Origin of the sequence: Leptolyngbya subtilissima AS-A7 (assembly GCF_039962255.1) — a bacterium.
GTDB lineage: Bacteria > Cyanobacteriota > Cyanobacteriia > Phormidesmidales > Phormidesmidaceae > Nodosilinea.
The window spans coordinates 1-115343 of sequence record NZ_JAMPKY010000011.1; the positions used below are offsets into that span (position 1 = coordinate 1).

106 protein-coding genes, 3 tRNA genes and 1 pseudogene (1 of these 110 running past the window's edge) are annotated in these 115343 nt (G+C 56.7%); 50 read left to right on the forward strand and 60 right to left on the reverse strand.

What is annotated here, in order from left to right; genetic code table 11:
* A pseudogene (locus NC979_RS21180) lies at positions 1-131 on the reverse strand (photosystem II q(b) protein); the annotation flags it as partial.
* Positions 132-1274: 1143 nt separating this feature from the next.
* Between NC979_RS21180 and NC979_RS21185 the strand changes: the two are divergent.
* Positions 1275-1664 (forward strand): AbrB family transcriptional regulator, encoded by a 390-nt coding sequence (locus NC979_RS21185; RefSeq protein WP_190515661.1) that lies wholly within the window; start codon positions 1275-1277, stop codon positions 1662-1664.
* Positions 1665-2486: 822 nt separating this feature from the next.
* Here NC979_RS21185 and NC979_RS21190 read toward each other — a convergent pair.
* A tRNA-Ser gene (locus NC979_RS21190) sits at positions 2487-2569 on the reverse strand.
* Positions 2570-2844: 275 nt separating this feature from the next.
* Between NC979_RS21190 and NC979_RS21195 the strand changes: the two genes are divergently transcribed.
* The gene (locus NC979_RS21195) at positions 2845-3498 is read left to right on the forward strand and encodes a sigma-70 family RNA polymerase sigma factor (protein WP_190515663.1); all 654 of its coding nucleotides are present in this window, start codon (positions 2845-2847) and stop codon (positions 3496-3498) included.
* A gap of 377 nt (positions 3499-3875) precedes the next feature.
* Entirely contained in the window at positions 3876-4373 is a 498-nt protein-coding gene (locus NC979_RS21200) for an anti-sigma factor family protein (protein ID WP_190515665.1), read from the forward strand.
* Between the two features lie 122 nt (positions 4374-4495).
* Here NC979_RS21200 and ndhO read toward each other — a convergent pair whose 3' ends face one another.
* From ndhO to NC979_RS21215, 3 genes are all read right to left on the reverse strand, one after another.
* Positions 4496-4714: an NAD(P)H-quinone oxidoreductase subunit O gene (gene ndhO / locus NC979_RS21205; protein ID WP_190515667.1), complete on the reverse strand. Its 219-nt coding sequence runs from the start codon at positions 4712-4714 to the stop codon at positions 4496-4498.
* An 85-nt stretch (positions 4715-4799) separates the two neighbouring features.
* On the reverse strand, positions 4800-5651 hold the full coding sequence (locus NC979_RS21210; protein ID WP_190515670.1) for a DNA-formamidopyrimidine glycosylase: 852 nt from the start codon (positions 5649-5651) through the stop codon (positions 4800-4802).
* Positions 5652-5856: 205 nt separating this feature from the next.
* Positions 5857-6069, reverse strand: a complete 213-nt coding sequence (locus NC979_RS21215; protein ID WP_190515672.1) for a photosystem I reaction center subunit IV — start codon at positions 6067-6069, stop codon at positions 5857-5859.
* A 368-nt stretch (positions 6070-6437) separates the two neighbouring features.
* Here NC979_RS21215 and NC979_RS21220 point away from each other — a divergent pair, with 368 nt between their 5' ends.
* From NC979_RS21220 to NC979_RS21250, 7 genes are all read left to right on the forward strand, one after another.
* Positions 6438-6914 (forward strand): globin family protein, encoded by a 477-nt coding sequence (locus NC979_RS21220; RefSeq protein WP_190515674.1) that lies wholly within the window; start codon positions 6438-6440, stop codon positions 6912-6914.
* Between the two features lie 295 nt (positions 6915-7209).
* Complete coding sequence (locus NC979_RS21225; RefSeq protein WP_190515678.1) at positions 7210-7893, forward strand: V4R domain-containing protein; 684 nt, start codon at positions 7210-7212, stop codon at positions 7891-7893.
* Positions 7890-8177: a hypothetical protein gene (locus NC979_RS21230; RefSeq protein WP_190515681.1), complete on the forward strand. Its 288-nt coding sequence runs from the start codon at positions 7890-7892 to the stop codon at positions 8175-8177. The genes NC979_RS21225 and NC979_RS21230 overlap by 4 nt, the downstream gene beginning before the upstream one ends.
* 82 nt (positions 8178-8259) lie before the next feature.
* A complete protein-coding gene (locus tag NC979_RS21235; protein ID WP_190515684.1) occupies positions 8260-8748 on the forward strand; it encodes a globin family protein in 489 nt (162 codons plus the stop codon).
* 97 nt (positions 8749-8845) lie between these two features.
* The gene (locus NC979_RS21240; protein ID WP_190515686.1) at positions 8846-9508 is read left to right on the forward strand and encodes a V4R domain-containing protein; all 663 of its coding nucleotides are present in this window, start codon (positions 8846-8848) and stop codon (positions 9506-9508) included.
* Positions 9509-9515: 7 nt separating this feature from the next.
* On the forward strand, positions 9516-11342 hold the full coding sequence (locus NC979_RS21245; RefSeq protein WP_190515688.1) for a protein kinase domain-containing protein: 1827 nt from the start codon (positions 9516-9518) through the stop codon (positions 11340-11342).
* Positions 11343-12270: 928 nt separating this feature from the next.
* The gene (locus tag NC979_RS21250; RefSeq protein ID WP_190515690.1) at positions 12271-12762 is read left to right on the forward strand and encodes a hypothetical protein; all 492 of its coding nucleotides are present in this window, start codon (positions 12271-12273) and stop codon (positions 12760-12762) included.
* A gap of 298 nt (positions 12763-13060) precedes the next feature.
* Here the strand turns inward: NC979_RS21250 and NC979_RS21255 are convergent, their stop codons facing one another.
* Together NC979_RS21255 and NC979_RS21260 are read right to left on the reverse strand one after the other, a co-directional pair.
* Positions 13061-14227 carry a sensor histidine kinase gene (locus NC979_RS21255; protein WP_242023879.1) on the reverse strand — a complete coding sequence of 389 codons (1167 nt, stop codon included), beginning with the start codon at positions 14225-14227 and terminating at the stop codon, positions 13061-13063.
* 283 nt (positions 14228-14510) lie between these two features.
* Positions 14511-15212, reverse strand: a complete 702-nt coding sequence (locus NC979_RS21260; RefSeq protein WP_190515695.1) for a 2,3-bisphosphoglycerate-dependent phosphoglycerate mutase — start codon at positions 15210-15212, stop codon at positions 14511-14513.
* Between the two features lie 204 nt (positions 15213-15416).
* Between NC979_RS21260 and NC979_RS21265 the strand changes: the two genes are divergently transcribed.
* From NC979_RS21265 to NC979_RS21280, 4 genes are all read left to right on the forward strand, one after another.
* A complete protein-coding gene (locus NC979_RS21265) occupies positions 15417-16865 on the forward strand; it encodes a protein adenylyltransferase SelO (protein ID WP_190515697.1) in 1449 nt (482 codons plus the stop codon).
* 138 nt (positions 16866-17003) lie between these two features.
* Positions 17004-17330: a DUF3082 domain-containing protein gene (locus NC979_RS21270; RefSeq protein ID WP_190515699.1), complete on the forward strand. Its 327-nt coding sequence runs from the start codon at positions 17004-17006 to the stop codon at positions 17328-17330.
* Positions 17331-17423: 93 nt separating this feature from the next.
* Entirely contained in the window at positions 17424-18923 is a 1500-nt protein-coding gene (locus tag NC979_RS21275; RefSeq protein ID WP_190515702.1) for a cryptochrome/photolyase family protein, read from the forward strand.
* Between the two features lie 137 nt (positions 18924-19060).
* Complete coding sequence (locus tag NC979_RS21280; protein WP_190515704.1) at positions 19061-19516, forward strand: hypothetical protein; 456 nt, start codon at positions 19061-19063, stop codon at positions 19514-19516.
* A gap of 84 nt (positions 19517-19600) precedes the next feature.
* Here NC979_RS21280 and NC979_RS21285 read toward each other — a convergent pair whose 3' ends face one another.
* The 5 genes from NC979_RS21285 to NC979_RS21305 form a co-directional block, all read right to left on the reverse strand.
* Positions 19601-20056: a Fur family transcriptional regulator gene (locus NC979_RS21285; protein WP_190515707.1), complete on the reverse strand. Its 456-nt coding sequence runs from the start codon at positions 20054-20056 to the stop codon at positions 19601-19603.
* A gap of 114 nt (positions 20057-20170) precedes the next feature.
* Positions 20171-20899 (reverse strand): 16S rRNA (uracil(1498)-N(3))-methyltransferase, encoded by a 729-nt coding sequence (locus tag NC979_RS21290; protein ID WP_347403893.1) that lies wholly within the window; start codon positions 20897-20899, stop codon positions 20171-20173.
* 272 nt (positions 20900-21171) lie between these two features.
* The gene (locus tag NC979_RS21295) at positions 21172-22599 is read right to left on the reverse strand and encodes a dihydrolipoyl dehydrogenase family protein (RefSeq protein WP_190515712.1); all 1428 of its coding nucleotides are present in this window, start codon (positions 22597-22599) and stop codon (positions 21172-21174) included.
* A gap of 189 nt (positions 22600-22788) precedes the next feature.
* Positions 22789-23520 (reverse strand): 2-phosphosulfolactate phosphatase family protein, encoded by a 732-nt coding sequence (locus tag NC979_RS21300; RefSeq protein WP_190515716.1) that lies wholly within the window; start codon positions 23518-23520, stop codon positions 22789-22791.
* A 156-nt stretch (positions 23521-23676) separates the two neighbouring features.
* The gene (locus NC979_RS21305; RefSeq protein WP_190515718.1) at positions 23677-25017 is read right to left on the reverse strand and encodes a DUF4912 domain-containing protein; all 1341 of its coding nucleotides are present in this window, start codon (positions 25015-25017) and stop codon (positions 23677-23679) included.
* A 491-nt stretch (positions 25018-25508) separates the two neighbouring features.
* Between NC979_RS21305 and NC979_RS21310 the strand changes: the two genes are divergently transcribed.
* Positions 25509-26273, forward strand: a complete 765-nt coding sequence (locus NC979_RS21310) for an LmeA family phospholipid-binding protein (protein ID WP_190515720.1) — start codon at positions 25509-25511, stop codon at positions 26271-26273.
* Between the two features lie 60 nt (positions 26274-26333).
* Here the strand turns inward: NC979_RS21310 and NC979_RS21315 are convergent, their stop codons facing one another.
* A complete protein-coding gene (locus tag NC979_RS21315; RefSeq protein ID WP_190515729.1) occupies positions 26334-27749 on the reverse strand; it encodes an aromatic ring-hydroxylating dioxygenase subunit alpha in 1416 nt (471 codons plus the stop codon).
* A gap of 496 nt (positions 27750-28245) precedes the next feature.
* Here NC979_RS21315 and NC979_RS21320 point away from each other — a divergent pair, with 496 nt between their 5' ends.
* On the forward strand, positions 28246-30288 hold the full coding sequence (locus NC979_RS21320) for a diguanylate cyclase domain-containing protein (RefSeq protein WP_190515738.1): 2043 nt from the start codon (positions 28246-28248) through the stop codon (positions 30286-30288).
* On the opposite strand, the gene NC979_RS21325 is transcribed toward NC979_RS21320, so the two are convergent.
* Positions 30285-30869: a hypothetical protein gene (locus NC979_RS21325; RefSeq protein WP_190515740.1), complete on the reverse strand. Its 585-nt coding sequence runs from the start codon at positions 30867-30869 to the stop codon at positions 30285-30287. The two genes, NC979_RS21320 and NC979_RS21325, sit on opposite strands and share 4 nt — an antisense overlap.
* A 7-nt stretch (positions 30870-30876) precedes the next feature.
* Here NC979_RS21325 and NC979_RS21330 point away from each other — a divergent pair, with 7 nt between their 5' ends.
* The 3 genes from NC979_RS21330 (at position 30877) to NC979_RS21340 (ending at position 34093) form a co-directional block, all read left to right on the forward strand.
* Positions 30877-32034 carry a cysteine desulfurase family protein gene (locus NC979_RS21330; RefSeq protein ID WP_190515743.1) on the forward strand — a complete coding sequence of 386 codons (1158 nt, stop codon included), beginning with the start codon at positions 30877-30879 and terminating at the stop codon, positions 32032-32034.
* Positions 32035-32155: 121 nt separating this feature from the next.
* Positions 32156-33463, forward strand: coding sequence for a tetratricopeptide repeat protein (locus NC979_RS21335; RefSeq protein WP_190515745.1), 1308 nt, complete (start codon positions 32156-32158; stop codon positions 33461-33463).
* Positions 33464-33598: 135 nt separating this feature from the next.
* Positions 33599-34093: a hypothetical protein gene (locus NC979_RS21340; RefSeq protein WP_190515748.1), complete on the forward strand. Its 495-nt coding sequence runs from the start codon at positions 33599-33601 to the stop codon at positions 34091-34093.
* Between the two features lie 91 nt (positions 34094-34184).
* Here the strand turns inward: NC979_RS21340 and NC979_RS21345 are convergent, their stop codons facing one another.
* From NC979_RS21345 to NC979_RS21355, 3 genes are all read right to left on the reverse strand, one after another.
* Complete coding sequence (locus NC979_RS21345; RefSeq protein ID WP_190515750.1) at positions 34185-34529, reverse strand: hypothetical protein; 345 nt, start codon at positions 34527-34529, stop codon at positions 34185-34187.
* Between the two features lie 606 nt (positions 34530-35135).
* Positions 35136-35729, reverse strand: a complete 594-nt coding sequence (locus NC979_RS21350; RefSeq protein WP_199308686.1) for a DUF1517 domain-containing protein — start codon at positions 35727-35729, stop codon at positions 35136-35138.
* A gap of 510 nt (positions 35730-36239) precedes the next feature.
* Positions 36240-36312 (reverse strand) — tRNA-Arg (locus NC979_RS21355).
* 165 nt (positions 36313-36477) lie between these two features.
* Between NC979_RS21355 and cobO the strand changes: the two genes are divergently transcribed.
* The 3 genes from cobO (at position 36478) to NC979_RS21370 (ending at position 38753) form a co-directional block, all read left to right on the forward strand.
* Positions 36478-37146: a cob(I)yrinic acid a,c-diamide adenosyltransferase gene (cobO, locus tag NC979_RS21360; RefSeq protein ID WP_190515752.1), complete on the forward strand. Its 669-nt coding sequence runs from the start codon at positions 36478-36480 to the stop codon at positions 37144-37146.
* An 86-nt stretch (positions 37147-37232) separates the two neighbouring features.
* Complete coding sequence (locus NC979_RS21365) at positions 37233-38087, forward strand: oxygenase MpaB family protein (protein ID WP_190515754.1); 855 nt, start codon at positions 37233-37235, stop codon at positions 38085-38087.
* Between the two features lie 72 nt (positions 38088-38159).
* Positions 38160-38753, forward strand: coding sequence for a GIY-YIG nuclease family protein (locus NC979_RS21370; protein WP_190515756.1), 594 nt, complete (start codon positions 38160-38162; stop codon positions 38751-38753).
* 35 nt (positions 38754-38788) lie between these two features.
* Here NC979_RS21370 and NC979_RS21375 read toward each other — a convergent pair whose 3' ends face one another.
* Positions 38789-39214: a YggT family protein gene (locus NC979_RS21375; RefSeq protein ID WP_190515759.1), complete on the reverse strand. Its 426-nt coding sequence runs from the start codon at positions 39212-39214 to the stop codon at positions 38789-38791.
* 279 nt (positions 39215-39493) lie between these two features.
* Between NC979_RS21375 and NC979_RS21380 the strand changes: the two genes are divergently transcribed.
* Entirely contained in the window at positions 39494-40012 is a 519-nt protein-coding gene (locus NC979_RS21380; protein WP_348253809.1) for a GNAT family N-acetyltransferase, read from the forward strand.
* Here the strand turns inward: NC979_RS21380 and NC979_RS21385 are convergent.
* The 6 genes from NC979_RS21385 to NC979_RS21410 form a co-directional block, all read right to left on the reverse strand.
* A complete protein-coding gene (locus NC979_RS21385) occupies positions 40009-41190 on the reverse strand; it encodes a TRC40/GET3/ArsA family transport-energizing ATPase (RefSeq protein WP_190515763.1) in 1182 nt (393 codons plus the stop codon). The genes NC979_RS21380 and NC979_RS21385 overlap by 4 nt on opposite strands.
* 530 nt (positions 41191-41720) lie before the next feature.
* Complete coding sequence (locus NC979_RS21390; RefSeq protein WP_190515766.1) at positions 41721-42497, reverse strand: YebC/PmpR family DNA-binding transcriptional regulator; 777 nt, start codon at positions 42495-42497, stop codon at positions 41721-41723.
* Between the two features lie 52 nt (positions 42498-42549).
* Positions 42550-43617 carry a glucokinase gene (locus tag NC979_RS21395; RefSeq protein WP_190515768.1) on the reverse strand — a complete coding sequence of 356 codons (1068 nt, stop codon included), beginning with the start codon at positions 43615-43617 and terminating at the stop codon, positions 42550-42552.
* Positions 43595-44452: an ATP-dependent sacrificial sulfur transferase LarE gene (gene larE, locus NC979_RS21400; protein ID WP_190515770.1), complete on the reverse strand. Its 858-nt coding sequence runs from the start codon at positions 44450-44452 to the stop codon at positions 43595-43597. The genes NC979_RS21395 and larE overlap by 23 nt, the downstream gene beginning before the upstream one ends.
* Before the next feature lie 154 nt (positions 44453-44606).
* Positions 44607-45815, reverse strand: coding sequence for a glycosyltransferase family 4 protein (locus NC979_RS21405; protein ID WP_190515772.1), 1209 nt, complete (start codon positions 45813-45815; stop codon positions 44607-44609).
* Positions 45815-46807, reverse strand: a complete 993-nt coding sequence (locus tag NC979_RS21410; RefSeq protein ID WP_190515775.1) for a glycosyltransferase family 2 protein — start codon at positions 46805-46807, stop codon at positions 45815-45817. The genes NC979_RS21405 and NC979_RS21410 overlap by 1 nt, the downstream gene beginning before the upstream one ends.
* Before the next feature lie 189 nt (positions 46808-46996).
* Between NC979_RS21410 and NC979_RS21415 the strand changes: the two genes are divergently transcribed.
* Positions 46997-47878 (forward strand): phosphodiester glycosidase family protein, encoded by an 882-nt coding sequence (locus tag NC979_RS21415; protein ID WP_242023880.1) that lies wholly within the window; start codon positions 46997-46999, stop codon positions 47876-47878.
* Between the two features lie 17 nt (positions 47879-47895).
* Here NC979_RS21415 and NC979_RS21420 read toward each other — a convergent pair whose 3' ends face one another.
* From NC979_RS21420 to NC979_RS21450, 7 genes are all read right to left on the reverse strand, one after another.
* A complete protein-coding gene (locus NC979_RS21420; protein ID WP_190515780.1) occupies positions 47896-48387 on the reverse strand; it encodes a hypothetical protein in 492 nt (163 codons plus the stop codon).
* A gap of 78 nt (positions 48388-48465) precedes the next feature.
* A complete protein-coding gene (locus NC979_RS21425; RefSeq protein WP_190515783.1) occupies positions 48466-49167 on the reverse strand; it encodes a lecithin retinol acyltransferase family protein in 702 nt (233 codons plus the stop codon).
* A 239-nt stretch (positions 49168-49406) separates the two neighbouring features.
* Entirely contained in the window at positions 49407-50069 is a 663-nt protein-coding gene (locus NC979_RS21430) for a hypothetical protein (protein WP_206755242.1), read from the reverse strand.
* Positions 50069-51049, reverse strand: coding sequence for a hypothetical protein (locus tag NC979_RS21435; protein WP_348253807.1), 981 nt, complete (start codon positions 51047-51049; stop codon positions 50069-50071). Before NC979_RS21435 ends, NC979_RS21430 begins: the two co-directional genes overlap by 1 nt.
* Positions 51050-51094: 45 nt before the next feature.
* Entirely contained in the window at positions 51095-54457 is a 3363-nt protein-coding gene (gene recJ, locus NC979_RS25440) for a single-stranded-DNA-specific exonuclease RecJ (RefSeq protein WP_431191105.1), read from the reverse strand.
* Positions 54458-54984: 527 nt separating this feature from the next.
* Positions 54985-55066: transfer RNA gene (locus NC979_RS21445), tRNA-Leu, on the reverse strand.
* Complete coding sequence (locus NC979_RS21450; protein WP_190515790.1) at positions 55045-55911, reverse strand: M48 family metallopeptidase; 867 nt, start codon at positions 55909-55911, stop codon at positions 55045-55047. Before NC979_RS21450 ends, NC979_RS21445 begins: the two co-directional genes overlap by 22 nt.
* 154 nt (positions 55912-56065) lie before the next feature.
* Between NC979_RS21450 and NC979_RS21455 the strand changes: the two genes are divergently transcribed.
* The 3 genes from NC979_RS21455 (at position 56066) to NC979_RS21465 (ending at position 58536) form a co-directional block, all read left to right on the forward strand.
* Positions 56066-56431 carry a DMT family transporter gene (locus NC979_RS21455; RefSeq protein WP_190515793.1) on the forward strand — a complete coding sequence of 122 codons (366 nt, stop codon included), beginning with the start codon at positions 56066-56068 and terminating at the stop codon, positions 56429-56431.
* Positions 56432-56574: 143 nt separating this feature from the next.
* Complete coding sequence (locus NC979_RS21460; protein ID WP_190515796.1) at positions 56575-57189, forward strand: ParA family protein; 615 nt, start codon at positions 56575-56577, stop codon at positions 57187-57189.
* A 228-nt stretch (positions 57190-57417) separates the two neighbouring features.
* The gene (locus NC979_RS21465) at positions 57418-58536 is read left to right on the forward strand and encodes a site-2 protease family protein (RefSeq protein WP_190515798.1); all 1119 of its coding nucleotides are present in this window, start codon (positions 57418-57420) and stop codon (positions 58534-58536) included.
* Between the two features lie 268 nt (positions 58537-58804).
* Here the strand turns inward: NC979_RS21465 and NC979_RS21470 are convergent, their stop codons facing one another.
* Positions 58805-59170: a DnaJ domain-containing protein gene (locus NC979_RS21470; RefSeq protein ID WP_190515801.1), complete on the reverse strand. Its 366-nt coding sequence runs from the start codon at positions 59168-59170 to the stop codon at positions 58805-58807.
* 75 nt (positions 59171-59245) lie between these two features.
* Positions 59246-60961 (reverse strand): citramalate synthase, encoded by a 1716-nt coding sequence (gene cimA, locus NC979_RS21475; protein WP_190515803.1) that lies wholly within the window; start codon positions 60959-60961, stop codon positions 59246-59248.
* A gap of 131 nt (positions 60962-61092) precedes the next feature.
* Here cimA and NC979_RS21480 point away from each other — a divergent pair, with 131 nt between their 5' ends.
* The gene (locus NC979_RS21480; protein WP_190515806.1) at positions 61093-61419 is read left to right on the forward strand and encodes a 2Fe-2S iron-sulfur cluster-binding protein; all 327 of its coding nucleotides are present in this window, start codon (positions 61093-61095) and stop codon (positions 61417-61419) included.
* A gap of 20 nt (positions 61420-61439) precedes the next feature.
* On the opposite strand, the gene NC979_RS21485 is transcribed toward NC979_RS21480, so the two are convergent.
* The 4 genes from NC979_RS21485 to patD form a co-directional block, all read right to left on the reverse strand.
* Positions 61440-63314 (reverse strand): alpha/beta hydrolase, encoded by a 1875-nt coding sequence (locus NC979_RS21485; protein WP_190515808.1) that lies wholly within the window; start codon positions 63312-63314, stop codon positions 61440-61442.
* Between the two features lie 453 nt (positions 63315-63767).
* On the reverse strand, positions 63768-65396 hold the full coding sequence (locus NC979_RS21490) for a dipeptide ABC transporter ATP-binding protein (RefSeq protein ID WP_190515811.1): 1629 nt from the start codon (positions 65394-65396) through the stop codon (positions 63768-63770).
* 152 nt (positions 65397-65548) lie between these two features.
* Positions 65549-66121, reverse strand: coding sequence for a TFIIB-type zinc ribbon-containing protein (locus tag NC979_RS21495; protein WP_190515813.1), 573 nt, complete (start codon positions 66119-66121; stop codon positions 65549-65551).
* 62 nt (positions 66122-66183) lie between these two features.
* Positions 66184-66525 carry a heterocyst frequency control protein PatD gene (gene patD, locus NC979_RS21500; protein WP_190515817.1) on the reverse strand — a complete coding sequence of 114 codons (342 nt, stop codon included), beginning with the start codon at positions 66523-66525 and terminating at the stop codon, positions 66184-66186.
* Between the two features lie 461 nt (positions 66526-66986).
* On the opposite strand from patD, the gene NC979_RS21505 reads away from it, so the two are divergent.
* From NC979_RS21505 to NC979_RS21525, 5 genes are all read left to right on the forward strand, one after another.
* Complete coding sequence (locus NC979_RS21505) at positions 66987-69272, forward strand: RelA/SpoT family protein (RefSeq protein ID WP_190515820.1); 2286 nt, start codon at positions 66987-66989, stop codon at positions 69270-69272.
* A gap of 216 nt (positions 69273-69488) precedes the next feature.
* Positions 69489-70667: a 5-(carboxyamino)imidazole ribonucleotide synthase gene (locus NC979_RS21510; RefSeq protein ID WP_190515822.1), complete on the forward strand. Its 1179-nt coding sequence runs from the start codon at positions 69489-69491 to the stop codon at positions 70665-70667.
* A gap of 95 nt (positions 70668-70762) precedes the next feature.
* Positions 70763-71266: a 2-oxo-4-hydroxy-4-carboxy-5-ureidoimidazoline decarboxylase gene (gene uraD, locus NC979_RS21515; RefSeq protein WP_190515825.1), complete on the forward strand. Its 504-nt coding sequence runs from the start codon at positions 70763-70765 to the stop codon at positions 71264-71266.
* A gap of 648 nt (positions 71267-71914) precedes the next feature.
* Positions 71915-73060, forward strand: a complete 1146-nt coding sequence (locus NC979_RS21520) for a glycosyltransferase (protein ID WP_190515827.1) — start codon at positions 71915-71917, stop codon at positions 73058-73060.
* Between the two features lie 477 nt (positions 73061-73537).
* Positions 73538-74608, forward strand: a complete 1071-nt coding sequence (locus NC979_RS21525; protein ID WP_242023881.1) for a glycosyltransferase — start codon at positions 73538-73540, stop codon at positions 74606-74608.
* A 72-nt stretch (positions 74609-74680) separates the two neighbouring features.
* On the opposite strand, the gene NC979_RS21530 is transcribed toward NC979_RS21525, so the two are convergent.
* Both NC979_RS21530 and pdxA read right to left on the reverse strand, forming a co-directional pair.
* Complete coding sequence (locus NC979_RS21530) at positions 74681-76384, reverse strand: ABC-ATPase domain-containing protein (protein WP_190515829.1); 1704 nt, start codon at positions 76382-76384, stop codon at positions 74681-74683.
* Positions 76385-76521: 137 nt separating this feature from the next.
* Positions 76522-77619: a 4-hydroxythreonine-4-phosphate dehydrogenase PdxA gene (gene pdxA / locus NC979_RS21535; protein ID WP_190515832.1), complete on the reverse strand. Its 1098-nt coding sequence runs from the start codon at positions 77617-77619 to the stop codon at positions 76522-76524.
* Positions 77620-77732: 113 nt separating this feature from the next.
* On the opposite strand from pdxA, the gene petM reads away from it, so the two are divergent.
* Both petM and NC979_RS21545 read left to right on the forward strand, forming a co-directional pair.
* Positions 77733-77837: a cytochrome b6-f complex subunit PetM gene (gene petM, locus NC979_RS21540; protein ID WP_073610864.1), complete on the forward strand. Its 105-nt coding sequence runs from the start codon at positions 77733-77735 to the stop codon at positions 77835-77837.
* Positions 77838-77913: 76 nt separating this feature from the next.
* On the forward strand, positions 77914-78870 hold the full coding sequence (locus NC979_RS21545; RefSeq protein WP_190515835.1) for an SDR family oxidoreductase: 957 nt from the start codon (positions 77914-77916) through the stop codon (positions 78868-78870).
* Between the two features lie 107 nt (positions 78871-78977).
* Here the strand turns inward: NC979_RS21545 and NC979_RS21550 are convergent, their stop codons facing one another.
* Positions 78978-79226 (reverse strand): DUF6737 family protein, encoded by a 249-nt coding sequence (locus NC979_RS21550; protein ID WP_190515837.1) that lies wholly within the window; start codon positions 79224-79226, stop codon positions 78978-78980.
* Positions 79226-79654, reverse strand: a complete 429-nt coding sequence (locus NC979_RS21555) for a Fur family transcriptional regulator (protein WP_190515840.1) — start codon at positions 79652-79654, stop codon at positions 79226-79228. The genes NC979_RS21550 and NC979_RS21555 overlap by 1 nt, the downstream gene beginning before the upstream one ends.
* 242 nt (positions 79655-79896) lie before the next feature.
* Here NC979_RS21555 and NC979_RS21560 point away from each other — a divergent pair, with 242 nt between their 5' ends.
* Positions 79897-80478: a peroxiredoxin gene (locus tag NC979_RS21560; protein WP_313887093.1), complete on the forward strand. Its 582-nt coding sequence runs from the start codon at positions 79897-79899 to the stop codon at positions 80476-80478.
* A 361-nt stretch (positions 80479-80839) separates the two neighbouring features.
* On the forward strand, positions 80840-81847 hold the full coding sequence (locus NC979_RS21565; protein WP_190516270.1) for an NAD(P)/FAD-dependent oxidoreductase: 1008 nt from the start codon (positions 80840-80842) through the stop codon (positions 81845-81847).
* Between the two features lie 286 nt (positions 81848-82133).
* Here the strand turns inward: NC979_RS21565 and NC979_RS21570 are convergent, their stop codons facing one another.
* On the reverse strand, positions 82134-82688 hold the full coding sequence (locus NC979_RS21570) for a pentapeptide repeat-containing protein (protein WP_190515842.1): 555 nt from the start codon (positions 82686-82688) through the stop codon (positions 82134-82136).
* Positions 82689-82778: 90 nt separating this feature from the next.
* On the reverse strand, positions 82779-83471 hold the full coding sequence (locus tag NC979_RS21575; protein ID WP_190515847.1) for a hypothetical protein: 693 nt from the start codon (positions 83469-83471) through the stop codon (positions 82779-82781).
* Positions 83472-83748: 277 nt separating this feature from the next.
* Here NC979_RS21575 and NC979_RS21580 point away from each other — a divergent pair, with 277 nt between their 5' ends.
* Positions 83749-84486: a PHP domain-containing protein gene (locus tag NC979_RS21580; RefSeq protein ID WP_190515849.1), complete on the forward strand. Its 738-nt coding sequence runs from the start codon at positions 83749-83751 to the stop codon at positions 84484-84486.
* Positions 84487-84666: 180 nt separating this feature from the next.
* On the opposite strand, the gene NC979_RS21585 is transcribed toward NC979_RS21580, so the two are convergent.
* From NC979_RS21585 to NC979_RS21595, 3 genes are all read right to left on the reverse strand, one after another.
* Positions 84667-85278, reverse strand: a complete 612-nt coding sequence (locus NC979_RS21585; RefSeq protein ID WP_190515852.1) for a PAP/fibrillin family protein — start codon at positions 85276-85278, stop codon at positions 84667-84669.
* Positions 85279-85340: 62 nt separating this feature from the next.
* Entirely contained in the window at positions 85341-86705 is a 1365-nt protein-coding gene (locus tag NC979_RS21590; RefSeq protein WP_190515855.1) for a (Fe-S)-binding protein, read from the reverse strand.
* Between the two features lie 199 nt (positions 86706-86904).
* The gene (locus tag NC979_RS21595; RefSeq protein WP_190515858.1) at positions 86905-87450 is read right to left on the reverse strand and encodes an NAD(P)H-dependent oxidoreductase; all 546 of its coding nucleotides are present in this window, start codon (positions 87448-87450) and stop codon (positions 86905-86907) included.
* 192 nt (positions 87451-87642) lie between these two features.
* On the opposite strand from NC979_RS21595, the gene NC979_RS21600 reads away from it, so the two are divergent.
* The 4 genes from NC979_RS21600 to NC979_RS21615 all read left to right on the forward strand — a co-directional run bounded on the left by NC979_RS21600 (position 87643) and on the right by NC979_RS21615 (position 91054).
* Positions 87643-88686: a succinylglutamate desuccinylase/aspartoacylase family protein gene (locus NC979_RS21600; protein WP_242023882.1), complete on the forward strand. Its 1044-nt coding sequence runs from the start codon at positions 87643-87645 to the stop codon at positions 88684-88686.
* 35 nt (positions 88687-88721) lie between these two features.
* Positions 88722-90380, forward strand: coding sequence for an ATP-dependent DNA ligase (locus NC979_RS21605; protein ID WP_190515860.1), 1659 nt, complete (start codon positions 88722-88724; stop codon positions 90378-90380).
* A gap of 80 nt (positions 90381-90460) precedes the next feature.
* Complete coding sequence (locus NC979_RS21610) at positions 90461-90742, forward strand: type II toxin-antitoxin system RelE/ParE family toxin (protein WP_190515862.1); 282 nt, start codon at positions 90461-90463, stop codon at positions 90740-90742.
* A 9-nt stretch (positions 90743-90751) separates the two neighbouring features.
* Complete coding sequence (locus NC979_RS21615; RefSeq protein ID WP_190515864.1) at positions 90752-91054, forward strand: HigA family addiction module antitoxin; 303 nt, start codon at positions 90752-90754, stop codon at positions 91052-91054.
* Here NC979_RS21615 and NC979_RS21620 read toward each other — a convergent pair.
* The 4 genes from NC979_RS21620 to NC979_RS21635 all read right to left on the reverse strand — a co-directional run bounded on the left by NC979_RS21620 (position 91045) and on the right by NC979_RS21635 (position 96361).
* Positions 91045-93279: an AAA family ATPase gene (locus NC979_RS21620; protein WP_190515867.1), complete on the reverse strand. Its 2235-nt coding sequence runs from the start codon at positions 93277-93279 to the stop codon at positions 91045-91047. The two genes, NC979_RS21615 and NC979_RS21620, sit on opposite strands and share 10 nt — an antisense overlap.
* A gap of 355 nt (positions 93280-93634) precedes the next feature.
* Complete coding sequence (locus NC979_RS21625; protein ID WP_190515869.1) at positions 93635-94219, reverse strand: LURP-one-related family protein; 585 nt, start codon at positions 94217-94219, stop codon at positions 93635-93637.
* Between the two features lie 225 nt (positions 94220-94444).
* Complete coding sequence (locus tag NC979_RS21630; RefSeq protein ID WP_199308687.1) at positions 94445-95407, reverse strand: RpoD/SigA family RNA polymerase sigma factor; 963 nt, start codon at positions 95405-95407, stop codon at positions 94445-94447.
* A 93-nt stretch (positions 95408-95500) separates the two neighbouring features.
* Positions 95501-96361 carry a hypothetical protein gene (locus tag NC979_RS21635; RefSeq protein WP_190515872.1) on the reverse strand — a complete coding sequence of 287 codons (861 nt, stop codon included), beginning with the start codon at positions 96359-96361 and terminating at the stop codon, positions 95501-95503.
* A 183-nt stretch (positions 96362-96544) separates the two neighbouring features.
* Between NC979_RS21635 and NC979_RS21640 the strand changes: the two genes are divergently transcribed.
* Entirely contained in the window at positions 96545-98413 is a 1869-nt protein-coding gene (locus NC979_RS21640) for a purple acid phosphatase family protein (RefSeq protein ID WP_190515875.1), read from the forward strand.
* Positions 98414-98487: 74 nt separating this feature from the next.
* On the opposite strand, the gene NC979_RS21645 is transcribed toward NC979_RS21640, so the two are convergent.
* From NC979_RS21645 to NC979_RS21670, 6 genes are all read right to left on the reverse strand, one after another.
* Positions 98488-99810, reverse strand: a complete 1323-nt coding sequence (locus NC979_RS21645) for a bifunctional folylpolyglutamate synthase/dihydrofolate synthase (protein ID WP_431191106.1) — start codon at positions 99808-99810, stop codon at positions 98488-98490.
* 282 nt (positions 99811-100092) lie between these two features.
* Positions 100093-100431 carry a P-II family nitrogen regulator gene (locus NC979_RS21650; protein ID WP_190515880.1) on the reverse strand — a complete coding sequence of 113 codons (339 nt, stop codon included), beginning with the start codon at positions 100429-100431 and terminating at the stop codon, positions 100093-100095.
* A 153-nt stretch (positions 100432-100584) separates the two neighbouring features.
* Positions 100585-101256, reverse strand: coding sequence for a hypothetical protein (locus tag NC979_RS21655; protein WP_190515883.1), 672 nt, complete (start codon positions 101254-101256; stop codon positions 100585-100587).
* A gap of 372 nt (positions 101257-101628) precedes the next feature.
* Positions 101629-102414 (reverse strand): cysteine hydrolase family protein, encoded by a 786-nt coding sequence (locus NC979_RS21660; protein ID WP_190515888.1) that lies wholly within the window; start codon positions 102412-102414, stop codon positions 101629-101631.
* Between the two features lie 27 nt (positions 102415-102441).
* On the reverse strand, positions 102442-103536 hold the full coding sequence (mraY, locus tag NC979_RS21665; protein ID WP_190515890.1) for a phospho-N-acetylmuramoyl-pentapeptide-transferase: 1095 nt from the start codon (positions 103534-103536) through the stop codon (positions 102442-102444).
* 270 nt (positions 103537-103806) lie between these two features.
* Positions 103807-104058, reverse strand: coding sequence for a DUF3134 domain-containing protein (locus tag NC979_RS21670; protein WP_190515893.1), 252 nt, complete (start codon positions 104056-104058; stop codon positions 103807-103809).
* Positions 104059-104177: 119 nt separating this feature from the next.
* Between NC979_RS21670 and NC979_RS21675 the strand changes: the two genes are divergently transcribed.
* Positions 104178-104771, forward strand: coding sequence for a PAP/fibrillin family protein (locus NC979_RS21675; protein ID WP_190515896.1), 594 nt, complete (start codon positions 104178-104180; stop codon positions 104769-104771).
* A gap of 6 nt (positions 104772-104777) precedes the next feature.
* Here NC979_RS21675 and NC979_RS21680 read toward each other — a convergent pair whose 3' ends face one another.
* The 3 genes from NC979_RS21680 to NC979_RS21690 form a co-directional block, all read right to left on the reverse strand.
* On the reverse strand, positions 104778-105467 hold the full coding sequence (locus tag NC979_RS21680) for a M41 family metallopeptidase (protein ID WP_190515898.1): 690 nt from the start codon (positions 105465-105467) through the stop codon (positions 104778-104780).
* 80 nt (positions 105468-105547) lie between these two features.
* Positions 105548-108838 carry a translocation/assembly module TamB domain-containing protein gene (locus NC979_RS21685; RefSeq protein WP_190515900.1) on the reverse strand — a complete coding sequence of 1097 codons (3291 nt, stop codon included), beginning with the start codon at positions 108836-108838 and terminating at the stop codon, positions 105548-105550.
* A 38-nt stretch (positions 108839-108876) separates the two neighbouring features.
* Positions 108877-109683 (reverse strand): M15 family metallopeptidase, encoded by an 807-nt coding sequence (locus tag NC979_RS21690; protein WP_242023883.1) that lies wholly within the window; start codon positions 109681-109683, stop codon positions 108877-108879.
* A 133-nt stretch (positions 109684-109816) separates the two neighbouring features.
* Between NC979_RS21690 and NC979_RS21695 the strand changes: the two genes are divergently transcribed.
* The 3 genes from NC979_RS21695 (at position 109817) to NC979_RS21705 (ending at position 112019) form a co-directional block, all read left to right on the forward strand.
* A complete protein-coding gene (locus NC979_RS21695; RefSeq protein WP_242023884.1) occupies positions 109817-110809 on the forward strand; it encodes an AEC family transporter in 993 nt (330 codons plus the stop codon).
* Positions 110810-110815: 6 nt separating this feature from the next.
* A complete protein-coding gene (locus tag NC979_RS21700; protein ID WP_190515906.1) occupies positions 110816-111358 on the forward strand; it encodes a peptidoglycan-binding domain-containing protein in 543 nt (180 codons plus the stop codon).
* 262 nt (positions 111359-111620) lie between these two features.
* Complete coding sequence (locus NC979_RS21705) at positions 111621-112019, forward strand: CBS domain-containing protein (RefSeq protein WP_190515914.1); 399 nt, start codon at positions 111621-111623, stop codon at positions 112017-112019.
* Between the two features lie 150 nt (positions 112020-112169).
* Here NC979_RS21705 and malQ read toward each other — a convergent pair whose 3' ends face one another.
* Positions 112170-113681 carry a 4-alpha-glucanotransferase gene (malQ, locus tag NC979_RS21710; protein ID WP_190515917.1) on the reverse strand — a complete coding sequence of 504 codons (1512 nt, stop codon included), beginning with the start codon at positions 113679-113681 and terminating at the stop codon, positions 112170-112172.
* 109 nt (positions 113682-113790) lie between these two features.
* Here malQ and NC979_RS21715 point away from each other — a divergent pair, with 109 nt between their 5' ends.
* The 3 genes from NC979_RS21715 to gshB all read left to right on the forward strand — a co-directional run.
* On the forward strand, positions 113791-114231 hold the full coding sequence (locus NC979_RS21715) for an NUDIX domain-containing protein (RefSeq protein ID WP_190515920.1): 441 nt from the start codon (positions 113791-113793) through the stop codon (positions 114229-114231).
* A 21-nt stretch (positions 114232-114252) separates the two neighbouring features.
* A complete protein-coding gene (locus NC979_RS21720; RefSeq protein ID WP_431191107.1) occupies positions 114253-114732 on the forward strand; it encodes a RidA family protein in 480 nt (159 codons plus the stop codon).
* 75 nt (positions 114733-114807) lie between these two features.
* Positions 114808-115343 carry the 5' portion of a glutathione synthase gene (gene gshB, locus NC979_RS21725; RefSeq protein ID WP_190515922.1) on the forward strand. It continues 424 nt past the right edge of the window, so the window shows 536 of its 960 coding nt (coding positions 1-536); the start codon lies at positions 114808-114810; its stop codon lies off the right edge, out of view.

Below are 115343 nucleotides of genomic sequence, written 5' to 3' on the forward strand. Positions count from 1 at the left end.
GCAGCTAGCAGGGTAGGGATCATCAGCACGCCGAACCAGCCCACATACAGGCGGTTCTCGGTGCTGGTCACCCACTGGCAAAACTGCTCCCACAGGGAGGCAGTTTGTTGTCTCTGTAACGTCGTAGTCATGATAAAGATAAGTGCAGGTTGGTGGACTTGATTCATCCGCAAGGGATGACGAGGTATGTATATCTCTACCTTAAACCCAACTGTTACAGTTTGTAAAGAACCTTTAAGTAATCCATGAGAGATAACCACCACAGGCTGTCTCATTGTTGTTCCGGTGCCCTAGCAAGGGTGTCGCTCCAGCAGCAACTACAGAGAGTTGTGGCGATCGCACTGCATCCCAGGCTTGCCGCTTCCGTTCCTGCTACGTTGCCCGTTGCTCTATATAGGTGAAGGGAGAAGGCCTAGGTTGTAGGGCTGAAGCAAGCAACAGAACTGCAGACCTTGGTAGACGAGGCTCGATTGGACGCCAAGGGAAAGACCACGCGATGGAAACAGCATCGCGTTCAGTTCTTCATCATGATCAGTAGCGTTTCACTATTGTTGCCTGCAGTATCTATGGCAGGCTATTCATTCTCTCTATGCCATATGCTCTTGAGACCTCCACCCCTCTTTTGCGTTTGAAAGGGGAGCGACGGCACTTTAGGCTTAGATTGCGATCGCACTTCTCTATTCCCCTAAACACGCTCCTGCCGAATGAACACGGGCGGAGCGATCGAGCGGTCCTTACCTTTGCCAAGTTTTTCTCTAAACCCTCATCCGGTCCCCCCCGATCGGTCAGGCTTTACGACATTTCTGATGCTACTAATTAACACTTAAAATATTTGCTTCCAAATTCAAATCAGCCTGCTCTTTCATGCCCTCGGGTTTTCCATCGCTCTCGGCAAGTAACTCAGTTCAGTCAAATCACCATTCATAGGACCAAACCATCCTCTGTACTGTTGCAGTCTCAGCGGTTGCGTTGGCAACACCGCTTCCTCGAAGCATCAGATCTTCTAAAGTGAGTTGTGCTTGCCATACAACGATGGGTTGATAGGCTGGATAGCACAACTCTGGTTGACAACTTTTTCATTAGATATTGGCTCTAAGATTGTGAGTCAGTGGATCTATTGATAACTATAATAAAATTTAGATTAAGCTAAATTGACTCTAAACCTTTCCTCTAATCCACTAGGTAGAGTGGAAGACAAGGAGCACTGAATGATTCTAGAGGTTTTCTAGCAGTCATTTGAGATTACGATGTGTACCCCAAAGATGGATTGAATTATGGCAGTAAAAAGTAAGGAACCTTTGACAGGCAAAGAACTTTTGGCCAAAGTCAAGGATAATGACAGCCTCACTAAACGAGAACTTGCTAAGGAATGTGGTTACTACACGGTTGGTAAGGAAGGGCAAACCCGTGTGAATCTGGCTGAGTTTTATGATGCTCTGTTGGTAGCGAAAGGCATTCAGCTTGAACCGCAGAAGAGCGCAGACGGAAGAGGTCGAGAAGCGTCATATACCCTCACCGTTCATAAGAATGGTCAGATCGTGATTGGTGGAGCTTACACCCAGGAGATGGGCCTCAAGACTGGGGATGAATTCAAAATCAAGCTGGGTTATAAGCATATTCACCTGGTCAAGCTGGACGCTGAAGGCAATGAAGATCAGTCTTGACGAATTAAGGGTTCCAACTTACACCTTTTAGGATTGATCTTTCAGCCTGGTCATCTTGGTGTGAATAATGCAGCTTGCAACACAGATCAGCGAGCTGCTAGCGGAACCACTCGTAGCAGCTTGCCCAATGAGTTCGTCTTTCTCATTAAGTGGCTGATTCGAGATGATTTGAGCAACCGGGCACTCGGCAGCAGGCAGGCGTTACCTAAGGAGGTGTATCCCACATTCGACTGGGTAAGCGAGGAAGAGACATCATCGCTGTATAGACTCAACAGCCGGGCCTTCCCGGCTGTTGTTTTACCTATCAAAATATAGGAAATAATGTAAAGCTTCTAAAGCTTATGAACTGCGACTACGGCGCAATTATCTCTTCTGAGGATGACGACCTCAAGGGTGGGAGCTAGCGTAAAACTTGGCGTGGGTACATACAGCAGTATTCGTTAAGCGGCATCGTCATACAACTGTATTGTTTGATTGTGGAGCGCAAGGCGGGGCAAGCTCTGTGCTCCAATGAGATGGTCGATTGCCGCGCAGGATCTCTCTCGCCAACTCCCGACTTATAGCTGACTACACAGACGTTCAATGGAGGTAATAAGGCAGTGAGACGAGATAACTCCACCAGTTTTATAGGGAGTTAGCCTAATGGCGCGCGGTAAATACGAATCCACTATTATTATCAGCGGCCCATTTAAACGTCTTAAAGACTGACCTACAGTGTGTGAAGCTGTACTGAATATATAGTCGAGTTGCCCGAGAGTACTTTAGGGAGTTCTCGTTCCTCAACTTTCTTCAGAGGGGCACTGAGAACCCGAAACCACAGTACGGAGAGGGAGGGATTCGAACCCTCGGTCCTTGCGGACACCCGATTTCAAGTCGGGCGCATTCGACCACTCTGCCACCTCTCCAAGGGGGGATGACTACCGAACGGGCAGTCCTAACATCTGTTATATCACTCCAATGACAGACTTCAGATCAATCTAGGTGTTTATAGATAAGGATAATCCTGCCCTCCGAGGGTGTGCCAGACAATTCACAGGCACAAGGGAAGTCGTGAAACGCTGCTGCCTTCGTCAGAATATTTCACATTGACAATGTCAATCTTTGGAGCCACGCTGCCACCTCAACGCGAACCATTAAGGTTTGCTGGTGGCTATGCAATGTCGGCCTACTAATAAACGCTATGAGTCAATCCATGTTCTCGACCTGGCCTGTTTCCATCAGCGCCCCCAAGGCCGCTGTTAAGCCCGAACAGCTGACTAGCACGGAACTGGTAGCCCTCTGCCAGCAACGGCTACGGCCCGAGCGAATGATGTTCGCCGAACTTCTGCGCCGCTACCAAGGCCACGTAGATAAGTTGCTCTACCACCTCGCACCCGATTGGCCCGATCGCGCAGATCTTGCCCAGGAAGTCTGGATTCGGGTATACCGCAACATGCGCCGCCTGAACGATCCCGCTAAGTTCAAAGGCTGGCTGGGCCGCATTACTACTAACTTGTTCTATGACGAGTTGCGGCGGCGTAAGCGCAACCGCGCAACCCTCTCCCTCGATGCTCCCCTTGCCCTTGAGGATGGCAGCATTGATTGGGATGTACCGGCTAGTGCTCCTGGCCCGGTTGACACTATGATGACCCAGGAATTCTACGACCAGCTGCATCGCGCCATTGCCGATCTGCCTGAGGTCTTTCGCACTACCATTGTGCTGCGCGAGATTCAGGGGCTGTCCTATGAAGAAATTGCTGAGATGACTGGGGTATCGTTGGGTACTGTTAAATCTCGCATTGCCCGCGCTCGACAGCGGTTGCAGACTGAGTTGCAGCCCTACCTAGGTAACTAAAGCCAGTACATTTGAGGGTGCTCTACCAACTAACTTTACGTCTTGTGTGATTTGCAAAGCATCGGGAACCGATTTGAGGCAAGTACCTGTCCTTATAGCAATGCCTGGGCAAAAGTAGAAGTCTCTATCTAGGGATATATGTTTTGCTTGTTAGAATTAATCCCCAGAGGTTACCGATTTTAAGGGGTTGGCATTATGATCAGTAGCGGCGGTAAGAACTGACGTATCTAGCTAATTGCTAGATTGGGTCATTGCCCGCCATGGTCGTTGTTTAGTTGCTTATTCCAGGTGTTGTTTTTGGTATGGCTACTTTTTCTTATATGCCTAGCCAGGTTCAGCGTTCATCCTCCAGCGGTGCTAGTTCAGATGAGTCTTTAATGTCTACAGCGTCCTGCTGTCATGATTTAGATGCCACTAAGCGCGATCGCTTCGAGTTGCTAAGCGCCTATCTCGATGGCGAGGTTACGCCCAAAGAACGCCAGCAGGTTTTGTGTTGGCTTCAGCAAGACGATAGTACCCGCATTTTATACAATCGTTTGCTCACTCTGCGCCAGGGGCTACGTACCCAAAGTGGCCCTTCCAACTACGACCCAGAAGAAACCGTTGCGGGTGTTTTTCACAGTCTTAACCACCGACTCAGGCTGGTCACTATGGCGGGTCTGGGAGTGGCCGCCATTGGCGTGATCAATCTTCTATCAGGTGGGGTTGGGGTGGGCAATTCTTCTTGGCGCGTGGCGACGAGTGCTCAGCCTGAGACTCTAAAAATTGCCCTTGATAGACCAGCTTTTCCTATTCCTGAGACGTCGCCAGCTATGTCTACTGATATAGGCAACCCTGTTGAATCTGGCGGTCTTCCTATCGACTCTGAGCTGTAGTGGCTCGAGTTGATGCTTGCTTTAGCTTAAACGACGCAGCGGGTTAGGTTTCTCAAAGAGACCTAGCCCGCTGCGTTTATAAACTTGGATTTACTTATCGATCCCTGGCTTGTCAGGTAGGCCTAAAACTTTTCTAGCTGGTCAAGACGCAGCCAGAAGTTGGGGGTTGGCACCTTGCCAAACTTGACTAAGGCGTAGTCCTCACTGGTTTCTAAGATTTCCCCTTGGGTTTCAAACAGGTAGGGTGGGAACCGAGTATCGCTAGCAGTAGCCTCTAAACTACTTTCTAGCTTGTCGCGCACGGCGCGCACCAGATCGCCACGCTTTAAAGTTGCTGCCATAGATCTATTTGCTATCAACCTCAGCCTTACTGTACACGAAATCCCTAGGCGCAGCACCTTAGGGTATCCGCTAGCGCTGGCTCCTCTAGCACTGGCACTGAGGGCAGTAGTGGGCTGATCGCCCGGCCAGCTTGAGACGGCAGATGGGGGTGTCGCAGCGGCGGCAGGGTTGGCCTTCGCGATCGTAGACCCAGGCAACGCCGCCGTAGTTGCCGTTAATACCGTAGATGTCGCGGTAGTCGCTAAAGGTAGTACCCCCTGACTCAATGCTAGTGATGAGCACCTCACGAATGGCTCTGTGGAGCCGCTGGAGTTGCTTGGAGCCAACGCGATCGCTGAGGGTGAGCGGCCTGATCCCGCTTAAAAACAGCGCCTCATCGGCGTAGATATTACCAATGCCTGCCACCAACCTCTGGTCGAGCAGGGCGTTTTTAATTGGGCGGCGACTCCGACTGAGACGCTGGCGCAGGTAATCGAGTGAAAACTCTTCGTCAAAGGGTTCAGGCCCTAGGGTTTGTAGGCCGGTCATGATGCTGGTGGGGGCAACCCCAGGGGGCACCCACCAGAGGCGGCCGAAGGTGCGCTGATCGACGTAGCGCAGCTCGTGATTATCACTGAGCCAGAGGCGGACTCTACAGTGGGGCTGTACTGGCGTTTTTGGGTCGAGCCACAGCAGTTGCCCTGTCATGCGCAGATGTACCCCTAGATAGCCGCCTGGGCTATCGTCGGATTGGGTGAGCTGCCCCAGCAAGTATTTACCCCGGCGATGCCAGGCCGACAGGCTGGTCCCAGTAATGCCGGTTAAAAACGCTGCTTCATCGTTGGCGGGATAGGCGATCGCGCGGGCCAGCAATACCTGCCCACCTTCTAGCCGATGCCCTGGCGTTACCCGTTCTAGACCGCGCCGCACGGTTTCAACTTCAGGTAATTCTGGCAAAGCTTAACCTTGGGCCGCTGCCCCCTCACGGTGTGTTCCTGAACTATAGCAATCGTGAGGGATGCGCATATAGAAATGACTCTAATAATTAAGGCCCATGCCGAAGCACAGGCCTTAATTGTTGCCTACAACGCTAGTCAACTCCCCATGGTCCCGGTCAGAGCACTGAAGGCAGCTTTCGGCTGGGACTATAGGGCATTGCCTACTAGGCCTTCTTAGCTGCCTTGGGGGCCTCAACCTCTTGAAGCTCGGCCAGCGCGAAGTTGTTGGTGTTGATGCCAGCGTAATTGACGTTATTAAAACGCACTACCGCGGGGTATTTGATGCCGCTTTGGTCGATGGTGGCAACGGTGCCGACTTCCCGGAACCAGTAAGACTCTTTGCGGAGAATGCGAACTTTAGAACCACGTTGAACCATGAACAATGCCCTCTTAAAATCAATATTAATGGCAGCTTGCCCAGGCCAAACCTCAGCCCAGACTCATTGCAGAAAGCCGTGGCTAAGCTTGGATAGGGGGTTATTCCATGTCCACCAGATTACTACGAGTCTTCAACTCCATGGCATTAGGGGGTTTAAGTTTTATTGCAGCCCCGAAAACAGGATCCATAAAAATTAAGGAAGATCGTGGACGAATCAGTCCGCGGTCAGGATGGGTAGCCTTTAGACTGCCCGGAGGACAAAAAGGTGGTGGGGCGATCGCCCCAAATCTTTTCGCTACAATTTTGTTTACATTTCGCAACATAGGGGAATATTAGTAATATCACCCCGCGGGAGACTTGCTCAGCATGCTCACTAACGTCCAGGCTCTAGTCCAAGCCACCGATGGTCGCTACGCCTCTGACCAAGAGCTAATGTTTTTTCAGCAATACCTGGGCTCTGTTAGCACTCGGCTGCGAGCTTACCAAAAAATTCAGGGGGCCGAGCAGCAAATTATTAACCAAGTCCTGACTCGGCTCAAGGTCCAAAAGCCCGATATCTTTTTAGTAGGTAGTCAAGACTTAGCCACCAAGTGGCAGCGAGACACGGTACGAGTGTTGCGCTACAGCGCCACGGCCCTGCTGCTCAATGATTCGGAATGGCTTAAAGACACCCTGCTGATGTGGTTTCAAAGCATCATGCGAGCCTTTGGGGCCCAGGAGAGCTGCAACCTCACCTACACCGTTATGCAGGAGGTGATGACCCAGCACCTCAATACCGAAGAGCTAAGACTGTTTTTACCCATCCTGGAGCTGAGCCGTACCCTTTTGGGTAAGTCTATTTAAGCCCAGCCAGGAGCCGAAATCGTCGGCGTCAACCGATCGCCTAATCGCCACAACACCGGAGCCCAAGTCGCCAATTGCAGCGGCCTGGGCGCTTTCATATGGAGTAATAATTACTACGTTTTGTGTCGTGACAGAAAAGCGTAGGTAGGCGACAATGCTTTATCTCCAGCAGCTTTAGCCCTGGGCAGACAGGTTGGCAACGGTGCGATCGCGCACCTCTGTGCTGTTAATTTTGCGTCGGCCTGGGCACATTACAGCTATCACTGAAAACAGTCTTACAAGGCCTGTTCGAGCTATGGTTATGACCACAGAGACCGCCCACCGTCTGCACCAAAAATTTCCTAAGAAGCATAACCACTATGCCCTGCGGGATTTCTTTCAATTTAATGGCGATTACGGCACCATTACCGACTGGAACGACACCCGTAATGTGCTCACTAGCGAAGACTTCATCATTGGCCTGCTAGAGGGACTGCAAGAAGAAGTTGGTGACGCCTCGGCCGCCATCATGTACACCGTGGGGCTGGAGTGGGGCAAACACGACTCGCTGATATTTGAAGCCTGGTTTGAGCGCGAGTTTGCCATGAGCCCCCGCCGCGCCAACCTGATGTTTTTGCTCGAAACCTGGTGGTGGCCCTTCATTTCTCAGGGCTGGGGCCGGTGGGAGGTCGACATGAGCGATCGCAAACAGGGCTTTATGTTTATCAACGTGTTCGACTCCGCTGTGGCTCGCACCCTGGGTGACGTAGGCAAGCCCGTCTGCCACCTCTACGCCGGTCTGTTTGCTGGGTTTTTTACCGAGATGGTGCGCAAGCAGCTGAGCTGCATTGAAATCCAGTGCTACTCCATGGGCGAGACCTACTGCAAGTTTTTGCTGGGGAGCCGCGAGCGCATCGATGCCGCCTCCTTCTGGATGAATGAAGGGGCCAACGCCCGCGACATTGAGAAGCGCCTGCGGGCTGGGGAAGGTGGCCAATGAGCGTATTTTCTGTAGAGTCGCAGAACCAACCCTGGCTGAGAGAGACGGTTCAGGCCTTCTTTGAAACCGTAGCCTGGGATGGGCGATCGGTTCTCGCCGTTCCGGGGCTGGGGTCAAGCGCCCGGTCAGAGTCGACCATGACCATGACCGTCGGCGATTTCTTCCAAAACATCGCCTGGGATGGACAGCCCATCGTCGGGGTACCAATCTCTCCCCTAGCCACAACGACCACTCCCGCGGCTGACCCCAATCTCGATTTAACCCTGGACGATCTATTTGGCTAGTCCTTGCCATTGCTTAGCCTGCTAGCCGACGGTAAGCGCCATCAACTCGACCACCTGCGCCCCACTTCCCCGGAGATTTGCCATGACCTTCAAGCTCGATACCCTATTTGACTCGCCTGAAAAGCAATACCTCGACGCCAACGACCTCAGCGTTCTGAGCCAGTACGTCAGCTCAATTCCGGAGCGGATGGCAGTCTACCGCACCCTGCGGGACCAAGAAATTGCCATTATGCAGCCCATTGCCGATGCCCTGCAGCAGCAGGCCGGACACCCCGAGCCTTTAGTCGAGCGCAGTGTGCGCAATGGGCTGATGGTGCTGCGCTACGCCGCCATGGCCATGCTGCTCGACGACGACGGCTTTGTGGAAGAGCGCTTGCAGGGCTGGCTGCCCGAGATGGTTAAAGCTTACGAAACCCAGGCGGTCGATCAACAGCTGTTTCAGCTGCTGATGCAGCAGTTGGCCAAGGTCTTTTCGCCGGCCCAGCTCAACCTGCTCAAGCCCAGCATTGAAAAGGCTAAAAGTCTGATGCTCAATACTCGCGAAACCGTCACCCTAGCCGGGTTGCTCTAGGCATAACTAGCGGTTTGGCCGTTGGGGGTTGCCCCCGTCCCGCCAGTGCTCGGCGGGTCTGACCACCATCATCACTACCCTGTGAAGGACGTTAACTATGGTTTCTGTTGCCGATTTACTCACCGATGGCCGGCTGCCCGGCAACTACTTTGCCCAAGATCTCTATGTGCGGGGCTCGACCGAGCTGGGTCTGCTGGAAAATCGTCGCGGCGATCGCCTATTGGCCATCCCTGACTCGCTGCTCCAGGCCATTTATTCTGGGCTAGAAAAAGAAACTGGTCAGGCGTCGGGGCTAGTGCTCTACAACTGTGGCCGCTGGTGGGGCAAAAATTTCTACGCCCGCTTCTGTGAAGAGCTAGCCGACTACTACAAGCAGCCCCTCTCCAGCCTGTCGATGGCCGAATTTCTCCAGTCGCTACAGCAGTGTTGGAAGACCCACGGCTGGGGCCAGATTCATCTGGATATTACCTACCGCGATCGCGGTTTTTTAGGGGTAGAAATCTGGCATTCTCCTTTCACTGCCGCTGCCCCCCAGGGCCAAAAAACGGCAGGCGACCTAGAGCGCGGCATTCTTGAAATCTTCTTTAGCCAGCTCACCGGGCGCGAGCTGCGCTGTGCCCAAACCAGCTGCACAGCCAAGGGCGACGACTGCAATCGCTTTGTTTTGGGCTTACAAAAGCGGCTACAGCCTGTAGAAGCTCTGGTGGCCAATGGCCAAGCCCACCAGGCCATTATGCAAACCCTTATGCAGCAGGGGTAAACACACGGTGGCCCTCACCCGGCAAATTCGGCGATCGCAGTATTACACCTTGGGGCTGGTAGGGCACGGGCAGTTTGGCCGAGTCTACTGCGCCATCCACCGCAAAACTGGGGAACTGGTGGCGATTAAAGACCTCCACAAAGACCGCTTTCCCACCCATAAGTTTTTGCGAGAGCTGCGGTTTTTAATTAGCCTTGAACACCCCAGCATTGTCACCTGCCATGCCCTAGAGCATTCCACCAGCGGTCGCCAGTTGGTGCTTGACTACTGCGAGGGGGGCACGCTGCGATCGCTGCTCGAAAGCGACACAGTACTCACTGTGCAGGAGGTGCTGGGATTTACCCTAGACATTCTCGCCGCCCTGGAGTGCGCCCATCGCCAAGGCATTGTGCACTGCGACATCAAGCCCGAAAACATTCTCATGGAGCTGACGCCTGGGGGCTGGGTGGCGCGGGTCTCCGATTTGGGCATTGCCCGCCTCAGCCAGGAAGCCAAAGAGGCCGATATGGGTCATACCGGCTCCCCCGCCTACATGGCCCCAGAGCGATTTTATAACCAGCATCCTCCTGCTGCCGACCTCTACGCTGTGGGCATTATTTTGTATGAGCTGCTGCTGGGTCAGCGGCCCTTTTCGGGCACTCCTATGGAGTTGATGGTGGCTCACCTCAATCGGCCACCGATTGTGCCCGTCCAGGTTGCCGAGCCCTTTAGCCAGGTGCTGCGCAAAGCGCTACAAAAGCTGTTGCCCAAGCGCTACTTCAGCGCCCAAGCCATGCGCGCCGACCTGACGGCGATTTATCAGACTTACCAAACCCAGGGACTGCTGAGTCAGCCCGCCTGTGCCAAAGCGCTGCCAGAGCTAGATTTGGCCTCAGATTTGCCCTTTGTAGCGCTGCCTCACCCCACGGTGGTGATGGGCTTGGTGCCCCGACCCCATCAAAGCCATCTGATGGTGACCTGTAGCCAGCAGCGGGTATGGTTTTATCACTGGCCTCAAGCAGGTATGGCTACACCTCAGGCCAGTCAAGGCTTTGCGCTGCCCGCGCCAGTGCAAAGGTTTCTGCCAACTCCCCAGGGAGGCTTTTTGGTCACCACAGAATCGCTGCACCTGTTGTCGATGACCCACGGTTTAGGCTGTGTTGCCCAAGGCATTTGCCCCGATGGGGTGGCGGTTGCCCCCAATGGGCGCTGGTTTGCCACCGCTACCCAGGTTGCCAAAGACTTATTCCGCGTAGCTGTGCGTCAGTTGACAATGCCACCGGAGCAAGGGGTCAAAATATCGGCACCGCGAACAGCTGCGGTCGCCGCTGCGGATGGGGATAAACTAGTTACCCTTCTCGCTCCAGACAACCGCCACGCAGCGTTGGTAGTGCGCCGGGGTAGCCGTACGCTGTTTCACGGAGTAACCCGCCGGGGTACTTATCTCGGGGCAGTTGCTGCCTCGGTGCCCATTTACAATTTGGTGCCCACCCGCACCCCCTATCGTTACCTTGCCCTAGAGGAAAACTGCCCCAATGCTCTGCTGATCGTCGACCTGAAGCCATTTAGGATGCTGCGTTACCGGGTCGATATTTCACCACACTGGCTGTTTGAGACAGCTGTAGGCTACGGGCTGCTCAGCCAAGAGGGAGAATTTTTGCTGATTAACGATGAAGGCCGCGTCATCAATCGTACGGCTGGGCTGCCTCGACCGCAGGCTATGGTACCCCTACACTCTAAAACTAGCCCTGACAAATCAGCGCCGATTCAATATCTGTGGAGCGTCAGCGAAGCTGCGAGCAGTCGTATTTACCCTGTTGATCTAGCCGATTTAGCTCCAGACATTCTGTTTTAATCTGAGTTTGACATTAGGTTTAGGAAGTTCGACAGCAGATTTATCGCCCTCAAATTGGGGCAAGAATTGGAGCTATCAAAGGGCGTGGCTAACACTTCGTCACTGCGCTTTTACAAGGATGCAAGTGGTAGCAAAGCATTCTTCAAATCAATAGCTAGCCAAAACATTAGTAGTCTACTCATTAGGGGTGGGCTGAGTGCCGCTTAGGTAGGTTTCCTAAGTGCAGAATGTCTTAGCTCTGGAAATTTGGTAGTGACAGTAAATGTTGTGATTAGCCATCGCTAGCTCGATTAAGAATGCTGCATTATCCTCGGTTGCGATGGCTATTGGTCAATGAACTGACCGGGTTTTGGCAGCAGCTAATATCTTAAGCGCAGTAGCCATCGCTATATTTGGTTGAATGTCATTGCGAAGTTGCGTCGCGTTCAGCCAAAGTTTAGTAGATATCAATTGTTGACGTGTATTGCTCTACTGACTCAAGGTTTAAGGCACATCTTAAATGAAAAATACTTCTGCAAGTAAATCAAAGTATTTAAATCGAAACATCTGTAGCAGCAAAAAACGAGAAATACATAAGAATTGATTGAAATTGTCAAAATATAAAAAGTTGCATAATTTCATAGTTGCTATTAGCGATTTGACGGAAATTACGGAAGCACATTCTCTATTCTATGGCAATAATAAAGAATATCAATGCCTGGGAAAGACTAGGGGAGCGATTCTCAACCTAATTCATGTTTGAAATAGATTGGCCTAAGAAAATTGTTTGGGCTTTTTGAGCCCTAAAAAACCATTTAGTTATTGGGTCGCTTTAATCCTGTCTGAGAAAGATGCACAATCTGCATCAAAACTAGGCCATCAAGTCTGTTGCAGGCAGTAATTTTCCTGATTTCGAAAAACTGTTCATCTGTACTTTAAGGCATCCATTATGTCCACCGCTGTTATTTCACCTGTAGCTCAGTTGCGTTCTGAACTTGGCGACTTTAGTAGTATTATTTGCTTCAGAGCCTTAGTTGTTGGTACCGAAGAAGTCTTGGGTGAAAAGGCTGCTGCGATCGCCCTCATTGGTGCTGGCCGTCAGCGGGGTCGGCAAGTAGCAGAGCAATTAGGTCTTGCCGGGCAAGGTAGGTCGCTTGCATCTGTGGCTGAAGTACTTCAAGCTGCCCTGGGCAAGGATGGCACCCGACTCTGCATTGTTGATAAAATTGTCGAAGCCGAAGAAAAGATTTCAGTTTACTGTCGAGAGACGATTTGTTCGGCTGGAGAACCCGAAGGGTCTCCCCGTCAGCTCACTTTTACACTAGGAGCCATTCAAGGTGTGCTTGAGAGCGTCACAGGAAAGCGTTTGCGCGGCAAGCAAACGGAGTCTGTTCTGCGGGGCGGCAATTTTGACACGATCGAATTTGAAGTGATTGGTTAATTGGTTAAACCAAATGCTGCTTAGAGTCTGTAGTTCTTTTGTAGGAAGAGCTACAGACTTTGACGTAATCAAAGTCTATCCATCCTCATAATTAATTAAAAAATTTAGGTCTGGGTTGGATGAAACTAAGTGTATTCCTACCCCAAACTGGGTTTTGTTAGGTTCTGCTAGTGCGCCACCCAACCTGCTCATAATTGTTGGGCAGTAACAAGTGTGGGCAATATTTTACGGGTGAGACGGTGCTTTGCGGTTAAGGGGGGAACGAGAGTAGCTAAAACAGTGGAGCCGACAACGCTCCCTACGCTGACTGACGATCGCCTTCAATAGGGCATGACTGTGGCAGGCAGACGGTGAACGTTGTGCCCTCCTGCGCCGTCGAAGCGACCTCTACTGTGCCCCCGTGGGCAACAACGATCTCGCGCACAATGTACAAACCCAGACCGATGCTGCCTGGAACCCGTTGCACTACTGATTCTGGTATGGTGTGGCGCATGAGCGGGTCGAAGATTCTTCCTAGCATCTCCGACGAGATCGGCGGCCCTTCGTTATGCACGCTCAAGACCACGCTCGGTCCTTCTGAAGCGATCGATAGCTCGATCGGCTGCTCGGCTGATCCATGCTGAATTGCGTTGCCCATCAGGTTGGAGACGACTTGGCGGAGTCGGGCCGCATCCCAGTCGCCCATGAGGTGGCCGTCTGAGTGAAAGCGCAACGTTCGCTGCGGGTAGGCAACGCAGAATTCCTCGAAGACTTGGCGACAGAGTGTTTCTAGATCAACTGGACCGCGCGTTAACGGTATTGAACTGCCCAGCCCCGTCGAGGCGAAGTCGATTAGGTCGCGGATCAACCGCGTGATCGCTTCCGTGTTGGTCTCGATCACCGACAGCGCTCTGGGAGAGTCTGGGTGTTTGTCTGAGGTGCGTGAGATCAGTTGTGCGGCCATGCTGATGGAGTTTAGCGGGCTGCGCAGGTCGTGGCCGAGGATGGCCAAGAACATGCGACGCGACTGATCGACACGACTGGTATAACTGCCGACGGCTGCGGCGAGCGATTGGTCGATCGACTCGTTAAAGCGGGTGATATCGTCGATGTCGTCGATATCAAGCTGCGGGCGACTCGTGCGCCACAGGCGGAGCACACTGGCACGCAGGGCGCGGTATTCAGAGACGACCTCCATGATGTCAAAGCCTGAACCCACGCGCGCCGCACCGTGCAGTACCGAGGCGTTGTCGAGCTGGTCACTCTCCTCACCAACAGCGCCGCCATGGCCTTTGGACTTGCTCGCATGCTGCGCAGGGCTTTGTCCGATCTGCATGTCCCGCGCGGCTGCCAGTAGCATCGCCTCGGCGTCATCACGCAGGGCGAGCTTTGTCATCTTCATGCCGGGTGTGAGGCTGCGCGCAAACGCTTCCCATTCCACGAGGATGGGCTCGATGTTCCCAAGAATGAAGTCTGCCAGTCGCATGGATTTCTCCGTTGGGAACATCTTCAGAATAGGGGCATGATACCGCTGGGGACGGCCAAAAAGACATCAGCCTAATGCCTCTCTAAGAGTGATTAGAGGGGTGATCGAGTAGAAACACGTCAGCTAATTGCGTCTGAGGGTGATTAGGTGAGAAAAACTCAGTGCAACTACCCCAAAGACTCACTATTCGGAAGGCAGTGCGTGTGGCTAATAGCTGCGATCGCCCTATCCATTAGGGGACGGAGAGCGATCGCACTGGAGCGCCACCCAACCTACGCGACGGCTATATCAGCACGGCTTTATTGGTAAACACGCCCTCGGCGTCTACGTCATAGACAATCGGTACGCCCGTAGCCAGTTCTAGGCTAGCTACGGCCTCTTCGCTGAGGCGATCGAGCACCATCAAAATCGATCGCAGCGAGTTGCCGTGAGCCGCCACCATCACATTTTTCCCGGCCTTTAGCTCTGGCAAAATAGCTGCTTCAAAAAACGGCACTGTGCGCTTTACCGTATCCTCTAAGCTCTCGCCCCCCGGCGGTCGTACATTGAATGATCGCCGCCAGAGGTGAACCTGTTGCGCTCCAAATTTCAGCGACATTTCGGCTTTATTCAACCCTTGAAGATCGCCGTAGTAGCGCTCGTCTAGAGCGGGAGAGCGAATGATTTTGAGTTCTTTGTCGGGTTCGCCAAAGTGGCGATCCCAGCCGTGCCAGTCGGGTTCTGCCGGGTCGTGCCAGATGTAGGGTAGGCGGCCACCGCACACCTCACCGCACTCGGTCAGACAAACGATCGCCGTTTCGATCGCCCGAATCAGCATGCTAGTGAAGCAGATATCGACGGTGTAGCCAGCATCGCGTAGTTTGCACGATGCGATCGTCGCCTCGGCCCGCCCCCGCTCACTCATGGGAATATCGACCCAGCCGGTGAATTTGTTGACCGCATTCCACAGGCTTTGCCCGTGGCGGATCAAAATGAGTTTAGCCATAGCGCAGGCCCGTGGGAGAGAACTATCTATAAGGGTAAGTATCCTTCCTTTGTAACCTTTAGGGATGTTTGACGGGGCAAAGCCAAAGCGGCGCTGGCGACAGGTCGCTGCTTTGGGGCCAAGCTCTCAAAATGCCAACCTGCAAATTTTTTTGCAATACTTTAGTAATACTCTTGTTGCTAAAGTCCCCTCGCTCAACTCTATATGCCTGCTGCCAATCCCCTGCTTGCCCTCGACTATCTGCCTGCCCTAGAGTCTCTGGGGGATGACTACTACGACATCGTAGCCGCCGCCGAATTTCCCAAGCACATCCTGCGGTTTCGCAACGACGATGTGGTGCGGCAGCTCGGCCTCGACCCCGCTGCCGTCAGCGATGATGACTTTACTGAGGCCTTTGGCAAATTCCAGGGGCGCGAACCTTTTTTGGCGCTGCGCTACCACGGCTACCAGTTTGGCGAATACAACCCCTTTTTGGGCGACGGGCGGGGCTTTCTCTACGGCCAGGTGCGCGGCACTGACGGCAACCTCTACGACTTTGGCACCAAAGGCTCTGGCACTACCCCTTACTCGCGCGGCGGCGACGGCATGCTCACCCTCAAGGGCGGCGTGCGCGAGGTGCTAGCGGCAGAAGCGCTCCACGCGCTGGGTGTGAATACGTCTCGGGCCTTTAGCCTAGTCGAAACGGGGCAAGCTCTCTGGCGCGGCGATGAGCCTTCCCCCACGCGATCGTCGGTGCTGGTGCGCTTTAGTCAATCGCACATTCGCTTTGGCACCTTTGAACGGTTGGAGTACCACAACCGCCCTGATCTGATCGCCAAGCTGCTGGAGCATGTGATCGATATTTATTACCCCGAGGCGCGGCTGTTTACCGATACCCAAGAGCGGTATCTGCATTTTTATGGGGAACTGTGCGATCGCGTCGCCCGCCTTGCCGCCCAGTGGATGTCGGTGGGCTTCTGCCACGCTGTGCTCAACACCGACAACATGTCGATCACGGGCGAAAGCTTCGACTACGGCCCCTTCGCCTTTATGGATGGCTACGACCCCCGCTTCACCGCCGCATATTTCGACTATGCCGGGCGCTACAGCTACGGCAACCAGCCCATTATCTGCCAGATGAACCTTAAGGCGCTGCAAAAGCCCCTCAAACTGGTCATGCCCGAGGCGGATCTGGAAGCAGCTTTAGAACCCTTTAAAGGTCGCTACGCAGTCTACTATCACGAGTGTATGCTCCACAAACTGGGCTTTGAAGCCCTCACGGACGATCTGGCCAGCACCTTAGTCAGCCAGACCATTGAATTGCTGAGCGCTATGGAGGTGGGCTATCACGATTTCTTCCTGGGTCTGACCCAGCAATTTTCGGCTGACTGGCGCGACGATGCCAGCCAAATTTTTAGCACCACGCTGCAAGCCTCTGACTCGGCGGCGGTGGCTCCGCTCGAAGCATGGAGCCAGACTTACTACCGTTGTTTGCAAAGTCTGGCTCCAGAAGCTATGGAAGGCGTTGCCTCGCTACTGCAACGTACCAACCCCTCCACCGTGCTCCTGCGCCCCGAAATTGAGGCGATCTGGGAACCCATTACGACTGACGACAACTGGCAACCCTTCTACGACCTGCTGACTAAGATTCAGCATCCGTTTGTTCAGGGCTAGGCCTTCTATTGGGTTGGTCTCAAGAATAGTAGGCATTCCCTGCCCTACGGATCGTCAGCATCTCTTTTGGCAGGGGTAGGGCGTGACCGGCCCTAGGTAAACTGAGATACATAACGTCTTTATAGATGGTCTAAACCCATGGACGACAACCCTACCTCTAGCCCCCTGGCTCCTCCCGCCACCGGCAAAATTTTGCAGTGCTTTAGCGGTTCCTTTGTAGCAGGCACCATCGCTATGCTGGCCTACCGCATGATGCTCTCGATCGCCGCTAACTTTGCCGCCCGCCCCGTGCTGACCGACAATCCAGCCGTGGCGAATATTTCATCCGCCGTGCGTACCCTGGTCGTCGGCATGGCCGCTCTGGGGGCTGGAATCTTTGGCCTAGCCGCCCTGGGGATCTTCTTGCTGGGCATTCAGCTGCTGTTTCAGCGCCTGACCGGACGCCCTTCCACCCTGCAAGACTAGCTGTATCCTCGGCCCCATCACTCTCCTACCCCATCACCCCCGCTCCCCACTACTGCGTAACAATAAAGCAGGCCGTTTTAAGGATGCAGCACAATGACCATCGGGGTTTGGGTACTGGGCAATCAGCTCTGGCACAATCAGGCTGCACTAGCTAGCTGCGAGGGCAAAGACGCTTCGGTTCTATTCATAGAGGCTCAAACCTTTGCTGAGGCACGCCCTTACCACAAGCAAAAGCTGGTGCTGGTGTGGTCTGGCATGCGCCACTTTGCCGACGAATTAAAGAATGCGGGGTGGGCTGTTACCTACGCGATCGCCAACGACACCGAAACTGCCCTACGCAACTGGCTCAAAGCCGAGGGCATCACCGAACTGCGGCTGATGGACGCTACTGACCATCCGTTCACCGCTTGGTTGCAGGGGCTAGACCTGTCCTGCAAGCTAGTGATTCTCGACAACAACCTCTTTCTCTGGCCGGCTGAGGACTTCAACGCTTGGGCCGACAAGCGCAAGGGCCTGCTGATGGAGAGCTTTTACCGCGAAGGCCGCCAGCGCTTTGACCTGCTGATGACAGGCGACCAGCCGATGGGCGGCCAGTGGAACTTTGACAAAGACAACCGCAAGCCCCCTAAGGGCAAGCTCAACACCCCAGAGCCCCACTGGTTCGAGCCTGACGTCACCACCCAGGCTGTGATCGATAGGGTGGAAAAGCTAGAGATTTCGACCTTTGGCGAAGCTACTCCCTTTCGCTGGGCCGTCACCCGCGAGCAGGCCTTGCAAGTGCTGGATGGGTTTATTGCGGAGCGGCTCCAGACCTTTGGCCCTTACCAAGATGCGATGGTGACCGGCGAAGACACTATGTGGCATGCCCTGCTCTCGCCCTACCTGAACCTGGGCCTGCTGCATCCGTTAGAAGTGGTAGAGCGGGCCGAGGCGGCGCTGGCTGAGCATGACCTGCCGCTCAATAGCGTGGAGGGCTTTATTCGTCAGGTAATGGGCTGGCGAGAGTACATGCGCGGTCTGTATTTGCACTTTGATGCTGATTATGGCGATCGCAACTGGTTTGACCACCGCCAGCCGCTGCCCGAGTTTTTCTGGACTGGCGAGGTAGAGATGAACTGTCTGCACCAGGTAATTGCTCAGATTAGCCGCATGGGCTACGCCCACCACATTCAGCGGCTGATGATTCTCAGCAACTTTTCGCTGATTGCTGGGTTTACGCCCCAGGAGGTCAAAGACTGGTTTCACGCGGTGTTTATCGACGCCTACGACTGGGTGATGCAGACCAACGTGATTGGTATGGGTCTGTTTGCAGACGGGGGGCTGCTGGCTTCTAAGCCCTACGCTTCGTCGGCAAACTATGTGAACAAGATGAGCGACTACTGCAAAGGCTGCCGCTACAACCCCAAACAACGCACCGGGGAAGACGCCTGCCCGTTTAACTTCTTTTACTGGGATTTTCTCCATCGCCACCGCGACAAGCTGCAAGCCCAGGGCCGCATGAGCTTCATTCTCAAAAACCTGGACCGGATGGATAGCGAGGAGCTAGAGGTAATCCACCAGCAGGCCCAGGATTGGCATAAGGCCCACCCGTAACTAGAAGTTGTGTTTTGTGACGGTTTGGAAGGGCGATCGCAGCCCCCAGGGCCCTGGGGCTAAAATGCAGATTCGAGGGGTAGATGGTGATTTACCCCCGTAGCGATTGCATCCTTTGTTGAGACCCCGGTATTTGCATGGTTCAAACTGCGCCCCAGACCCCAACCGACACCCTACCCGCTGATAGCTACCTGGTAGTGGGGTTGGCCACCTGCTACCTGCGCCAAGAGGGCGAGACTATCGAGATTCAGGTGCTGGAGCCAATTCCGTCATCCTATTTAGAATCGGTGATTCAAGGGGTGCCGACCTCCTACAGCGCCATCTGTGGCACTACCATGGCCCAAGCCCTAGCGATGGAACTACCCGAGATCGCTGCGGCCCCTGCTCAACCCTGCGCCGACTATGAAGAGCGCATCTTGGCCGCCGCCCGCACCTACCAGTCTCGGCCTGCAGCGGCAGAGCTAGTGCCCGCAGGCACCCTGCGCCGCGATCTCAACTATTCCACCGAGAGAAAGCGGGTGCTCAACAGCCAGCGCAAGATTTCAAAGAACGACAACGTCAAGCAGCACAAATATACCCACGAAGTGCTGTAGGCAGGTTTTGAGTTCAAGGTATAGGGTTCGAGGTCTGGGGATGATTACAGACCTTAAACCCTGAATCCTGTACCTCATACCCCTTTAAATCGGCACAATTGATCGCTGGCAGCTGGGGCAGATGCCGTGAATCAGCAGCTGGCAATCCAAAATGTGGTAGCCGGAGCGATCGGCAGTTTTAGACCCTACCTTAAGCACCGAGTCATTTTTGAACTCGATGGTCTTGTTGCACCGCACGCAAATCAGGTGGTGGTGGTGGTGGGGGGCAGGCTGGTTAATCTCGTAGCGTTTTTGGCCCTCGGCCAGCTCTAGCTCGCGCAAGATACCCATGCGCGCCATTAGCTTGAGGTTGCGGTAAATGGTGGAGAGGCTGATGGGTTCGCCTTCTTTCTCCAGCAGGTCACACAGATCTTCGGCACTGAGGTGAGTGCTCTCAGGCAAATTTTGAAAAGTTTTGAGCATGGTCTCTCGCTGGGGAGTCATGCGCCAGCCGCGCTCGTTGAGTTCGGCTTTAAGGGCTGATGGAGTGTAAGCAGCCATGGCCTGGTTTCTCCCCGCTAGATTTCAATAACTGATCCTTAATGAGAATACTAGCGAACTTTTTGGGGTATTTGCAATAATTTTTCGCTATTGAGAATGACTCCGAAGACTGCTTTAGATGTCTTCAAGTTTGCGTTGGGCGTGGGCCGCCATAACCAAAGTGAGAGCTGCTAAAGGAGCTGTGACGGCCCGTAGAATGTGAGGCCCTAGTGAAACCGGCTGAAAACCGGCGGCGATCGCCCCCTCTACCTCAGCCTCTGTCCAGCCCCCCTCTGGCCCAGTGGCAATCACGGCAGGGCGGGTGGGATCGCTCGCTTGAGCCACCGTTAGCAGGTGAGGGGCATCGCCCCGAGCCACGCAGATCCAGCGGCTGCCCTCGCTCACCTGCTTGAGATAATTCCGCCATGGCAAAGGGGGCAAAATTTGGGGCAGCAGCAGCCGTTCCGACTGTTCGGTGGCTTCGGCGGCGATGCGCTGCCAGCGATCGAGCTTTTTGGGGTTGGGCTGATGCAGGGTGCGATCGCTAATCACCGGCTGTAATGTGCTCACCCCCAGCTCGGTGGTCTGGCGCACGACATCGTCGAAGCCGCTGCCCTTGGGTAGGGCGATCGCCAGGGTAACCGGAGCTTGGTTAGATGAGGATGGCAGAGAGAGGGGAGCGATCGCCGCCATATCTGGCTTTGCAGTCAAAGTAGCAATCCACTGCTGCCCCTGGCCGTCGAGGGCCACAAACTGCTGCCCAGTCCCCAGTCGCAGCACTCGATACAGATAGTGCTGCTGGCTGCTGCTCAGACAAAGCTGGTCAGCTACCACCTGATCAGGCTCAACCATTAATCGCTGCACCGCTTCTCCTGTTGCTTGTCACCGCCATAAACCTTATACCGTGAACCCCAAAAACTAAGGCCCCCAGCTCGAAAGCTGGAGGCCCTGGTTCTTATTAGATGTTTCAGTATAGTACGTACCCTATAGAAGCCTTAGCGGCTTATGACTAATGTAGGCGAATGTACGTAAAGAAGAAATAAGCCCTATGTGAAGTTCTGCTAATTTTCTGCGGTATTTGCCTAGGCGTCGGCGCTATCCCTTGAGCTGTGGACGTTTCATCCTTCTGCTCCAACCTAGCCCCAGAAGCGCAGCACCCCAAATATCCTGGACAATACCCCTTGAAGGCGCTCATTTTTAGCGTACTTCTGCTTTGTCAGCTGAAGGGCAGCCTTGCTATTCACCTCTGCCAGGGTGGGGTAGATGTGAATCATACTGGTCAGCGCGCCGACCTTAAGGTTGTTGCTCATGGCCAACACAACTTCGTGAATCAGCTCCCCGGCGTGGGGGCCAATTAGATGCGCCCCGAGAATCTTGCCGTTGCGGCGAGTGATGATCTTGGCAAACCCCTGACCAGAAGCCTCTGCTAGGGCGCGATCGACCCCGGCAAAATCCTGCTTGAGAATATAGATATCGTCGTAACGCTGGCGGGCCTCGGCTTCAGTTAAACCCACCCGGGCCAGCTCAGGGTCGGTGAATGTTGCCCAGGGTATGACCCGGTAGTTAGCGGTTTTGGTGGGAAACAGCAGGGCGTTTTGCATTGCCACGGCTGCCTCGTAGCCAGCCACGTGGGTAAACCGATAGCCGCCAACCACATCCCCAGCGGCATAGATACGGGAATTGGTGGTTTGCAGCTTAGAGTTCACCGTAATGCCCTCCTTACCCACGGCTACCCCAGCGGCCTCTAGGTTGAGAGACTCGACGTTAGGGGCCCGGCCCGCCGCTAGCAAAATGTCGTCGACTACCACAGTGCCGTTGGTGGTGTAGACGTGCTTTTTGCCGTCGATGACCTCGACTCGCTGGGCGCGGGTGCCGTTGAGAATGCGCACACCATCTTTTTCCATTTGCGCTTGCACCACGGCAGCGGCTTCGGGGTCTTCCTTTGGCAGAACATGGTCTTGGCCGCCGATCAGAGTGACCTCGGTGCCCAAGCGAGCGAAGGCCTGGCCCAGCTCACAGCCAATGGGGCCAGAGCCTATCACCGCTAGCGATTGCGGCTGATGTTTAAGGGAAAAAACCGTCAGGTTGGTGATGTAGCCCGCTTCTTCTAGCCCCTCAATCTTGGGGTTGGCTGGGCGAGAGCCGGTAGCAATAATGTAGCTGCGAGCTTTGAGGGCGCGACCGTTGACGGTAAAGGTGCGGGAGTCGATGAATTCGCCCTTGCCATAGATCACCTCGACCCCAAGCGACTCAAAGCGTTCGGTGGAGTCGTGCACCTGAATGGTGTCGATCACCCGGTGCACGTGGCCTAGGGCGGCCTGGAAGTCAATTTTTTCGAGCTGGGCATGGACGCCAAGCTCGGGGCCGCGCGAGACCTCATGGGCTACCCGCGACGCATGAATGAGGGACTTGCTGGGCACGCAGCCGTGGTGCAGGCAGTCGCCGCCGAGGCTACCTTCTCGCTCGACCAGGGCGACTTTAGCTTTGAGCTGAGCGGCGGCACTGGCGGCGACTAGCCCGGCAGAACCGCCGCCAATAACGACCAAATCGTAGTCAACGGCCATGGTAGTCTCCTTGCCCTGGGGTGCTGGCTGGGAATTCGTTTAATCCTTTCCCTAGAGCATAGGCAAAATTTTTGAGGGCTGCTGAGACCGCCTGAAACGGGAGTTAAGGCTGGGGAGAAAAAGCGAAACAGGAAGAACAAAGAACGAATGGGGATTCATTCTGAAAGGTGCTTTTCTCCCAGCCGTTACCTACAGACCCAGCACGCCTAGCTCATGCTGGCGGGGCACGATGTTGAGCACATCGAGCTGAGCGCAGTATTGCAGGTCGGCTTCATTGTTGAGGCGCAGCAGGCGCTGGCCGTGGCTGGCGTAGTGCATCAAGTCGAGCAGCTGGTCTTGCCACTGTAGGTAAAGGCTGACGGCGGCGATCGCCGCGTCATTCCCCGCCAAATCTTTAAATGTCTGCCCCGTCGCGGCAATAATGCCGTGAATGATGGCTCCAGCACAGACCGTGTCTTCCAAAGAATAAGTGCCCTCCCAGCCTGAGCCAACGATCCACACGGTTTCTGGTTGCTGACTGAGCACAAAATCCACTACGGCCTGGCGCGTCGTTAGGGCGGCGGTGATTACCGTGGGGGCATGCTCAATGCGCTTGAGGCAGCGGGTGCCGTTGGTGGTGCTCATAAACAGCCGCTTGCCGCCGGATAGCTCGGGGGAGTGATCGAGCGGCGAGTTGCCCAGGTCGCAACCCTCAACTTTGCCGCCGCCCCGCTCGCCCGCCCGCAGCCGTTTTTCGGTGGGCCAGGTTTCGCTAGTGGTGAGCAGGTCGTCGAGGTCGCTAAAGACTTGAATGGCCTCGGCCCCCGCTGCCAGAGCTGCCGCCATGGTGGTGGTGGCCCGTAGCACATCAATGGCGATCGCACAGTCGGGCGCACCCTGCTCAGGCACTTCTTCAGGAGTATGGAATAGGAATAGTTTCACGGCTTAGAAATTTACTTAGGGGTTACTGATCGGGATCGGGGTTGCCAGGCGGGGGTAACAACTCATTCTATGCGGGGAGTTGTCCCATTTCTCCAAAAAAAGGAGCACCCCTAGGGGCGCTCCTTAACTTGTGATTCTGCCGTTAAGCAAGGCAGCCTAGGGCAACCACTCCAATACCGCTTCGTCTTTGGTGTTGGTGTGGCGCGAGGGGGTAGCGCGATCGAAGGTCATGTGGATGGCGCGAGTTTGTTCGCCATCTGCCGCTACCGCCATGATTGGATAGTCAATATTGCCGTCTTGGAACGACATTTGGAACCGGAAGGTGCCATCGGAGTTGAGCTTGATTGGCTGCCCACCAATGGTGACGGTGGCATCGGGCTCGGTGGCTCCGTAGACGATCAGCTCGGCATCGGCCACCAGCCAGAACTTACGGGGCCGAATGGGCGGCGCAGAAGCTGAGAAGCCTGCTCCTGACATGGTTAGCCCAGCGCCTGACATAGTGAACCCGGCCCCGGCGAACCCTGCTCCCGACATGGTGAGTTCGTTAAAGGCACCAATGCCCGACATAGTCGGCACCCCAGCCGCAGCACCAGGGACGGCCCACAGCCCGGCTCCGGAGGGGAAGACGTAGGAGCTGATGGCCTTTTCGGGAGCCATAGAACCCGGCACGTGCTGCATGGAGCCGAAGAGTGACCCGGCGACCCGCTGGACCTCGGTGGATTGGGTCATGGCATAGACTTCGTCGTAGATGGCGTTGGTGCTTTCGGCGGCGCGCTGGCTGGGGTGCTTGAGCGCTGCTACAGCCTTGCCGCGCAGGTCGGCCTGCCAATCGACGGTGACAAAATGGTCTTCGACCCAGTCGGAGGGGTAGACGGGGGGAATGTGGACGGGCAGGGAGCGAGCTAGTACTAGCCAGCGGCCGTCGTTGCAGAGATAGCCGATCTCGGCCACGTAGTCGCGATCGCTCACCGGAATGGGCAGGTACCACTCCCGCGCCATTTCGTCACACTCGTACTGCTGCAAGCTGTGGGGAGTTTGGCGCAGAAAATCAATATCGGTGACGTCGTAGAAGCGCAGAGCCAGCCGTGAGCCCCCCTGCCGCCGCAGCTCGTCTTTGTGGGTATGGGGAATATCCCAGTAGCAGTAGGCCCACTGGGGGTCGCGGGGCATGAGCACAATGCGGCTTTCACCGTAGCCGCTGGGCAAATCGGCTAGGCCATCATCCACGGTGGCCAAGACCTCCACCGGGGGCGGAGTTGGAGCTGTGTAGGCGGGAGTCGCCCCAGCGGTAGCGCCGGCCATAGCGGGTACCACCGCTGGCACCTTTGGGACAGAAACTGGCGCTGCTCCTAAACTGCGCTTGGCGTCAATAGCTTGAATGGCCTCAATTAGCTCGGTCTTGCGCATGCGGCTGTAGCGGGACACCTCATACTCACTGGCCACTTTGCGGAGCTGCCGCAGGGTCATTTCTTCTAAGGGTGGGCGGGGGGAAGACATAGAGCACTCTCCTCATAGAGACCAGGACGACAGACGATCAATCACGACAGGCCGAAGGGGATAGCTGCCAGCGGAGGAGCGCTACTGATCCCGCGCGGGATCGGTAGCGGTCTCCGTCTAGAATCTTTCTGCCTAGCTGCCGGGCTTCAGGTTCAGGTGGGGATCAACCGTTGCCATGTAGCATGCCAAAAACTACCGCTGGGATCAAGCCCCTGGCAAGGCTTTTCTGGCTCTGTTAGCGAAGGAGTAGGGGTTCGGGGATCAATTTGTCACAAGATCATGACAAATTGATCCCCATGCGTATTATTGCGTCAGGAAATCATGACTTTAGCGATGGCTGGGAACGGGATAGGGAGGAGCGATCGTCCGGTTCTCTACCATGCGTTCCGATTTCGCATCCCCTGCTAGAGTTTGGAGATGCGAAGGTGATTGACGCCAACTCCCCTAAAGAACTGGCGACAACTACGCCCATTTGTTTCTGTAGCCCGCCCATGACCTCTGACCCTGCTAATCCTGTCGACGCTGCCAAGGGCAGCCGCATCATCAGTCGGCTGCTACCTCCGGCCATTCGTCTGTGGCTGCACACCCAGCTCGACCACCTGGAGGGGCTAGAGTTCGCTATCGATGGCAAAGATCGACAGATTCTAGGCGGCTACCTGCCAAGGGTGACCCTGGCAGCTCGCCAGGCGGTGTACCAGGGGCTGCACGTTAGTCAGGCCGAGGTCAAAGCGACGGATATTCGCGTCAATCTGCCCCAGGTACTGCGGGGTAAGCCGCTGCGACTGTTGCAGCCCTTTCCCGTAGATGGCCAGGTGACAGTGCTAGCTGAGGATCTGCGAGCTTCTCTGGGTTCCCCACTGCTGGGTCAGGGATTGCGTGACGTGCTGAAGCATCTGCTGGCTGGAGCAGTGTCGGAAAAACAGGTGCCTCTAGTGCGCTGGCTGGGCGACGGGGATAAGCCTTCCGAGGTTGATATTGCTCTGGCGAGCGATCGCATGACGCTGCACTGGCCAGGGACATCCCTTAGCAATGATGCCCTGGAGCTAACTTTGGGGTTGGCGATGCGGGATGGGCGGTGGCTGTGTTTAGAGCAGCCGGTGGCCACGGTGGTTTCAGCAACCGGAGAGCCGCAGTCGCCGATTGTGTTAGACGAGACTGCCTTTGACCTGGGGCCAGAGGTCGATATTCGCCAGCTGGCGGTTACCCCCGCAGGCATTGACCTGGTGGGTATGGTACAGGTCATTCCAGCTGACTAGTTCCACATGCCCGCATATAAGCTGTGAGCGCGGGCATGTGGAACTAGTTTGTAGTCTTGCTTAACCCCTAGCCTTGGCTTTTTTCTCGGGCAGATTGCGGGGTGGAATTGCCCGACCTTCATAAAATCGGCGTTCTAAAATCCCCAAGCCCGCCCAGGCCGCAGCGGTGGACAAAGGCACCAGACCCATCAGGATGGTGGCAAAACTGGTGAGGCTGCCCGTGGCGATCGCGATCGGCAGCAGCGACCAGACCACCGCACTCACCCCCAGCAGCCCCCAGCGAAGTTTTTGGATGCGATCCAGCGCTGTGCGGCAGCTGTGGCAGTGCTGGGTGTGGGAGTGGTAGCGATCGAGCAGCGCGACTTGGCTCAACGCCGGTTCAAGGGATTGCCCAGGGAATGGATCGGCCTCAAAATCGCTGACCCAGTTACGAAAGGCCAGCACGTAGCGATCGGCCTGGGTGGGCAGGTAGCACGCCTGGGCGTAGGTGCGATTGGCTCTCTCCAGTTCGCGCTCTTGTAAGTGCAGAAAAATCTGGTCATCTTCGAGCACGCCATTGTTGCCAATGTGGCTATACCAGCGAGGTGTGAGGCCAATCACCGTAGCGGGCAATTTTGACGAAAACTTAAAGGGAAAGCGGGCAAACAACCGGCACTTGCCCTTGCTCATCGGGGTGGCGTAAACCACGGTCAGGGTGCGGCCAAACTGCTTTGAAGTGAGGTCGTGGTACATCAGTGCCGGGGCGACGAAGGTGGTGTGCTGGGTTCCCAGCGTGCCCTTGCGGGGGCCTTCAGGCCAGAGTCCCTGGAATCCCTGCTTCCCGGCATTCAGCACCTCCATTTCCATGGGGGCCGCGTTTTCTCGCTTGCCGACGGTTTTGTGGTGGGTGTAGGGAATGTGGCTGACATCTAGCACATTTTCGAGCAGGGTGAGGGCGTCGTAGGGCAAGTCGCGAAAGGTGTTGAGCACAACCCAGCCGTCGGGTTCCTCCTCAACTGGACCCATAATGGGCACCTCAACTTGAGGCGCATTCTCTGCTTTGCCAGGATAGACAAACAGCAGCCCCTGCCGGACGGCAGTGGGCATAGAGACAGCGCAGGCCCGACCCGACTGCTGGGCCTTGGCCTCAGCCGCCTGCTGAGGAATATAGGTGCAGGCACCGTCGCCAGAGAATGTCCAACCGTGGTAGGGGCACTCTAGCTCACCAGATTCATTCACCCGGCCCTCGGATAGGGGAGCGAGGCGGTGGGGGCATTTGTCTTCGAACACGCGCCAGGCCTGACCCTTGGCATCCCACCAGATGACGATGCCCCGGTCGAGCAGGGTGAAGCGGGTAGGCTGCACCGGGTCAAGGTCTTCTACATAGGCAACGGGGTACCAGGCCTCGGCCCAGTCAAACCGGGCGGGATTGGGGCCACCGGCGGGCAAGGCGGCGGTGAAACCCGTGGACTGGGGAGCGATCGCAAGGGATGTCATGGGCTAGTCCCGGTGGTAAACCATTTCTCTTTACATTCTGCAATATTTTTGTGAGTCAGGGGCTGGGTTGCGTCGGTGATTCTCCCCTGGGGCGATCGGGCTCGGATGCCCAAAACCTCAAGAAAGGGTAGAATGCGCTAGACATGAGCCATATTTGAGATTTCGGTAGGCTTACCCAGGCTGTTTTTAGCTACTGTGCCTTAATTTGAAGTTAAATTGTCTCGATTAAGTGCCTTTCTGGTAGCGGAATGCTTTAGCTTTAGCGCAGGGTAGAGCAAGTCTAGTATCCAGTCAGGGCATGACTTTTAGACTAGGTTAGAAAAATTGTTTCTCCGGCTCGAGCTGAGCTTTCTCAATGAGCGGCAGTCGGGAATAGGGTTAGGGGCTTCTGTATAGCTATAGGTGAGCCCCACTGTGCAGCGGCTAAGGTCGAAGGCGGGTGTGGCGGGTAATAGCTTGCCAAACGTAATTGCTTCTCTCTTGCTATGTCTGACGCATGACGCGCCAATCCCTTCCCCAGCCCGATATTAGTCAATCGCAGATTCTCGACATAGTGACTGCAATCTGCGAGGCGTCGGCAGCGGGCGGTGAGCTAGAGGCGTTGCTTCAGCAGGGGGTAGATCGGCTGCGATCGCTCCTCGATACCGATCGGGTGGTGATCTATCAGGTGTTATCTCCCGAGGATGGCTTGGTCATCGCTGAGTCGGTGGCTGCCCCTTGGCAGCCTTTGCAGGGCGAGCGAATCAATGAATCCTGCTTTGCCAGCAGTGAGGAAGATCGCTATCGCCGGGGCCAACTGAGTCTGGTGGCCGATGTGCAGCACAGCACCCTTGACCCCTGCTACGCCGAATTGCTGAGTCGCCTACAGGTGCAGGCCAACTTAGCGGTTCCGATATTCGCGGGGCCGCACTTATGGGGCCTGCTCATTGCCCACCACTGCCGCAGCCCCCGCCCGTGGAACTTATCGAGCTGTGATTTGCTAGTGCATGCGGCGCGTCACCTTGGCCAAGGCGTTTACCAACACGGACTGCAACAGCAGCTCCAAGCCTTTTCTGTCCGTAGCCAAACTGAGCAGCTGTTTGATCTCTTTACCCATCACGTTGAGCAAGTTTTGTTTATTCGCGATGCGGTGTCTGGCCAGTTTTTGTACGTCAGCGCCGCCTACGAACGCATTTGGGGCCATGCTCCCGCACTGCTCTACAGCGATCCTGGCCTGTGGCTCCGGCAGATACATCCTGACGATTTGCCTCAGGTGCAGGCCTCCCTGGGCCGACAGTTTGAAGGCAATTCTGTGCGGCGGGAGTATCGCATCGTGCGCCCCAACGGCGACGTGCGCTGGGTGCAGGCCCATGTGCAAGTGGTCAACGATGACCAAAATCAACCCCGCTATATGGTGGGCTGGGCCGAAGACTGCACAGAGCGCCGGGAGTTGCAGGCCAGTCTTAGGGCGACCGAGGCTACCCTCAGCCGCCGAGTGGGGCAAGAGCAACTGCTGCGCATGCTGACGGCGCGCATGCGCGAAAGTCTCGATCTGGAAACTATTTTGGGTGCTACGGTAGCCGGCGTTAAAACGGTGTTTAGTGCCGACCGAGCGGTGATTTTTCAGATTTTGGCCAATGGCGATCGCCGCATTGCCCAGCAGGCGACCAACCCCGAGTACATTACCATCACCGACAGCATGATTCCGTCAGGGCCGCTGCCTGCGGCCTACCTGGAGAGGCTATATACGTGGCAGCCCTACATCATCAATGACATGGCGGCAGAGCCCTGGCCACCTGACTTGACCACGTTTCTCTCGACTGTTGGAGTTGAGTCGGCGATGATTGCGCCCATTGCCCATCCCTTTGGGGGCGACCGCCATCCCCTGTGGGGCATTTTAGTGGTCCATGCCTGCGGCGAACACCGCCAGTGGCAGCCCTTTGAAGCCAACATGCTGCAACACTTCGCTGATCAGCTCAATACGGCCCTGCATCAGGCCGAGCTGTATCACCAGCTTCAGGCGGCTAACCAGGAGCTCGATCGCATCGCTAAGGTAGACAGCCTCACGCAGCTCGCCAACCGCCGCTGGCTCGATGAATACCTCAGTCAGCAGTGGCAGCGGCTAGCTCGAGAGCGCAAACCGCTGAGCGTGGTGCTGGCTGATGTCGATTATTTCAAACCCTACAACGACACCTACGGCCACGCTGCGGGAGATCAATGTCTGGTAGAAATTGCCAGCGCTATGCGCTTCGGCGTTCGTCGCCCCGCTGACCTGGCCGCCCGCTACGGCGGTGAAGAATTTGCCCTGGTGCTGCCCGATACCGACACCGCCGGGGCCATTCGCGTGGTGCAGCTGGTGCGCCATCACCTGCAAACCCTCGCTCTGCCCCATGGGGCCAGCCCCAGCGGCGATACCATCACCCTCAGCTTTGGAATTGCCACCGTCAGACCCAGCCCCGACAGCTCAGCCGAGGCCATTTTAGAAATCGCTGACCAGGCCCTCTACGCCGCTAAAGATGCCGGCCGCGATCAGTATCAGGTGTTTCAACCTCGGTATTAGGTCAGGGGCACGAGCATCAGTGCACCGTAAGCCACAGCGGTCAGCGCCACCGTGACTCCCAACAGCCCTTGGCTAAACCTAGAGCTGAGTCGGGGCAGCAGGTAGGCGCTGGCGATTAGCACCAGCACCAGTTCTATCGTGGCCCCCAAACGGCCGAAGTGATCCACATCCCAGTAGGAGACGGGGCTCATGAAGCGCACCGAGCTGAGGGGCCAAAAGTGCTGGTGGGCATCGTCGTGGTGCAGGGGTAGGTCGGCTAGGTGGTGCAGCACCATGCTGGCTCCCAAAAACCCGATCGAGGGGCCGAACCACGACCGCCTAAGGCTATAGCCCAGCGCTACACCCAGCAGCCCCAGAGGAATGGAGTTGCCCACGGCAAAGATGGCCTGCCAGGGCTGGCTGTAGTAGGCCTCGCCCCAGATAGTTTGCTCGGGTAAACCCTGTCGACGAGCCCAGCCGTAGAATACAAACATGGCCGCATCGGGAATCAGCGCACCGATCAAGATCGGCCAGGTCATCGCTGGAGCCTCCGGGCGACGCAGCAGAGCCAGGTTGAGAATTAGGTGACTGGGAGTATTCATAGGGCCTATGGTACATCGACCGATTTATCTCGACTGCCATGCCACAACCCCGGTAGATCCGCGGGTGGTAGAGGCGATGCTGCCGTTTTTTACCGAGCACTTTGGCAACCCCGCTAGCCTTACCCACGCCTACGGCTGGGAGGCCGAGGCGGCAGTGACGAAAGCCAGGGAAACCCTTGCCGCCGCTATCCACGCCAGCCCTGAAGAGATTATCTTTACCAGCGGAGCCACCGAGGCCAACAACCTGGCGATTAAGGGTATCGCCGAAGCGTGCTTTAGCCGGGGGCGGCACATTATTACGGTGCAGACCGAGCACAGTGCTGTGCTCGACCCCTGCCGCTATCTCGAATCTTTAGGCTTTGAGGTCACCTACCTACCGGTGCAGCCCTATGGGTTATTGGATCTCGATGCTCTGGAGAAAGCTTTTCGCGACGATACCGTGCTGGTGTCGGTGATGACGGCTAACAACGAGATTGGGGTGCTGCAACCCCTGGCCGAGATTGGGGTGCGGTGCCGCGATCGCAACGTCTTCTTCCACAGCGACGGCGCTCAAGCGATCGCCAAAATTCCCCTCGACGTAGAGGCCATGAACTTAGATCTACTATCGCTGACAGCTCACAAGGTCTATGGTCCCAAGGGCATCGGTGCCCTTTACGTGCGACGGCGGCCACGGGTGCCCCTGGCCCCGCAGCTCCACGGCGGCGGTCACGAGCGGGGTCTCAGATCGGGCACCCTATACCCGCCCCAAATTGTAGGGTTTGCTAAGGCAGTGGAGCTAGGTCTAGCCGAAATGGAAAAAGAATCCGCTCGGCTGATCGCACTGCGCCAGCGCCTTTGGAATAGCTTGCAACCTTTGGGCGGAATGCATCTCAATGGCCATGCCACCTTGCGGCTGCCCGGTAACCTTAATGTCAGCTTTGAGGGGGTCGATGGCCAGGCGCTGCTGCTGGGGCTGCGCGGGATCGTGGCGCTGTCATCGGGGGCGGCCTGTAGCACTGCCAGCACCGCCCCTTCCCCCGTGCTCAAGGCCCTGGGGCGGGAGGATGGGCTAGCCTACGCCTCGCTGCGTTTTGGCCTGGGGCGGTTTACTACCGCTGCTGAGATCGACCAGGTGGCAGCTGGGGTGGTGTCCACGGTGCAGGCGCTGCGTCAGGCGACGGTTTGAGTACCCCCACGGTTGACTCAATGGGGCATAATGAGAATTAGCTTTGGGGCTCAGGGGCATCGGCAAGAGCATTGCCCAGATTCGATTTACACCGTGTAGTGTTAAATTCCCCGGCAGGCCTATGACAACCCAAGCCCGTCAGCTTAGCGACCTTCTCAAAGCCGGTATTGAGCAAGCCCGGCTGGGCTATTTTGAGGCGGCGATCGCCCAGTTTGCTCAAGCCGTTGCCCTAGATCAAACCTGTGCTAAGGGCTTCTACAATCGGGGCTGTGCCCACCGCGATCTGGGTCGTAACGGGGCTGCGATCGACGACTTTTCGGCGGCCCTGCGCCTAGAGCCAACTTTCACCAATGCCTACATCAACCGGGGCAGCGTCTATCGGCTGGTGGGTCAGCTAAGCGAGGCCCTAGGTGATCTAGACCGGGCCATTGAGCTACAGCCCACTTCGGTGAAAGCCTACGGCAATCGGGGCCGCATCAAGCTTGATTTAGAAGACTATGCCGGGGCGATCGCAGACTTTTCGGTGGTGCTAGTAGAGCAGCCTAAGTTCACTAAAATTCTGCTGTGGCGAGGGTTGGCCTACCTGAAGCAGGGGGCGATCGCCGCCTTGGCCGAACACCGCCGCGAGGCCTACCAGTTTGCTGTTGCTGACTTTTCTCGGTTGTTGCAGAGTCAACCCAACCACGCCGAAGCCTACAACTACCGGGCGGTAGCCCACTTTCAGCTGCGCAACACCTACCAGGCCACCCTCGACATCAACCGCGCCCTCGATTGCCAGGTTGACTATGCCGAGGCTTACATTAACCGGGGCATGCTGCGCCACGAGCTGGGCGACTTTCAGGGGGCAATCGACGACTACACCACGGTCTTACAGCTCAACCCCGAACTACAAGATCGCTCCTACAACCAGACCCTAGTGGGCCTAGCTCTCGACAGCCCCGATGCCACCCTGAGCGAAGACACCCCCCTCAACTTGCGCTTTCGCCTGGCCGACCTGTATGACAGCCGGGGGCTGCTACGGGCCCAGGTGGGCGACATGGAGGGGGCGATCGCCGACTACACTCTGGCTCTGCGCTTTAACCCCCACAGCGGTCGCATCTTGGCTAACCGAGGCCGCGTGTTTAGCCGCCAAGAAGACTATCCAGCGGCGATCGCTGATTTTGACTGCGCCCTAGAGATAAACGAGAGTGATGCCATGGCATACTGCGATCGCGGCTACGCCCTTTACTTTCTTGACGAGTGGGAGCTAGCTCTCGACGACTTCAACTGCGCCATTGATATCAGCCCCTCCCTAGCCGAGGCCTATATCGGGCGCGGCCACACTAATATTCGTCTGGGCCATGGGGCTGCCCTGGCTATGGATGACTTTCGCAAAGCCTTAGAGCTGTCGTGGGATAGCCGCAAATCGGAGCGATCGCGCCCGCTCTAGCCATTGCTGCGATCACTACCGCTGTAAAACAATCCCTGGCGCTGAGCCTGAAGTAATCGTCAATCTCAGCTGGCCTAGTCAACCGCACCGGCTCGACTATTGGGAGTCTCATACCTACCCTTTGAGCTAAACACCATGGGAAAACAGGTTTCAGCAGGCCGCAAACACCCCTGGTTGGGCAGCGTGGTCGGAGCTTTGGTAGGTGCCGTCGGTCAATATCTCATTGCGGTGCTCTTTTTTTACTACGTATTCAACTGGGGTGGGCCGTTTTTTCGAAATCACGCGGGCGTTAGTTTGCCTGCCCTAGTGTTGTCATACCCGGCCTGGATATTTTTTGGGCTATCCGCTGGGCTAGGAGGACTAGGGGGTGCCTTAGGCGGCACGACGCGGCGATTGGCCAGAGGGGCAGCCCTAGGCGGTGGCACGGTTGGGTTGGTCTATCTGGCGCTGGTTGTGGTGCCACTCAACCGCATGATTGAGCTGAGTGGCGGCGACATTACCGACTACTCGACTGATACTTGGGCTGTTGTCCTCAGTCTGGTAGCGACTGTGGTTTGGGGGGCGATCGCAGGCACCAGTGCCGCCGCCATCCGAAAAATCGCCCTAACTCGGCCTAACACCTCACGCTAAGAACGTTTTGGCAAGTGGGGTCTGCGTTGACCAGCCGGGCCAGTCTTCGACTATTGCCCCCTTACCCATCCCACTGCCGCAGTTATCCCCATCAAAGCTGCAACGACCACCGTATCTGACGGCTACCTTCTGTAGGCATCACTAAGCTGTTACCGTCGTCTACCACGGCTAGGGCTACGACGTGGGGCCGAGCGCCGTGAATTGCTGCCAAAACTACCGCCTGAAGGCCGAGCGCGCTCATTTCGTCGGTTGTTACGTCGCAAATTACTGTTACCGACACCATTGCCTGAAGGTCTATTGGTGTTAACCCGCGGGGCAGTGCTACCGGGTGAGCGTAACCTGCCACTGGCCCGATACTGACGGTTCCGATGTTCAGCAGGGGGTGCTTGATAGCGTGACTGATAGCGCGAAACAGCTTCGTTGTAGCTGCGACCATAACCACCGTGGCCGACCAGTGCTACACCCGGTTGATAAATCGGCGGCATGTAGTATTGCGGACGGAAGAGTAAGCTGCCAACCGCCTGACCCGCTAGCGCTCCTGCAAATGGCGTCCAAAAGCTTGGCTCTCGACGAACAATGACGACTTCTTCCTGTCCAGTCTGCGGATCGGTTTGAGTGGCAGTGACGTTGTGAACATATTCGATTCGAAAATCGGGTGTTAGATACAGCGCAGGTTGTCCGTTTTCAACGCGCAGTTCACTCGATTTGCCCGCAGAAATTTCTTCGTTGGTTAATTGTGCCAACGGCAAATTGGCGCTGCGAAACATCGACTGCCCAGGCGCAGTGTTAAGCAACATTAGGCTATATTCACCCGAACTGTCGTCGTAGGTAGCTTGCTGGACGGGATAAGCTCCATCTGTAATGGAGGTAGCAGCAACAGGGGCAGTTGTTTCTTGCGGAGGTTGCGGTGCTGGCTGCGAAGTGGAGTAATCTTGTGGGCTAGTACAGGCAACCGACGACCACACTAGGGTTAATGCTAATAAAGAAGCAGAAAGTTTACGCATCATTGTAGTTAGGGGAGAGGCATTATGAATCAGAAAAACTAGAGCGGAATGAGTTCAGGGAAGCTTTCAATCAGTTGGTCTGATGTGAGTTGGTCTCCCAATTGAGCAGGAGAAAAATGTATTTGAATCGCTCTTAAAGTTCCCCTGTAGTTCAGGTTGACTAGAGCTTTTAAGCCTGCCTTTAATGCAGTCACATCGGCTAGATTATTTTCTAGTTCGGGCACTTCGCCTTCAGAAGCAACTACAAGCATGACAACCACATTTTGTGTCACGGGGATGGCGAAATCCTCACTTCTGCTAGAGTCAGAATCTATTGCGCTACCATAACGTCCAGCCGAGTCGGTAAATAGCTCATTGACGTAATCTCCAGCATCACCCTCGTCCCAAAGAACATCTCCCTCATTGGCTGCCGATTGCCAAAAAGTTTCATACTCCAGCAAGCTTTCGCAAACCCGCACGAGTTGATCGCCCAGCACTTGCATATCACCTTCTGAATCGATCGCCTCACGTGCCGTTTGATTAAGCACACCTAGGAGTGGTGCTACTTCTCGGCCTGAGAGATGCACAAAAATGCGACACACAACAAAGCGGGTCTGTCCGCTAATCTGACTGAAGCGATCGCGCAAACTCATGGCAGGTTGATCAAGAAAGGCACACAAGCTCTATTCTAGATAGCCAAATTCACGATGTTCTTGATCTAAAGGCTGATTGATGGGGTGGTTTCTACCATGGTTTAGGCGGATAACTCAACAGAGGGTTAGACTGGTGCGTTACGCCAGACTAATAGAATGCAAGCTGCATCCTGTACAAGTCGAGTTATTTCCACCAATGCTGTAGTGATCACCGCAATGGCATTACAACTTCGCAAACTTGTGAAGTTACCGATCAAACTTACAAAGTTAATAATCAAGTTTTATTTGTTACTTGGCGATCGATAAATGTATGTAGTCCAGCCAAAACCGGCCTAAGGATACTAAAACAGGCCCCAACTCTTATTAAAAGAACATCCTCAGGTGGATGTGCCCAGACTGGGCTAGTCTTACATCTACGGCGTGAAATTGGACAAATCTAAATTCAAAACTCCGCAGCCTCCGCGAGAGGGAGAGACTACGGAGCGGGTAAAACCCTTGCTATATGAGAAACGAGCATGGCAGGATTCGAACCTGCGACCCCTAGAACCGGAATCTAGTGCTCTATCCACTGAGCTACATGCCCTTAGGCTGCACCATTCTAGCATCTGTTGAGGGCATTGAAACGATACACGGGCTTTTGTGCCTAGAGATCGCGCCAAACCCTTAGGATAGGCAGAGCAGCGATCGCCCGCCCCCAGCAAATCTCAGACGGGCCGCGCCTGTGCCCTTTCTTCACCACTGTCGCTCTATGACTCAACCTACCGATCGCCTCGACGCCACCGCCGCTGCCCTCAACCAAGAGGCTGAAGCAGCCAACCTGTCAGAGGAGCAGTATCGCCGCAAAATGCAGCGCCGCCAGGAGGTGCAGCAGCAGCGTATCGCCGAGCGCAATGTTGAAAAGGGTTTGGTGATTATCAACACCGGCAACGGCAAGGGCAAGACCACCGCCGCCCTGGGCATGGTGCTACGCTCCCTCGGCCATGGCTATAAAGTAGCGATCGTGCAGTTCATCAAAGGCGCATGGGAACCGGCGGAGAAGGCGGTGCTGGAGCGGTTTGGCGCCCAGCTCACCTTCCAAGCCATGGGCGAAGGGTTTACCTGGGATACGCAGGATCGCGATCGCGATACCCAAACCGCCCAAAACGCTTGGGAAACAGCTCTTTCTTACATTCGTAACCCCGAGTACAAAACCATCCTGCTCGACGAAATTAACATTGCTCTCAAGCACGGTTTTTTGAGCGCTGATCAAGTGGTGGCGGGGCTGGCCGAAAAGCCGGAAATGACCCACGTCATTCTCACCGGGCGAGGTGCACCCCAAGCACTGATTGACAAGGCCGACCTGGTGACGGAGATGACCTTGGTAAAGCACCCCTTCCGCGAACAGGGAATTAAAGCCCAACCGGGCATCGAATTTTAGGATCTGCGCTGCCGTAGGGTGGGCACTGCCCACCATCAGAACAGCCGTTCTCAGGCCACCCCTCAATTCCAAACCCCTGATAACCTATGGATCGCTACGCCACCCTACGCCACATCCAAAGCCTCGACCCCGAGCGTGACCACTCCGAAATCTGCTGCCTGCTGGCAGGCTACGAATTCCCCTGGGATGTAACCCGCGCCCTGGAAGTTGCCCTGCTGCGGACGTTTTGCATCCCCAGCGTGTCGGCGCTGCTCGATCGCACCGGTGAGTTTCGCCACCACGCTCAAAAGCGCTACGACGACACCGGCATTGTGGTGTCTGAAGCGTTCAAGCACGGCTACGACAGCCCCCGAGGCGCCGCGTTTATTCAGCGCATGAATGCCATTCACCGCCACTACGCCATTAGCAACCACGACTTCCTCTACGTGCTCTCAACCTTTGTGTATGAGCCAATTCGGTGGTGCGATCGCTTTGGCTGGCGGCCCTTCTGCGAGCAAGAGCGACAGGCCTGCTACTACTTCTGGCGAGCAATTGGCGATCGCATGGGCCTTCAAGACATTCCGCCGACCTACGAGGCGTTTGAGCAGTTTAACCGCGAGTTTGAAGCCGAGCATTTTGCCTACGCCCCCACCAACCAGCGGGTCGCCGACGCCACCCGCCACATGCTGCTGTCCTGGTTCCCGGCTGTCACCCGGCCGGTGGTGAACTGGGGTCTGCCCTGCCTGCTCGACCCGCCCTTGCTAGCAGCGCTGGGATGGCAGCCGGTGCCGGTGGCAGTGCAGCAGTTGGCTAACACCGCCCTCAAAGCTCGCAGTCGCCTATTGCGTCGCCTGCCGCCGCGCACCGAGCCCGATTTCTTTGTCGATCAATCCATTCGCAGCTATCCCGAGAGCTATACCGTGGAAGATATTGGGCCAGAGGCGCTGCGATCGCGGCTTTAGGCGTTTTGCCGCCAACGCTATTGGTAGGGTTATGCACTATCATCAAAAGCCATAACCGCTACTGGTAGCCCCATGCCCTCCGACTATCAGCCCTCCTTGCTCTCCGATACCGATCTGCGGGCGGCGGATCTGTCCTGGGCCTACAACCGTCCGGCGGGAGCGACCATGCTAGCCGACGAACTCCAGGGCTGGAAGCAGCGCGTGGCCCAGTTTCAGGCCACCGTCAAGTCTGATCCGCCGGTACAGGGGACGCTGTTTGAGGTAGCCAGCGATTCATCTGCGGATACGATTGATCCCTTTACCCTGCCGCCCCGCAATGCCGAGTTTTGGCGGGGACAGTTTCAAGAGTCGGGGGTGCCCGCCCTGTATTTTGTGGTCGATCACGACGCGGCGGTGCTGCTCTACGTGGGCGAAACTGTCAAGTCAAACCAGCGCTGGAAAGGGGTGCACGACTGCAAGCGCTACATTCTTAGCTATGTGGAAGCCCATCGGGTTCACCAGCTGCCTGTAGCGGTAAACATTGGCTTTTGGCCCCACGCCGACTGCGATCGCAAGGCCCGTCAGAGGCTAGAGCAAGAGCTAATTTGCCGCTGGCGATCGCCCTTTAATAAAGAAAACTGGGCAACGTGGAGCACTCCATTTGTAGGCGGCAAGCTGGATGCCTAGCGCCCGCCATGCCAACCTTTTGCAGTAAACATTAGCTAACGATTCTGAAATCCTGGACCTTGAAGGTAGTTGACTAGGGCGATCGCCAGGCCCCCCAGCAGGGCATAGATGGCCATGGCGATCAAGTTGTTGAGGTCAAAAATCTGAGTGGCGTCAGCGCTGGTGGGGCTGATAAAGAGAGTCGAGAACGGCCGCATGAACGGTTCTGACAAGGTATAAATGGTTTGGGCAAAGGGGTTGTTGGGGTTAGCGCTGGACAATCGCAAGAACAACCGCAGCGCCAGCAGCACCTCTAACGCCCCGACCAGCAGCACAATAGAGTTGCGCACCCAGGCCAACCGAGCCCGTCGCTGGGCTGCCCGCAACCGATCGTGCTCCTGCCTGAGACGATAGACCTCCTGGTTGTGAATGAGTTCTCGGTCGCGTTCAAACTCACTGTGTCCGTTGGGTCTTTGGCTCATGGGGGGGTATTGCCTGCAATTAACGGTTCTTGGTGCTAAAGCAACCGCTACGTTAGCTAAAACATAACGCAGCTTGGCCAGCGCTACAGTTTGGCTCACTTTATTTATATAGAGTATGGCTCAGAAGCTATCTCTGCCAGGGATATTACCAAACCAGCACAAATAGTGCCTACCACCATAAGTCAATGGGATAGGAAATCTATAGGACAGCAGCGCCGCGATCGCCAGACCAAGTTGCAATAATGGAGGGGCGCACCCAAGCAACAAGCTATGCCCCTGATGCAGAGCAGGAACCTATGGTTTGAGCCACTGACTGCGGCCCATGCCGACGAGCTCTTCTCGATTTTGGTCACTCCCTCGGTTCTGGCTTTTATCGATTCGCCTGCAAGTCTGCCAAGTCGCGCAGACCTCAGAGAAGAATACGCCAACCGAGCGAGGGGACCCGTGGATTTAGCTAACGAGCGACGGTTCAATGTAGCTGTACGGTTGAAAACCCTTCTCGCTCCAGCGATTGGACGCCTTGAGGCAACTGGGTACGGCGAGTGGGGAGAGGTAGCCTATCTGTTTGGCGAAGCTTGGTGGGGAAAAGGATTAGCCTTTGAAGCGATGCTCTGGTGGCATGGTTACTTGGCAACTACCGCCCCCCAAACTGTATGGTGGGCGATGGTGCACCCAGCTAACGACAGGAGTATACGACTGCTGCACAGGCTAGGGTACGAGGAAATGGAATTTAGCCAGTCCCCCAACCTGCGCTCCTACGATGTCGGCGATCGCTGCTTTGTCCGATCTACTACCTAGCCAGCACTAGCGAAGCGAATCTTCAAGTAGTCGTCTTCCATCTTGGCCCCAGCGGGTTGCAGGGCCGCCAAAGCCTGGGGCAGCACTAAGTTGCGGCGGTGGTTGCCGATGCGCACATTCAGCTCGTCTGCCGACTTGCTCAGCTCAATCTGGTCCTTGGGAATGCCAGGCAGATAGAGTTCCAGGCTGTAGCTGCCTTCCTCTTGCACCACGCGCAGGGTGGTCTCTTTGTAGTAGACCTGAGTGGGGTCTTCGTCGGTATAGAGGGTTTCTTTGAGGCGCTGGAGAGATTCTAAGCCACACAGTTCTTCGGCAAATAGGGGCGCCTCTTTCACCGGCAGCGGATGAAAGTTCTCATGAATTTCGTGCCTATACTGCTGCTGCTTTTCCTTCATCCGCTGGAAGAAGGGGTCCTGCACTTCGTCGGGGATGATGCGGTTGGCGATCACCAGATCGGTACCCACGTTGTAAAGGCTGAGGTAGGCATGGGCCCGGAGCGATTCTTTAATCACCATTTTTTCGGGGTTGGTGACCAAACGTACGGAGGTGGTGCCCGCGTCGGTGAGCACTTTCTCTAGCTCGATCAGCTGCTCGTAAAATTCGTAGGGAGCATCCATCACCTCTTTGGTGGGCAGGTTAAAGCCCGCCACCGGGCGAAAGAAGGGCTGCACCAGGGGTCGCAGGGCTTCGGAAACGGCCTGGAAGGGTTTGTAGAGTTTGCGCATGTACCAGCCCGCCACCTCGGGTAGGCTGAGCAAGCGCAAGGCGGTGCCAGTGGGAGCTGAGTCGATAATCAGCACGTCGTACTCGCCTTCGTCGTGGTGGCGCTTCATGCGCACCAGGCTAAAAATTTCATCCATGCCGGGAAGAATGGCCAGCTCTTCGGCCTCAATGCCTTCGAGACCGCGGGCCTGAAGTACGTCGGTGATGTAGCGCTTCACCGCGCCCCAGTTGCCTTCGAGTTCCATCAGGGCGTCGAGTTCTGCGCCCCACAGGTTGGGCTGCACCAGGCGAGGCTCGTGGCCTAGTTCGATATCGAAGCTATCTGCCAGGGAGTGAGCGGGATCGGTGCTCAGAACCAGGGTTTTGTAGCCCAGTTCTGCGCAGCGCAGGCCTGTGGCGGCTGCGACGGAGGTTTTGCCGACGCCGCCTTTACCGGTCATTAACAATACCCGCATGTGGGTGTCCTCGCCTTTTCCGTATGGTTCCCTATTTCTATAATCTATAGGGTTTTTGAGGTTTCCGCAGGGCGGGAGAGAAAGCATGTTGGGGCGTGATCCCCAAAATCATGATTTTTCTAAGCTTGAAGGCTTTTCGTGAAACCATTCCTGTTGTAGGGGCGAACGGTCGTTCGCCCATGTGAGGTCTCTACGTTTAATCCGAGATTTGAGGACGACGTGGGGATAGTTTGGACAGGGTGGTGGCGGCGCACAATAGGGAAAGACAGCCCGGTCTACCGCTGGGGCCATTTCGCTGGCCCCAGACCCCCATCGAGCAGGGACGTTCCGCCGCCCTGCACCCGACGGAAAGGAGTGACAGATCATAGGTTTAAACGTCTGTTCTGCAAACGGGTCTTTTGGTGACATTCAGCTGGGTAGGGTGGGCATTGCCCACCTTAATCTCTGATTTTCTAAAACTATTATCTCAAGCACTAAACGACCGCTTTCTTTGTCTGCTGGTTAGTGGCTCAACTTACGCTCTCGCTCCCCTAAGCTGCGATCGCATCCATTAACTCTTCTGCCATATCAAAGTTGGCGGTGACGGATTGCACGTCGTCGAGATCTTCGAGGGCGTCCATCAGTTTGACCAACAGACGGGCCTGGTCGGGGGCATCGACAACCAGCGTATTGCTGGGCAGCCAGCGGAGCTCTGCCTGTTGGACGGTTAATCCCTGGGCCTTAAGGCTGGTGTCGAAGGTCTCTAGATCGGCGGGGGCGCAGAATAGCTCGGCGGCGGGAATTTCTTCGTCGCGACGACCTAGCACCGTGGTCAGTTCGTAGGTCTCGGCCCCGGCCTCCATGGCAGCTTCGAGCAGGGTTTCTTCGTCGCCGGGGTGGACGATGGTGACGACGCCTTTTTGCTCAAACATCCAGCCGACGCAGCCGGTTTCGCCCAGGTTGCCGTTGCTCTTGCTGAAGGCGGCGCGCAGATCGGCGGCGGTGCGGTTGCGGTTGTCGGTGAGGGCTTCGATTAGGATGGCGACGCCGCCGGGGCCGTAGCCCTCGTAGCGGATAGCCTCGAAGCTATTGTCGGCACTGAGGCTGCCGGAACCTTTGGCGATCGCGCGATCGATATTGTCGTTGGGCACCCCTGCCGCCTTCGCTTTATCGATTGCCGTGCGCAGCTGAAAGTTGCCCGCCGGGTCACCCCCCTGGCGTGCCGCCACAATGATTTCCCGCGACATCTTAGCGAAGACTTTGCCCTTGACGGCATCGACCCGCGCCTTTTGGCGCTTGATGTTGGCCCACTTGCTATGACCTGCCATACCTCACAAACGGATGCACTGCATGCTTGATTTTATCGCCCCGAGGGCAACCTCAGGAATTGACTAACGGGGCAGCGGCGCGCAAGGCAGCTCCAATCAGGCCCACCTGAGGGTTGAGCACAATGTGAACCGGTACCCGATCGAGCAGAGGGCTAACGCGGCCCTTGTGGGTAAAGGCTTCGAGGAAAGCTCCGGCAGTCATAGCGTCGAGGTTTTTGGCGGCGATGCCCCCGGCCACATAGAGGCCACCGTAGGGCAGCAGTTTGAGAGCGAGGTTGCCTGCCTCGGCCCCGTAGGCGGAGACAAAAATTTCCATGGCTTTGTGGGAGAGGCGATCGCGGCAGCCCACGGCGGCCTGGGCGATGACGGCGCCGGGGTCAACGGTTTTGGTGGAGAGGCCGGTTTGGCGTTCCCAAGCGGCGATCGCTTCAGCGATCTCTGGGGTCTCGGTGGCGAACTCGCGATCGCGCAAAAATTGGTAGATCGCCACAATGCCTTGACCCGACACCACTCGCTCCACCGACACGCGCGAGATCTGGTGCTTATCGAGCAGGTAGCGCATCAGCTGAAACTCTAGCTCTGAGCGGGGCGCGAAGTCGGCGTGCCCCCCTTCAGACGGAAACACTAGGGGACGCCCGCTCGTGGCTAGGGCAAACCCCTGACCCAGGCCGGTGCCCGCGCCAATGATGGCCACTGGGGCATTGCTATCAGGGTCGCCCGCTTGCAGGGTGTGGATGTCTTCGGCCGCGAGACCAAAGACCCCGTAGCCAACGGCTTCAAAGTCGTTGATCAGCTCAACCCGGTCGAGTTCGAGTTCGATCTGGAGGCGATCGCCCTCTAGCGACCAGGCCAAGTTGGTCAGGCTGGAGGTGTTTTCTACAACTGGTCCGGCGATCGCAAAGCAGGCTCGCTTAGGCGCGTAGGTGTGCCCGGAGTCCACAGCGGCCTGGTGCAAAAACTCTTTCACCATAGGCACCAGGTCGGGGTAGGCCTGGCTGGAGTAAGTGCGCTCAAACTCGTTTTTGAGAATCACCGGGGTCGATGGACTGGGTTCGCTGGCTTCGACCAGGCGCAGAATGGTTTTGGTGCCACCAATATCACCGGCAAGCAGATAGGTCATGGCTGGAACGTTCTGGGGGGCTAACGACAGTTGCGGGCAGATCCTGGTTTAGCTTACCGCTGCGAAAGCCCTCTAGATCAAGGGTGACGTAGGTGAAACCGTAGTCTTGCAGCGCCTTTACCAGGGCTTCAAGATCGGTGGCAGCTACAAATTCTTTAATATTTTCGACAGGAATTTCAATACGGGCGGTGTCAGCCTGCGATCGCACCCTGAGCTGCCGCAGCCCCAAATGCCGCAGGTACAGCTCTGCCTGGCCCACCCGCCGCAGCTTTTCTAGGGTGATGGCCTCGCCGTAGGGAAAGCGCGAACTCAGGCAAGGCTGGGCCGGTTTATCCCACCAGGGCAGCCCCAGTAGGCGCGAGATCTCGCGTACCTCAAACTTGGTGATGCCCACTTCAGCCAGAGGTGATCTGGCACCGCGCTCTTGCGCCGCCTGAATGCCGGGGCGGTAGTCGCCCAGATCATCGGCATTGACGCCATCCACCACGTAGGGGTAGCCCCGCTCTAGGGCCAAGGGCTTGAGAGTGTCGTGCAGCTCGCTCTTGCAGAAGTAGCAGCGGTTGATGGGATTGGCCGCGTAGTTGGGATTATCCAGCTCGTGGGTGGCGACAATTTCGTGAGCAATGCCGATCGCCGCTGCCTGCACCTGGGCTTCTTCTAAATCAGCGGGCATGAGTGAGGGAGAGTTGGCAGTGACGGCAAGGGCGCGATCGCCCAGCACGTCGTAAGCGACCTTGGCCACCAGGGTACTGTCGATGCCGCCCGAGTAGGCGATCAGCGCCCGATCCATCGTGGCGAATAGGGCTTTGAGCTGGTCAAGTTTTTGCGACACCATAGTTGAGCTACAAAAGTTGAAAGGATGCGGCCTAGAAATCAGGCTAGGCCAAAGGGCTGCCTGCCACCATCCTACCGAGGCGCCTTTCCCATTGCCCATTTCTCATGGTCACAGTACTTTGTGCTCCATCCAAATGGCGTTGGCGACTTCAAATTCAACTGTTCAGCACGGCTTCGTAAGCTTGCCCGGCTCGCTCCCAGGTAAAGGTGTCTTCAATTAGCTCGCGACCGCGCGCCGATAGGGTGGCACGCAGTTCGGGCTGGTCGAAGAGTTGGGCGATCGCCTCTACATACTCATCTACCGTGTTGGCCCGCAGCGCCCGCTGGGGCTGGTCTACGGCGAGACCTTCGAGACCGCGATCGCTCGCCAATACCGGCACCCCCGCCGCCATCGCTTCTAGAGTTTTATTCTTAATGCCAAAGCCCATGCGCATGGGCACCACACACACCGTTGCCCGGTGCAGATATTCCGCCACCGATGGCACCCGTCCAGTGACGACGACTCCCGGCAGATTACCTAACGCCCGCACTTCTAACGTGGGTTTGTTGCCTACCAGGTAGAGGGTGGCGTCAGGGTAGCGCTGGCGCAGAGGCGGCAAAATGGCTTGAGCTAGAAACTTGGCGGTGTCTACGTTGGCGATATAGTCCATCGCGCCGACAAAAACCATGCTGCGGCCGCTGGGGTCGGTGGGGCGATAGGGAAACTGCACCAGATCCACACCGTTAGGAACAATATGCAGGGGAGTAGCCCCGGCGATCGGGGTAAAGAACTGTCGGTCTTCCTCAGTAGTGATTACCAGGTCGGTGAATTTTTGGGCGTAGCGGCGTTCGTAGCGGCGCAGCAAAGGCAGGTTGAGGCGATCGCGCAGCGGCTTCTCCGCCGTTCCAGTCTCTAGCTGATTGACCAGAGTTCCGTAAAACGAGCTGTGGATATCGACCACTACTTTCTTGACTCGCTGACGATAGCTGGGGCGCACGAACACTTCATTGACGCTGTGCTCACAGGTAATGGCGTCGCAGTGGCCGCCCTCTACCCAGTCATCGATCCACTGCTGCATGGCAGGGGTGTGCAGGTAGGTAGTGCTGGGGGGTGTGCCCGTAGCGAGAAAGTGGGCAAAGCGGCTAATTTTTCCTCCTATCCCTGGCTGAAGGTCTGCGGCGGTGGGGCGAGGAAAGCACGTTAGTTTATCCACATGGGTGGATAGGGCATCGACCTCTTCATCCGTTACTTCGTCAGATCGCTGCGTTACCAGCGTGACCTCATGGCGCTGGGCCAGGTGCTTGAGCAGGTAAAAGGTGCGAATTTGGGTGCCCCCTAGGGTCGGCGGGTAGGGAAACGTCGTGGAGATCATCAAAATTCGCATCAGCCTGGTTCCCCCAAACGAGTAATGGCGTGGGCAGTCTCGGATAGCTTGGCCTGGGCCTGTCCTTGGGTGCGGGCGTGGGCGCACCACAGGTCCAGCGGAGTGATCGCTAGCTCCAAACCGGTGCCGCGTCCATTCAGGAGCTTAACGGTTGCCTGGGGCAGTTCTTTCAGGCCCCAGCGCAGCAGACGATAGCGTATTTCTTTTGCGGTGAGGGGGCGCATCAGATCTACGCCGTGCAGATCGTGCAGGTAGCGGTTTGAGCAGCCATAGCGGTACCACTGGCTCCGCAGCCCCTTCAGACTATCTCGATGGCGATGGTAGACCACGGCATTGGCGGCGTGGACGAGTTGCCATTCAGTGGCTTGCTGAATGCGCCAGCACAGGTCAGCGTCACCGCCCGTGGTCAAATGGGGCCGGAAGAGTCCAACTGTACCCAAAACTTCGACCCGCACCGCTAGGTTTGCCGTCTGGCCGTAGGGCAAAAAAGCATGGTTGAGGGTGTTGTGCTGGGACAGGGTGCCTTGGCGATCGGCATAGCGCTCTAGCCAGTTTTGGCTGGGTAGGGCCTGAATTTCCCCCGCCACCAACCCGACATAATGGTCGGCAAAGGGCTGTACCAGGGCGCCGAGCCAGCTAGGCTCAGGATGACAATCGGCGTCGGTAAAGGCGAGAATGTCACCCCTGGCGGCGATGATGCCAGCGTTGCGGGCGGCGTAGGAGCTTTGGATGGAGCTGTAGGTGATGGCCCGCAGCTGAATACCTTGGGAGGCAGCGGTTGTGGCGGCGGCTTGCAGGAGATCGGGGGTGCGATCGCAGCTACCATTGTCCACCAGCAAAAATTCGACGCGATCGGCCGGATACTGCTGCCCCATTAGCCGTTCTACTAGTCCGGGCAAATCGGCCTCACCGTTGTAGATAGGCACAATCACCGACACCGAGGGATAGACCATCGGCTGAGCCGCATCGGTTGTCACAGTGGGAACCGCCATCGTCTGTCACACAATCCACAGGGCAAACTGGTTCCAGTATGCCCATTGTCTTGGGGGATGTCCCGAGGCTGGAGCCGCGGTGCGATAGCTGTCGAGAGGAAGAGCAATCCGCAAGGACGATCGCGCTTCTCGCTATACTGCTGAACGCAACTCGTTGTTGGCTCTATGCGTTCTCTCCTGCAACCCTGCTTGACTGTTGGTCTTGCTGTCACTCTAGGCCTATCGGGCTGTGCCCCTGTCCCGGATGCGGCTTTAGAGGATGTCGTTCCGGCGGAACCCGCGATGCCTCCGGTTTACGAAGTCGTCAGCTTACCCGCTGCAACAGTGCATGTGGTCACTATTCCCGACCCGGTGCGCTACCCGGTGCAGGTGGCGGTGGTGGATGAGCTAGCGCGAGTTGACCAGATCGCCTCCCAACTTTGTGGGGCTGAAGGGTGCGTAACTGCCGCCCTTAACGCAGGTTTTTTTGACCCAAACAATGGCCTCACTACTTCCTACGTCGTGAAGGATGGCGCCCTGGTGGCCGATCCCAACCAAAACGAGCGACTGATCGGCAACCCTGACCTAGCTAGCTACATGGATAAGATTTTGAATCGCTCAGAATTTCGCCGCTACGATTGCGGTGGCACCCCAAGCTACGACATCACCTTCCATCAGGACCCTGTGCCCACGGGATGCGTCCTGGTGGATGCGGTGGGTGCTGGCCCTCAGCTGCTGCCCCAGGATACGTCGGTGGAGGAGGGTTTTATCGATCGCGCCACCCGCCGCGATGCCCTCGGTAGCCAGTCGCTCAATGCTCGCTCGGCGGTGGGCCTCAAGGCCGACGGCAGCGTGGTGATGGTGATGGTGGCCCAGGTGCCGGAAGTGTCGCCCTCAGGCATGACCATGGGGGAAGTGGCGGCCTTTCTGGGCGATCGCGGCGTCACTCAAGCCCTTAACCTCGACGGTGGCAGCTCCTCAACCTTGATGTATGGCGGCACTACCCACTACGGCCGTCTCAACAACTCCGGAGAACTAGTGCAGCGCCCGGTGAAATCGATTCTCTGGGTCGAAAATCTGCAACTGCAATAGTCATCGAGAAAGCTCTATTATGGGCAAAAGGCCTCGCCCCAGTTCAGCACTGTTGACTGGTCAGGATCTGTACATTCAAAGGAGACGATCTGGTTTTCGATGAGGCCAAAGGTCGTTTCCCAATCGGTCTGATCAAGCTGAAAAGTTACCATGCTGAGGGGTTGGCAACGATTGATCAAGCTAGTGCTAAGCGCAGTCATTAATTGTGGCGACTGCATAATTTGTGGTGCAGATTGCCCTTGAATACGCAACAAGATGCCTGTAGGTTTCTGCGCAGGATAGCTACTGTATAGATCACCTAGATCAACCGCTGAGGCATTACCGATGAATGCATTGTGCTCATCGTAGATCACATTATTGGCCTCTTCTAGGGCCGACCGACATGCCTGAACAGTATCCTCGCGAGAAGCTTGCGCTTGACTGGTTTGCGCCTGGCTGGGCTGAGGAAATTGAGCCACAAACAAAACGCAAGCAAAACTAACCAGTCGAGCCAGTTCTTTCTTTCTCATGGGACAGCTAGGGGGAAATAAAGAGTGAGCGTAGTTTTCCCAGATCACTAACGCTGTGCTCCACCATCCATTCCCCGCTTACTCCAGCGCCAGCCGCCGCTCCGCAAATGCTCGATTGTGGCGGAGATTTAGCTCCAGTTCCACTAGTTCACTGAGCTGGGTAGTGAGGGTTTCAATGCGCTTATTGGCTGCGACCCTGCGGTGGAGAGCTGCCCTAGCGAGATCTTCTCGACCGATGGCTAGGGCCTTCTCGGCAACGTGGTGCCATTCGTCGGCTGCTTTATAGGCGGTCTGCTGGTCGGCTAGGGTAGTGTTGTAGGCGGTGGCAATGTCGCCTAGGGCTTTTTGAAAGTTGGCTCGGGCTTCGACGGGGGTGGTGGTGTAGCGATCGCCCTCGGCCAGTCGCCGCAGTTCGGGTAGGTTAAGCTGGTCGGTGCGCAAGCCAAAGTTGGCTAGCTGGCGGCTTTCGCTGCGGCCTGTGGTGCACCAGTTAGCAAAATGTTCGCAGTTGTTAAGCAGCAAGTCGTACTGACGCTCGCCTAAGCGACTGATTGCCCGCTCGACAACAACGTCAGGGTCATAGACCAGCGATTTGCGAACGGTGTAAACCGGGTTGTTCCAAGAAAAGGCGTCGTAGCTGGTGCGAGCGATCTCAGCGATATCTCGGGCTTTGCTGTAGTGGATGACGGTACCATCGCCGCAGTCAATGCCGTGGTGCTGATATAGCCCAGGTACCCCTGCCAGGTCGCGCATGACGTAAATTTGATCACCCTTGGCCATAGCTGCTGTCTCGCTTAGAACAGTGTTATCAAAACCTTGAGGTAGGCTGCAATTTGGGCAAGGGCAAGCGGCCGTTTGCCCCGACGACAGCCCAGTGTTTAACGGTAAAACCGTACCTATTCCTGTTAAGGACTCATGGACGTGCCTATGAGCAGCGACCTGAAATAGGTATTTGTGCCATTGCCCTTCTTCGTTATAGCAGCCCTGTTTGTGGCTGGGCAGTGCGGGCATACACACCGCTAAAACCCCATTTCTCCCGTTGCCAAATCTAAGCTGAGCTGTCCTCCAGCGGCAGGGATTGTCATGCGATCGCCTGTGAGATCCATCTCGGGGTTGCCGCTTAGCCAAAAGCCCTGGGCAGCTTGGTCAACGACTGCCGCTCGCGACTGACCACTAACCTCGACAATGTCGTCAAAGCTGTGCTGGGCCACGACATCTCCGTCTAAACCCATCATCACAATGGCGCGAGGGCTGGCCACGTTAATCCATTCGTCGAGAAGTACCACGGTACCGGCGTCATTCACCAGAGCCAGGCGGGGACCGTAGCTGTGAGGCAATCGGTCTGACCAGACTTGCTGACAGCGATCGCCCAGGGTCTCAAACAGACTAGCGGTAGTGCGCTGAGTGCCAGCCTCGTCTTTCCCCAGCGTCAAAATCAGGTGGTAGTTGCCAGCAGGCGACGTTTCGTGGCGCAGCAGCGGTGGGTAAGGAATAGAATCCTGGCCAAGCACGGGCAGCGATTGCGATAGAAGAGCGAAACCTGGCAGAGTAGTCCAGTTAGACACCAAGCCCAAAGACGGCTGTGGGATGGTGGCACGAGCCGTCTCACTGAAGGGGATAGGTCCGTTCACGGTCACCATCACTCCCTGAGCAACCAGCAGCCAGCCAATTAGCACTGCCATCATCGCCCTCGGGGCTGCCAGCGCAGATAGCCCGCCAGCAACACCGCCGTCAACAGCGTCATTGCTGGGCCGTTGGGAATCGGTTCGGGAGCCTGCGCTGTCGCGGCGAAGGCGGCCTCGGGCAGCAGGGCCAGGTCGGTCACGGGAGTTACTTTGGGTGGGGGAACCCAGGGTAAGGCATCGGGAGCGGCTGACAAGGGAGGCAGCGTGGTGGGAATCTCCACTGGGGCGCTGTCGACAGATGAGGCTGGCGCAGTGCCAGCAAAGCCGCTGTTGCGGGCTTCGTCGATTTGGCGATCGGTGAGCTGATCTATGCGCGCACCATCGGGGTTAATGTCGTCGAGAGAGCTAGGCGAATTGCGAAAGCCGCCGTCGGTCATCAGATTATTCACGCCCCCAGCCCCAAGGCCCTCATGGGTTAGGCCCAGGTTGTGGCCAATTTCGTGGGCCACTGTGTCGAGGCGGCCAATGCCGTTATTAAAGGTGAGAATATCGTCGTCAATCAAAACGCCGTTTTGGTCAATCCATCCTAGACCAAGGGTTTCAAGCCCTTCAGAGGGGAAAATACTCTCCACAAACCACATACTGATGGGGCCAGATGTGCGGGTTGAGAGCGGGCTGCGCCCAAAGGCTCCGGCTCCGCCCGCAAAGGAAAGCTCGGCGAACTCGTCTTGGTTGTCGATGCTGAGAAAGCGGCTGGCGTTGAGCCGGTTGGGGGCCAAAAAGCTGACGTCGAGGTTGGCCTGGGCCCAAATTTTGCGGGTGGCTTCTTCAAAGGTGGCCAGGTCGGCGCAAAAGATGCCAAGGTCGTCACACACTTGAATGGGCTGAATGCTGACAAACCGCGTCGCGCCGCTGCTGCTCGCCCCTTCGCCCGAGCAGGACACCAGAGCCGCCGAGAGGCCGCAAACAATCAAAAACTGGGGCTTAAGAAGCGCGTTGGCCATCTGAGGTAGAAGCGATTGGCTCGGGTTGGGCAAAGCTGTCAAAACACCATACCCTGAGCAACCGTAGGATCAGGGAGATTATCCAAAAATTTTCTGTAAAATTCCTTTTTTTTGACGCTGGCCCAGCACTAAATGTTGCAGCATTTGCCCTTGCCACAGCGGCAGAGGGTTGCTAGAGCGCTGTAGCTGCGCCACTTGAGCCAGATCGGAGGCGGCTTCGGCCCCGCCCCCAGTCAGCCAGCGAGCAATGGGATGATCCCACCCCTGAAGAAATTCGTCGAGCATTACCCGGTGGCTATCGTCGATGGGGAAGGGGGTTTCGCTGGTGTCGGCGTGGGTGGTTTCGTGCAGCGCTTTGCGAGGTTTGGTGGTGGCGGCTAGAGCTTTGGCAGTCAGCGATCGCCAGGTTTCGCTCAGCAGCGGCGGCAGCGCCACCAGACTGGCGGCCTGGGCCAGATCGTTCGCTAGGGCAATTAGGTCGCGATCGCCGGTTTGCTCACCATAGCTGGCAAAGTCGTCGAGCAGGGGCTGCAGCAGTTCGCGCTCGAGCACCGTGGCCAACCCGGCTACGGCCACGGCATCAACCATGGGTCCGCTGACAGCAGATAGGTGAGTCACCGCGATGGCCAAGTCTCTCTGGCTATCGGGGCTGAGGCAAAACCAGACGCGATCGCTCAAGCCTTGGCGCACCTGCTGCTTGGCGTCGTCGAGCTTCAGCGGTGAAGAGGCTGGGACGGCAACGGGCGATTCTGCTATGGGTGATGGGGACGGCTGAACGGGTGATACGGGCTGAACCTTCGCCGACTGAGTCGACGCGTCTTTCTGAACTGAGGCCTTAGCAACCCGAGTAGGCTGAACTGACATAGATTGGGTCTTTGCTGCCGCAAAATCTGCCTTTTCTGCCCGAGCAGGATTGTCCTGTCGTGGAGCAGTCTGGGTCTGACTTACCTGCATTTGGGCCTTTAGTAGAGCTACATTCTCAGCTTTTAATGTGGCCAGTTGAGACTCTTTTTGAACCATCAGAACATTCTGGTCGGCTATTAAAGCATCCCGTTCTGCCAGTAATACGTCCTTCTCGCTGAGCTGAGCTTCCGCCGCCGCTAGCCGCTGGGCCAGCTGCTGAAGCTCTACCGCTGTCGCTCCGGCCCGCACCAGATTGCCGTAGTGAGGTTCGCTCAGATCAACCGGCTTAGCCGACTCGCCCGGCAGGTAGAGCCAGCCCTGCTGATCGCCCCGGTTGACGACTAACCGCTGGCCCTCGGGGTTGCCAATGGTAAGGGTGGTGGCGTCTGGGGTCGTTTTAGTCGTGGCGGAGTAGCGGCGGTTGCTGTAGGTAAACTCGGCAGCCTCCGGGGTCGGTGGAGCGATTCGCGAATCGCTCCGTCCCGGAATCGCATCTGAAGTCGCCGGCGCTGAGGGTGGAGCAACTGGCGGAGCAGTAATCACCTCTGCCTCCCGCTCTACGACTGGCGCATTGGCTGGGATAACGGGTATCCCGGATGGGCGCGCAGCTGGCGACCCCACTCCCCCACCACTACTCGCCGGAGGACTTGTCAGCGGCACAGGCACAGATAGCTTCGGTAGAGCTGGCGCTGCCAGGCGGGTCGGTAGCGGCGCGATCGCTTGGCCCTTTGCTGAAGCGCTCGCGGGTTCTGCCCCCGCCGCCGATCGCACCCCCACCAGCTCCAGCTCCACAGTCGTGGTGCCCTGCCACTCGTTCTGCTTGAGCTTGTAAGCCACATCGAGGTGATTGGGCAGAGGGTAGTACTCGCCCCAGCGCCAAGCGATCGCCTTGATCGTCTCGCCCCCAGCTTCCGCTAGCACCAGCTTGAGGTGGTCGCGGTTGCGGCCCACCGTCTGCTGCTCTAGCACCCGCACATTTGGCGTCCAAAACACCGGGTCGGGGTTCTCAATGCCGCAGGGATGCAGGTGATCGATCTGATCAAACAGGCCCTGGTGAATATCGCTTAGGCTTGCCTGGCTGTCGATTCTAACCAGTGGCTTGAGCAGATCGACCGAGAGGGTTTGGCAGGCGTAATGCGACAGCCGCGTGGTCACCTGGCGCAGCCGATTAGCTAAAAATGAGAACCCCCCCGCTGCCCGGTGGCCGCCAAACTTTTCCATCAGATCGTGGCAGGTTTGCAGAGCGGCAAACACGTCAAACTCCGGAATGCCCCGCGCCGAGCCGCGAATCACCTTATGGTCGTCATCTTCGTAGGTGCCGATGAAGACGGGTACGCCATAGCGCTCCACCAGCCGCGAGGCCACAATGCCAATGACGCCATGGTGCCAGCCGGGCTGCACGACAACCAAGACGCGATCGCGCTCAATATCCACCGTGCCCAGCGACCGCTGTTGCTCACACCAGGCGATCGCCTCCTGCTCAATGCTCTGGCAAAGATCTTGGCGGGTGCCGTTGATCTGCTCGCACTGCATGGCCCGCTCTAGCGCCACCCCGACATCGTCGGTAGTGAGCAAATCAATCACAATCTGCGGATCGCTGATTCGGCCCACAGCATTAATGCGCGGCCCCAGGCGAAAGCCAATGTGCTCTGGCTTTAGCGGCTTGCTCTGGTCGGCCAGCCCGGCGACTTGAATTAGTGCTTGAATGCCGAAAAGGCGCGATCGGGGCAGCAGCCCCAGCCCCCGCCGCACCCAGCGGCGGTTCACCCCCGTCAGCGGCGCTAAATCCGCGATGGTGCCCAGGGTAAACAGCTCTAGCAGTGGCCCAGTCAAGTCTTGGGTACGCCCCAGCGCCTGGGCCAAGCACACCGCCAAAATGTAGGCTACCCCCACCCCCGCCACCCCTCGGTAGGGCGAGGTCTCAGGCAGCAGCTTGGGGTTTAAAATCGCGTTTGCCGGGGGAATCTCGGGAGGAATGTCGTGGTGGTCGGTGACAATCACTGCCAGGCCCAGCTCACGGGCGCGCGCAATCGGAGCCACCGCCGCGATGCCGTTGTCCACCGTGAGAATGATGCTCACGCCCTCGGCGTAGCAGTCTTCGACAATGCGGGTGTTGATGCCGTAGCCCTCAGCCATCCGGCTGGGAATGGTGTAGGTCACCTGCGCCCCCAACGCCCGCAAGGCCCGCAGCAGTAGAGCGGTGCTGGTCATGCCGTCGGCATCGTAGTCGCCACAGATGGCGATCGCCTGCTGAGTGGCGATCGCCGTAACCAGCAGCTCTAAACTCGCCGCCAGATCAGGAAACTCCGCCAAGGGCGACGGCAACTGCTGCCGCTCAGGGTCAAGAAAATCGGTGGCCTGCGCCGGAGTCGTAATGCCCCGGTTGATCAACACCTGAGTTAACAGCGGCGACAGCCCCGTAACCTGCGCTAAGGATATTGCCAGAGGCACATTTGCCGGTGCCACCTGCCACCGCTGGCGCGGCAAGCCAGCCGTGGCGGTTGTAGATGAGGTGGAGGGGGCAGCAGACTCAGTCACAGTACAGAAGCACTAGATCGCGTGAACTTATCATAGCCGCAGTTCCTGATTTGGTTGAACCCGGCTCACCTCCAGCAGAGATTCGTAACCCAGTCACTTTAGAGCACTACGCAGAATATAGAAGACGAAAGCCAACGGTGCCCAGGCATGACCGCTCAACAAACCGCCTTACAACCCCTATCACGAACAACTCCCACGTCTGTTATTCGTAAAGCTGCCGCAAATTACTTTGAGCTTCAGTAAGCAGCCAGTTTGTCATGCTGCTTCCTTTCAGTATTTTTCCAGTCTAACGACCATTACCTAACGGCTAATCTTTTACGAATGTAGGTTGAATAGAACGAAGTGGAACTCAACGCTCTGCTAGATTCTGCCACCGGTCCCATGCTGTAGAGCCGGTCATCTCACACAAAATCTGTCGAGTTGGTTTTGCAGAGGTGCGTGAATGGAGCAAGCCCACCCTACAGGCCAGTCCAACGAAATCACTTCAGGCTTAACCTATTACGTATTTATTGATTGAAATGAATCAATGGGCGGAGCGAGACTCGAACTCGCACAACCGAAGTCGCCACATTTTGAGTGTGGTGCGTCTACCAATTCCGCCATCCGCCCTTGGATGCGTCCTCATTATACTCAACTGCGGGACGTTTAACCAACTGGTAGTAGTCATTGGTGCTGGCCCAGCGATCGATCTCTCGGGCACGCAGCACTGGCACCGGATGGGTCAGCCCCTGAGTGCGCACCTGTTTAAGGGCTTCGCCAATGGCATCATCGCTGAGGCTATCGTAGGCGCGGGCCTGAGCAATAAAGGCATCGACATTGAGCTGGTCAACTAGCGAAGGCGAACCGCCACAGAGCTTCATCAGCAGGGAGGCGACAACGCGGGGGTCTTGGGCAACCAGTAGGGCAGCGCGATCGCAGGTAAACTCAGCACAGCGCACCCACTCCATTAGCTGATTTTGAAGGCTCTGCGCCAGCACTTCGCCTAGGGGTAACTGACTGGCGGCCAAAGTGATTAGGTTGGCCAGGGTGAGGTAAACGCTGTGCTCACACTTGAGGTGGCCCAACTCGTGGGCGATCACTGCCTGAGTCTCTTCAGGAGTGAGCAGTTCAATCAGCGCCGTGTGGATGACGATGAAGGGCTGCTCGCCGCGCATAGCAAAGGTGTAGGCGTTAGGCACCGGGTTTTGGCGCACGTAGAGCTGGGGCACCTCCAGGTCAAGAATGCGGCAGGCTTCGACCAGCGACTGGTGCAAATCGGGCAGCTGGCGATCGCTCACCTGCAAGCTTGAGGCCAAATGGTCGAGGTGAAAGAACCGCTCTGCTAGGGGAGCCAGGGCCATGCGCACTATCACATCGAGTCCCGGCAGCTGCTTTAGAGCGCGGGTCGCTTCGAGATCGAGGGGGTGACGAAACTGGTCGGCGCGCAGCCCTACCAGCAGGGTTTTACCAGTCATAATTTTGGGGCTATTCAATAGCTTCTATCGTAGCTTGGGGAAACTGGCTTCGTTGGTGGGTGAGTTCCCTTTCGGCCCCTAAGTCCGCTACCATACGCCTCTGACTAACGTTGTTTAACCTGCCGCCTGATAGCTGCCCCGAGGAAATGCCGTTGTGACCCCCCAAGAATTTGGTCTGCTGTTGATTTCGGTCATTGCCAGCTCCTTTGGCCAGCTTTTTCTTAAGCTGGGGGCTTTGCAGTTAGGCAAAGTAACTAGCAATAACGCCCTGAGCCACATTCTGAGCATTGCGACTACCCCAGCTCTGCTGGCAGGACTGGCCGCCTACGGAGTTGGGGCGATCACCTACATCCTGTTGCTGACGCGGGTCAATTTGAGCGTAGCGGCACCAGCGGCTTCGCTGATTTATTTCGCCTCGGTCATTATTGGCGTAGTTATTTTTAAAGAAGATCTATCGTTTGGGCGTCTGGTAGGACTGGGGTTGATTATGAGTGGCGTGGTGCTAGTTGCCTCTCGCTAACGCTGCGTCAGGTCAGACTAACGCTACCCTTACGGCACTGGCATCCCTTACTTGATGGCGGCAAGGGCAAGTTTTGACGATGATGCCAGCCTCGGCTTGGAAGTAGCCGGGCCAAAGCAACGCCCAGGCCTGATCCTCAGCCTATGATTGTGACCGTAGCTAGCTTTAAAGGAGGCGTGGGCAAGACAACCACCGCCATCCATCTGGCTGCCTTTTTGCAGGGCTATGCCGAAACCCTGCTGATCGACGCCGACCCCAACCAGTCGGCCTCAGCCTGGGCCAGCCGAGGTGAGCTGCCCTTTTTAGTGGTCGATCAGTGGCAGGCGAGAGACCTTCCCACTCCCCATGGCCATGTGGTCATCGACACTCAAGCCCGCCCCATTGCCGATGACCTGGCCCTGCTGGCGGCTTCCTGCGACCTGCTGGTGCTACCCAGCACCCCCGATATTTTGGCCCTCGACGCCCTAGCTCTAATGGTGGGACATTTGGCAAGGCTACCTGTGGCCCCCTACCGCATTTTGCTGACCATGATTCCCCCTTACCCAAGCCGCGCTGGAGCCGAGGTGCGAGCCATGTTGATAAGCACCGGCCTACCGCTGTTTGCGGGGGGCATTCGCCGCTATAGCGCTTTTCAAAAAGCTGCCCTGGCCGGTACGGCGGTCTATGACGTCAAAGACCCAAAGGCTGAGGTGGGCTGGCAGGACTATGCAGCGATCGGTAAGGAGATTTTGGCCTACGCGCCGGGAATGGGGCGTTAGAGAGAGAATTTTGAATGTGTGCTTTCAGCAGAAACTCAAAATTCAAAACTCGAAACTCAATTCTGGCTCGCTCCACCCGCCTTACGCCAACCCGCCCCCATCCCTACGGTTCTCACCACCTTTGACGGATGAGAGAGTCGTTAACAGTTCGTTACAATGAGGTCATTGGATAGGGAATGCGTCTCAAGATTACGCCTCTGTCCTCAGGTTTTAATTACGAGGTGCCCTATGAACGGCAACTTACGGGTGGGGAATCTATTTGGCATTCCCTTTTATGTAAATGTGTCTTGGTTTTTTGTGCTGGCCCTAGTGACGTGGCAATACGGCAGTGGCTTAGCGGCGGCATTCCCCTATTTGGGTGGATCGTTGCCTTGGGTGCTAGGACTGGGGGCTGCGCTAACCCTATTTGCCTCGGTGCTGGCCCATGAGCTGGGTCATAGCTTCGCGGCGATGAAGCAGGGCATTGGGGTCAACTCGATTACGCTGTTTTTGTTTGGCGGTTTGGCGGCTCTAGAGAAGGAGTCGGATACGCCGAAGGGAGCATTTTGGGTGGCGATCGCAGGTCCCCTAGTCAGCTTTGTCCTATTTGGCCTTTTCTCGATTGCTGGGCTAGTACTGCCTCTATCTGGGCCGCTGGCGGGTATTGTGTCGCTGCTGGCCTACATTAACCTGGCTTTGGGTGCCTTTAACCTAATCCCCGGCCTGCCACTGGATGGTGGCAACGTGCTGAAGTCAATTGTGTGGAAGATTACGGGTCAGCCCCATAAGGGTCTGGTGTTTGCCAGCCGCACGGGTCAACTGCTGGGCTGGACTGCGATCGCCTTGGGTATCGGCTCCATCCTGGGCATCAGCTCGGTGGGTAGTGTTTGGACGCTGTTGATTGGTCTGTTTCTGCTGCAAAACGCTAACCGCAGCGCGCAGTTTGGTACGGTGCAGGGTCGTTTGGCTGGCCTGACGGCCCAAGATGCCCTGGCACAAGACAGCCCGGTTGTAGAGACCACCATGTCTTTGCGAGAGTTTGCTGACGGCGCTCTGCTGGCTGCCCCTTCGGCCTGGCGCAAGTTTTTGGTGGCTGACGAAACCGGTTTGCTGGTGGGCACGGTGCTGGTAGATGCCCTCAAGCAGGTGCCCCGAGAGCAGTGGGCTGAGACCAGCGTTGCCGCCATTATGGAATCTGCCGGTGACATCGTAACGGTGGGTGCCGAGCAGCCGCTGATGGAGGTCATTAAGACCTTGGAGACTCGGAAGATTCAGGCGCTGGCGGTGATTGGTAATGATGGCTCTTTGGCGGGTTTGCTAGAGAAGACCTCGATTCAAGCGCTGTTACAGTCGCCTCAGGCAGCTTAGCCACTGCTTAAAACACAGTAGAAGGTGCCTCAGCTTAAACGCAGATCAGACAAGTCTGGTCTGCGTTTTTTGCAATGGGAGTTCCAGAAGATTGGATTGTGGACTACCGAGGTGCGGAGAATCGGGTGTTTATCGGCAGCCCTAAGGAGCCTACGTTTTATAGTGTGTCGGTTGCTTAGTGCAGCCTATCAACAACGGCAATATCTGCTAAGTGAAACTATTAATTGCGCCCAGCTACTTAGCTAGCTGCTAGAAAGTAGTCAGAACTTTAGCTATAGCGGTTTAGGAGATCCCCAAGCAAGTCTTCGAAGCGGCCAAAGCGACCAAACTCCATTTCGTCAAAGTCATCGTTTTGCCTGCTGCCAGAGTGGCTGGTGGTCGTATATCCTTTCTCGGCCTTTTTCCAGTGGACACCATAGCGATCGTACTGGTGGCGTTTTGCCGGGTCTGAAAGCACTTCGTAAGCTTCGTTTAGGGCTTTAAACTGCTCTGCCGCTGCCGCATTGTTGGGGTTGAGATCGGGGTGAAGCTGACGGGCTAGTTTTCGATAAGCCTGTTTGATGGCCAGCAGGCTCGCCTGGCGATTGACCTTTAAGACCGCGTAGTAATCTGTCGAGTCTTGAGGAGTTGGCATCGTTTTGCTGTCTGATTGACTGTTGGCGAAAACTCAGCTTCGTCTTCTTCACTATACTAGACAGCACAATCGGGCTTACTCAAAGCCCAGCTCTTGCTTGAGCTTAGCCAGAGCCGTTTCACGGGTCTTTTGTAGGGCCACGTCGGCGTCAAACCGATCGATTTCGCCGCCGATCGCACAGTGGGGGCGCGCGATTTCCATCATCAGGCCATACTCCAGCCCTTCGGTGACCGCCTGGTACGAGGCTTCGATAATGTTAGTCGAAACCCCTAGGGTCGTCCAGCGTTGAGCACCGTTGCCCGACTCCATCAGCACCCGCGTTTTGGCCGCCGTGCCCGCGCCGCTATCGATGATCCGCACCTTGTAGTCAGAAAGGTGAAAGTTGGCGATCGCCGGATAAAAGGTCAGCAGCGCCTTTCGCAGGGCCGTGTCTAGCGCCGCCACTGGCCCATTGCCCTCCGCCGCCGCGAGAATTTCCTCCTCCCCCACCATGACTTTGATCGTGGCTAGCGATTGGCTGCTGTGGTCGCTGCCGTTGCCTTGGTGCTGGCAGTTGATGTAGAAGCCCTTGAGGTCGAAGAATTGGGGGCGATCGCCTAGGGCCTCCCGCATCAGTAGCTCAAAGCTGGCCTCGGCAGCTTCAAACTGGTAGCCCTCGTGCTCCAGAGCTTTGAGCCGGGTGAGCAACTGACGCGAGGCCGGGTTGTGGCGGTCTAGCTCTAGCCCAAAGCTGCGGGCTTTGACCAGCACGTTGCTCAGCCCCGCCTGATCCGACACCACAATGCGGCGGCTGTTGCCCACCGTGGCCGGGTCGATGTGCTCGTAGGTTTTCGGCTCGCGCTCCACGGCGCTGACGTGAATGCCGCCCTTGTGGGCAAAGGCCGATCGCCCCACGTAGGGGGCATGCTCGTCGGGGGCCAGATTGACCACCTCGCTGATAAAGCGGCTGGTCTCAGCCAGGGTTTCGAGCCGGGCCGGGGCAATGCAGGGGTAGCCCAGCTTGATTTGCAGGTTGGGGATCAGCGTGCAGAGGTTGGCGTTGCCACAGCGCTCGCCGTAGCCGTTGATCGTGCCCTGCACCATAGTGGCCCCAGCCTCCACCGCCGCCATGGCGTTGGCCACTGCCGTGCCGCTGTCGTTGTGGGTATGAATGCCCAGCTGGGGCCGGGGTTCTGGAAACCGCTGGAGCCAGGTGTTAACGGCAGTTACAATCGCGCCGACTTCGTGAGGCAGGGTGCCGCCGTTGGTGTCGCACAGCGCCAGCCACTCGGCCCCAGCTTTTACCGCTGCTTCGAGGGTTTCTAGGGCGTAGTCGGGGTTGGCTTTGTAGCCGTCAAACCAGTGCTCGGCGTCGTAAATTACCCGGCGACCCTGGCTGCGAAAGTAGCAAATGGTATCGTCGATCATAGCCAGGTTTTCGGCCAGGGTGGTCTGCAAGCCGGTAGTCACATGCAAGTCCCAGGATTTGCCAAACAGCGTAATCCACTCGGTGCCCGCAGCCAGCACTGGTTGCAGCATCGGCTCTTCGGCAGCGACTTTGCCAGGGCGGCGGGTCGAGCAAAAGGCGGTAATGCTGGCCTGGGTAAGGGGAGTTTCTTTCAGCTGCCAAAAGAACTGCACATCCTTGGGGTTGGCTCCCGGCCAGCCGCCTTCGATGAAGGGCACCCCGAGGGCGTCGAGCCGTCGGGCAATGCGAATTTTATCTTCGATCGATAGGGCCAATCCCTCCCGCTGGGCACCATCCCTGAGCGTGGTGTCATAGATGTAAAGGGGAGTGCGCTGCTCAACCATAGCCAGTGGTGCCCTAGGAATTATCGTTGGTGTCACAGTTATCTAGAGTAAGCCTTGGGCTGGGGATGCTTGAGAACGCCGGGGCGATCGCGTTATAAAACGTAGATATTCTTCGTCTGCCAGGAAATGCCATGCCCACCGTCACCGCCCAGGGAAAAACCATGCAGTGCGAAGCCGGAGCCAACCTGCGCCAGGTCTTGCTAACCCACGGTATCGATCTCTACAACGGCCAGGCCAAGGTGATCAACTGCCGCAGTCTTGGCACCTGCGGCACCTGCGCAGTGGCAATCCAAGGCGAAGTTTCAGCCACCAACTGGAAAGACAAGGCACGCCGATCCCTCCCTCCCCACGACCCCGCCCGCGACCTCCGCCTCGCCTGCCAAACCCAAGTACTGGGCGACATTGTCGTCACTAAATACGACGGCTTCTGGGGCCAAGGCCAAACCCCCATCTGGTAAACCCCAACTCTCCTACTCCGCTACCCGCCAACTCTCCTACCCGCCAACTCCCCCTCTCTCCCACTCCCCCGCTGAGGCGTCCGAATCGCATCCAACATATCTGTCTTCGTGCCATCCACGCTGCCGCCCTGAACGCTCACTCGGTAGCGCATGGGTGATAAATAGCCCTGAATTTTGAACTTTTGGCAATCGATGTGAAGCTGGCTGAGGGCGACCTGGCGATCGCGATCGAGGGTGTCGAGATAGCCGCTAAACCCCAAAAACGCCAGCCGATAGAGCAACTGCTGACTAAACTGCCCCTCAAAATAGCCGCCGTGCACGTCTCGCTTACCGGTTCCGTAATCCAGAGTCAGCATTAGATAATCCCAGGGCAGCAGGGCCGATCGCCCCAGCGCGCGGGTCAAAAGCCCCGTCGGACGGATAGAGCAACTATTGTTCTGCAGATCAAACTTCAGATCGGTGTAGTCGGTGCAGTCAAAATAGGTAAAGAAATCGGCTACTGTGGCGCGTTGACTATCGCGCTTTGACTGCACCTCAAACAAATCCCCCAGGGTGACTACTCCCCGAGCTTGAAACCGCTCATAGGTGAGAAACAGATTTTCCATCACCTTTTGGCTTGACTGGGCGATCGCCTCACCGACAGACAAATTTACCGGAAAGTCGCGATCGAGGGAGGCCAAATTGACTAAGCCATAGTCGTCGATGCTGCCCGTTTTGTTTTGCAGCGCCACATTGCCTAGGCGATAGCCCCGGGCCTGAGTGCGGCTAGGAAAAGCAATATAGTTGGCGGCTGTGGAGGCAATGCGCAGCGCAATATCTCCCTCATTACAAAACAAGTACGATTCTGAAAATCGCCGCAATGACGACGACAAAAAGTTGGCCCGACTTGACACAATCGTCAGCACTGGAATGTCAGGAGAGGCAAGAATCAGCCGCTCCAAGCGGTACACATCGCCCACATCGCTGGGCGGCTGTTTATTTACCGATCGCATGTCGAATACATCTGACAAAATGCGCACGACATTGGTCACTACGAAACCGCCCATGCTGTGGCCAATAAAGCTGAGCTTCACCTTATTGCGGCTGCGTTGAGCCCAGTATTCGCGAGCTTTGAGCAGCGCTTGCTGTTGCTCATACTCAGTTTTTGCCAGAGGAAATAGAGCATTAGCTGTGCGTTGCACAATCGCCTGATCAATTTGGCGCAGCAGTTCGACTAGATCTAGCACGCCAAAATTGTCGGCCCGATAGCTGTCGCGGAAATACACGATCAGTCGCAGCACAACTAGGGCCGCCATCAGCAGCCCCAAGGCGAGCAACAGCACCAGAGAAAGGCTAATTAAAAATCCCCAGGTCGATGTCTCCAGGGCGTTGAGCAATTCAAGAATCAGTAGCCCCAGCGCACAGATTGCCCCGGTCAACAGCAGATCTCGTGGCAGCGGTGGTAAGGCGGCCAGGGCCTCAAAAACTTTTTTGGGCTCGCTGAGCGCCACATTTTCAGAAGGCCAGCGGTAGCCGATAAAAACGCGGTGGGGGCTCCTGCTAATGGCCGAATCGTGGCGGTTGGCGTACTTAAAAATATTTTTGTACCAGGCCTGCACCCCATGGAGGCTAGTGTTGTAGCCATGCACCGTAATCACAAGTTCGGCAAACCCATCGGCGCTGCTGCCCATCATGTGGTGCAGGTGGTCGGCAATGTCGGCAATTCCCTGATTAGCCTGCTGCTGAACTCTTTCGCTGGCTTCCTCGGCGTCTTCAATATTGGGTGGGGCGCTACTCATGACAAAGTAGCCGGGAATTTTGCCCTCAACGCCGCTGGTGTCATCTAGATCAACGATTTTGGCCAGATTTTCCTCGGCGAAAGCAAATTTCTGAATAATAAAGGGAAGCTGTTTCATAGATGCCCTGGTTAGACTACACAGGAAGAATTACAGGAGAGTAGTCGAAAGCTTCGGCCTTAGAGCCCTGCGGTACACGAAAATAGACTACAGTTCTGCGAAGCTTTTTACGAACAAAGCCTCCAAAAATTTTAAAATTAGGAGGGCTTAGAATTAGAAAACTGCTGCAAGGGTAAAGCCTGGAGTTAGCGCCATCACCGGGTTGTTGGCAGCCTGCGTACGCTAGGTAAAATCTGGATTAGAACAGCTCAAAATGCCAGGACTCAAACCTGTTAGGGCATTTTCTTCATTTTTCGTTCTTCTGCTATAACCCCCGCTTGTTTACAGGGTTATAGGTCAAAGTGCTGCCCTAGCTTTTGCCGGCGACAGTGACTATTGTCTTCGGCGCAATAGCCATCGCTATAACCTTTCGCCAAGGCTTTTAGCCTAGATCTTGCTCAAAAACCTGGTGGATTAAGCTTCTTTAGCCAGCACCGGAGCCGCTTGCAGGAGGGTTTGGGTGTAAGGGTGCTGGGGCGATTCAAACAGTGTTTTAGTAGGGGCAATTTCTACAATTTTGCCCTGCTGCATGACGGCAATGCGATCGCACATAAATCGCGCCACCCACAGGTCGTGGGTAATAAATAGGTAGGTGAGATCAAACTCATGCTTGAGGGCAATCATTAGATCGAGCACTTGGGTCTGCACCGTGGCGTCGAGCATGCTCACCGGCTCATCGCAGATCACCAGCTTAGGGTGGGTGATTAAAGCCCGGGCGATCGCCACCCGCTGCTGTTGCCCTCCCGACAGATCGCTGGGAAAGCGCTGAAAGTAGTCAGCGGTGGGGTTGAGGCTAACGCGGGCGAGCATGTCGTGGGCCTGCTTTTCGGCCTCGGCAACGGTGGCCAGCCCGTGGATCAGCAGCGGGTCGGCAATGCTCTTGCCCACGGTCATCATCGGGTTGAGGCAGGCGTGGGGGTCTTGAAACACCATTTGCAGCTGCCGCCGCTGCTGCCGCATGGCTTCGCGGGAGAGGGTAGTGAGATCGGTACCGCAAAACTCCACCTGCCCAGCGGTCGGTTTCGCTAGCTGCAGAATGGTGCGCGATAGGGTGCTCTTGCCGCAGCCTGACTCGCCCACCAGCCCCACCACCTCGCCAGGGTAAATTTCTAACGTTACCCCGTCCACCGCCTTAATCACCTTCGACTCCTGCCCCCCCAGTAGCCGAGCGATCGGGTTGGCTTCTAAGGTGTAGTGCTGCTTGACATCCGTCAGCCGCAAAATAGGTTCTATGGCGGTGGCGGTGTAGGCTAGCCCCTCGGCCTGCTGCATTTGCAGGGCCGACTCCACCAGCGATCGCGTGTAGCTATGCTTAGGGCTTTGAAGAACCGCAGCAGCGCTGCCCTTTTCTACTACCCGGCCTTCGTACATGACGGCGACGCGATCGCAGTATTCTGCCACCAGCGACAGGTCGTGGGAGATCAGCACTAGGGCCGTGCCCAACTCGTCGCACAGCCGCTTTAGCTCATCGAGGATCTGGGCCGACACCGTCACATCTAAGCTAGTGGTGGGTTCGTCGGCAATGATCAGCTTGGGCTCTAGAATCATCGCCAGGGCGATCGCCACCCGCTGACGCATGCCGCCGCTAAACTCGTGGGGATACTGGCCAAACCGGCTGGCGGGAATGTTGACCTTTTCCAGCACTGCGATCGCCCGCGCCTTGGCCTCACCCTGAGATACCTCAGAGCGATGGGCACGCAGCGTCTCTATGCAGTGGTCGCCAATGGTCATCAGCGGGTTGAGCCGCGTCATCGGGTCTTGAAAGACCAGGGCGATCGCCTCACCCCGAAACTGCCGCAGCCGCTGGGGGCTAAAGTCGAGCACCGACTCGCCGTTAAACCACACCCGCCCCTGTAGCTCCGTCGCCTTTGGCAACAGCCGCAGCGCTGCCCGCCCCAGGGTGCTCTTGCCGCAGCCCGACTCGCCCACCAGCCCCAGCTTTTCCCCCGGCGACAGGTTTAAAGACACCCGATCCACCGCGCGCTCTGCCTGGCCTGGGTAGGTGACCGAGAAGCTTTCGAGGGCAAGGAGGGAGTCTGGCATGGAAGGGTAGGGGGGTGAATGAGTAGGGGATGGATGGGTAAAGGATGCGGTAGCAGCAGATTGGAGGGGTGCGAAAAATGCAGCCTAGAGAGAGAGCAAATGCCTGGTCGGCGATCTGACCCATCCACCCATCTACCCACCTACCCATCCACTCATTGATCCACCCGCCGCATCAAATACGCCACCCCAAAATCTCCGTTGGGGTGCTGCTCTAGCAGGTCAGCTAGCTCAAACACGCGTTGGGCAACATCGGGTCCTAGCTTGTCAATGGTGGCTAGTTTTTCTCGTTCGGTGTGCTCTAGCTCACGCACCTGGGCCTGCCAATCAGCAGAAAAAATGTAATCGATGTGGGTCTGTAATTCGAGCTGCTGCAAGATCTCCCACTCGCCGCCATCGCACCAGATGCCGTTGCAGTTGGGGCAGCGCTCAACATAAAACGATCCCTGCGGCAGGGTAATGCGGCCCCGCACTAGGTAACTGCGGCAATCGAGGCACAGAGCTGCCCGATTATCAAGCGCAGCGGGCTGAAACGAGGTGCTCAATGACAGAGGCAGCACCGCTACTTGAATCGGCTCCTCGGGGTCATTTTGTTGCCTTTGCCAGTCTGCATAATGTTCTGGCGGAATCCAGCTGCCGCCACAGCTGGGGCAGCCGTGGACCGCCAGCCCCGGTGCTAGCTGACTGTCTTGAAGGTCAATATCCCCTTCCTTAGGGCACTGATACAAAGCACCTACTCCCAACCATCTACCCAACGAACCCCTAATATTAAACCACCTAGGCTAGGGCGTTAAGTCGGGTTGGCGATCGCCTGCTCCAAAGCTTGGCAAAAGGTCAGCAGCTGATCCAGTTTTGTGAGCATCTGCTGCTGCCGCTGCTGAGCTGTGGCCGACTGACGGGCCGCCTGCAAAAATGCCACATCCATCGCTAGCAGCCTAAGGGTGCGGTTGATTTCGGTTAGCACGGGCTGGGTGGTGGGCAACTCTTCTCCCAGAGGCAGCATCTGGTGCTGAAACTGTTGCTGAGTCAGCAAAAACTGCGCCTGTAGAGTGCGCCCGTCGGGGTTAGCAGACTGCACCAGGCCAATCATGGTCTGGAGGTGCGATCGCAGGGTTTCTAGGGCATTCTTCATAGATAGCTCACCCCTTTAGGGCCGTAGCGTTGGCGGCATGACAATAGTTTTACGATAACTAGAGATAAATTGCTGATTCCCCTTATCGAGGACAAATGTTAAGGTTAATACATAACTATCCATCAACCCTCAGTCAGCCTTAAGTATTTATTGCGGCCTGGGCTGTCGATGCGATTTTCCTCAAAGTTATGGTGTAGGTTATTTTTATCTCGGCGAGCTACTTTGTTGTAGCCCCATTACCTGGGCCTGTTGACAGAACGTTTGTACGATTTCTGTTTGGTTTTTTACTCCAAACCTAAGCAGATCGGTAGACGTTCTTATCTGTCCTGAGGCGATTTTATTTTATTAATAACTCCACTCTTTGAGTCTTGCCCAGACTTAAAGACAGTGTTCAAATACAAATCACTGTTTTTGGCAAGTTTCTAGTCTACCCGCAATCCCTGAAGGTCACTGGCACCCTTATGACTGCAACAGTTCATCCCCCCCTACCCGATGACTGCACCCTGCCCGGTTGGCTCGAAACTTGCGTGCTAACCCACCACGATGACTGTCAAGATGACCCGGCCCAAGACCCGGAAGATAAGTCCAATAACCTGCTGGTGTGCCAGGCCTTTGAGTTTGCCTACACCCTGCACAAAGGGCAGTATCGGGCCTCAGGCGAGCCCTACATTTGCCACCCCATTGCCGTAGCCGGCCTGCTGCGCGATCTGGGCGGCGATAGTGCCATGATTGCCTCCGGTTTTCTCCACGACATTGTTGAAGATACCGATATCACCCCGGAAGAACTTGAGAGCCATTTTGGTGATGAGGTGCGGCAGTTGGTGGAAGGGGTCACCAAGCTATCGAAGTTTAATTTTGAGAGCAAAACCGAGCGCCAGGCCGAAAATTTTCGCCGCATGTTCTTGGCAATGGCCCAAGACATTCGGGTGATTGTGGTGAAGCTGGCCGATCGCCTCCACAACATGCGCACCCTCGAGCACCTCAGCGACGAAAAACGCCGCCGCATTGCCCGCGAAACTATGGAGATCTTTGCGCCCCTGGCCAACCGCCTGGGGATCGGCCGCTTTAAGTGGGAACTGGAAGATCTTTCATTCAAATACTTAGAGCCCGACGCCTACCGCCAAATGCAGCGCCACGTCACTGAAAAGCGGGCCGATCGCGAGGCGCGGCTCGTGGAGGTGGCCGAAACCCTGCGCCAGCGCATGCACCAGTCTGAGATTCAGGTGGTCGATGTCAACAGTCGACCTAAGCATCTTTACGGCATTTACCGCAAAATGGAGCGGCAGCAAAAGGACTTCAGCGAAATCTACGACATTGCCGCCATTCGCCTCATTGTCGGCACCAACGAAGATTGCTACCGTGCCCTGGCGATTGTGCACGACGCCTTTCGCCCGATTCCCGGTCGGTTTAAGGATTACATTGGCCTGCCCAAGCCCAACCGCTATCAGTCGCTGCATACGGTGGTAATTGGCCCCAAGGGTAAGCCGATCGAGGTGCAGATTCGCACCCTTGAGATGCACCACATCGCTGAGTACGGTATTGCCGCCCACTGGAAATATAAAGAAACCGGCGCTTCCACCAATACCCGCATTAACGCCGACGACGAAAAATTTACTTGGCTGCGGCAGCTCTTAGAGTGGCAGAACGACCTCAAGGATGCCAAAGAATTTCTCGAAAACGTTAAGGGCAACCTGTTTGACGAGGACGTTTACGTCTTCACTCCCGATGGCGATGTGGTGCCGTTGAGCCGGGGAGCCACTTCCGTCGATTTTGCCTACCGCATTCACACTGAGGTGGGCAACCACTGCGCTGGAGCCAGGGTAAATGGCCGTATCGTCACCCTCGACACGCCGCTGGAAAATGGCGACATCGTTGAAATTATTACCCAAAAGAACAGCCACCCCAGCCTTGACTGGCTCAATTTTGTGGTCACCCCCAGCGCCCGCAACCGCATTCGCCAGTGGTATAAGCGATCGCACCGCGACGAAAATATTGCCCGGGGCCGCGACATGCTCGAAAAAGAGCTGGGCCGCAGCGGCTTCGACGCTCTGCTCAAGTCTGAACCTGCCCAACTAGCCGCCGAGCGCTGCAATTACCAGAGCGTCGACGACTTTCTGGCCGGGTTGGGCTACGGCGAGGTGACGCTCAATTCTTTTGTCAATCGCCTGCGCGAAGCCGTCAAGGCCAAGCAGCCTCTAGAGCCGCTGTCGGCCGAGTCGTCGCTGCAAGATTCTGATCGGTTTCTAGCGGGAGCTGTCACCAGCCCCCACCGCCCTCGCCCTGTCCCTTCCAAGGATCCAATTTTGGGAATTGAGGGGCTAGTGCACCACATTGCGGGCTGCTGTAACCCGCTGCCCGGCGAACCGATTATGGGCAGTGTCTCCCTGGGTAGCCGAGGCATTGCCATCCACCGCCAGGGCTGTCCTAACCTGGTCGATATTCCGGGCGATCGCATCATCCCCGTCAGCTGGAACCCGGTTGACCACAGCGGTTCTCGCCACACCTACCCGGTGGAGGTGCGCATTGAGGTGATCGACCGCGTGGGTGTCCTCAAAGACATTCTCTCCCACCTGTCAGACCTGCAAATTAACGTTCACAAAGCTCAGGTCAAAACCTTCCCCGGCCAAACCGCCGAGATCGATCTGGGGCTTGATGTCAAAGATCATGCCCACCTAGAACAAACCTTTGGGCAAATTCGCAAGATGACCGACGTGCTCAAAATTCGCCGGATGAGTCAGGTCACTTAGTACTTGACCAAGCTCGTTAGAACAGGCTCTCTTCGCCGGGATTTAGGGTTTGAGGTGTATGGTTTAAGGCTAACCTCGAACCTTGAACTTTAGATCTTGGACCTTTCCCCCACCAACCAGTAACCTTTGGCCTGGCAAACCACTAGATTATTGCCCAACGAAAATTCTGTTGAAGCGCCATAGGATAATGTGGGTTTGCACGACGGTAGGCGCACTATGGAGCAGGCAACCCCCAACCCAATTCAGCGAGTCGGTGTCGTTGGCGGCGGACAGCTCGCCTGGATGATGGGACCAGCGGCGCAAAAGCTGGGTCTAGAGCTTGTGGTGCAGACGCCAAACTCAACCGATCCAGCCGTGGCGATCGCTCAATCCACCCTCCTTGCCCCCGTTGCTGATGCCCCCGCTACCGCATCCCTCGCGGCCCAGTGCGACGTAATTACGTTTGAAAACGAGTTTATCGACTGTGAAGGGCTCCAGGCTCTGACCCAGCAGGGCACAGTCTTTCGCCCTAGCCTGGATGTATTAGCCTTGGTGCTCGACAAGCACCACCAGCGCGAGTTTTTTGCGCGGATTGGTCTACCCAACCCTCGCTACGACTTTTTAGATGGTAACGAAAGCGAGGCCGAACTTGCCGCCAAGGCAGAGCTAATTGGTTTTCCGCTAGTGATGAAGACCCGCCGTTTGGGCTATGACGGCTACGGCACCTCAGTAGTCAAAGATGCGGCTCAGCTCAGCGCCACGTGGGACAAATTTAACCGTGCCCCGGTGCTGTTGGAGGAGTTTGTGCCCTTCAAACAGGAGCTGGCGGTGATGGTGGCCCGCTCGGCATCGGCGGATGTCGCTGTCTTTCCCACCGTAGAAACTCAGCAAGTCGGGCAGATCTGTCGCCGCGTCTTTGCCCCTGCCCAAGTTAGCCCCGAGGTCGCAGCGAAGATGACCAGCATTGCCCACGCTCTGGTGGAGCAGCTTCAGTTGGTGGGCATCGTCGGTATTGAGTGCTTTCTCACTTCGGACGACCGGGTGCTGATTAATGAAATTGCCCCCCGCACCCACAACTCGGGCCACTATAGTCTCGATGCCTGCGAAACCTCCCAGTTTGAGCAGCAGCTGCGGGCTGTGAGCGATCGCCCCCTTGGCCTCACTGCGCTCAACTGCCCCCAAGCCGTTATGGTCAACCTGCTGGGGCTAGACGAGCCTGAAGCCAGCCACCACCAGAAGCTTGAGACCCTTAAACAATGGCCTGAAGCCACCCTCTACTGGTACAACAAAACCATTCGCCCCAGACGCAAGCTGGGGCATATAACGCAGCGGCTCGATGCGATGGCAGACCCCATCGCCGCCGCCGCTGCGATCGAGGCTATCTGGTACGGCGAGTTGACCGATAAGGACGCTTGAAATTTGAGTTCACACCTTGAACCTAAAACTTAAAACTGAGCATTTCTCCGTCGGAGACGCTTCGCGAACAATCTCACAGCTCCCTCACTTTCCCCATGCCCCATACCCTAGACCAGCTCAATGCCATGGCTGAGGCTGACTTTGTCGCTGCCATCGGCCCTGCCTTTGAAGAAACGCCCGCGATCGCCGTCCAGGTCTGGCCTTTGCGTCCCTTCGTCTCTGTAGCCGATCTTCACCAGCACATGGTTGCTATTGTGCGAACGATGTCTGCTGCGAACAAATTGGCCTTGATCAACGCCCACCCCGACTTAGGCACAAGGGTTACCATGGCCGCAGCCTCGGTGTCAGAACAGAGCAAAGCCGGGCTTAATAGTCTCACTAACGAGGAATATCATCAGTTTCAAGCCCTTAATCAGCAGTACAAAGATAAATTCGGCTTTCCCTTCATATTGGCAGTGGCAGGGCATAGCAAAACCTCAATCTTAAAAAACTTTGTAGAAAGATTACGCAATTCCACGGATGTAGAGATGTCTGCTGCTTTACTGGAAATTGAGAAAATAGCCTTGTCTCGCCTCGATAGCTGGATTGTGTCTGCTTAAGCTTCTAAGAGGTTGAAGGATTCAATATAAGAACTTTATAAAACAGTTGGGCATTGCAGGAATGATTAAGATTGCGTTTTCTACGTAAGTATCGGTATGTACTGACGGGGTTAAGCGTGATAACTTTGGCAGAGTCTTAACCAATCCTGTAGTGAGTCATGACGGGCTGCCCATGTGCATAGAGCTAATCTGTAGTTTTGCTCCGGTCAGCTAGTACGGTGACCGGGCAAGTCATTGATGAGCTTATGCCTAACTGTAGTCAACGTTGTGACAGCCGTAGGCTTTTGCAGCTTCGGCGGCCTATTTGGAAAAGTTCAACGATAAAACCTAAGCTTTCCTTGACCCTATAGTCAGGCGAAGCACCTCAAATGCTTATGCTTGCCCTTACGCTAAGGATAGCGCTTGAATATCTTTGGAGACACAGAGCCATGGGTTTTACTTTCCACGCCGAGCTAGCCTTTGAAATACCTATTTATGCAGCTATAGACCACAGATTTAGGATGGGCAGTTCGTTACACACTTAGTCTCTAAAAAGTCTCTTTTGACGGGCTCGAAGAATCACCCTTCTAAGACTTTTGAAGATTACTTGAGAAGATACGATCGCATTAAATTCCACTGCTCACCTATAAATCCTATGGTCAATCCGCCATGACATCCTTACCCAGTCAACCCAACAGCTCAAAATTTCACGTTTTAACCAGCACAAAATTTGACTTCGAGCATTTCGTTACCCGCGCTGCTCTGGGTCAAGGGCCGCGGCACACTATTTGGCAGCTCAAAGAGAGACTCAATGCACAGGTCCATCAACCAGATTTTGAAGATGACAGTCTGGTTAATGGCCTCGATAAACTTCTTTCTAAAATAATTGGCAGACCGCATCAGTGGGCTTTAGCCAGACAGGTTTTAGCTCAGACCAACTCCGATGATGTTGTCTACTGCTGTGGCGAAGATGCTGGTCTACCCCTAGCCCTGCTGGCATTATTCAAGAAAAACCGACCTCGGTTAGTTGTCAATGTGATGTGCCCAGAGCGGTGGCGACCCAAACTGCTGCTCAAATGGTTGCAGCTGCATCGCAATATTGATGCATTCACTGTAAACACGACTCTGAAAGTCCAAACTCTAAGAGACATGCTCAACCTAGCTGAGGATGGCGTGACTTGTTTGGCCGAGCAGACCGACAAACAGTTCTTCTACCCTGAACCTGGCACAATTGAAAAGCATCGTCCCTTGATTGCTAGTGCTGGCTTGGAGCAGCGAGACTATGTCACTCTTGCTAATGCTACTCACCAGTTAGATTTAGACGTCAAAGTCTGTGCTGTATCACCCAATGCCACCTCCAAAACGCGGTGCAGAATTCCTGAGCAACCGCCCCAAAACATGGAAATGCGGTATTTCGACTGGGTTGAGTTGCGCGATCTTTATCGCAGTGCCGATATTGCCGTAGTTAGCCTAATCAACAATACCTATGCCGCTGGTCTGACGGTTTTGATGGAAGCAATGGCTTGCCGTCGACCGGTAATCATTACCAAAACTGTAGGATTGGCCACAGAAATGGCTGAGAAAGGTCTCGTCTGGGGCGTACAACCCGACTCCCCTGAAGAGTTAAAGGCCGCCATCGTACACGTCTTAGGCCACCCTGAGGAGGCGAGTGCTAGAGCAGAGGCAGCTTATCAGCACTATTTGGAAAACCACACAAGTGAGCAGCATGTTGAGCAGGTATCCCGATTGCTGCAGCGGGTTGCCAACAGCACAATGTCAGACCAGCCCATGGTCATACGAGCAAAACCAGTTTGATCGTTTATCTAGCAGTAGTCATTGCCACAAGTTTGTCCAATTAATGGGCTGGTCGCGCTGAGCTAGGGCAATCAGCCGACTAGAGAATAGGGGATGTAGAGTTTGATCTACGTCCCCTATTCTGTATTTCTATTGGTGGACTATCTGCGGAAAATTGGTATTCCTCTAGACTGATCTGACTAACAATAGTTCTGGGTCAGGTGAGGAACGTTATAGGATTTAACGATGTTACTGAGTAAAAGCTTTAACTTGGTTTCTAGTCTATACTGTGCGCTGGAGCAGTCAGATCGATACGGGTGCTGATATATAGGTGGAGCCTTACCTTAGTGATTCTCTAGCATCAAACAATGCCTTCCACAAGGATCTGGCTTAAGCATGGTTTATCGAAAAGCCGTTAAAGATTTTCCTGGTAGGCTGTCAGTGTTTTGAGAGTCATAGGCTGACGTCAACAGTTTTTTGCCGCTTGTCAATGAGGTTATGACCATGAAATGGGCGATCGCTGCACCATTTTTTGATATTGATAATATCGATACTGCCAACTGGTTAGAGCCTTTTGTGCCAGGCGATGCCCACGAGTTTCAGCTCATTCCGCGACAAAAACCGCTGCCAAAATGGCACGATCGCAAGTCTAAATTTACGCCAATTGACGACTGGCTTGTCTACATGAGACAGGCCGCTGACGCACTTAATTCAGACGCCGATGGAATTATCACCGTATTCCCTCAGGTGGCTTCGGCGGTGGGTTTACAGCAAAAGCTGAGATTCTCCAACAAGCCTGTAGTCGCATGGCTTTTCAATGTGGGCACCTGTAGAACAGGTCTGCGTCAGAAGCTTGCCCGAGCTAGTCTGAGCCAAGTTGATCATTTTGTGGTGCATACCCGCAAGGAGATTGAACTTTATAGCCAGTGGCTAGGATTGCCCGCCAATCGGTTTGAGTTCTTGCCCTATCAGGTGCCCGAGATTCCCATTGAGTATGAAGAAGAGCGAGAGACTCCCTTTATTGCCTCCCTTGGGTCTGCCCATCGCGATTTTCCCACTCTGTTTGAAGCGGTTAAAAAGCTCAATATTAAAACTGTAGTGGCCACTGGCCAGGGTGCTGTTGAGGGTCTGACGATTCCTGAGCAGGTGGAACTGCCCTTTGGCATTAGCAAGGAGGAGTGCTTACGTCTAGGTCAGCAGGCTCGACTAAACGTTGTGCCGCTACAGCCCAAAGAGGGAGTTACGGCTGCCGGACAAGTTACTTTAGTAGAGGCCATGATTATGGGCCGACCGCTGATTGTCACAAACTTTTATGGGGCCGAGGATTACATCATCCATGGCGAAACCGGGTGGTTAGTCGAACCCAACTCCTTAGAGAGCATGACCGAGGCCATCGACCTACTCTGGCACGACGATGCTCTGCGCCAGAAACTTGGTGAGAATGCCCGCGCCTACGCCAAGGAGCATTTTTCTGATCCCTGTGCTGGTCGCCACCTAGAGCGCATTCTCAACGAAGTAGCCGAAAACCGAAATACACCGGCCCACGCAAAGCTACAGTGGGCTAAATAGCTCAAAGTTACTGAGCGTTTCAGACTGCGCGCTCCAAACCGTGAAATGGCGTCTGCGCTTCTCACCAACCGGTTACTCGATCTGGAGGGTGCGCAGCCGATTAATAGCTGCCGCTAGCTCTAAACCTCGAAACCAAACCAGGTCGCCCATAGGCCATTCGGTCAGGCAGTCTAGCCCATACTGATCGATGTCGGCCATGACTGCGGTGATGACCTCAAACAGCGATGTGGTTGAGGTCATGTGGTAGCGCTGAGCGTAGACGATCGCCGCCGCGATCGCCCGCACTTGGCCTGGCTCCACTAACTGCTCCACCGCTGATAAATCAATCGCTTCGGTGCCAATCTGGAGCTGCTCGACATCCCGTGCCCTGAGCTTGACGCTGTGGCGGCCTTTGCTGGGGTCAATGCTGTCGGGTCGAATGACTCGCGGTGCGAGGGCGCCGAAGCACTGGCCGCCTTCGCGATCGCGCTCTGTCTCGAACTCTGCCGCGATTGCCTTGGCTTGCTGAGTCACATCCCGAGGGCAAAACTCGTCCATGGCGATCACAGTGTCGGCCACATCGAAGTAGTCGCCGCTGCCCCCCATCACCAGCACGGTGGAGATGCCGTAGTCGGTGAAGAGCTGCCACACCTTGTCGATGAAAGGGGTAATGGGCTCGCGATCTTTGGCGATTAACGCCTGCATTCTGCGATCGCGAATCATGAAGTTCGTCGCTGAGGTGTCTTCATCCACCAGCAGCACCGTTGCTCCTGCCTCGATCGCCTCAATCGTGTTAGCCGCCTGGGAAGTGCTGCCACTGGCGTTGGGCGTTGAGAAATTCTGCGTCGATTTGCCCTGGGGCAGGCTGCCAATAAAGGGCGAAATATCGACCCCGGCAATGCTGCGGCCATCCTCCGCCCGCACCTTCGCTGCCGTCGGGTCGGTGACCACCTGGTGCCGCCCATCGCTGGGAACGTGGTTATATATCCCCGCTTCAACGGCCCGTAGCAAGGTCGATTTGCCGTGGTAGCCGCCCCCCACAATCAGCGTAATGCCTCTGGGAATGCCCATTCCGGTAATCTCTCCTGTATGGGGACAGCGCAACGTTACCCGCAGCGATTCCGGAGATGTAAAGGGAACCGCCTGATCCTCCAGTGGGTGATCGTCCACACCGCTGCGCCGGGGCAGGATGGCGCCATCAGCAATGAAGGCCACTAGGTTGTGGGCAGCGAGCTGCGATCGCAGCTCCTCGGCATCCTCAACTGTATTGATGTGGTGCTGAAGCTTCGCTCCATCCAATGCGTTATAGAGCAAAGTTTCCTCAACCAAAGCAGGAACAGACTCGCACAGTAACTCCGCTGCCTGCCGCCCCGCAATCCGCCGCCCAAAGGCAGGTAAACCTACAGTAAACCGCAACTCCACGACCTCCCCGGTCACCCTAGCCGCACTGCGGTTGAGAATGGCCTGGCTGGGACGCACAACACCAATCAATCCACTTTTGCCCGAACCCGATGAGCGCTGGCGAACCTGAGTTGCCCAGTAAAACTCACGGGTGAGATAGTCTGCTAAGGCGATCGCCCGACAGGGCAGTTTCCACAGTTGCCGAGGGAACCCTGATACCACCTGCGGCACCACTACCCGCACTCGACTTGGGGCTGCAAAGGGATCGCCCTGCACATGGTCAATGTGCAACACAAATTCCCCAAAGGCATACTTTCCCTTCAGCCCCTTATATGCGCCATAGCTCTGGCCATCGAGCCGATGAAGCTGATCGTAGAGGTCGTCTTGAGTCGCCATAGTACATAGTGGAGAAGCCACCGACCCAAGTACTCTACCGCACCCGTTCTTCTAGAGAGACCCTACTAATCCCTCCACTCCCCCCATACCCCTTGACAAGCTCTGCCCCCGCCCAGAACCCCAATCGTTTTACCTGCCTACCCATCCACCCGCCTACCCATCCACCCCCTCCGCCCCACCATCGCCACCGCTACCTCCATCGCCGCCGCCATGCTGCTAGCATCAGCGATCCCCTGCCCAGCAATATCAAACGCCGTACCATGGTCAGGCGACGTGCGCACAAAAGGCAGCCCCACGGTCGTATTTACTGCCCGATCAAAGGCCATCAGCTTCACTGGAATCAGTCCCTGGTCGTGATAGAGAGCTAGGTAGGCGTCGTGGGCCGTCTCCACCGCCCTCCCCTCGGTGCCAAACCAGGCCTGCCCAGGGCGCACCCACATCGTATCGGGGGGAATTGGGCCATCGATCTGTATCTGGGGGTAGCGCTGGCGCTGAGCCTCAAGCCAGGGGATCAGCCAGTCCACCTCTTCGTGGCCTAATTGCCCACCTTCGCCGCTGTGGGGGTTGAGTCCTGCCACGGCAATGCGAGGCTGCGTCAGGCCAAAGTCTTGCTTCAGGCTGTGGATCAGCAGATCGAGCTTTTGGTTGAGCAGGGCTGGCGTCAGCGCCTCAGGTACCTGGCGCAGGGGAATGTGGGTAGTGGCCAACAGGGCGCGCAGCCACCAGTCGGTATGGGGCGACTGAGCCACAAAGGCCATGCCAAACCGCTCGGCTTTGGCCCCCTCAGCTAAAAGTTCTGTCTGTCCAGGGTAGTGGTGCCCAGCCGCTTTCCAAGCTGATTTGGCGATTGGTCCCGTGACGATCGCATCGTACTGCCCCGCTACAGCCCCCTCAATGGCGGTCTTTAGATAGGCAAAACTAGCTGCCCCAGTAGCGGCGCTGGCCTGGCCGAAGGTCACCGTTTCTAAAGGCAGCGGCGGCGAAATATCTACAAAATCTAGGGAGTCTAAGTCTGGCAGCGGCCCGGCGTAGGAGGATTGCTGAAGGGCTACCAGGGTTTGGTGCAGAAGCGATCGCGTGCCCAGAATGGTGACAGTTGCGATCGCAGACCAATTCCTCGCTCCCAGCGCCTTGAGCACCACTTCTGGACCGATGCCCGCCGGGTCGCCCAGCGGAATTGCCAGCCGAGGGAGCGGCAAAGACAGGTTAGAGACCGAAGTCGCAGGGGTAGTCATAGCGCAGGGGGTGATACCAAACTGGTCTAAAATGAGGGCGGCCAGGGGATAAGCCAATCTCCGGCGGGCTGGGCAACTGGCTCAATTACTATAGTGCTGTGGAAGGAGAGCGTATGGGCGGCGAAATTTTCAATACGGCGATCATTATCTTTACCCTGACCCTATTGGGCCTGGGGATTGGGTTTTTGCTGCTGCGGGTGCAGGGCGGCGAAGAGTAGATTTGGCTTCAGGGGTGTAACCAGTGGAGCCATCTGATATTCTTAGAGGAAGTTAAACTTTTGTATCAATTCCCTCATGAAAGTATTGGTCGTTGGCGCTACTGGCACCCTTGGCAGGCAAATTGCCCGCCGTGCCCTGGATGAGGGGCACGAAGTCCGCTGCCTGGTGAGGAGCGCCCAGCGAGCCGCTTTTTTGCGAGAGTGGGGGGTAGAACTGGTGCGGGGCAACCTCTCCAGGCCTGAGACTCTGCCTCCGGCCCTGGAGGGGGTTGATGCGGTAATTGATGCTTCTACAGCCCGACCTTCCGAGTCGGTGCTACAGGTAGACTGGCAGGGCAAAGTCAACCTGATTAAAGCCACCCGCGACGCTGGCGTCAAGCGATTCATCTTTTTCTCTATTCTGAACTCCGAAAAGTTTCCCCACGTGCCGCTGATGAACGTTAAGCGCTGCACCGAGAAATTTTTGGCCGAGTCAGGGCTCAGCTACACCATCTTGCAGCCCTGCGGCTTTCTCCAGGGGCTAATTGGTCAATACGCCATCCCCGTGCTCGAAAAGCAGCCGATTTGGGTCATGGGCGAAGCCGCCCCCATCGCCTACATGGATACCCAAGATATTGCCCGGTTTGCGGTTAGGGCGCTGTCCGTGCCCGAAACCGAGAACCGTAGCTTTCCTCTGGCGGGCACCCGCGCCTGGGGGGCCTACGAAATCATGCGCCTGTGCGAACGCAAATGCGGTCAAGAAGCCAGGGTCTCGCGCATTTCCCTCGAGTTGCTGCGGGCAATTCGCAAGGTTGCGCAGTTCTTTCAATGGGGCTGGAATTTTGCCGATCGCCTCGCCTTTGTAGAAGTGGTCGCCGGCAGCCAACCCCTCGATGCTCCTATGGATGAGGTTTACCAAGTGTTTGGTATTCCCAAGGAGGAAATCACCACCCTCGAAGACTATATGCAAGAGTACTTCAGCCGTATTATGAAAAAGCTGAAGGAACTCGACTACGACAGCGAAAAAGCCAGCAAGAAGAAGCTGCCCTTTTAAGTCGTTGCTTTGGGCACGTTCACTGGGAAGGCTGCATCGGCCTCAGCTAGTCACTAAAACCTAAATCCATCTCAGGTAGTCGCCAATCGAAAGACCCACTGAAGCAATCAGTGGGGTTGCTGGTCAACTGGTGGATTGTCTAGCAGCCCAGCTTCTCGCACTAGGCGCGGCCAGAGCAGCAAGAAAAAGCCCATCCACACACCAATGGGAACTGCAACAAGGGCCGTCAGCCAAAGACGATGGAGCAACAGCCAGCTGCCGCTCACGATCGCAACCCCTGTCAGCACAATCGACCAGGGCTGACACCACCAGGGTTTCAGCTGCCAAGCGCTAGTAATAGGCGGTGTTTCAGTCATTAGGATGCTTCGGGCTGACAGCGATCGCACACACCCCGCACCGTCACCTCATAGCCCTCGACTTGCCAACGGGGGCTAAGGGTTTGCAGGTTGACGTTGCCCAGGGTTTCCCAAGGAATGTCGGCGATCGCCCCACAGCTTTGACAGCGAAAGTGGTGGTGAGGCCCAATGTTGGCGTCGTAGCGGCATACCCCCTCTTCAAGCAGCACTTCGCGGACGAGGTTGGCACCACGCAGCGCTTGCAGCGAACTGTAGACCGTCGCCTGAGACGACGTTGGGGCGCTTTGGTTAAGGTCGTGAAGAATATCGTCGGCGGTGGGGTGGTCGCAGCGACCCAGCAGGTTGGCATACACGGCAAAGCGCTGGGGAGTGACACGCAGCCCCCGAGACTTCAACATAGTGACGATTTGATCGGCTTGGGACAACATTTTCCCTGGCTCCGGAACTTCAGCGCTACGACTCTGCCAAACACCAGCTCAGGCTGGACATACTACAGTAGCCTACGTTTAACAGGTTAACATTCCGATCTAAGAATTAGTCTGATTTCGTAAAGAAAATGATTTTTAAGCTAATATACTTATTGAAGATTTCTTAACTCGGAATTATTCTGGGTTAAGCAGCGAAGGCTGGAAACGCAGTTAACTGTTGTAGAACTACGAAAGAGGTAATTATGGTTGCAATGCTTGCTACTGGGCGCGTACCTGACGTCGTCTTTAAGACCCGTGTGCGGGATGAGTCTGTGGGCGGGTCCAACCCCTACCGCTGGCAAGACACCACTACCAGCGATCTCTTTGCTGGTAAGAAAGTAGTGGTGTTCTCCCTGCCCGGCGCTTTCACCCCCACCTGCTCCTCCAACCACCTGCCCCGCTACGAAGAGCTGTATGAAGAGTTCAAGGCCCATGGCGTTGATTCCATCATCTGCGTCTCAGTAAACGACGCCTTCGTCATGTTCCAGTGGGGCCAAAAGGTTGGCGCTAAAAACGTCTTCCTGCTGCCCGACGGCAATGCCGAGTTTACTCGTAAGATGGGCATGCTGGTTGACAAATCCAACCTAGGCTTTGGTATGCGCTCCTGGCGCTACTCCATGCTCGTCAACGACGGCGCTATCGAAAAGATCTTCGTTGAGTCTGACTTTGGCGACAACTGCCCCATCGACCCCTTCGAAGTGTCTGACGCTGACACCATGATGGCCTACATAAAAGGCACCGAGGCAACTGGGGTGTCTGAGCCTCGTTTGGCCTTCGTGGGCTAACGCCCCTGTCTCATCTCACCTCAGTGAGCGTTAGGCAAAGGGGATTGTGCAATCCCCTTTGCCTTTTTAGATCGGGGTTCCTAGCCGACCTGAGGGCAGAATTATTCCCTATCGGTCACGAGTCTTGAGTATCCAAACCAATAGCCCTCACCTCTGCCTTGATTGCAGAGAGCAGGTATGCAGGGGTCCTTACGGAACTTCCCAGCTACTGTCCTAGATGAGTTCTGGCAAGGTTCAGGCCTTACTCAGTAAACACTCTGTCAATTTTCATCTTGATGCTTACAGAACCTTTTAGCTTAGAAGGGTGGTTTTATCCATCGCTGCCCAGGCTCGATTGCAGTCCTTTCGCTCAGTTGCCGCTATGAAACTCTCCCGCAAAAATCTACACGAACGCACCGATCAGGTTTATGACGCCATCGTTGTCGGCGGTGGTATGGGAGGGTTGTCAGCAGCTATTTATCTGGCCCGCTATGGCCTCAAGTGCCTAGTGGTGGAAAAGGGTAAGGGGCGATCGCTGTGGATGCAGGAAGTGCGCAATGTGGTCGGAGTCAGCCCCGACACCCCCGGGCGCGAAATGCTCAACCACGGTGTTCAGCAGTCAGTCGATTGGGGGGCAGACTACCTCCGCGGCTACGTCGAAGACGTGGTCGATGAGGGCGACCATCTAGCGGTGCAGGTCAAGGTGGGTAAAGTCGACAGTGTTTACCCCGTATTTCGCGCCAAGTACCTAATCGCGGCCTCGGGCGTGATTGACGTTCTGCCTCAGCTCGACGATATGCAGAACGTCTATGACTATGCAGGCTATACCCTGCATGTCTGCATGATCTGCGATGGCTTCGATATGTGGGATCAAAAAGCGGTGCTGATTGCCGGCAAAGAGTCGCAGATCAACGCGGCCTTTGTGCTGGATTGGTTTACCCCCTACATCTCGGTGCTCACCCATGGTCTCTGCACCGTTGGTGATGAAATGCGGGCTAAGCTGGCCGACTACGGCTACCCCCTTTACGAAGCACCGATCGCTAAGTTTCTTGGCGAGCACCACAAGATGAGTGGCGTAGAGCTGACCGACGGTACTGTGGTCGAAGCCACCACTGGTCTAGTTAACATGGGCTCGATTTACCATAACCAGTACCTCAAGGGCATCTCAACCCTAGAGTGGGATGGTGAAAACCTGGTGACCAACACCATGTGTCAAACGACCCACGATCGCATTTTTGCCATTGGTGACCTCAAGCAGGGCTTGAACCAGGTCTCGGTCGCTATAGCCGACGGCACCCTGGCCGCCACTCAGATCTGGCGCAACATTCGCCGCGCCAGCCCCCCGCGCAGGTGGGAGGAAAATCTGGTCAAAGAAGCGATCGCCTCCTAATAGGATTCACCAACATCATCAAGCAAAGGCCCCTCTTCTATCAGGAGAGGGGCCTTTGCTTGTGGCTTTGAGCCATGGCGTTGCTGAGCAGAGCGTCTAAACGAGGTAGGGATTGACGATACTGGGGACTATCTCTGCGGCTACTGTCGTGACACGGAGCGATTCTAAGCCCCAAGTTGGGTCACCGTATTCAATGGGGTCGTCCTGATGCCCGAGTATCGATGATGCCTTCAGAGAACTGTCCTCACAGCCTCTCCACTGCAATACCACTTTCTAAAAGCGCCATTTAACAGTCGCGGTTCTCGATCGCACCGTCGGGCATGGTGGTATTGCAAAACTGCACCATGCTGCGGTTGACGCCACGCAGATTAGCGCCTTTGAGGTTGGCCCCCGTCATGTTGGCGGTACCGAGGGTGACGCTGAGCATGACCGCACCACTCAGATTGGCATCGGTGAGATCGGCGTCAGTCAGGTTGGCCTGGGTCATCTCCACGTTAGAGAGGTCGGCACCGGATAAATTGGCGTTGGGCAGATTGGCACCGTTCATTTGAGCCCCGACTAGGTTGGCACCGCTGAGATTAGCGCCTTCCATATCGCTGAGCATGAGGTTGGCGTTGCCCAGGTCAGCTCCAGCCAAATTGGCCCCAGTGAGCACCGCAATCTTGAGATTGGCCCCGGCTAGATCGGTGTTGCTGAGCTCGGCCTCATTGAGAATGCACACCTGGCACTTTTTAGTTTCGAGCAGCTTTTGCACGTCGTCGGGAATGGCGGCTTCGGCGGGGGCAAAGCTCAGGCTCCAGAACATGAGGGCAAGGGCCAGCATGGCTGTCAAGCGTTTCATAGTCGGCAACAATCCTGTAAGGCGGGTCTTGGTTATTCTCCCATTCAATGGCATACCTGGGGGGTAACCGGAGCAGCTAAGGGGGTGGCTCTAGAAAGCCGATCGCCCCAGCCAAAACAGCTCGGGCTGGGGGTTATGGCGGCATGGGGGCCAGTAGCGCAGCGCCTCAGCATCGAGCTGGGGTGACGGCATCGGCAGATCTTGGGCTAGGCACAGGTGAGCGATCGCGCGGCTAAACTCGGCCCCATGCCCTGGAATTCTGGCGATGCCGTGGGCCAGCTCATGGGCCACCAGCCCCGGCCAATCGGCGAGCACAATGCGGCCCGCGTCAACCATCAGCGTAATGGGGGCGGAGCGATTCTCCCCCAGAGCTGGTTTCGACCCATCACAGCAAAATCCATCTACCCCTGCCTGGGGCGCGATCGGGGCCGCAAAAATTTGCATGTTGGGAGACAAAGCTGTCTCAAAACACCCCATTAGGTCGCGCAAAATGGCGTTGAGCTGCTGGTTTACCCGGTGAATGTGCTGACCAATCCAGATTAAGGCTTCCCCAGGGGGGTCAGCTACGTGGGCTAAGGCAATCCAGCTGGGTTCGACCGACAAATCGCGCAGCAGGCTTAAATATTGCGTAGCTCGCACCACGGGGTCAGCGCCGCTAGCTGGAGCCTGTTGCCAATAGATAGCCTGGTGAACCTGTTGATCAAAGGAGGCATCGTTGGAACCTAGCTGGGACGGAGGCTCGTTCCAGCTAGGTTTCCGCTCGCGTTGCGAATCGCTGACCATGGGGGAATAATTGAAAACCGGAGCAGTAGGCAAAATTTTCCCACAGGATCTCTGCGATCGGTCAGCAACGAACACTTTAAAGCCGCTATTTTCGTTAGGTTAAATAAGAATTCAAGGCAATAGCTTCGACGTCGCCACCCCTCTGGCAGACAGGATCTAGGCTAAAAATCTATCCGAATAACAGCCCTCAAGCACAAAAATTTCCTCCGTCAACGGGGCAAAGTTATATATTTAATAAAGAACCTTTGGTAAAACGCAGCACTCCTCCCCACGATTCATGGTTGCCACTCCCAGTCTCAGCACCTTTAGCCAGCGCCCCCGCAACGGGGATGCGGAAACGCTGAGAAAAATTTTCGGCGCTGTAGATGCAACCAGCTGCCCCTATACCTACAACTTTCATATGCACACCGCTTGCTCCGACGGCAAGCTCACTCCCGCTGGCCTCATGGAGCAGGTGGTTGATATTGGCCTCAGCGCCTTTGCTATCACCGACCACCACACCGTCAAGGGCTACCAGCAGGCCAAAGCTTGGCTAGAAGATTGGCAGTGGCGCCACCCTACGTCCCTCCGCAGCCGTCAGCGAGGCAAAGGCGGGGCTGTGCCGCGGTTGTTTACCGGCGTAGAAATCACCGCTATTTTAGTTGAAACCGAGGTGCACATCTTGGGCTATGGCTTTGCGCCTAGTCACGATGCGATTGAGCCTTACCTGCGAGGTTACGCGCCCCGAGGTGAGGCCAAACTTGCGGTTGCCGTCATTGCGGCAATCCAAGCGGCGGGTGGGCTAGCGGTGCTGGCCCACCCTGCTCGCTACCGCACTTCGGCTAAAACCTTGGTGCCCATCGCGGCGGCCCTCGGCATTGATGGGGTTGAAACCTACTACGCCTACGCCAACCCCGAACACTGGGCTCCCTGCCCTCGCCATACCCCCACTATTGAACAACTGGCCCAAGACCATAGCCTGCTGACCACCTGCGGCACCGACACCCACGGGCCAAACTTGCTGCGGCGACTGTAGTTTTCCAGGGTCACCTACTCTGGGCTCAAGCCTGCAATTAATCACGAAACTGACCGCAGAAGACAGCTACGGCTCGATGCAGCAAACTGCTCAGAAGGCCCGTCCGCAATGACGACGATGGGGAAATATAGAGGGCGATCGCCGCACAACGGCAGCTGGGCGAGTCACAGCGATCGCTAATTACCGCCGAAACACGAACAAGTTGCCCGTGGCACCGCGCCCAAATCGCAGGTCTTCGTCCAGATAGGACGTGATCCACAGCGCCTCTTGGCGAAGAAATTCGAGCACCGGCACGGTAATCTGGGGCAGGTGCAGCCCAGCAATTCCCAGCAGGCGGGTGGCTTGCACCGTAAAGGCCCCAAAGCTAACGCGAGCACTTTCGCCTTCTTCATAGGGCTTCCAAATGCCCTGAGCCGTGGCAGTGAGTTCGCCAAAGAAGGGTAGAGATAGCACAGCGCCATTTTCGGTGGCAATGCCAGCCCCGTTGTCTTCGGAGTCAGTCAGCCGCTGCCACACGCGCTGAATGCCCACCGGCAGCGGAAACTGCCGACCCAGGCGGCGCGTGACCACCGTGCCCCGCGAGGCATAGACCAGGGCCCAGGAGCCCAGCAGCATGGGCCAATGCTCTGGCCGTAGGGGCTGGTCGATGGGGTTGAGGGCTTCCAGTTCGCAGATAATCTGGTCAATGGCGGGATGCTCTACGGGCAAGATAGCATCCTCAATTTCTAAGGCACCAATGCTCTGGAGCAGCTGAGTTTTAAGCTGATGGCGGCGAGTCTGAAGAGGAGTCATTGCAGCAGGGAAATGAAGGGAATGGGGCCTAACATAGGCTGAGCTTAGGATACCCGGCGCAGTCAGACAGGTTTCTCCAACGGCAGCGGCAGATTGCGAATGGAGAAATCGAGCAGCTCCATGGGGTGAAAGAGTGGGACAGCACGCGCTTGCCCAGCCATGTGCTGCTGAATTTGCAGTGAGCAGCCGGGGTTGGACGAGGCTACCAATGTCGCGCCGGTGTTCAGCAGATTTTTTACCTTCATCTGGCCCAGCTCTGCGGCCACGTCGGGGTGCAGCATGTTGTAGACTCCGGCGCTGCCGCAGCAGAGGGCCGCATCAATGGGTTCTCGCAGGGTGACGCCGGGAATTTGTTTGAGTAACTGACGAGGTTGAAAACTAATCTTTTGACCGTGGAGCAGGTGGCAGGCGTCTTGATAGACGATGGGTAAAGCGCCTGGGGTGATGGGATGCAGTGGTGTTGTTAGCCCCACCTGGGCGAGGAATTCCTGTACGTCGCGGACTTTGGCCACAAAGGCTTGGGCGCGATCGCGATACTCCGGGTCATCCTGCAAGATGTGGTGGTATTCCTTCAAGGTGTGGCCGCAGCCTGCGGCGTTGATCACAACGTAATCAACCTCGGCGGCCTCGAAGCAGTCGATCATGCGGCGGGCCAAGGTTTGGGCCTGGGCCTCTTGCCCCTGGTGGGCGGGCAGCGCCGCGCAGCATCCCTGCTCGTGGGGAATCACCACCTCGCAACCGTTGGCGCTGAGCACCCGCGCCGTCGCCGCATTCACGTCGGAAAAAAACACCCGCTGCACACAGCCCAGCACCATGCCCACTCGGTAGCGCTGGGTGCCCACGGCGGGAATTAGCTCGGGTAGGTCATCTTGAAAGCTCTCGGCGGTGATCGGCGGCAGCAGCGATTCCATAGCCGCTAGGCTGGGAGAAAGTTTGGTCAGCAGCCCGGTTTTCTGCACCAGCTTAGAAATTCCTAGCTTTTGATACAGATACAGCGGCCCAGCCATCGCCCGTAGCCGAGTGGGGTAAGGGAACAGGCTGAAGATCAGCGATCGCACCAACCGTTCCGGCAGGGGTCGCTCATGGTTACGTTCTACCTGGGGTCGCACCGCTGCAATCAGTTGGTCGTACTGCACTCCCGAAGGGCAAGCCGTGGTGCAGGCCAGGCAGCCCAGGCAAGAGTCAAAATGTTTTGCCGAGGTGGCCGACAGAGGCGCTTCGCCGGTGTTGATGGCGTCCATCAAATAAATTCGGCCCCGGGGTGAGTCCATTTCGGTACCGAGCACACGATAGCTGGGGCAGGTGGTGAGGCAAAACCCACAGTGCACACAGGCGTCGATCAGCCTGGGGTCAGGGGGATGGTGGGCGTCAAAACCATCAGGACTGGGGACGGAAGCGAGGGGGGCAGGCGACTCTGACGTAGGCATGGAAACCCAGGAAACAGCACTCTTTCAGCCTAACGCGATCGCCCTCTGATTAACCTTGGGACAGTGAAAATCCCGTAATGATCAGCATAGGGACAAACAGAGGAAATTTGGGTGAGAGGTCCCGCAAATTTCCTCTGTAGGCATTGCTTTAAAAAGCCCCCTGAAAACGAGGACAGGCATGGTAGCCAGAAGCCTAGGCTTAATCTATTCCGCGCAGCTTGCGGGTATTGTCGTACAGGCTCTGAGCCAGGCCGTCCAGCCGCTGGGAGAGTTTTTCATCGACAATCTTGCCCTGGTCGTCAAAGGCTTGCCAGGCCTGGCCGATCGCTACCTGTTCAGGCACCACCCAGGTGTGTACCCAGCGCAAAATCGTGCGCAGATCGTTGAGGGCATTGTTGTTTGACTGACCGCCAAGAATGCTGACTGCCCCGGCTACTTTGCCATCAAGTTGGTCGAAACTCATCAGGTCGAGCGCGTTCTTGAGCACGCCGCTAACGCTGCCGTGGTACTCGGGAGTAACCAGCACAAAGCCGTCAGCGTCGAGAAACGCCTGGCGCAGACGCTCGACATCGGGGTGGTCAGGGTAATCTTTGCCGCCGTGGCAAAGGGGTAGGTTCATCTCACGTAGGTCGAGTTGCTCAACCTCGGCTCCTAGAGCGCTAAGGCGATCGCATACCAGCCCCAGCGCTAACTGACTGTATGAATTGGGTCGCAGACTTCCAGCAATACCGACAAACTTCACCACTGCATACCTCCTATTCGCTTAAACGTAATCGTAATGACTTCAGGTTAGTAGGAATTGTCACGATTTGTCAACTGCTCTGTGCTTTCTGAACCGGCCCTACAGAGTTCTTCCTCAAGAAAACGGCCCCTGACAAAACGGCCATGCCCCGCGGTTAATCGGCTATAGTGACGGCAAATTACCCTGCCGGTTGCCTTGGGCAAACCCTCATCAGACTCCCTCGAATGCGTTCGAGCCGTTGGTCCGCCGCTGGCGATTCCGACGGCCGTTCCCCTGGCCCCGCTCACCATTGGGGGTGAAACAATTCCCCTGGGCAAGCGGGTGCGGCTTGACCTGCCGGTGGCCCGCCTGACCACCGGCACCATGATGTCGCTGCCGGTGACGGTGATCAGCGGCAAAAAGCCGGGGCCGCGCCTGTGGCTCAGCGCCGCCATCCACGGCGACGAGCTCAACGGGGTCGATATCATTCGCCGGGTTGCTAAGTCGCTCAGGCCCAACCGTCTGGCCGGCTCAGTGATTGCGGTGCCGGTGGTGAATATCTTTGGTCTGCTAGAGCAATCGCGCTACCTGCCCGATCGCCGCGATCTCAACCGCGCCTTCCCCGGCTCGGCGCGAGGCTCCATGGCCAGTCGGCTGGCGAATTTGTTTATGAAAGAAGTGGTTAGCCAGTGCACTCACGGCATTGACCTGCACACGGCAGCTATTCACCGCGTTAACTTGCCCCAGGTGCGGGCCGACCTTAACAATCCAGCTACCTACGACTTCGCCAGAGCCTTTGGGGCACCGGTGATCATCCATGCCTCCCACCGCGATGGCTCGCTGCGTCAGGCGGCGGCAAAGCGCAAAATTCCCACCCTGCTCTATGAAGCGGGCGAGGCGCTGCGGTTTGACGAAGCCGCCATACAAACCGGGGTTGATGGCATTTATCGAGTGCTGGCCTACCTAGGCATGTATACGCCGCCGGCTATGGCTCAGCCATGTACTTTAGAGGTGCACGATACCCGCTGGGTCCGCGCCTCGCGCGGCGGTATCTGGCACCGATCGGTTTCTCTAGGCGACGAAGTCAAGCAGCGTCAGCCCATGGGCTTTATCAGCGACACCTTTGGCGACAAGCCGGTGCAGGTGCGCAGCCCCATGGATGGCATTGTCATCGGCCACGGCCAAAACCCGCTGGTCAACCAGGGTGATGCCTTAGTCCATGTCGCCAGCGTGAGGGCAGAGATTGAGCAAGAACAGTAGGATGAGCAAAGCGACGCCTGCCCATCCGCCCAGCTATGCAGCGATTTACTCAGCTTTTTCAGGATATAGATGCGACCACCTCGACGAACGAAAAGGTGCGATCGCTGCAAGCTTACTTTCAAGAGGCTGAACCCGCCGACAAGGTCTGGGCGCTCTATCTGCTGCTGGGCAAGACTCGCCGCCGCATAGTGACCTCGCGGATGCTGCGGGACGTATTTTTGCAGATTTCCGACATTCCCGAGTGGCTGTTTAAGGACTGCTACGCCCAGGTGGGCGACTCGGCGGAGGTGATTGCCCTGCTGCTGCGGGATGTAAATTTACCTGTCCGTGGGGGCGCAGCCTGCTGCGCCCCCACCCCAGGCCATGCTGAGAACCAACCTCCTTCGGCCCCTATCCCCCTGCATCAGTGGATGGAGGAGGTGATTCCCATGTACAAGGCGATGGAGACCGACGATGAACGGCGCGATTTGATCGTCTCCTGGTGGGCAGCGCTGAATAATACCGAGATCTTTGTGCTCAACAAGATTCTCACTGGGTCCTTTCGGGTTGGTGCATCGGCAAAACTGGTGATCAAAGGCCTCGCCGCCGCCACGGGCGTTTCCGAAGCCGTACTGGCTCACCGCCTGATGGGTGACTTTGGCCCTACGGTCGAGTTCTACACCAGCTTGACCAATGAAGAGGCCACGCAGAATGCTCCCAGCCAGCCCTACCCGTTCTTTTTGGCCACCTCTTTGGACGAAGAAAAATTCCAGGGCGAAAACTTCTCTCGCTGGCGGGCGGAATGGAAGTGGGATGGCATTCGCGCCCAGGTGATTAAGCGGGATGACCAGGTGTTTGTCTGGTCGCGGGGCGAAGACCTGGTCACAGACCAGTTCCCAGAAGTGGAAGCGATAATGGCCACCTTCCCCAACGGCATTGTGATGGACGGGGAAATTCTCTGCTGGCAAGACGGCATGCCGCTGTCGTTCAACCATCTGCAAAAGCGCCTAGGCCGTAAGAAAGTCAGCAAAAAGGTGATGGACGAGAGCCCAGTGCACTTCATTGCCTACGATTTGCTGGAGTACGGCGGCATCGACATCCGAAAGAAGAGCTGGAGCGATCGCACCCAATCCCTCTCTACCCTGCTGGCCGTGCACACCGCCCCCAACCTGCACCAGTCTGTCCCCCTTGAGTTCCAGTCCTTTGCTGAACTGGCGGCACTGCGCCAAAACTCTCGTCAGCAGGGGGCCGAAGGGCTGGTGGTGAAGGCGATCGATAGCCCCTACCTAGTGGGCCGCAAGCGCGGCTACTGGTGGAAGTACAAGGTTGAGCCCATGAGCCTCGACGCGGTGCTGATCTACGCCCAAGCGGGCAGCGGCAAGCGGGCCAACCTCTTCACCGACTACACCTTTGCCCTTTGGCAGGGCGAGAATCTAGTGCCCTTCACCAAAGCCTACAGCGGTTTAGACAACGCCGAAATCGACGCGCTAGATAGATGGATTCGTCGACACACGACGGAGCGGTTCGGGCCAGTGCGATCGGTCGAGCCGATTCACGTCTTTGAAATTGGCTTTGAAGGCATTGCAGAATCGACTCGCCACAAGTCGGGTATTTCTGTACGCTTTCCCCGAATTTTGCGCTGGCGGAAGGATAAACCTGCGATCGAAGCCGATACATTAGAGTCGGCTAAGGAGTTGCTATCAGCTTTTCAATAACAATCAGGAAGTTGAAGATAGTCTCTTGGCGTTTAACGTCACGCGTTATAAACTTGAGTGAGTGATGTGACTCCCGAACGTTGATACGAAGTTTTAGAGATAAAGAGACTCAAAAGATTTTCGAACGTCAGCGCTCGCGCAAACTGCCGGTGAATATTCAGCAAGTTGCACTACGAAAGTTAAGAATGCTCAATAATGCGGAAACCCTCAAAGACCTCCGCATACCGCCAGCGAATCGATTAGAACGTTTGGTTGGTAACAGGGCTAATCAGTACAGTATTCGCATTAATGATCAATGGCGAATTTGCTTTGTCTGGCAAGACGGTGAAGCTTTGGATGTGGAAATTGTTGATTACCACTGAGATCGAAACATGACAGAAGAGAAGCTCAGACCCATTCATCCTGGCGAGGTGCTTTTAGAAGAATTTCTCAAGCCGATGAACCTCAGCCAAAATCAAATTGCTTTGGCTTTGCGAGTTCCCGCTCGCCGAATTAATGAAATCGTTTTGGGGAAGCGGCGAATTACCGCTGATACTGCTCTGCGACTAGCCCGCTATTTTAATACATCGCCCCGGTTCTGGTTGGGCTTGCAGATGGATTACGACCTAGATATTGCTCAGGATGAAATCGGCGATCGCCTTGAACAAGAAGTAGTCGCATTGATTCAGGCTTGATGGGATTGGGAAGCTGCTTTAGCCACCAGGTAGACCAGGGGCGATCGCCACTGCACCGTCTGCCCCTGCAACTGCCGCTGACAACTCTGCTGAATGGTCGCAACATCTTTCTCAGACAGGTGCTCCACTAGCTGATCGCGATAGCTGGGTGGGGTACCGCCTACCGCAAACCACCGCTGCAACAGCGCAGAAGACACATAGATACTGCTGTGCAAAACATCCTCCGTGAGCTGGACGGTGAAGCCTGCTTTGAGAAAGAGGGTTTGTAGGGTATCGGCTTGCCAGTTGAAGCGGGGATCAGTAGTGGAGTGGGCGATCGCATCTTCCGCCTGGTGCCAGCGCTTGACCAAGGCCTTGCTCAAGCCCGGGACATCCACCAGAGCCGAAATCCGCTGGCTGTGGCGAGGGATGGTTTCGGCCAGCACTACCACGCCATCGGGAGTTAGCAAGTGCTGCACAATCTCGATAAATCTGTCTCGGTTTACCACTTGCCCAAAGGCATTGCGGCCCACAATGCGCTCAAAGCGAACGCCTGGCGTGTGGGCGGCAAGATAAGCTGCCAGGGCTTCGTAGTCAGCATGCACAAATACGGGGCGAATCAGTTCGGGCAGTTGAGCCGCCTGTTCCTCCAGCGCTGCCTGGTCTTGGGCAGTGTGCACGCGGGCGTAGACGCCGCCCTCGGGTACCCGGCGCAAAGCTTCCCAGGTGAGCAGTCCCGTACGAGCGTTAAGGTCGAGAATGCGGTGGTGGCGCTGGGGTAGGGCCAGAGCAAAGACGCGATCGCGCACCTCCCCCAGCTGTTCGCCCGCCTGGCTGAGGGTGCGCTGCAGCCAGCGATCGCGGGCCGGGTCATCGGGGCTGTAGGTGAGCGCTTCGGGTAACGCACCGCCGCCATCCACCATTGCCGCTAGCTGAGCCTCGCGCCGTTGGGCCACCTGGGTCTGAATCGATGCCTCGTAGCCCTGATTTGACGGTTGGTAAAACACCTGCCCCTGCAAGCCACTGGGTAAATACTGCTGCTCGACCCAGTGGTCGCGGTAGGCGTGGGGATACAGGTAGCCTTTGCCGTGGCCAAAACCTTTGCTGTCGCGATTGCCATCTCGCATAGGGTTGGGCACCTCGCGCTCGCGCTCCTGCTCAATAGCGGATAGGGCATCGAAAAAGCCCATGGTGCTGTTAGATTTAGGGGCTGTCGCTAAATACAGCGTCGCCTGGGCTAGGGGATAGCGACCCTCGGGCATGCCCACCCGGTCGAAGGCGGCGGCACAGCTGGTCACCACCGTCACGGCGTGGGGGTCGCCCAGGCCAATGTCTTCGCTGGCCAGAATCACCAGACGGCGAAAGATGAAGCGGGGGTCTTCGCCTGCGTAGACCATGCGGGCCAGCCAGTAGAGTGCCGCATCGGGGTCAGAGCCGCGCACGCTTTTGATAAAGGCGCTGATGGTGTCAAAGTGAGCGTCGCCCTCTTTGTCGTAGAGCACCGCCCGCTGCTGAATCGATTCTTCCGCCACATCTAGGGTGATTTGGATTTGGCCCTGCTCGTTGGGAGGTGTGGTTTCGACCGCTAGCTCCAGAGCGTTGAGTAGGGCGCGGGCGTCACCGTTGGCCACATTTACCAGGTGGTCGATCGCGGCCGGTTCAAGCTGAATGGGGCGATCGCCGTAGCCCCGCTCTTTGTCCGCCAGCGCCTGCTCTACCACCCGGTACAGATCTGCCGACTCCAGCGGCTTGAGCTGAAAAATGCGCGATCGGCTGACCAGCGCCTTGTTAACCTCGAAGTAGGGGTTTTCTGTCGTCGCCCCAATTAAAATTACTGTGCCGTTTTCCACCCAGGGCAGCAGCGCATCTTGCTGAGCTTTGTTGAAGCGGTGCACTTCATCGATGAACAGAATCGTGCGCCTGCCGTACTGGCCGCGCAGATCTTGGGCCGATGCGATCGCCTCGCGAATATCCTTCACCCCCGCCAGCACCGCGTTTAGCGCAATGAAGTGGGCGCTGGTGGTGTTGGCAATGATTTGAGCCAGGGTGGTTTTGCCCGTGCCTGGCGGACCAAAAAAAATCAGCGACGACAGCTGGTCGGCCTGAATCGCTCGCCGCAGCAATCGCCCCGGCCCCACTACGGCATCCTGACCAATGAATTCGTCCAGCGTTCTAGGCCGCAGCCGTGCCGCCAGGGGGGCATCCCGGCCAATCTGCTCCTGGCGGCTGTGGTCAAAGAGATCCATTGGATGAGGGCGAAGTAGGGCTAGTAAACACCAATTTACTGGCATTACCAGCCCAGTCTTTCTATGGTATAGCCCTAAACGCTAGCTCTTCTACAGCGATTCGATGAATATGAATCGTTGTTAGTTCGTTGGGGAGTGACCGCAAAATCCCTCAAAATGTGAACATTGCTTCTGAGAGTTTGAAAAGCTCTGTTTTTATAGCAAAAGTGAAGCTCCCCCTGTGTCTTTTGTAAAAGGAAACAGGGGGAGCAGCATGGGACTGAGGTTTCGGCAAAGCGCTTTCCAAATGCCCTCTAATCCGAGTTATCCCAGTCTGGTTTGGAAGCTGTCATCCTACTCATTGACAGCTATAGCCTTAACCGCGAGCCCGCTCTAGCAGAATCATCATGATTAGGCTGAGCAGTACCTGAGTTTCTTCTTGGGGCGACAGTTGATCGATTGGCTTAACAAGAAACTTGCGAGACAAAAACGACGGCTGCTTTTCTAAACGCATGACTACAGTGCCATTGGTGCGTTTTACCAAATATTTAGGGTTGAGTACATAGCCACTCAAGGCTCCTAAAATTGGCACTTCTTGAAACAGTGAGTCGAGCACTTTAATCCAGGGGTTCTCCTCCTGGATATGTAGGTCGCTATTTGCGTTGTCAAAAATATCGTAGTGGGCTTTCCACAACGATTTCATGCCCTTCTTCTTAACACCCCCTATTACTGCGCCGTTACTATCTGTAAAGTTGTAGCGAGCCGAAAAATCAATAATGCGATCGGCTTTTATGTCATAAAGCCTCTGAGTTTGAGCTTCGTCCGCAAAAACACCAATCGCTTCTTTTAATTTGAATAACTTTTGTTTAACGAAGAATACAACCTTGCCATTAGCATCTGTAACGGTGATTTTAGGCGCAAGCGTCCAAACCTTAAAAGTAATCTCTAAAGGATATTGCATACTTATATAACAGCTCCGGCTTCTAGAAAATGTTGCTCTCTAGTAATCCCCTGTTTAGAATGCAAATATCAGCTACAAAAGAGCATTGGCATAAAGTTAGTATTTCTTAAATATTTAGCCTGAGTAAATTAGCACTCGCCTGAGATAGGCGAGACTGTGCGATCGCAAAAATGGGCAAGAGGTTCCTCCCCTCGCCCATCCATCAGCCAATTGCCTAACCCGCTTTCAACCAGCCAGATACGCCTTCAAATCATGGCGGGCGTAGCGCAGTTTCTTAATCGCGTCGCGCTCGATCTGGCGCACTCGTTCGCGGCTAACGTTGAGCTGCTGACCCACTTTCGAGAGCGATAGCCCTTCCCCAGTACCGAGGCCAAAGCGCAGCACTAGCACCTCTCGCTGCTGCGGCGTCAGGCGATCGAGGATGCGAAATATGTCCTGCTTGAGGCTATTTTGAGCTGCATATTCTTCGGGCGATCGCCCCTGTTCATCCTCTAGCATGTCGGCTAGCTCGGTGTCACCTTTGTCGCCCACCAAAGCGTTTAGTGACATGGGCTGCTGCGACTGCGATAGAAACTGACGCACCTGCACCAAAGGCATATCGAGGTAGTTGGCTACTTCTTCAAGGTTAGCGGTGCGCCCCAGCTCTTGGGCCAGATGGCGCTGGGCGCGCTTGATCTTGGTCAGCTTCTCAAAAATGTGAATGGGCAAGCGAATGGCGCGGCTTTTCTCTGCGATCGCCCGAGTTACTGCCTGACGAATCCACCAATAAGCATAGGTCGAAAACCGAAAACCCTTAGTGGGGTCAAACTTTTCGACTCCACGCTGAAGGCCCATGGTGCCTTCCTGTACCAAATCCATCAAATCCAGGTTGCGTTTGGTGTATTTCTTGGCAATAGAAACCACTAGGCGCAGGTTAGCTTCCACCATGCGGCGACGAGCCGCCTCTCCCGCAGCGATCTGCTGGTGCAAGTCGTTGAGCGAGACCTGAGCAGCTGCAGCCCACTCGTCTTCTGAAGGCTCGCGGCCCAAAGTGTTCGTTAGCTGGGTCGATATATCAGTTAGATGATTCAGCTGCTGCACATGCTTACCCAGCGAAATCTCTTCGTCGCGGGTCAGGCGGGGGATGCGGCCAATTTCTTTCAGGTATGCCTGAACAGAATTGCTAGAGGTGGAGATAGCTTGAGCCATGGGGAAATCAGTAGTGGCAATCGACTTACCTGCCACTATGACAAGGGTTGCTCTTCCATGCCTCTACCCAAGGGGAGGAAGGCTAAGAATACCTTAAGAGCTACAGTTAGCGCCGTCGTACTGCACCTGTATCGGCAGCCAATGGGCCCGAGGGTTGGGGAGAGGGCTGCTAGCTTGAGGCTCAAAGCTGCGCTGCAGTGCCAGTTCTAGTGCTTTATCATCCAGCACTGTGTAGCCCGTGCTGTCGAGCAAGACTGGCTCCTTTACCAGTTGACCTGCCGCATTCACAATCACCCCAACTAGCCCTTCAGCAGGGGCTGGCGTCAGGCAGCTAGCCAAAGGATAGGTGACCTGCAAAGGGGCAAGTTTGGCTCCTAAAACGGGCACCTCACTATCGCCTAAACCTTCGCCCTCTGTCTCTAGCCATCCCGGCACCACAGCGGTGTGAAAGGCCACCTCATCAGCAACTAGCGACTTGGCTTGCTGATTAAACTGGTATTGCCCTAGATCACGCAGGCGCTCGTCAAGGGTGGCGGGTAGTGGCTCGGGGGGCACCGGCTCGAGGTCAACAACATCCGTAGGTGGTGCAGGGGGCTTGGCCTCTACCGGCTCTGCTCGACTTGGCGAGGGGGCCGGAGGTGGAGAAGCGGGCGGCGCAGAGCGAACAACAGGCGGAGCGGAGCGAACGACAGGCGCCGCTTTGGGAGCTGGTGCTTGGGGCGACTGAGGAGCTGGGGCAGCTGCAATGGTCTCGACGGGCTTAACGGCTGCCGGTAGCCGCAACACACCTACGGTCGTGGCCGGAGCGGTAGTTTCGGTCAAACTCTCCGGCAAACTCTCTGAGTCCTCTGAGCTAGACTCGGGCATAGGCCAAGCTAGCAGCACGCCGTGCAGCCCGATGGAGATCAGCGCCAGCAATCCACCCCCCGACCATCGGAGAGAGCGCTTACCCACCCTGAGTTTAAAAGGAAATGTTATGCCCATGCCTGTTGTTTTGCGCTGGTAAATATTAGCGTTTGACGTTCTCAAGGTGGCACATCTTTTAGATGCTGTTAACAGTGGGCAGACAGTTTTCATATTGTCGTTATTGCCGCTACGCTAGGGCTGTCAAGGCTCTACTCACAAAGGCTCACAACAATGCGGCGAAAAAGCTTGACCCTACCCACGGCGGGCCTGCTGCTGGTGATAACAACTATTCTTTTAATCGCCCTGGAGTCTCGTCAGTTGTCCGCTGCTCCATCCCCTGAGGCCAGTGCTGTGACCACTCAACTTTTAACCGATCCATTTCTGCAGAATCCTACCCCTGGTGCGGTGCGAGTGGTGTGGTTCACGGAGTTTGAGGGCCAAGACCACCAGGTGCGGTGGGGTTCCCCCGGTCAACCATCCGACGTTAATTTACCCAATCGAGCCCCAGCTACTACCACCCGACTGGCCCGAACCCGAGAAGATGGTCAGTCGCGGCTTGAGCACCCCGATTTTTTGGATTTACAACAGACCTTAGCGCGACCGATTTGGCGACATGAGGCCGAAGTGACCGGGTTGCTTCCGGGGCAGCGGGTGCCCTACCGGGTAGCCAGCACTGGACCCAATGGCACTGTGGCCGAAAGCCGCACGTTTACCCTGGCTGGAGCCCCCGCAGCCGGTCAGCCCACTAAGATTTTGCTCACCTCCGATCACCAAAACATGCCTATGGTTGCCGCCAACCTACAAAAGGTGGCAGAGACCTTGGGTCAAGTAGATGCGGTATTTTTTGCGGGCGATCTGGTTAACAATCCCGATCGCGCCTCAGAGTGGTTCGACGACAGCCGGGGGGTCGGTTTTTTCCCGTGTTTGCAGGGCAACACTCACTATGACCTAGAGCGCAACGGCCGTGCCGTAACCTACCAGGGCGGCGAAATTATTCAACACGCGCCGCTGTTTCCAATTTTGGGCAACCACGAGGTCATGGGACGCTTTGCCCCATCGGCTCCTTTGGGAGAGCAGTTCAACCAGGCTGTACCGCGATCGGCCGCAGTGAAACTATACGAGGCCAATACCGAGCTGTTTAACCCCGCTGGCGACCCTAACCTACGCCACCAGTGGATTGTTGACAATTCCTTCAACAGCGACACCTACGAAGCTCTGTTTAGCCTGCCGGTCACCGAGGTGCCGAACCGCGATCGCCCCGAGACCACCAGCCGCTACTATGCCGTCACCTTTGGCGACATTCGCCTGGTGTCGCTCTATGTCACGCAGATCTGGCGACCTTACAACCTCGACGTCACCGCACGAGGTCGTTACCAAGAGCGCGAGGCTGACCTGGGCACGCCGCAGAACTGGGGCCACGGCCAGCATATCTTCGAACCCATCGAGCGAGGCAGCTTGCAGTATCAGTGGCTGGAGCAGGAATTGGCCAGTGAGGCCTTTCGCCAGGCCAAATACAAGGTGGTGATGCTGCACCATCCACCCCACACCCTGGGCGACAACATTGTGCCCGCCTTCACTAATCCTGTACGTCGCTACGATCGCGATAGTTCTGGCCGCCTTACCGCCGTTCGTTATGAGTACCCTCGTGCCGACGACTACATTGCCCGCGACCTGGTGCCCTTGCTCGAACAGGCTGAGATAGACCTAGTTTTCTACGGCCACTCGCACCTGTGGAACCGCTTTGTGTCGCCCCAGGGCACCCACTATCTCGAAACTTCTAACGTGGGCAATTCCTATGGTGCGTTTTGGAAAGATAAATTTCGTCCGGTGCCCCCCGAGACTATAGAAGGCTCAGTGGTGACCTACTCCTCCAACGATTACGTGGCCCAGGGCGACCCCAATGGTTTAGAGCCTGTAGTGCCCACGATCGCCCCCCTGCGAGACGACAGCGGTAATCCGCTGCCCTACCTGACTAGCAACGATATCACCGCTTTCAGCGTGTTTGACACGGGTACCGGCACCATTAGCAGCTACTACTTTGATACGCGGGAGCCAGACTCAGCAGTGGTGAAGTTTGATGAGTTTGTCGTGGGCCGATGAGCGGATGAGGGAATTAATCTGGAGTATGGCTGTTGAGTTGTTTTACCTTTCCCTGCCGCACTGCCTTATTTCCCTTACCCTTTGCCATCCTCATAACGCTCGGTGGCGAGAAAGTGACCGATTAGGTATAGCGAGCCGCACAGCACCTTGAGCTGAGCTGGGGACTGAGCGATCGCAATCAGGCCATTCCTGAGAGACTGGTGGACTTCGCACTGGGCGAGGTCGGGGCAGACCGATCGCGCGATCGCCCCGAGTTCTTCCGGCACCGCCGTCTCGTGCCCTGGCACGGGCACCAAATGCAGGGTATCCCCTGGCCGCAGCAGGGCTTCAAAAATATCGCGGTGGTCCTTGGTCGCCAGCATCCCCATCAGCCACGCTGTCCCGGCTGGGTGTCTTGGCCGGTTTACCCACCAGCTATCCACATACTGACGCAGTACCTCGGCCGCTGCTGGGTTGTGGGCCCCATCGATCAGCAACGGGTATTTCATAGAGTCCTGCCCCCACGTTACCCACTGCAAACGTCCGGGCCAGCGAGCGCTGCCCATGCCCTGGGCGATCGCATCGTCAGAAATGTTCCAGCCTTGGGAGCGCAGGTTGAGCAGGGTGGCGATCGCGATCGCTGAGTTGGTAAGCTGGTGCTCTCCCAAAAGCGCTAGGGGATAGGTAATCGCTTCGTTACCGTCGCTATAGCGGGCCTGCCCCTCTCCCAGGGAAACAGCGGGCGCAGGCCACACCGCTGGACAGTTCAATTCGGCCAAGCGAGCCTGCACCACCACCTCTGCTTCAGCAGGCAGCGGACCAATCACGGCCGGACGCCCCAGCTTCAGCACCCCCGCTTTTTCGCGGGCGATATCGGCTAGGGTAGGGCCCAAGCGCTGCCAGTGCTCGCGGCTGAGGGAGGTAATCACGCTCACTAAGGGCACATCCACCACGTTAGTGGCGTCGAGTCGGCCCCCCAGTCCTACCTCCATCACCGCCAGATCTACCTTAGCCTCGGCGAAGTGCAGCCAAGCCGCCGCCGTAAACACTTCAAACTGAGTCGGTGAGGGTTGGGACGAGTCAATAGCTGCCACCACCTGCTTCAGTCGAGCAACCAAATCCTCAGCCGCAATGGGTTCCCCATTGACCACAACGCGCTCTCGCCAGCTCACCAAGTGCGGCGAAGTATAGCGCCCTACCCGATACCCTGCTGCCCCTAACACTGCCGCCAGGTAGGCACACACCGATCCCTTGCCGTTGGTGCCCGCCACATGTACCAGCGGCACCCGGTGCTGGGGATTACCCAACGCCTCCAGCAATCGCTGAATGCGCTCTAGCCCTAGCTCTACCCCAAACCGCCCAAAGAGGGCTAGAAGGCTCTCAATCTGTCGCTCTTGCTCTATCTGAGGCTGATACACAGGCAATTCTCTTTGCTAGTTGAGAGATAGGGTAGCTGGGCCATTAAGCATCTTATCTGAGGGCGATCGCCCTTGTCCTGAACCATTCTCTCTATTGAAGGTCAGGAGCCAACTCCAACTGATGTTTAATTTGAAGACAAGATACGCAACGATTCATCTCCCCAGCGTGATTAAAGATCCACTAGGGAGAGTGAACTTGAAGTAGGTCAATAAGCTGCGAACGGCATGAAAAAGGCGCAGCCTAGGCTGCGCCTGAGTCGAGCATTCGCGTTTGGGCCAGAGCTACACGGCCTCGGTATTTTTCTCCCCGGTGCGAATGCGGATGATTTCATCGACGGGGGTGACGAAAATCTTGCCGTCGCCGATTTCGCCAGTGCGGGCGGCGGAAATAATTTTGTCGACTACGGTGTCGACCTGGGCCTCTTCAACCACAATCTCAATCTTGAGCTTCTGGAGGAATTCAACGGTGTATTCAGAGCCTCGGTAGCGCTCGGTCTGTCCTTTTTGGCGACCAAAGCCACGCACCTCCGAAACGGTCATACCCACAATGCCGGCGTTGACCAGGGCAATCTTGACCTCGTCAAGCTTAAAGGGGCGGATAATAGCTTCTATTTTTTTCATAGATCAAACCAGGGTGCTTCAGCGGATATCTCTTAGCTTCGGTCTATGTGTATCGGGACTGACCCCTACAATACTGTATTGTCAGCTACAAAAAAACGGGCAAGCAGAATCAAAGCGGCTAGAAAAGCAAGCTATAGACGGCAATCCAGCGCTTCAACGAGAATTGCTTAGCAGCGGCTTCATAATCAAGAAACCGGCCCCAAAAGCACTGATCACGATTAGCAGAATAGTTGCACCCAGCCACAGCCCGCTCAAGTCTGACGACTTCTGGTTCATCTGACTAGGACGGCTAGCATCGATCCGCTCTTCGGTGTAAAGCCGCTGGGGCGCTGCCTGGGGCCGTTTGGGCGGCATTTTGGACCCTTTCTTCGCTTTGGGCTTCACCATTTGAGTCAGCTGGCTGGCTAGGGTCGATACTCCTTCTCCCATAGACTCTGATAGCCGTTCTGGTAGAGAAGCCGAAGGCTCGTCAGCCATGGGGTAAGTCGCAGCCATCGCTGGAGTCTCAACGCCCAAGGAGGTCGTGATAGGACGGATAATGTTCTCTGGCTCGATCGCCTGGGGTTGACTGACCTCGATCGCCTGCTTGAGGCGGGCTGCCGAGTCCGCAAAGCGAATCATTTCCTGGCGCAGCACCTGGTTTTGCTGGTTGAGCTGCTGATTTTGCTGGGTCAGTGAATCGACCATGCCCTGGGTAGCGCGCAGTTCTGTGGCTAGCTCGCGGTATACCGAGATCGGCACCGAAGGAGCCTGACGGCTGCCCTGGGGTGCTTCTGGAGCCACGGCTCCAGGGTAAGCAGATTCGGGAGAATAGGGTACGTTCATGATGACGGTAGAAGGGGCGTTTAAGAACGAAAAAGAAGCCTGTAAATTGGTCTGCCCAAGGGTAGTTCACATTAGAGCAATTGCACCAGTTTTAGTCAAGAAAAGTTTTGGTGCTTACAGATTCAGCATGGCTGAAGGGTGGCATGAATTTACTTAGGGGCAAACGGCCGTTGGCTCCTAAGTGAAACGTGAAATTTTTGGTTCGTATCTGTATCTAACAATCCCCAAATTTCATTGTCCACAATGAAATTTGGCAACTGTCTCACCCTAGAAGTAGATTCCACTGTCAAAGGGTGCGGGGTTTTGAGTCTGATGCTGGACTTCAACTTGAAAGACCAATTCGAAACTGATATCTATATCTAGCGTTCTCAGCTAGAGCGCTAAGGAAGGCTCTAGAGCTGCTGCTAGGGCAGGGCTATCGGCCACGAAGCCAAAGCACTGGTTGACGTTATAGACGGTAGCCTGGGCGCAGTAGTCGGGGGAGGTAGTGGCGCTACAGTCGCTCAGCAAAATACAGTCATAGCCGAGAAAGTTGGCGTCTTGCAGGGTGGCCATAACGCACTGATCTATATTCACCCCGGCAAAGAGTAGGGTGGTTTTACCCAGGTTGCGCAAAATGCTGTCCAGGGGCGTGTCCCAAAAGCCGCTCATGCGATATTTATCGACCCAAATGTCTTGGGGCTGAGCTTCTAGCTCCTCGACCACGGCCGCTGCCCAGCTGCCTTTGGTGAGTACAGGGGCACCGTTGGCCGGTAGAGGGTCGCCGAGGCCCACACCAGTGCCGCTGGGGTTATAGACATGGTGCAGGCCGGCACTGAGGTTGAGGCGATCGCGGCGGTTGCCCCAGTTGACCCACACTACCGGCACCTGGGCCGATCGCAGTTTAGGTAACAGAGTTTGCAGCGGCTGAATCGCCTGACGGGCCGGGGTTACGTCTACCCCAATGCTGGCCAGCCAGCCATCGGGGTGGCAAAAGTCGTTTTGCATGTCGATGACCAGGCAGGCAGTTTTGGATAGGTCAAACTGCACCTGCTTTGTCTGAGTGATGAGGGTGGCCAGTCGAGGCTGGAGCGCTTGACGGCTAATGTCAGCCATCTGCTCGTTAACCCACCAGGCGTTGGGTGGGCGGCCTAAAGGGCGCAGGTTTGAGCCATCCATACCAAGCCTCCCAGGAGCGCGATTCGGCTATCTCACCTGGAGGGCCAGCACCGCTAGCCCAGCTGTTACCGCGTAGGCCACGGCTACAACTTGAATTTCAGACCAGCCCGACAGCTCAAAGTGGTGGTGGAGCGGAGCCATTTTAAAGAAACGCTTGCCTACACCATCGGGGCCTTTGGTGGCTTTGAAGTAGCCCACTTGAATGATCACCGATAGGGTTTCGGCAAAGAACAGCAGGGTCAGCACCAGCAGCGCAAACAGGTTGCCGCTGAGAATGCCCACGGCTCCAAGGGCTGCCCCTAACGCCAAGGAACCCGTATCGCCCATAAACACGCGAGCGGGGTTGTGGTTGTGGAGCAAAAAGCCCAGGCAAGCACCGGCCATGGCGGCGCAAAACACCATCAGGTCGGGGTGGGTGGGAGCAACGATAGCGGCTAAGCCCATAAAGGCGATCGCCCCAGTGCCGCCCATCAGCCCATCGAGGCCGTCGGTGAGGTTGGTGGCGTTGCTTTCGGCCACTAGCACAAACCCGGCTAGGGGCCAAAATAAAAAGCTGAGGGGTAGGCCCAGGCCCAGGGGCAGCGCCACAGTGGTAATGCTGGCGGGCTGACTGGTGAGCACCCAGAGGCAAAACAGCACTGCAACGGCAATTTGTAGAACGAGCTTGGCGCGGGGCGAGATGCCTTTATTGGAGCGCCGCTGAATTACCTGCCAGTCGTCAACCCAGCCGATGGCCCCGTAGGCCAGGGTCAGGAGTGATACGGCTACCGCATCGCGGGCAAAGCCTGTCGAGACTAGGGCAACAATGACCGCTACAGGCACAAAAAAAGCGCCACCCATGGTTGGAGTGCCCGCTTTTTTAAGATGGCCCTGAGGACCTTCTTCACGAATGAATTGACCGGTTTTAAGTGCCCGCAACAGGGGAACCGCCGAAAAACCGAGCAGGCTGCTGCACAGAGCGGCCACAACAAAGGGAACCGTAATTGAGGCACCCAGGCTGACGGCGTTGCCTAGGGTTCCATCTAGCCCGACGGCAGCGGCGCCGAGGCCTAGACCCAGCAGCCAGAAAAGCGTTTGGCCATTCAGGGATAGCCGCCCCGAGGCTAAAAACTTCGCATCCACAAACAATTCCTCACTTGCTTCACACCGCACACCATCAGGAGTCTACTGGATGATCTTCCAATTGACTACATTTAGTGCCCGGAAATAGTCAGGAAGCTTAAATGAATCGTCTCACTTCGGAGCGAAGTTTAACAACACTTAACGGCGTATTTATGGCGACCTGAACCGTTGGCGTCAGCAATAGCGCGCTCAGGCTAAAACCCTTCGAGTTTCGCCACGCCCAGCGGGCCAAGTTCGCTTAACTACAGCGTTTTTCTAAGCGGGCTACGCTTAGTCGTCGTCATCGTCGAGGGCGAGATCGGTATCGTCATCGTCCTCAAAGGCGTCGTCGTTGCCCATCAGATCCGAGATTTCCTCGTTTTCGGCTTCATCGGGGATGGTCTCAATGACATCGCGGCTGCGCAGGCGACCGATGCTCTCCAGCCAGTGCAGAATGGACGAGTCGCCGTTGGACGGCAAAATTGGAGCCTTGGCGTTGCGGGGCACCTGGCGCAAAGACGGGTTGTAATACTTGTTAGACATAGCGGTGGTCTTGTACCAGTAACGAGGCAATATACAGACATTCCATCGTAGCAGAGACACTATTCTGCGGTGCCCGAAATTTTGCCGTATTATGCCGGTACTGCTGTGGAGACTGGGCCATGTTGGGCAAAACTGAGCTATTGGAGGCCGTAGCCCCCGTTAACCGGGGCATTAGCAGTAGCCCCAGCGATCGCACCGCAATTCAGACGGCGGCCGCTACCTTAGAGGGTCGCAATCCAACCCCCAACCCGCTTCAAGCCACCGATCGCCTGAATGGGGATTGGCGACTGCTCTACACCACCAGCAGTGAACTGCTGAATATCGATCGCGTGCCTCTAGCCTCCCTCGGCCCGATTTACCAGTGCATTCGCTTGGCTGAAAACCGGATTTACAACATTGCCGAGGTAAACGGGCCACCTCTGCTATCGGGACTGGTGGCGGTGGCCGCGACCTTAGAGGCCGTGTCTACCCAGCGGCTGAATGTGGGCTTTGAGCGGGGCGTGATTGGTCTGCGCCAGGCCTTGAGGTACGAATCGCCGGCCCAGTTCGTTGGGGCGATGCAAACTACGCCCAAGTTTTCGCTCTTCCAGGGCATTGATTTTAGAATTAACAGCGATCGCCAAGCGGGCTGGCTCGAGGTCACCTACCTCGACGACGATCTGCGAATTGGGCGCGGCAACCAAGGCAGCCTGTTTGTGCTGCAAAAAGTGTAGGCAGCGCTAGGCCGCAGCTTCTACCGAGGCACGGCTCGCTTCGACAATAGCGCAGCAGTCGGCTACTGGAGCACGATCGTCCATGGCAGTCACCAGGGCATCAAAGGCGGCGCGGTGCTTTTCGAGTAGGGTTTTGGCCTGGAGGGTAGCCCAGCGCTGTTTGAGAGGGGCTTCGGCGGGCGATCGCCCCAGCACCGTCCAAAACTGACCCAGGGCAGCGGTGTCATTGCCGCCCCCCTGGGCATCGCCGTAAACCATCTGCTCAGCGGCAATGCCCGCCATCCACACCTGGCAGTAGCGATCGATGATCTGGGGCGTGAACCTTGCCAGCTCCGTCGGGTCGCTGGGACCAAACACTACACCCCCCTGGCCAGGAATCCCCTGCTTCCACGCTTCCCAGGTGTTGAGGGTATAGGCTTCAACTGGAATATCCAGCAGCACCGCCGCCAAAAAGTGTCCGGCCTCGTGGTGCAGCACTCGCTGGCGGTGCTCAGGCGAAGCCCAAGCTACCGTATCCATCAAAATGTCGCCGATGCGGCCGCTCAAGCCCAGCTGATCGACGCTAAACACCCCCAGTCCCACGGCGGCAAACACCGCCACTACGGCAGGCGACAGGTGGATTAGCGGCCCCAGCAGGCTGGCCATGGTCACCCCAAAGATGACGATGGCAATGGTGTTGAGGGTGGTGTCGCGCATGCGGTCTCCCAGCGGTTGGATAGCTTAAGCGGCGATCGCTCTGCTCTATGGTAACGAGGATAAGGATCTGAGGCTAGGGCTCAAAAAATGCCAGCCTCTAGTCGTTTGGCCGTTTGCAGGCTGTCTTGCAGGCGATCGCGCCCCGCCTCGGAGTGCTCAATGGGCACGCTCTCCAGCAGGGCCGGAAAAAACAGCGCCGTCCAGTCCTCCGGCAGCGGGCAGCGGGTGCGGCCGCGCCGCAGGACCACGCGCTGGGCTTCGGCATCCCAAACGAAAGCGGTGGCAGCCCCCAGGGCGATCGCTGCCACATAAGGTTCATTTGGGCAGCTGGCGGCATCGGCCCCATTCAGCGCCGGGGCGCGATAGCCGGGTCGGGCTACGGGCTGAAAATCTACTCGATGGTCGTGGGCTTGAATGCCCAGCCGGGTCGCCTCCACCTGGATGCCCTCGACCCCCACCACAAACAACAGATCGCGGCGAAACTGAGCGCTGGGGAAGCCCACATTCTGAAGCGCCGGAGGCAAGTCAGGCCGCTCTACCCCGGCGGCTAGCAGCGCTCCGGTGAGCAAAATGCGCTGCAACCCCGCTGCATCCCACTCTGTAATCAGGCCGCTGGCTAGAGCTTCGTGATAGAGCCGGGCCATGGCTCGAACACGTGGGGCATCGGCGACATTGACAGCGATGAGTTCTTGCACGTTGAGGGTTTCTTGGCCGTAGGCCCGCAGGGCGGCCTCAGTACCGCCGTAAACCGAAATGTCGGGGGCTTCTCTAAGGTACATGGCCAGGCTACGGCGAAAAGCGCGATAGCGTGGATCAGCCGGGTCGGCGGGAACAAAGGCTTGGTCGAGCAGGCGCGCTAGGTGGGCCTGAAACCCCACCGCCTGCTTGAGCGTGGCGCTGACGCCAATATCCTGATCACTGGTGACCAGGGTCGCGTAGAAGGTCTCATGGAGAATAGCCCCCTGCTGAGCCAGCTGTTGATAGGCGCTGATGTCGGCGGCGATCGCCCCCAACTCGGCTCCCAACAGCGGCTCTTTTTGCGCCAAAATTTGCCAGAAGCGGAGGCTAAAGGCGTGGTCTTTGAGCAGGGCAAACACAATGCGATTGCCCTCAGATCCCTGATCTACCCCAGCTAGCAGCTCTAGCAGCAGTAGGCGGCTGTTTTGGTAGGCCGCTTCCAGACTGTAGCCCGCTTTCTCCTGGCGGGAGACCATCACCGAGAGCGTGTTGCCGCCGGTGAGGTGTGCCGCCCCACCGGGGAATAGGTGCTTGCCCATGCCCACCTGCGCCCAGTCGCGATCGCTAAACCGCAGCAGCGCAAAGCTCAGGGCCGCCCTGTTCTCGGTCGCTAGGCTCTGCATTCTGCCGGTGATGATGGTTCTTAGGGCGTGCTTGTCGAACTCGTTTTGCTCAATCGAGGCGGCCAGCGATCGCAGCGGCTCGGGGTAGAGCCCCTCGCCCTCAAACCGCATCATGCCCAGGGCCAGGGCGATCGCCCCCTCCTCGGCCCCGAAGGTGACGTTGGGGATTTTTGACATCAGCTCTGGACTGCTCGATAGCTGCCGACTTTCCAAGGAGGTGGAGGCATTCAGCTGCCTAAGCAGGGCCAGGCGGGTCAGCTGCCCGGTTCGTCCTGGTTTAGCCAGCAGCGGGCGGGTGAGCACCTGCTGCATCGAGAGCAGCTGCTCGCCCGCCCAAAATGAGCCCACAGTGCCCGCTCCGGCGGTAATCGGTCGAGCATCGGGATGGCGCAACAGCGGATCGTGCAGGGTGCGCAGGGAGTGGTCGAGCATCCACAGCGCTTCGCCGGGGTCGAGCCCCGCCGCCCGGCTTGACTCGACATAGACCGGCACAAAATATTCTAAAAAGAAGCGATCGGTGTTGAAACGTTCCCCCTGGCGATAGTCCAGCAGCTTGCCCTTAGTCAAATCGGCGGCGATCGCGGTGACGTAGGGGTTGGTCTGCAAAAACCAAAAAAACTTGCGATCGAGGGCAGGGCGCAGACGGCTATCCAATCCTCCACTGGCCCGTTGGTAGGCCGCCTCTGACAGGGGTGGCACCACGGTGCCATCGCTGAGGGTAAACCAGGCCCCATTGCCCTTAAACCCATAGGTCGCTCCCTCAATTGGCCCAATCCAGTCGCGGGGAGGGAGCCCCTGGGCCTGCATTCCTAGTGCCACCGCCACCAAGCCTATATCCAGCGCCAAGTGGCCTGGCGGCAGCAGGGCGGGGTCGGGCTGCACCTTCAAAACAGGCTCTTGAAACGATCCGGTGAGGCTGGCCTGCCACTGCCAGGGTTGAGGGGCGAGGGGCAGGCGATCGCCCACCACCGCCCGTAGATCGCCAGCGGCTACCGGTGGCACCTGGGCGCTCAGGTCGTAGCCCGTTTTGAGGTCGAGACTGCCGGCTGCCGTCAGCGCCATGGCGCCCAGGTTGAGGTTGGTGTCGGATAGGGTGATCCGCTGTCCCTGAAATTCCAGCCGGCTTTGCAGGTTGTGGATCGGTGCCGACTGCTGGCCCACATTCCCCTGTCCATCCCGCACGGCGATCGTGCCTTGCAGGTCGAGGGCGGCTAAGGGAGGTACAACGGCACTGGGCAGAGGCGTGGTCAGCCTCAGATCGCCGCTGAGCAATCCGGCCTGAATATCCACGGCTGGCGGCAGCGCCAGGTTGAGGCTAGACAGGGGCAGATCTTGGCCCTGAAGATCGACTTGGAGCGATTGCCGTGCCAAATCAACCGTGCCGCTGGTCTGCCAGTGGCCCTGGTCGAGTAGACCCTCCAGCGCAAAGGCCACCTGGCGAGCGGGCTGCCCCTGAGGCAGGCGCACTGCGGCCTGTACGTCGTGGACCATGACGGTGTTGGGGGTAGCCGTCCCAGGGCTGGGGGCATACAGGGTAAACTGGCCATCTTCAACCCAAAGGCCCGTTAGGATATCAGCGGCGCTCACCGTCCCCGAGCCGTTTTCCCCAGGGAAATCCGGCTCGGCCCCCGGCTCGGGCAGCACCACCGATAGATCGGGCCGCACTAGGGTGACCGTCACTTGTAGATTGCCTCGGTGCAGCAACTCCGGCCAGTTCAACAAAACGACAACGGCATCGATTTCGCCTGCTAGCCCGTTGGCTTCAGTTCTGGGAATCACGGTTTTGCCCAGCACAATGCCCCACTGCGCTATCCCCCGTACCCCCCCCAGCTGAATGGGCTGATGCAGAGCGTCTGAAATCGTTTCCTCTACTTGGGAGTGCAGAGCTTTAAGCAGCAGTCCGCCACCCAGGACGACGCCAGCCAATGTCCAGGGCAGCCATGATCTGGACGCCAGTTTGAACCACGCTGCCAGCTTGGGGGCAGAAAATTTTTGACGGACAAGAGCCATGTAGCCAACGCCAGGCAGAACTGCGCAGAACCCTTCACCTATTTGCTGTAGAAGGTCTCCAGGCTGGTGCGATCGCCCACAAACCGCCAGTGCCAGGGCTCAAAAGCCACCCCCTGAAAATTGTCGGGGGGAAAGGACAGCTCGTAGCCGTAGCGCACGGCGTTGGCTTCCATCCACTGATAGGCCCGGGTATCGACAAAGTCTGTGTTGAGGTTAGTCCCCGCCCGATTGCCATCGCCAATATCGACGGCGTAGCCGGTGTGGTGCTCGCTATAGCCCGGCGGGGCGCTGACCTCGGCGCGGGTTTGGGCATCCTGGCCGCGATCAGCCTTAAGGCTAAAGAAAATCGTTTCCTGCTCCTCCTGGGAGCGAAAGCCCGAGAGCGGCACCAGCCTCACCCCAGCGCGACTGGCGGCCTGGGCCATTTCCTCGTACTGGCTGGCCGCGGCGGCGCGCAGGCGAATAGCGGCATTGGCATTCAGCGTGACCAGCTCTTCGGTCGGAGCCTCATCGTAGGCGCGGTGGTTAAGCAGGGTGCGGCTGGAGGGAGCTAGCTGGGTGGCGACGTCGCGATCGCTGGTAGCTGGTTCTGTGCCCCCTGTCCCAGCATCGGTTTCAACCGCAGAGCGGTTAACCATGGTTTCAAAGGGCTGAGCAAACTCGACGGCAGAAAACCCGTTGGTCTGATACCAGGCCACCAGTCCGCCCGCCGCCAGGGCCAGCACAGCCAGAGCCAGAAAGCGTCGCAGGCCACGGGTGCGCCGCAGCCAGGCGGGCTGATCTTCGCCCGTGGAGTAGAGGGGAACGTCGCGGGCCGCTTGGGGAATATCGTCGATAGGAGGCATAGGCATTCGCTTCCGGCAAAGCTCTACCCATTATGGCCCTTGGCGGCGATGCGGTCACAACTTCTCGTAGCCGACCCCAAACTCTGGCCTCGCCTGTCACAATCTCAGTGCAGAGTATGTGAGGACTGCTGTTTTGCCACCGTTTGAGGTATTGATGCACCTGTATGGGCCGATCGGGGCAGGAATCTGCGCTGGCATTGCCTTGGGTGCTGTGCTCTATCGCGTTGCCCCCCACCGAGACTTGCCCCAAGGACTGTATCAGCAGGTGCCCCTGCGCTTGGGTCGATTTTTGTTTTGGTTGGGCATTCCCCTCAGCATTGTGGGGTTTATGCGCCGCGCCGACCTGTCGGGTAACCTGTACCTGGCACCGGTGGTAGCCTGGTCCGCCATTTTGCTGGGGCTGTTGTGCAGCCGCCTGTGGATTCGCGCCGACCAAGAGCCATGGGCGCGGCCCACTCAGGGCAGTTTTTCCCTAGCGGCCATGCTGGGCAACACCGGCTACATCGGCTATCCCGTGGTGCTGCTGCTGCCTCAGCTGGGCGTGAGTGTGTTTGGCTGGGCGCTGTTCTACGACGCCCTGGGCACTCTGCTGGGTTCCTACGGGTTAGGAGCGATTTTGGCCTCAGAAATGGGGGGGCAGCGGCTCAACCTAGCCCAGTCTTGGCAGCGGCAATGGTCAACCAGGCTACGGGCCGTCGTGCAGAATCCGATTATTCTGGCCTTTGGTTTGGGACTGGGGCTGAAGGCGATCGCCCTGCCCGCCTGGCTTGACCTAACCCTCTATCGGTTTGCCTGGGCTATTGTGGTGCTGTCGCTAATGCTAATGGGGCTGCGCATTCAGCAGCTCAGCTCGTGGCAGCATCTGCACCGGGCCACCATAGCCGTGGCGATTAAGATGCTGGTGCTGCCCTTGGCGGTGGGGTTGGGCCTCACTGCTCTAGGCATAGATGGTCCACCTCGATTGGTAATGATTTTGCAGGCGGGTATGCCCTGCGCTTTTTCTAACCTGGTGCTGGCCGAGGCCTACGATCTCGATCGCGACCTGTCTGTCACCTGCGTAGGGCTCAGTTCCGCCAGTTTGCTATTTACTCTGCCCCTTTGGCTGTGGGCATTTTCTGGGGAGTGACGACCAATGATCACCCGAGCGATCGCAATGTACCATGGCCGCCGGCTGCTGCTAGCTGGCCTGCTGGCCCTAGGAGGACTCGCCCCCCTCACTCCAGGTTTGGCCCAGCCGCTGTCGCCTATTCGGGATGTCGACGCTACTCCCTTGCTGCGCACCGAAGACAGAGGCCCGCTGGTCAATCAGCTTCAAACAGAGCTGGCAAGTTTAGGGCTGTTTACCGGAGTAGTGGATGGCTATTACGACACCGAGACCGCTGAGGCGGTGCGATCGCTCCAGGCGCAGCAAGGCCTGGTTGTCGATGGCATCGCTGGCCCGCAAACCTGGCTCGCCCTAAAGGCAGCACGGCGAGCGGCTACCCTGCCGCCGCCGCTCCTCACCGCCAATCTGTTTACCTTTACCCCCCTGGTGGTGGCTCAGCCTGACCCGCCGCCCCCCGCCATTTGGCTTGCCCTGATGCCTCTGGTGCCCATCGCTGGCGGCGCGCTAACCTGCCTACACCGACGGCGGGGGCGGCAGGGGGTGTCGCTGCCGTTTAAGCCAAAACTTTAAGAGTCTTTAACTGCCAAGCCCCTGCAATCTAAAGAAAAGCTACAAATACAACCCGTGATCCCCGCTTCAGAGGTCACCATAGTAGAGATTGCTGCAAACCGAATCGCAGCGCTGAGGGACCTTCCCCAGCAGCCAGATTTTTGATCTTTCAGGCCGGACCTTGTCAGCCGGTTTATGGGTTCAGATAGAAGCCTGCCCGTGGCGCGCAGGCCTCTGTAATGCGTGGTTGTAGCCCTTACTCTATCGTTTCCTGGAGAGTCCTATGCTGACCGTGGCCGATATCATGACCCCAAACGCCACCACCATCGCCAGCGGTGCCACCGTCGCCGATGCCATTGAGCTGATGCAGCAGCGACAGATTCGATCGCTCCTCGTCGAACACCGCTCTCAAGATATGCCTTTTGGCATGGTGACCGAGCGCGATATTGTCTATACCGTGGTGACCCGAGGCCACGATCCTAAAAAGGTGCTGGTCCAAGACATCATGCACCAGCCCTGCATTTCTCTGGCCCCTGATCTCACCATTCAAGAAGCTTCCCAAGTGTTGTCTGACATCAGCGTGCAGCGCGCACCCGTGGTTCAAGACGGGCGTCTGGTGGGGGTGATCTCGGTTACCGATATTTTTATGCGGGGTATGTCGGTGCCAGCGTTGAGTCGGTAGGGGAATGGGGGAGATGAGGGAGTTGAGAAAGATGGGGGAGATGGGGAAGATAGAGAAGAGATCGGTTAGATAAATCTTCAGGTCTCTTCACCCTCTTACCTCCTCACCTTCCTTACCCGCCTCATCTTCCTCACCTCCCCACTCACAGCCTTACTCCATCGAAGCTGTGGCTCGGTTAGAGAGCTCCGTTAGCGATCGCAGGCGATCGCTAACCTCATCTGTCAGCACCTTGGCCTCGTAGCGCCAGCCCCAGTTGCCGTCAGAGCGGCCGGGGGTGTTCATGCGGCAGTCGCTGCCGTAGCCCAGCACATCTTGCAGGGGAGTGATCGCTTGGTTGGAGACCGACAGCAGCGCCAGGCGAATTAGCGACCAGTGAATGCCTTCAGGGCTGATGCAGCCAAGGTATTGCTGGAGGCGATCACGCTCATGGTCGGGCATTTTCTCAAACCAGCCCACCGTAGTGTCGTTGTCGTGGGTGCCGGTGTAGACCACGCTGTTTTCAACGTAATTGAAGGGCAGGTAAGGGTTGTCGCTGCCGCCGCCAAAGGCGAAGTGCAAAATCTTCATGCCCGGAAACTCAAACTCGTCCCGCAGGGCCTCGACCTCTGGGGTAATCATCCCCAGATCCTCGGCCATGACGGGCAGTTTGCCAAAGGTTTGGCGCACGGCTTCAAACAGCTCTGTACCTGGGGCTTCAACCCATTCGCCATTGATGGCGGTGGTTTCACCGGCGGGCACGCTCCAAAAAGCCTGCAACCCCCGGAAGTGATCGATTCGGATAATATCGACGTAGCCCAGCAGCGCGTTGATGCGCTGAATCCACCAGTTAAAGCCGCTCTTTTTCAGCGCCTCCCAGTTGTAGGTGGGGTTGCCCCAGAGCTGCCCCGTCTCGCTGAAATAGTCGGGTGGCACCCCGGCCATCTGGGCCGGAGCCAAGGTTTCTTCATCGAGCATAAAGTTTTCGGGATAGGCCCACACATCGACGCTGTCATGGGCCACGTAGATGGGAATGTCGCCAATGATTTGAATTTGGCGATCGCGGGCGTACTGCCGCAGTGACTGCCACTGGCGGTGAAACTCAAACTGCAAAAACTTGTGGGTAAAGATATCGCTGGCTAGTTTTTCTCGCCAGGCAGCCATCGCCTCGGGTTCGCGGCGGGCAATGTCGTTGGGCCATTCCGTCCAGCTCGCGCCGCCGTGGGCATTTTTGAGCGCCATAAAAAAGGCGAACTCATCAACCCAAAAGTGGCACTCTTCGCTGAACTGAGCCAGGGCGGCCCGGTCTTCGTCAGAAGCCACTTCGCTAAACCGGTCGGCCGCTCGTCTCAACAGCTCCGTCTTGACTGGGATCACCCGGTCAAAGTCGATCTGGTGGGGAGAAAGGTGCTCTAATTCGTGTAGTTCGTCGGGGTAGAGTAGGGAGCGATTGCACAATTCCTCGAGGCTGATCAGCAGCGGGTTGCCTGCCATTGCTGAGTAGCAGAGGTAGGGCGAGTTGCCGTGACCGGTTGGTCCTAGGGGCAGCACCTGCCAGAGCTGTTGGCGAGTCGACGCCAAAAAATCTACAAATTGGTAGGCTTCAGGCCCGAGGTCGCCAATACCAAACCGACCGGGCAGCGACGTAGGATGCAGCAAAATGCCGCTGGCTCTGGGAAAGGGCATAGCTTAGCTCGGCTTAAATTTCAGTTGGACTTTAACATGACCTACGGAGAGGAGTCGGCTGTCCTAAGAGTTATTTTTGTTCCAGGAAATTTCCTATAAAGTCCCCCCTATGACGACCTATCGCAACCCTACCCCTACCGTTGACATTATTATTGAGCTGCTGCACCATCCTCACCGCCCTATTGTGCTGATTGAGCGCCACCACGAGCCCCTGGGGTGGGCGCTACCCGGTGGCTTTGTCGACTATGGCGAAAGCGTCGAAACCGCCGCCCGTCGAGAGGCCCAGGAAGAAACCGGCCTCACCGTCACCCTAATCGAACAGCTCGCGGTCTACTCTGACCCCGATCGCGACCCCCGCCAGCACACCCTCAGCGTTGTATTTCTGGCCACTGCCACTGCCGACCCCGTCGCCGGTGACGACGCCAAAACCGCCGCCATCGTCAACCCCTGGGAAGTGCCGCAAAATCTTTGCTTTGATCACGATCGCATTTTGCGAGATTATTGGCAGTACCGCTTTTACGGCCAGCGCCCCCGCTTTGGCAGCAACTGAGGGTGATGGAGTAATGGGGTGATGGAGTCACCAATCCACCACTTTCCTCACTCCCCCACCCCATCACTCCCCTACTTTCTAATTTTCCTACCCCATCACCTATCCACTAAAATGCAGCGCACCATCATCAACACTCCCAACGCCCCCGCTCCCGTTGGTCCCTACAATCAGGCCGTGGCGGTCAGCGGGCAAATGCTTTTTGTCTCGGGTCAAATTGCCCTTGACCCGGCCACAGGGCAGTTGGTGGGTGAGGGTGATGTGGTTGCTCAGACCGAGCAAGTGATCGCCAACTTAGAAGCGATTTTGACCGCAGCTGGAGCTAGCTTTGACAATGTAGTGAAAACCTCGGTGTTTCTCAAAGACATGGGTGACTTTGGGGCCGTCAATGAGATCTACGCCAAGTATTTCGGCGGCGACAATGCTCCGGCGCGGGCCTGTGTTGAGGTGGCGCGCCTGCCCAAGGATGTTGCCGTAGAGATTGAGTGCATTGCGGTGCTGTAGCTCTACTTAGCGCTGCCTCATACTTAATCGGTGCGTGGGATGCTAGAACTCTACTTGGAGTATTGAGCATCGCCTGTGAAAGTTGCCTTCATTATCGACCCGATTAACCGCCTCGACCCCGGCCACGACACCAGCGTTGCCCTCATGGAGGCGGCCCAACAGCGTGGCCATGAGGTGTGGATTACTGCGGCCAATGCCCTCAGCGTGGTGGCGGGCAAAGCTTTGGCGCTGATGCAGCCGGTGAAGCTCGTTCCTGTAAAGCTGGTGGATGGGCTTTGGGCGGCGGCTAACCCCTGGTTTGAGGTGGGCGCAGCGGTGCAGCTGCCGCTAGAAGAGATGGATGCAGTGTTTATGCGCACTGACCCGCCCGTTACCGTGCCCTACCTCTACGCCACCTACATTCTCGACTACATCGACCCGGCCAAAACCCGTGTGATCAACTCACCCAAGGGGTTACGGGCTGCCAACGAGAAAATGTATGCCCTGCAATTTACCGAGGCGATTCCTGAAACGATTGTTACCCAAAGCAAGGTGGTAATTCGTGAAACCGTGGAGCGCTGGGGCTCGGCGGTGCTCAAGCCTTTGGGGGGCAAGGCTGGCGAGGGGATTTT

Bases quoted from the DNA above. Each gene is read 5' to 3' on its own strand.
- NC979_RS21330 (WP_190515743.1), top strand. From the start codon at position 30,877: ATGGTACATCGACCGATTTATCTCGACTGCCATGCCACAACCCCGGTA.
- NC979_RS21275 (WP_190515702.1), top strand. From the start codon at position 17,424: ATGACCATCGGGGTTTGGGTACTGGGCAATCAGCTCTGGCACAATCAG.
- NC979_RS21625 (WP_190515869.1), bottom strand. From the start codon at position 94,219: ATGCAATATCCTTTAGAGATTACTTTTAAGGTTTGGACGCTTGCGCCT.
- NC979_RS21580 (WP_190515849.1), top strand. From the start codon at position 83,749: ATGGTTGCCACTCCCAGTCTCAGCACCTTTAGCCAGCGCCCCCGCAAC.
- NC979_RS21430 (WP_206755242.1), bottom strand. From the start codon at position 50,069: ATGGCAGTGCTAATTGGCTGGCTGCTGGTTGCTCAGGGAGTGATGGTG.
- NC979_RS21315 (WP_190515729.1), bottom strand. From the start codon at position 27,749: ATGACATCCCTTGCGATCGCTCCCCAGTCCACGGGTTTCACCGCCGCC.
- NC979_RS21575 (WP_190515847.1), bottom strand. From the start codon at position 83,471: ATGGTCAGCGATTCGCAACGCGAGCGGAAACCTAGCTGGAACGAGCCT.
- NC979_RS21310 (WP_190515720.1), top strand. From the start codon at position 25,509: ATGACCTCTGACCCTGCTAATCCTGTCGACGCTGCCAAGGGCAGCCGC.
- NC979_RS21545 (WP_190515835.1), top strand. From the start codon at position 77,914: ATGAAAGTATTGGTCGTTGGCGCTACTGGCACCCTTGGCAGGCAAATT.
- NC979_RS21365 (WP_190515754.1), top strand. From the start codon at position 37,233: ATGGATCGCTACGCCACCCTACGCCACATCCAAAGCCTCGACCCCGAG.
- NC979_RS21240 (WP_190515686.1), top strand. From the start codon at position 8,846: ATGGTTTCTGTTGCCGATTTACTCACCGATGGCCGGCTGCCCGGCAAC.
- NC979_RS21305 (WP_190515718.1), bottom strand. From the start codon at position 25,017: ATGTCTTCCCCCCGCCCACCCTTAGAAGAAATGACCCTGCGGCAGCTC.
- NC979_RS21425 (WP_190515783.1), bottom strand. From the start codon at position 49,167: ATGGCCAAGGGTGATCAAATTTACGTCATGCGCGACCTGGCAGGGGTA.
- NC979_RS21615 (WP_190515864.1), top strand. From the start codon at position 90,752: ATGACAGAAGAGAAGCTCAGACCCATTCATCCTGGCGAGGTGCTTTTA.
- NC979_RS21215 (WP_190515672.1), bottom strand. From the start codon at position 6,069: ATGGTTCAACGTGGTTCTAAAGTTCGCATTCTCCGCAAAGAGTCTTAC.
- NC979_RS21255 (WP_242023879.1), bottom strand. From the start codon at position 14,227: ATGCGACTGGCAGACTTCATTCTTGGGAACATCGAGCCCATCCTCGTG.
- NC979_RS21410 (WP_190515775.1), bottom strand. From the start codon at position 46,807: ATGGCGGTTCCCACTGTGACAACCGATGCGGCTCAGCCGATGGTCTAT.
- NC979_RS21200 (WP_190515665.1), top strand. From the start codon at position 3,876: ATGTCTACAGCGTCCTGCTGTCATGATTTAGATGCCACTAAGCGCGAT.
- NC979_RS21630 (WP_199308687.1), bottom strand. From the start codon at position 95,407: ATGGCTCAAGCTATCTCCACCTCTAGCAATTCTGTTCAGGCATACCTG.
- NC979_RS21380 (WP_348253809.1), top strand. From the start codon at position 39,494: ATGCAGAGCAGGAACCTATGGTTTGAGCCACTGACTGCGGCCCATGCC.
- NC979_RS21375 (WP_190515759.1), bottom strand. From the start codon at position 39,214: ATGAGCCAAAGACCCAACGGACACAGTGAGTTTGAACGCGACCGAGAA.
- NC979_RS21620 (WP_190515867.1), bottom strand. From the start codon at position 93,279: ATGGATCTCTTTGACCACAGCCGCCAGGAGCAGATTGGCCGGGATGCC.
- NC979_RS21295 (WP_190515712.1), bottom strand. From the start codon at position 22,599: ATGGCCGTTGACTACGATTTGGTCGTTATTGGCGGCGGTTCTGCCGGG.
- NC979_RS21340 (WP_190515748.1), top strand. From the start codon at position 33,599: ATGGGAAAACAGGTTTCAGCAGGCCGCAAACACCCCTGGTTGGGCAGC.
- NC979_RS21670 (WP_190515893.1), bottom strand. From the start codon at position 104,058: ATGTCTAACAAGTATTACAACCCGTCTTTGCGCCAGGTGCCCCGCAAC.
- NC979_RS21480 (WP_190515806.1), top strand. From the start codon at position 61,093: ATGCCCACCGTCACCGCCCAGGGAAAAACCATGCAGTGCGAAGCCGGA.
- NC979_RS21530 (WP_190515829.1), bottom strand. From the start codon at position 76,384: ATGGCGACTCAAGACGACCTCTACGATCAGCTTCATCGGCTCGATGGC.
- NC979_RS21660 (WP_190515888.1), bottom strand. From the start codon at position 102,414: ATGGATGGCTCAAACCTGCGCCCTTTAGGCCGCCCACCCAACGCCTGG.
- NC979_RS21505 (WP_190515820.1), top strand. From the start codon at position 66,987: ATGACTGCAACAGTTCATCCCCCCCTACCCGATGACTGCACCCTGCCC.
- NC979_RS21605 (WP_190515860.1), top strand. From the start codon at position 88,722: ATGCAGCGATTTACTCAGCTTTTTCAGGATATAGATGCGACCACCTCG.
- NC979_RS21585 (WP_190515852.1), bottom strand. From the start codon at position 85,278: ATGACTCCTCTTCAGACTCGCCGCCATCAGCTTAAAACTCAGCTGCTC.
- NC979_RS21270 (WP_190515699.1), top strand. From the start codon at position 17,004: ATGGACGACAACCCTACCTCTAGCCCCCTGGCTCCTCCCGCCACCGGC.
- NC979_RS21285 (WP_190515707.1), bottom strand. From the start codon at position 20,056: ATGGCTGCTTACACTCCATCAGCCCTTAAAGCCGAACTCAACGAGCGC.
- NC979_RS21325 (WP_190515740.1), bottom strand. From the start codon at position 30,869: ATGAATACTCCCAGTCACCTAATTCTCAACCTGGCTCTGCTGCGTCGC.
- NC979_RS21720 (WP_431191107.1), top strand. From the start codon at position 114,253: ATGGAGTCACCAATCCACCACTTTCCTCACTCCCCCACCCCATCACTC.
- malQ (WP_190515917.1), bottom strand. From the start codon at position 113,681: ATGCCCTTTCCCAGAGCCAGCGGCATTTTGCTGCATCCTACGTCGCTG.
- ndhO (WP_190515667.1), bottom strand. From the start codon at position 4,714: ATGGCAGCAACTTTAAAGCGTGGCGATCTGGTGCGCGCCGTGCGCGAC.
- NC979_RS21715 (WP_190515920.1), top strand. From the start codon at position 113,791: ATGACGACCTATCGCAACCCTACCCCTACCGTTGACATTATTATTGAG.
- NC979_RS21700 (WP_190515906.1), top strand. From the start codon at position 110,816: ATGATCACCCGAGCGATCGCAATGTACCATGGCCGCCGGCTGCTGCTA.
- NC979_RS21250 (WP_190515690.1), top strand. From the start codon at position 12,271: ATGTCCACCGCTGTTATTTCACCTGTAGCTCAGTTGCGTTCTGAACTT.
- NC979_RS21390 (WP_190515766.1), bottom strand. From the start codon at position 42,497: ATGGCAGGTCATAGCAAGTGGGCCAACATCAAGCGCCAAAAGGCGCGG.
- NC979_RS21490 (WP_190515811.1), bottom strand. From the start codon at position 65,396: ATGCCAGACTCCCTCCTTGCCCTCGAAAGCTTCTCGGTCACCTACCCA.
- cobO (WP_190515752.1), top strand. From the start codon at position 36,478: ATGACTCAACCTACCGATCGCCTCGACGCCACCGCCGCTGCCCTCAAC.
- NC979_RS21220 (WP_190515674.1), top strand. From the start codon at position 6,438: ATGCTCACTAACGTCCAGGCTCTAGTCCAAGCCACCGATGGTCGCTAC.
- patD (WP_190515817.1), bottom strand. From the start codon at position 66,525: ATGAAGAATGCCCTAGAAACCCTGCGATCGCACCTCCAGACCATGATT.
- NC979_RS21335 (WP_190515745.1), top strand. From the start codon at position 32,156: ATGACAACCCAAGCCCGTCAGCTTAGCGACCTTCTCAAAGCCGGTATT.
- NC979_RS21385 (WP_190515763.1), bottom strand. From the start codon at position 41,190: ATGCGGGTATTGTTAATGACCGGTAAAGGCGGCGTCGGCAAAACCTCC.
- NC979_RS21520 (WP_190515827.1), top strand. From the start codon at position 71,915: ATGACATCCTTACCCAGTCAACCCAACAGCTCAAAATTTCACGTTTTA.
- NC979_RS21460 (WP_190515796.1), top strand. From the start codon at position 56,575: ATGATTGTGACCGTAGCTAGCTTTAAAGGAGGCGTGGGCAAGACAACC.
- cimA (WP_190515803.1), bottom strand. From the start codon at position 60,961: ATGGTTGAGCAGCGCACTCCCCTTTACATCTATGACACCACGCTCAGG.
- NC979_RS21510 (WP_190515822.1), top strand. From the start codon at position 69,489: ATGGAGCAGGCAACCCCCAACCCAATTCAGCGAGTCGGTGTCGTTGGC.
- NC979_RS21570 (WP_190515842.1), bottom strand. From the start codon at position 82,688: ATGAAACGCTTGACAGCCATGCTGGCCCTTGCCCTCATGTTCTGGAGC.
- NC979_RS21640 (WP_190515875.1), top strand. From the start codon at position 96,545: ATGCGGCGAAAAAGCTTGACCCTACCCACGGCGGGCCTGCTGCTGGTG.
- NC979_RS21685 (WP_190515900.1), bottom strand. From the start codon at position 108,838: ATGGCTCTTGTCCGTCAAAAATTTTCTGCCCCCAAGCTGGCAGCGTGG.
- NC979_RS21225 (WP_190515678.1), top strand. From the start codon at position 7,210: ATGGTTATGACCACAGAGACCGCCCACCGTCTGCACCAAAAATTTCCT.
- NC979_RS21485 (WP_190515808.1), bottom strand. From the start codon at position 63,314: ATGAAACAGCTTCCCTTTATTATTCAGAAATTTGCTTTCGCCGAGGAA.
- NC979_RS21560 (WP_313887093.1), top strand. From the start codon at position 79,897: ATGGTTGCAATGCTTGCTACTGGGCGCGTACCTGACGTCGTCTTTAAG.
- NC979_RS21395 (WP_190515768.1), bottom strand. From the start codon at position 43,617: ATGACCTATCTGCTTGCCGGTGATATTGGTGGCACCAAAACCATTCTG.
- NC979_RS21195 (WP_190515663.1), top strand. From the start codon at position 2,845: ATGAGTCAATCCATGTTCTCGACCTGGCCTGTTTCCATCAGCGCCCCC.
- NC979_RS21405 (WP_190515772.1), bottom strand. From the start codon at position 45,815: ATGCGAATTTTGATGATCTCCACGACGTTTCCCTACCCGCCGACCCTA.
- NC979_RS21450 (WP_190515790.1), bottom strand. From the start codon at position 55,911: ATGACTGGTAAAACCCTGCTGGTAGGGCTGCGCGCCGACCAGTTTCGT.
- NC979_RS21555 (WP_190515840.1), bottom strand. From the start codon at position 79,654: ATGTTGTCCCAAGCCGATCAAATCGTCACTATGTTGAAGTCTCGGGGG.
- NC979_RS21230 (WP_190515681.1), top strand. From the start codon at position 7,890: ATGAGCGTATTTTCTGTAGAGTCGCAGAACCAACCCTGGCTGAGAGAG.
- NC979_RS21650 (WP_190515880.1), bottom strand. From the start codon at position 100,431: ATGAAAAAAATAGAAGCTATTATCCGCCCCTTTAAGCTTGACGAGGTC.
- NC979_RS21465 (WP_190515798.1), top strand. From the start codon at position 57,418: ATGAACGGCAACTTACGGGTGGGGAATCTATTTGGCATTCCCTTTTAT.
- NC979_RS21590 (WP_190515855.1), bottom strand. From the start codon at position 86,705: ATGCCTACGTCAGAGTCGCCTGCCCCCCTCGCTTCCGTCCCCAGTCCT.
- NC979_RS21370 (WP_190515756.1), top strand. From the start codon at position 38,160: ATGCCCTCCGACTATCAGCCCTCCTTGCTCTCCGATACCGATCTGCGG.
- NC979_RS21470 (WP_190515801.1), bottom strand. From the start codon at position 59,170: ATGCCAACTCCTCAAGACTCGACAGATTACTACGCGGTCTTAAAGGTC.
- NC979_RS21265 (WP_190515697.1), top strand. From the start codon at position 15,417: ATGCCTGCTGCCAATCCCCTGCTTGCCCTCGACTATCTGCCTGCCCTA.
- petM (WP_073610864.1), top strand. From the start codon at position 77,733: ATGGGCGGCGAAATTTTCAATACGGCGATCATTATCTTTACCCTGACC.
- NC979_RS21420 (WP_190515780.1), bottom strand. From the start codon at position 48,387: ATGAGAAAGAAAGAACTGGCTCGACTGGTTAGTTTTGCTTGCGTTTTG.
- NC979_RS21235 (WP_190515684.1), top strand. From the start codon at position 8,260: ATGACCTTCAAGCTCGATACCCTATTTGACTCGCCTGAAAAGCAATAC.
- NC979_RS21675 (WP_190515896.1), top strand. From the start codon at position 104,178: ATGTTGGGCAAAACTGAGCTATTGGAGGCCGTAGCCCCCGTTAACCGG.
- pdxA (WP_190515832.1), bottom strand. From the start codon at position 77,619: ATGACTACCCCTGCGACTTCGGTCTCTAACCTGTCTTTGCCGCTCCCT.
- NC979_RS21260 (WP_190515695.1), bottom strand. From the start codon at position 15,212: ATGGCTAAACTCATTTTGATCCGCCACGGGCAAAGCCTGTGGAATGCG.
- NC979_RS21280 (WP_190515704.1), top strand. From the start codon at position 19,061: ATGGTTCAAACTGCGCCCCAGACCCCAACCGACACCCTACCCGCTGAT.
- NC979_RS21705 (WP_190515914.1), top strand. From the start codon at position 111,621: ATGCTGACCGTGGCCGATATCATGACCCCAAACGCCACCACCATCGCC.
- NC979_RS21185 (WP_190515661.1), top strand. From the start codon at position 1,275: ATGGCAGTAAAAAGTAAGGAACCTTTGACAGGCAAAGAACTTTTGGCC.
- NC979_RS21525 (WP_242023881.1), top strand. From the start codon at position 73,538: ATGACCATGAAATGGGCGATCGCTGCACCATTTTTTGATATTGATAAT.
- NC979_RS21690 (WP_242023883.1), bottom strand. From the start codon at position 109,683: ATGCCTCCTATCGACGATATTCCCCAAGCGGCCCGCGACGTTCCCCTC.
- NC979_RS21345 (WP_190515750.1), bottom strand. From the start codon at position 34,529: ATGGTCGCAGCTACAACGAAGCTGTTTCGCGCTATCAGTCACGCTATC.
- NC979_RS21350 (WP_199308686.1), bottom strand. From the start codon at position 35,729: ATGAGTTTGCGCGATCGCTTCAGTCAGATTAGCGGACAGACCCGCTTT.
- uraD (WP_190515825.1), top strand. From the start codon at position 70,763: ATGCCCCATACCCTAGACCAGCTCAATGCCATGGCTGAGGCTGACTTT.
- NC979_RS21680 (WP_190515898.1), bottom strand. From the start codon at position 105,467: ATGCGCGACACCACCCTCAACACCATTGCCATCGTCATCTTTGGGGTG.
- NC979_RS21655 (WP_190515883.1), bottom strand. From the start codon at position 101,256: ATGAACGTACCCTATTCTCCCGAATCTGCTTACCCTGGAGCCGTGGCT.
- NC979_RS21565 (WP_190516270.1), top strand. From the start codon at position 80,840: ATGAAACTCTCCCGCAAAAATCTACACGAACGCACCGATCAGGTTTAT.
- NC979_RS21550 (WP_190515837.1), bottom strand. From the start codon at position 79,226: ATGACTGAAACACCGCCTATTACTAGCGCTTGGCAGCTGAAACCCTGG.
- larE (WP_190515770.1), bottom strand. From the start codon at position 44,452: ATGGTGTCGCAAAAACTTGACCAGCTCAAAGCCCTATTCGCCACGATG.
- NC979_RS21320 (WP_190515738.1), top strand. From the start codon at position 28,246: ATGACGCGCCAATCCCTTCCCCAGCCCGATATTAGTCAATCGCAGATT.